At 61.9% G+C, this 110407-nt stretch carries 114 protein-coding genes and 4 tRNA genes (2 of these 118 only partly in view); 51 read left to right on the top strand and 67 right to left on the bottom strand.

Annotation, left to right across the window (positions count from 1 at the left end):
- On the bottom strand, nucleotides 1–607 hold the 5' portion of the coding sequence (locus tag AAIL66_RS09995) for an aspartate/glutamate racemase family protein (protein ID WP_343496629.1). It extends 122 nt beyond the left edge of the window; 607 of the gene's 729 nt are visible here — the first part of the coding sequence; the start codon lies at nucleotides 605–607; its stop codon lies off the left edge, out of view.
- 57 nt (nucleotides 608–664) lie between these two features.
- On the opposite strand from AAIL66_RS09995, the gene AAIL66_RS09990 reads away from it, so the two are divergent.
- Both AAIL66_RS09990 and AAIL66_RS09985 read left to right on the top strand, forming a co-directional pair.
- Nucleotides 665–1465, top strand: a complete 801-nt coding sequence (locus tag AAIL66_RS09990) for an AraC family transcriptional regulator (RefSeq protein WP_343496651.1) — start codon at nucleotides 665–667, stop codon at nucleotides 1463–1465.
- A 118-nt stretch (nucleotides 1466–1583) separates the two neighbouring features.
- Nucleotides 1584–2621, top strand: coding sequence for a DNA/RNA non-specific endonuclease (locus AAIL66_RS09985; RefSeq protein ID WP_343496628.1), 1038 nt, complete (start codon nucleotides 1584–1586; stop codon nucleotides 2619–2621).
- 340 nt (nucleotides 2622–2961) lie between these two features.
- On the opposite strand, the gene AAIL66_RS09980 is transcribed toward AAIL66_RS09985, so the two are convergent.
- From AAIL66_RS09980 to AAIL66_RS09965, 4 genes are all read right to left on the bottom strand, one after another.
- Complete coding sequence (locus AAIL66_RS09980; RefSeq protein ID WP_063665030.1) at nucleotides 2962–3318, bottom strand: DsrE family protein; 357 nt, start codon at nucleotides 3316–3318, stop codon at nucleotides 2962–2964.
- A 149-nt stretch (nucleotides 3319–3467) separates the two neighbouring features.
- Complete coding sequence (gene yedF, locus AAIL66_RS09975; RefSeq protein WP_034358126.1) at nucleotides 3468–3707, bottom strand: sulfurtransferase-like selenium metabolism protein YedF; 240 nt, start codon at nucleotides 3705–3707, stop codon at nucleotides 3468–3470.
- A 17-nt stretch (nucleotides 3708–3724) separates the two neighbouring features.
- Nucleotides 3725–4981, bottom strand: coding sequence for a selenium metabolism membrane protein YedE/FdhT (gene yedE / locus AAIL66_RS09970; RefSeq protein WP_343496627.1), 1257 nt, complete (start codon nucleotides 4979–4981; stop codon nucleotides 3725–3727).
- Between the two features lie 190 nt (nucleotides 4982–5171).
- The gene (locus AAIL66_RS09965; RefSeq protein WP_343496626.1) at nucleotides 5172–7382 is read right to left on the bottom strand and encodes a hypothetical protein; all 2211 of its coding nucleotides are present in this window, start codon (nucleotides 7380–7382) and stop codon (nucleotides 5172–5174) included.
- Nucleotides 7383–7649: 267 nt separating this feature from the next.
- Here AAIL66_RS09965 and AAIL66_RS09960 point away from each other — a divergent pair, with 267 nt between their 5' ends.
- The 5 genes from AAIL66_RS09960 to AAIL66_RS09940 all read left to right on the top strand — a co-directional run bounded on the left by AAIL66_RS09960 (nucleotide 7650) and on the right by AAIL66_RS09940 (nucleotide 12502).
- Nucleotides 7650–8384 carry a GntR family transcriptional regulator gene (locus tag AAIL66_RS09960; protein ID WP_343496625.1) on the top strand — a complete coding sequence of 245 codons (735 nt, stop codon included), beginning with the start codon at nucleotides 7650–7652 and terminating at the stop codon, nucleotides 8382–8384.
- A complete protein-coding gene (locus AAIL66_RS09955) occupies nucleotides 8381–9202 on the top strand; it encodes a 3-hydroxybutyrate dehydrogenase (protein ID WP_343496624.1) in 822 nt (273 codons plus the stop codon). Before AAIL66_RS09960 ends, AAIL66_RS09955 begins: the two co-directional genes overlap by 4 nt.
- Before the next feature lie 118 nt (nucleotides 9203–9320).
- On the top strand, nucleotides 9321–10634 hold the full coding sequence (gene fahA, locus AAIL66_RS09950) for a fumarylacetoacetase (RefSeq protein WP_343496623.1): 1314 nt from the start codon (nucleotides 9321–9323) through the stop codon (nucleotides 10632–10634).
- A gap of 98 nt (nucleotides 10635–10732) precedes the next feature.
- The gene (locus AAIL66_RS09945; protein WP_343496622.1) at nucleotides 10733–11998 is read left to right on the top strand and encodes an SPOR domain-containing protein; all 1266 of its coding nucleotides are present in this window, start codon (nucleotides 10733–10735) and stop codon (nucleotides 11996–11998) included.
- A gap of 156 nt (nucleotides 11999–12154) precedes the next feature.
- Entirely contained in the window at nucleotides 12155–12502 is a 348-nt protein-coding gene (locus tag AAIL66_RS09940; RefSeq protein WP_224648727.1) for an I78 family peptidase inhibitor, read from the top strand.
- A 14-nt stretch (nucleotides 12503–12516) separates the two neighbouring features.
- Here AAIL66_RS09940 and hemW read toward each other — a convergent pair whose 3' ends face one another.
- The 4 genes from hemW to AAIL66_RS09920 all read right to left on the bottom strand — a co-directional run bounded on the left by hemW (nucleotide 12517) and on the right by AAIL66_RS09920 (nucleotide 16562).
- A complete protein-coding gene (gene hemW, locus AAIL66_RS09935) occupies nucleotides 12517–13746 on the bottom strand; it encodes a radical SAM family heme chaperone HemW (protein ID WP_343496621.1) in 1230 nt (409 codons plus the stop codon).
- A 189-nt stretch (nucleotides 13747–13935) separates the two neighbouring features.
- Nucleotides 13936–14535: a non-canonical purine NTP pyrophosphatase gene (locus AAIL66_RS09930; RefSeq protein WP_034377763.1), complete on the bottom strand. Its 600-nt coding sequence runs from the start codon at nucleotides 14533–14535 to the stop codon at nucleotides 13936–13938.
- Nucleotides 14536–14628: 93 nt separating this feature from the next.
- Nucleotides 14629–15534 (bottom strand): protein phosphatase 2C domain-containing protein, encoded by a 906-nt coding sequence (locus AAIL66_RS09925; RefSeq protein ID WP_012839581.1) that lies wholly within the window; start codon nucleotides 15532–15534, stop codon nucleotides 14629–14631.
- Entirely contained in the window at nucleotides 15531–16562 is a 1032-nt protein-coding gene (locus tag AAIL66_RS09920; protein ID WP_034358139.1) for a serine/threonine-protein kinase, read from the bottom strand. Before AAIL66_RS09920 ends, AAIL66_RS09925 begins: the two co-directional genes overlap by 4 nt.
- Nucleotides 16563–16651: 89 nt before the next feature.
- Between AAIL66_RS09920 and AAIL66_RS09915 the strand changes: the two genes are divergently transcribed.
- From AAIL66_RS09915 to AAIL66_RS09895, 5 genes are all read left to right on the top strand, one after another.
- Nucleotides 16652–17545 (top strand): YicC/YloC family endoribonuclease, encoded by an 894-nt coding sequence (locus tag AAIL66_RS09915; protein WP_034358141.1) that lies wholly within the window; start codon nucleotides 16652–16654, stop codon nucleotides 17543–17545.
- Nucleotides 17546–17606: 61 nt separating this feature from the next.
- On the top strand, nucleotides 17607–18236 hold the full coding sequence (gene gmk, locus AAIL66_RS09910; protein WP_003062692.1) for a guanylate kinase: 630 nt from the start codon (nucleotides 17607–17609) through the stop codon (nucleotides 18234–18236).
- 18 nt (nucleotides 18237–18254) lie between these two features.
- Entirely contained in the window at nucleotides 18255–18458 is a 204-nt protein-coding gene (gene rpoZ / locus AAIL66_RS09905) for a DNA-directed RNA polymerase subunit omega (protein WP_003052081.1), read from the top strand.
- Between the two features lie 104 nt (nucleotides 18459–18562).
- Nucleotides 18563–20818, top strand: coding sequence for a bifunctional (p)ppGpp synthetase/guanosine-3',5'-bis(diphosphate) 3'-pyrophosphohydrolase (locus tag AAIL66_RS09900; RefSeq protein WP_343496620.1), 2256 nt, complete (start codon nucleotides 18563–18565; stop codon nucleotides 20816–20818).
- A gap of 120 nt (nucleotides 20819–20938) precedes the next feature.
- A complete protein-coding gene (locus AAIL66_RS09895; RefSeq protein ID WP_343496619.1) occupies nucleotides 20939–22273 on the top strand; it encodes a lytic murein transglycosylase in 1335 nt (444 codons plus the stop codon).
- A 132-nt stretch (nucleotides 22274–22405) separates the two neighbouring features.
- Here AAIL66_RS09895 and greB read toward each other — a convergent pair whose 3' ends face one another.
- From greB to AAIL66_RS09880, 3 genes are all read right to left on the bottom strand, one after another.
- Nucleotides 22406–22972, bottom strand: coding sequence for a transcription elongation factor GreB (gene greB / locus AAIL66_RS09890; RefSeq protein ID WP_003052072.1), 567 nt, complete (start codon nucleotides 22970–22972; stop codon nucleotides 22406–22408).
- A gap of 101 nt (nucleotides 22973–23073) precedes the next feature.
- Nucleotides 23074–23150, bottom strand: a tRNA-Arg gene (locus AAIL66_RS09885).
- A 147-nt stretch (nucleotides 23151–23297) separates the two neighbouring features.
- Nucleotides 23298–23374, bottom strand: a tRNA-Arg gene (locus tag AAIL66_RS09880).
- Nucleotides 23375–23650: 276 nt separating this feature from the next.
- Between AAIL66_RS09880 and AAIL66_RS09875 the strand changes: the two genes are divergently transcribed.
- A complete protein-coding gene (locus tag AAIL66_RS09875; RefSeq protein ID WP_034377768.1) occupies nucleotides 23651–25174 on the top strand; it encodes a PLP-dependent aminotransferase family protein in 1524 nt (507 codons plus the stop codon).
- Between the two features lie 54 nt (nucleotides 25175–25228).
- Here AAIL66_RS09875 and AAIL66_RS09870 read toward each other — a convergent pair whose 3' ends face one another.
- A complete protein-coding gene (locus AAIL66_RS09870) occupies nucleotides 25229–26665 on the bottom strand; it encodes an amino acid permease (RefSeq protein ID WP_012839587.1) in 1437 nt (478 codons plus the stop codon).
- A 189-nt stretch (nucleotides 26666–26854) separates the two neighbouring features.
- Nucleotides 26855–27253 (bottom strand): nuclear transport factor 2 family protein, encoded by a 399-nt coding sequence (locus tag AAIL66_RS09865; RefSeq protein WP_012839588.1) that lies wholly within the window; start codon nucleotides 27251–27253, stop codon nucleotides 26855–26857.
- 754 nt (nucleotides 27254–28007) lie between these two features.
- Here AAIL66_RS09865 and AAIL66_RS09860 point away from each other — a divergent pair.
- The 4 genes from AAIL66_RS09860 to AAIL66_RS09845 all read left to right on the top strand — a co-directional run bounded on the left by AAIL66_RS09860 (nucleotide 28008) and on the right by AAIL66_RS09845 (nucleotide 32730).
- Complete coding sequence (locus AAIL66_RS09860; RefSeq protein ID WP_034392176.1) at nucleotides 28008–29429, top strand: FAD-binding oxidoreductase; 1422 nt, start codon at nucleotides 28008–28010, stop codon at nucleotides 29427–29429.
- A 564-nt stretch (nucleotides 29430–29993) separates the two neighbouring features.
- Nucleotides 29994–31001, top strand: coding sequence for a taurine ABC transporter substrate-binding protein (tauA, locus tag AAIL66_RS09855; RefSeq protein WP_003062701.1), 1008 nt, complete (start codon nucleotides 29994–29996; stop codon nucleotides 30999–31001).
- A gap of 66 nt (nucleotides 31002–31067) precedes the next feature.
- Complete coding sequence (locus AAIL66_RS09850; protein ID WP_034355629.1) at nucleotides 31068–31856, top strand: ATP-binding cassette domain-containing protein; 789 nt, start codon at nucleotides 31068–31070, stop codon at nucleotides 31854–31856.
- Nucleotides 31849–32730: an ABC transporter permease subunit gene (locus AAIL66_RS09845; protein WP_034392179.1), complete on the top strand. Its 882-nt coding sequence runs from the start codon at nucleotides 31849–31851 to the stop codon at nucleotides 32728–32730. The genes AAIL66_RS09850 and AAIL66_RS09845 overlap by 8 nt, the downstream gene beginning before the upstream one ends.
- Before the next feature lie 147 nt (nucleotides 32731–32877).
- Here the strand turns inward: AAIL66_RS09845 and AAIL66_RS09840 are convergent, their stop codons facing one another.
- Genes AAIL66_RS09840 through AAIL66_RS09830 form a run of 3 tightly spaced genes read right to left on the bottom strand, consistent with a single transcriptional unit; the run spans nucleotide 32878 to nucleotide 36375 of the window.
- The gene (locus AAIL66_RS09840) at nucleotides 32878–34578 is read right to left on the bottom strand and encodes a cobalt chelatase (protein ID WP_343496618.1); all 1701 of its coding nucleotides are present in this window, start codon (nucleotides 34576–34578) and stop codon (nucleotides 32878–32880) included.
- Entirely contained in the window at nucleotides 34575–35558 is a 984-nt protein-coding gene (locus AAIL66_RS09835) for an AAA family ATPase (RefSeq protein ID WP_034355632.1), read from the bottom strand. Before AAIL66_RS09835 ends, AAIL66_RS09840 begins: the two co-directional genes overlap by 4 nt.
- A complete protein-coding gene (locus AAIL66_RS09830) occupies nucleotides 35551–36375 on the bottom strand; it encodes an IclR family transcriptional regulator (RefSeq protein WP_034405063.1) in 825 nt (274 codons plus the stop codon). Before AAIL66_RS09830 ends, AAIL66_RS09835 begins: the two co-directional genes overlap by 8 nt.
- A 134-nt stretch (nucleotides 36376–36509) precedes the next feature.
- Here AAIL66_RS09830 and xsc point away from each other — a divergent pair, with 134 nt between their 5' ends.
- Both xsc and AAIL66_RS09820 read left to right on the top strand, forming a co-directional pair.
- Complete coding sequence (gene xsc, locus AAIL66_RS09825; RefSeq protein ID WP_003062707.1) at nucleotides 36510–38321, top strand: sulfoacetaldehyde acetyltransferase; 1812 nt, start codon at nucleotides 36510–36512, stop codon at nucleotides 38319–38321.
- Nucleotides 38322–38543: 222 nt separating this feature from the next.
- Nucleotides 38544–39509, top strand: a complete 966-nt coding sequence (locus AAIL66_RS09820; RefSeq protein WP_343496617.1) for a bifunctional enoyl-CoA hydratase/phosphate acetyltransferase — start codon at nucleotides 38544–38546, stop codon at nucleotides 39507–39509.
- A 124-nt stretch (nucleotides 39510–39633) separates the two neighbouring features.
- On the opposite strand, the gene AAIL66_RS09815 is transcribed toward AAIL66_RS09820, so the two are convergent.
- The 5 genes from AAIL66_RS09815 to AAIL66_RS09795 all read right to left on the bottom strand — a co-directional run bounded on the left by AAIL66_RS09815 (nucleotide 39634) and on the right by AAIL66_RS09795 (nucleotide 42957).
- Nucleotides 39634–39710, bottom strand: a tRNA-Arg gene (locus AAIL66_RS09815).
- Between the two features lie 2 nt (nucleotides 39711–39712).
- Nucleotides 39713–39802, bottom strand: a tRNA-Ser gene (locus AAIL66_RS09810).
- A gap of 31 nt (nucleotides 39803–39833) precedes the next feature.
- Nucleotides 39834–41150: a serine--tRNA ligase gene (gene serS, locus AAIL66_RS09805; protein ID WP_003065910.1), complete on the bottom strand. Its 1317-nt coding sequence runs from the start codon at nucleotides 41148–41150 to the stop codon at nucleotides 39834–39836.
- 182 nt (nucleotides 41151–41332) lie between these two features.
- Entirely contained in the window at nucleotides 41333–42322 is a 990-nt protein-coding gene (ispH, locus tag AAIL66_RS09800; RefSeq protein ID WP_003065908.1) for a 4-hydroxy-3-methylbut-2-enyl diphosphate reductase, read from the bottom strand.
- A gap of 164 nt (nucleotides 42323–42486) precedes the next feature.
- Nucleotides 42487–42957: an FKBP-type peptidyl-prolyl cis-trans isomerase gene (locus AAIL66_RS09795; RefSeq protein WP_003052041.1), complete on the bottom strand. Its 471-nt coding sequence runs from the start codon at nucleotides 42955–42957 to the stop codon at nucleotides 42487–42489.
- A 116-nt stretch (nucleotides 42958–43073) separates the two neighbouring features.
- Between AAIL66_RS09795 and radC the strand changes: the two genes are divergently transcribed.
- Nucleotides 43074–43766: a DNA repair protein RadC gene (gene radC, locus AAIL66_RS09790; protein ID WP_343496616.1), complete on the top strand. Its 693-nt coding sequence runs from the start codon at nucleotides 43074–43076 to the stop codon at nucleotides 43764–43766.
- Nucleotides 43763–44419 carry a Smr/MutS family protein gene (locus AAIL66_RS09785; protein WP_343496615.1) on the top strand — a complete coding sequence of 219 codons (657 nt, stop codon included), beginning with the start codon at nucleotides 43763–43765 and terminating at the stop codon, nucleotides 44417–44419. Before radC ends, AAIL66_RS09785 begins: the two co-directional genes overlap by 4 nt.
- Before the next feature lie 64 nt (nucleotides 44420–44483).
- On the opposite strand, the gene AAIL66_RS09780 is transcribed toward AAIL66_RS09785, so the two are convergent.
- The 5 genes from AAIL66_RS09780 to AAIL66_RS09760 form a co-directional block, all read right to left on the bottom strand.
- A complete protein-coding gene (locus AAIL66_RS09780) occupies nucleotides 44484–45512 on the bottom strand; it encodes a M48 family metalloprotease (RefSeq protein ID WP_343496614.1) in 1029 nt (342 codons plus the stop codon).
- Between the two features lie 4 nt (nucleotides 45513–45516).
- Complete coding sequence (locus AAIL66_RS09775; protein WP_343496613.1) at nucleotides 45517–46104, bottom strand: LemA family protein; 588 nt, start codon at nucleotides 46102–46104, stop codon at nucleotides 45517–45519.
- Nucleotides 46105–46201: 97 nt separating this feature from the next.
- A complete protein-coding gene (locus AAIL66_RS09770; protein WP_343496612.1) occupies nucleotides 46202–48292 on the bottom strand; it encodes a bifunctional 2',3'-cyclic-nucleotide 2'-phosphodiesterase/3'-nucleotidase in 2091 nt (696 codons plus the stop codon).
- Nucleotides 48293–48386: 94 nt separating this feature from the next.
- A complete protein-coding gene (locus AAIL66_RS09765; protein WP_003065899.1) occupies nucleotides 48387–48791 on the bottom strand; it encodes a group II truncated hemoglobin in 405 nt (134 codons plus the stop codon).
- Complete coding sequence (locus tag AAIL66_RS09760; protein ID WP_343496611.1) at nucleotides 48781–50373, bottom strand: MFS transporter; 1593 nt, start codon at nucleotides 50371–50373, stop codon at nucleotides 48781–48783. The genes AAIL66_RS09765 and AAIL66_RS09760 overlap by 11 nt, the downstream gene beginning before the upstream one ends.
- A gap of 108 nt (nucleotides 50374–50481) precedes the next feature.
- Here AAIL66_RS09760 and AAIL66_RS09755 point away from each other — a divergent pair, with 108 nt between their 5' ends.
- Nucleotides 50482–51357, top strand: a complete 876-nt coding sequence (locus AAIL66_RS09755; protein WP_343496610.1) for a LysR family transcriptional regulator — start codon at nucleotides 50482–50484, stop codon at nucleotides 51355–51357.
- 13 nt (nucleotides 51358–51370) lie between these two features.
- On the opposite strand, the gene AAIL66_RS09750 is transcribed toward AAIL66_RS09755, so the two are convergent.
- On the bottom strand, nucleotides 51371–53941 hold the full coding sequence (locus tag AAIL66_RS09750) for an FtsX-like permease family protein (protein ID WP_343496609.1): 2571 nt from the start codon (nucleotides 53939–53941) through the stop codon (nucleotides 51371–51373).
- Nucleotides 53942–53986: 45 nt separating this feature from the next.
- Here AAIL66_RS09750 and AAIL66_RS09745 point away from each other — a divergent pair, with 45 nt between their 5' ends.
- From AAIL66_RS09745 to AAIL66_RS09735, 3 genes are all read left to right on the top strand, one after another.
- Nucleotides 53987–54772 carry a sulfite exporter TauE/SafE family protein gene (locus tag AAIL66_RS09745; protein WP_034391635.1) on the top strand — a complete coding sequence of 262 codons (786 nt, stop codon included), beginning with the start codon at nucleotides 53987–53989 and terminating at the stop codon, nucleotides 54770–54772.
- A gap of 50 nt (nucleotides 54773–54822) precedes the next feature.
- Nucleotides 54823–55893: an adenosine deaminase gene (locus tag AAIL66_RS09740; RefSeq protein ID WP_343496608.1), complete on the top strand. Its 1071-nt coding sequence runs from the start codon at nucleotides 54823–54825 to the stop codon at nucleotides 55891–55893.
- A 100-nt stretch (nucleotides 55894–55993) separates the two neighbouring features.
- Nucleotides 55994–56362: a hypothetical protein gene (locus AAIL66_RS09735; protein ID WP_343496607.1), complete on the top strand. Its 369-nt coding sequence runs from the start codon at nucleotides 55994–55996 to the stop codon at nucleotides 56360–56362.
- Nucleotides 56363–56698: 336 nt separating this feature from the next.
- Here AAIL66_RS09735 and AAIL66_RS09730 read toward each other — a convergent pair whose 3' ends face one another.
- The 30 genes from AAIL66_RS09730 to AAIL66_RS09585 form a co-directional block, all read right to left on the bottom strand.
- On the bottom strand, nucleotides 56699–56938 hold the full coding sequence (locus AAIL66_RS09730; protein WP_343496606.1) for a hypothetical protein: 240 nt from the start codon (nucleotides 56936–56938) through the stop codon (nucleotides 56699–56701).
- Nucleotides 56939–57154: 216 nt separating this feature from the next.
- Nucleotides 57155–57706 carry a hypothetical protein gene (locus AAIL66_RS09725; protein ID WP_343496605.1) on the bottom strand — a complete coding sequence of 184 codons (552 nt, stop codon included), beginning with the start codon at nucleotides 57704–57706 and terminating at the stop codon, nucleotides 57155–57157.
- Nucleotides 57703–58002: a hypothetical protein gene (locus AAIL66_RS09720; protein WP_343496604.1), complete on the bottom strand. Its 300-nt coding sequence runs from the start codon at nucleotides 58000–58002 to the stop codon at nucleotides 57703–57705. Before AAIL66_RS09720 ends, AAIL66_RS09725 begins: the two co-directional genes overlap by 4 nt.
- Entirely contained in the window at nucleotides 57999–58376 is a 378-nt protein-coding gene (locus AAIL66_RS09715; protein WP_343496603.1) for a hypothetical protein, read from the bottom strand. Before AAIL66_RS09715 ends, AAIL66_RS09720 begins: the two co-directional genes overlap by 4 nt.
- Nucleotides 58373–58678, bottom strand: coding sequence for a hypothetical protein (locus tag AAIL66_RS09710; RefSeq protein WP_343496602.1), 306 nt, complete (start codon nucleotides 58676–58678; stop codon nucleotides 58373–58375). The genes AAIL66_RS09715 and AAIL66_RS09710 overlap by 4 nt, the downstream gene beginning before the upstream one ends.
- 2 nt (nucleotides 58679–58680) lie before the next feature.
- Nucleotides 58681–59046: a hypothetical protein gene (locus AAIL66_RS09705; RefSeq protein WP_343496601.1), complete on the bottom strand. Its 366-nt coding sequence runs from the start codon at nucleotides 59044–59046 to the stop codon at nucleotides 58681–58683.
- Nucleotides 59047–59243: 197 nt separating this feature from the next.
- On the bottom strand, nucleotides 59244–60413 hold the full coding sequence (locus tag AAIL66_RS09700; RefSeq protein ID WP_343496600.1) for a hypothetical protein: 1170 nt from the start codon (nucleotides 60411–60413) through the stop codon (nucleotides 59244–59246).
- The gene (locus tag AAIL66_RS09695) at nucleotides 60410–61162 is read right to left on the bottom strand and encodes a hypothetical protein (protein WP_343496599.1); all 753 of its coding nucleotides are present in this window, start codon (nucleotides 61160–61162) and stop codon (nucleotides 60410–60412) included. The genes AAIL66_RS09700 and AAIL66_RS09695 overlap by 4 nt, the downstream gene beginning before the upstream one ends.
- A 203-nt stretch (nucleotides 61163–61365) precedes the next feature.
- On the bottom strand, nucleotides 61366–67227 hold the full coding sequence (locus tag AAIL66_RS09690; protein WP_343496598.1) for a host specificity factor TipJ family phage tail protein: 5862 nt from the start codon (nucleotides 67225–67227) through the stop codon (nucleotides 61366–61368).
- A complete protein-coding gene (locus AAIL66_RS09685; protein ID WP_343496597.1) occupies nucleotides 67218–67622 on the bottom strand; it encodes a hypothetical protein in 405 nt (134 codons plus the stop codon). The genes AAIL66_RS09690 and AAIL66_RS09685 overlap by 10 nt, the downstream gene beginning before the upstream one ends.
- On the bottom strand, nucleotides 67622–68083 hold the full coding sequence (locus AAIL66_RS09680) for a DUF1833 family protein (RefSeq protein WP_343496596.1): 462 nt from the start codon (nucleotides 68081–68083) through the stop codon (nucleotides 67622–67624). The genes AAIL66_RS09685 and AAIL66_RS09680 overlap by 1 nt, the downstream gene beginning before the upstream one ends.
- A complete protein-coding gene (locus AAIL66_RS09675) occupies nucleotides 68080–68436 on the bottom strand; it encodes a hypothetical protein (protein WP_343496595.1) in 357 nt (118 codons plus the stop codon). Before AAIL66_RS09675 ends, AAIL66_RS09680 begins: the two co-directional genes overlap by 4 nt.
- Nucleotides 68437–68439: 3 nt before the next feature.
- Complete coding sequence (locus tag AAIL66_RS09670) at nucleotides 68440–71238, bottom strand: phage tail tape measure protein (protein WP_343496594.1); 2799 nt, start codon at nucleotides 71236–71238, stop codon at nucleotides 68440–68442.
- A gap of 18 nt (nucleotides 71239–71256) precedes the next feature.
- Nucleotides 71257–71484, bottom strand: a complete 228-nt coding sequence (locus AAIL66_RS09665; protein ID WP_343496593.1) for a hypothetical protein — start codon at nucleotides 71482–71484, stop codon at nucleotides 71257–71259.
- A 209-nt stretch (nucleotides 71485–71693) separates the two neighbouring features.
- Nucleotides 71694–72044, bottom strand: coding sequence for a hypothetical protein (locus tag AAIL66_RS09660; protein ID WP_343496592.1), 351 nt, complete (start codon nucleotides 72042–72044; stop codon nucleotides 71694–71696).
- Between the two features lie 13 nt (nucleotides 72045–72057).
- On the bottom strand, nucleotides 72058–72714 hold the full coding sequence (locus AAIL66_RS09655) for a phage tail tube protein (RefSeq protein WP_343496591.1): 657 nt from the start codon (nucleotides 72712–72714) through the stop codon (nucleotides 72058–72060).
- A 15-nt stretch (nucleotides 72715–72729) separates the two neighbouring features.
- Nucleotides 72730–73164, bottom strand: coding sequence for a hypothetical protein (locus tag AAIL66_RS09650; RefSeq protein WP_343496590.1), 435 nt, complete (start codon nucleotides 73162–73164; stop codon nucleotides 72730–72732).
- The gene (locus tag AAIL66_RS09645; protein ID WP_343496589.1) at nucleotides 73161–73469 is read right to left on the bottom strand and encodes a hypothetical protein; all 309 of its coding nucleotides are present in this window, start codon (nucleotides 73467–73469) and stop codon (nucleotides 73161–73163) included. Before AAIL66_RS09645 ends, AAIL66_RS09650 begins: the two co-directional genes overlap by 4 nt.
- 13 nt (nucleotides 73470–73482) lie before the next feature.
- Entirely contained in the window at nucleotides 73483–73827 is a 345-nt protein-coding gene (locus tag AAIL66_RS09640; protein WP_343496588.1) for a DUF2190 family protein, read from the bottom strand.
- A gap of 61 nt (nucleotides 73828–73888) precedes the next feature.
- Entirely contained in the window at nucleotides 73889–75994 is a 2106-nt protein-coding gene (locus tag AAIL66_RS09635) for a prohead protease/major capsid protein fusion protein (protein ID WP_343496587.1), read from the bottom strand.
- A 58-nt stretch (nucleotides 75995–76052) separates the two neighbouring features.
- Nucleotides 76053–77504, bottom strand: coding sequence for a phage portal protein (locus AAIL66_RS09630; RefSeq protein ID WP_343496586.1), 1452 nt, complete (start codon nucleotides 77502–77504; stop codon nucleotides 76053–76055).
- Complete coding sequence (locus AAIL66_RS09625) at nucleotides 77504–77716, bottom strand: hypothetical protein (RefSeq protein WP_343496585.1); 213 nt, start codon at nucleotides 77714–77716, stop codon at nucleotides 77504–77506. Before AAIL66_RS09625 ends, AAIL66_RS09630 begins: the two co-directional genes overlap by 1 nt.
- Nucleotides 77717–77768: 52 nt before the next feature.
- Complete coding sequence (locus tag AAIL66_RS09620) at nucleotides 77769–78098, bottom strand: helix-turn-helix domain-containing protein (protein WP_301445731.1); 330 nt, start codon at nucleotides 78096–78098, stop codon at nucleotides 77769–77771.
- A gap of 20 nt (nucleotides 78099–78118) precedes the next feature.
- Nucleotides 78119–80161, bottom strand: coding sequence for a terminase gpA endonuclease subunit (locus tag AAIL66_RS09615; protein ID WP_343496650.1), 2043 nt, complete (start codon nucleotides 80159–80161; stop codon nucleotides 78119–78121).
- 5 nt (nucleotides 80162–80166) lie between these two features.
- The gene (locus tag AAIL66_RS09610; protein WP_343496584.1) at nucleotides 80167–80667 is read right to left on the bottom strand and encodes a hypothetical protein; all 501 of its coding nucleotides are present in this window, start codon (nucleotides 80665–80667) and stop codon (nucleotides 80167–80169) included.
- Between the two features lie 166 nt (nucleotides 80668–80833).
- Complete coding sequence (locus AAIL66_RS09605) at nucleotides 80834–81664, bottom strand: ATP-binding protein (protein WP_343496583.1); 831 nt, start codon at nucleotides 81662–81664, stop codon at nucleotides 80834–80836.
- Nucleotides 81664–82479 carry a YdaU family protein gene (locus AAIL66_RS09600; protein ID WP_343496582.1) on the bottom strand — a complete coding sequence of 272 codons (816 nt, stop codon included), beginning with the start codon at nucleotides 82477–82479 and terminating at the stop codon, nucleotides 81664–81666. The genes AAIL66_RS09605 and AAIL66_RS09600 overlap by 1 nt, the downstream gene beginning before the upstream one ends.
- Nucleotides 82480–82499: 20 nt before the next feature.
- Nucleotides 82500–82841, bottom strand: a complete 342-nt coding sequence (locus AAIL66_RS09595) for a hypothetical protein (protein ID WP_280032730.1) — start codon at nucleotides 82839–82841, stop codon at nucleotides 82500–82502.
- Between the two features lie 65 nt (nucleotides 82842–82906).
- Entirely contained in the window at nucleotides 82907–83749 is an 843-nt protein-coding gene (locus AAIL66_RS09590) for a hypothetical protein (RefSeq protein WP_343496581.1), read from the bottom strand.
- Entirely contained in the window at nucleotides 83739–84269 is a 531-nt protein-coding gene (locus tag AAIL66_RS09585; protein ID WP_054075988.1) for a phage regulatory CII family protein, read from the bottom strand. Before AAIL66_RS09585 ends, AAIL66_RS09590 begins: the two co-directional genes overlap by 11 nt.
- A gap of 27 nt (nucleotides 84270–84296) precedes the next feature.
- On the opposite strand from AAIL66_RS09585, the gene AAIL66_RS09580 reads away from it, so the two are divergent.
- Both AAIL66_RS09580 and AAIL66_RS09575 read left to right on the top strand, forming a co-directional pair.
- On the top strand, nucleotides 84297–84719 hold the full coding sequence (locus tag AAIL66_RS09580; RefSeq protein WP_343496580.1) for a hypothetical protein: 423 nt from the start codon (nucleotides 84297–84299) through the stop codon (nucleotides 84717–84719).
- 446 nt (nucleotides 84720–85165) lie between these two features.
- Entirely contained in the window at nucleotides 85166–85558 is a 393-nt protein-coding gene (locus AAIL66_RS09575) for a helix-turn-helix transcriptional regulator (RefSeq protein WP_343496579.1), read from the top strand.
- Between the two features lie 9 nt (nucleotides 85559–85567).
- Here AAIL66_RS09575 and AAIL66_RS09570 read toward each other — a convergent pair whose 3' ends face one another.
- Nucleotides 85568–85837 carry a helix-turn-helix transcriptional regulator gene (locus AAIL66_RS09570; RefSeq protein ID WP_279086000.1) on the bottom strand — a complete coding sequence of 90 codons (270 nt, stop codon included), beginning with the start codon at nucleotides 85835–85837 and terminating at the stop codon, nucleotides 85568–85570.
- A gap of 572 nt (nucleotides 85838–86409) precedes the next feature.
- Between AAIL66_RS09570 and AAIL66_RS09565 the strand changes: the two genes are divergently transcribed.
- The 23 genes from AAIL66_RS09565 (at nucleotide 86410) to AAIL66_RS09455 (ending at nucleotide 98468) form a co-directional block, all read left to right on the top strand.
- Nucleotides 86410–87012 (top strand): TM2 domain-containing protein, encoded by a 603-nt coding sequence (locus AAIL66_RS09565; protein ID WP_343496578.1) that lies wholly within the window; start codon nucleotides 86410–86412, stop codon nucleotides 87010–87012.
- A gap of 406 nt (nucleotides 87013–87418) precedes the next feature.
- Entirely contained in the window at nucleotides 87419–87760 is a 342-nt protein-coding gene (locus AAIL66_RS09560) for a hypothetical protein (RefSeq protein ID WP_343496577.1), read from the top strand.
- Between the two features lie 35 nt (nucleotides 87761–87795).
- Nucleotides 87796–88035 carry a hypothetical protein gene (locus AAIL66_RS09555; protein WP_343496576.1) on the top strand — a complete coding sequence of 80 codons (240 nt, stop codon included), beginning with the start codon at nucleotides 87796–87798 and terminating at the stop codon, nucleotides 88033–88035.
- A gap of 133 nt (nucleotides 88036–88168) precedes the next feature.
- A complete protein-coding gene (locus AAIL66_RS09550; RefSeq protein ID WP_343496575.1) occupies nucleotides 88169–88399 on the top strand; it encodes a hypothetical protein in 231 nt (76 codons plus the stop codon).
- Nucleotides 88353–88610: a hypothetical protein gene (locus AAIL66_RS09545; protein ID WP_343496574.1), complete on the top strand. Its 258-nt coding sequence runs from the start codon at nucleotides 88353–88355 to the stop codon at nucleotides 88608–88610. The genes AAIL66_RS09550 and AAIL66_RS09545 overlap by 47 nt, the downstream gene beginning before the upstream one ends.
- Entirely contained in the window at nucleotides 88603–88800 is a 198-nt protein-coding gene (locus AAIL66_RS09540) for a hypothetical protein (RefSeq protein ID WP_343496573.1), read from the top strand. Before AAIL66_RS09545 ends, AAIL66_RS09540 begins: the two co-directional genes overlap by 8 nt.
- Nucleotides 88801–88810: 10 nt before the next feature.
- Nucleotides 88811–89044, top strand: coding sequence for a hypothetical protein (locus tag AAIL66_RS09535; RefSeq protein ID WP_343496572.1), 234 nt, complete (start codon nucleotides 88811–88813; stop codon nucleotides 89042–89044).
- 106 nt (nucleotides 89045–89150) lie between these two features.
- Complete coding sequence (locus AAIL66_RS09530; RefSeq protein WP_343496571.1) at nucleotides 89151–89744, top strand: DUF1566 domain-containing protein; 594 nt, start codon at nucleotides 89151–89153, stop codon at nucleotides 89742–89744.
- 64 nt (nucleotides 89745–89808) lie between these two features.
- Nucleotides 89809–90312 carry a DUF1566 domain-containing protein gene (locus AAIL66_RS09525; protein WP_343496570.1) on the top strand — a complete coding sequence of 168 codons (504 nt, stop codon included), beginning with the start codon at nucleotides 89809–89811 and terminating at the stop codon, nucleotides 90310–90312.
- Nucleotides 90313–90359: 47 nt separating this feature from the next.
- On the top strand, nucleotides 90360–90863 hold the full coding sequence (locus AAIL66_RS09520; RefSeq protein ID WP_343496569.1) for a DUF1566 domain-containing protein: 504 nt from the start codon (nucleotides 90360–90362) through the stop codon (nucleotides 90861–90863).
- Between the two features lie 39 nt (nucleotides 90864–90902).
- On the top strand, nucleotides 90903–91268 hold the full coding sequence (locus AAIL66_RS09515; RefSeq protein ID WP_279086019.1) for a four helix bundle protein: 366 nt from the start codon (nucleotides 90903–90905) through the stop codon (nucleotides 91266–91268).
- A 331-nt stretch (nucleotides 91269–91599) separates the two neighbouring features.
- On the top strand, nucleotides 91600–92706 hold the full coding sequence (locus tag AAIL66_RS09510; RefSeq protein ID WP_343496568.1) for an RNA-directed DNA polymerase: 1107 nt from the start codon (nucleotides 91600–91602) through the stop codon (nucleotides 92704–92706).
- Nucleotides 92703–93119, top strand: coding sequence for an ArsR family transcriptional regulator (locus AAIL66_RS09505; RefSeq protein ID WP_343496567.1), 417 nt, complete (start codon nucleotides 92703–92705; stop codon nucleotides 93117–93119). Before AAIL66_RS09510 ends, AAIL66_RS09505 begins: the two co-directional genes overlap by 4 nt.
- 69 nt (nucleotides 93120–93188) lie before the next feature.
- A complete protein-coding gene (locus AAIL66_RS09500; RefSeq protein ID WP_343496566.1) occupies nucleotides 93189–93893 on the top strand; it encodes a Lar family restriction alleviation protein in 705 nt (234 codons plus the stop codon).
- Complete coding sequence (locus AAIL66_RS09495; protein WP_343496565.1) at nucleotides 93890–94150, top strand: hypothetical protein; 261 nt, start codon at nucleotides 93890–93892, stop codon at nucleotides 94148–94150. Before AAIL66_RS09500 ends, AAIL66_RS09495 begins: the two co-directional genes overlap by 4 nt.
- On the top strand, nucleotides 94150–94587 hold the full coding sequence (locus AAIL66_RS09490) for a hypothetical protein (RefSeq protein ID WP_343496564.1): 438 nt from the start codon (nucleotides 94150–94152) through the stop codon (nucleotides 94585–94587). Before AAIL66_RS09495 ends, AAIL66_RS09490 begins: the two co-directional genes overlap by 1 nt.
- Nucleotides 94584–94946, top strand: a complete 363-nt coding sequence (locus tag AAIL66_RS09485) for a DUF6527 family protein (protein ID WP_343496563.1) — start codon at nucleotides 94584–94586, stop codon at nucleotides 94944–94946. Before AAIL66_RS09490 ends, AAIL66_RS09485 begins: the two co-directional genes overlap by 4 nt.
- Nucleotides 94943–95419 carry a hypothetical protein gene (locus AAIL66_RS09480; RefSeq protein ID WP_343496562.1) on the top strand — a complete coding sequence of 159 codons (477 nt, stop codon included), beginning with the start codon at nucleotides 94943–94945 and terminating at the stop codon, nucleotides 95417–95419. The genes AAIL66_RS09485 and AAIL66_RS09480 overlap by 4 nt, the downstream gene beginning before the upstream one ends.
- A 59-nt stretch (nucleotides 95420–95478) precedes the next feature.
- The gene (locus AAIL66_RS09475) at nucleotides 95479–95688 is read left to right on the top strand and encodes a hypothetical protein (RefSeq protein ID WP_343496561.1); all 210 of its coding nucleotides are present in this window, start codon (nucleotides 95479–95481) and stop codon (nucleotides 95686–95688) included.
- Between the two features lie 420 nt (nucleotides 95689–96108).
- A complete protein-coding gene (locus AAIL66_RS09470; protein ID WP_343496560.1) occupies nucleotides 96109–97032 on the top strand; it encodes a tyrosine-type recombinase/integrase in 924 nt (307 codons plus the stop codon).
- 95 nt (nucleotides 97033–97127) lie between these two features.
- Entirely contained in the window at nucleotides 97128–97589 is a 462-nt protein-coding gene (locus AAIL66_RS09465; RefSeq protein ID WP_034405186.1) for a low molecular weight protein-tyrosine-phosphatase, read from the top strand.
- Nucleotides 97590–97601: 12 nt separating this feature from the next.
- Nucleotides 97602–98141: a CbrC family protein gene (locus AAIL66_RS09460; RefSeq protein ID WP_343496559.1), complete on the top strand. Its 540-nt coding sequence runs from the start codon at nucleotides 97602–97604 to the stop codon at nucleotides 98139–98141.
- Between the two features lie 3 nt (nucleotides 98142–98144).
- Nucleotides 98145–98468 (top strand): hypothetical protein, encoded by a 324-nt coding sequence (locus tag AAIL66_RS09455; protein WP_052052998.1) that lies wholly within the window; start codon nucleotides 98145–98147, stop codon nucleotides 98466–98468.
- Between the two features lie 273 nt (nucleotides 98469–98741).
- On the opposite strand, the gene hppD is transcribed toward AAIL66_RS09455, so the two are convergent.
- The 4 genes from hppD to AAIL66_RS09435 all read right to left on the bottom strand — a co-directional run bounded on the left by hppD (nucleotide 98742) and on the right by AAIL66_RS09435 (nucleotide 103095).
- A complete protein-coding gene (gene hppD / locus AAIL66_RS09450) occupies nucleotides 98742–99830 on the bottom strand; it encodes a 4-hydroxyphenylpyruvate dioxygenase (RefSeq protein ID WP_003065874.1) in 1089 nt (362 codons plus the stop codon).
- A 41-nt stretch (nucleotides 99831–99871) separates the two neighbouring features.
- Nucleotides 99872–100252: a RidA family protein gene (locus AAIL66_RS09445; protein ID WP_343496558.1), complete on the bottom strand. Its 381-nt coding sequence runs from the start codon at nucleotides 100250–100252 to the stop codon at nucleotides 99872–99874.
- 68 nt (nucleotides 100253–100320) lie between these two features.
- On the bottom strand, nucleotides 100321–101721 hold the full coding sequence (locus AAIL66_RS09440; RefSeq protein WP_034355664.1) for an amino acid permease: 1401 nt from the start codon (nucleotides 101719–101721) through the stop codon (nucleotides 100321–100323).
- 48 nt (nucleotides 101722–101769) lie between these two features.
- Complete coding sequence (locus AAIL66_RS09435; protein ID WP_343496557.1) at nucleotides 101770–103095, bottom strand: FAD-binding oxidoreductase; 1326 nt, start codon at nucleotides 103093–103095, stop codon at nucleotides 101770–101772.
- 228 nt (nucleotides 103096–103323) lie between these two features.
- Between AAIL66_RS09435 and AAIL66_RS09430 the strand changes: the two genes are divergently transcribed.
- Nucleotides 103324–103959 (top strand): TetR/AcrR family transcriptional regulator, encoded by a 636-nt coding sequence (locus AAIL66_RS09430; RefSeq protein WP_034355669.1) that lies wholly within the window; start codon nucleotides 103324–103326, stop codon nucleotides 103957–103959.
- 113 nt (nucleotides 103960–104072) lie between these two features.
- Here AAIL66_RS09430 and AAIL66_RS09425 read toward each other — a convergent pair whose 3' ends face one another.
- From AAIL66_RS09425 to AAIL66_RS09410, 4 genes are all read right to left on the bottom strand, one after another.
- Entirely contained in the window at nucleotides 104073–105002 is a 930-nt protein-coding gene (locus AAIL66_RS09425; protein WP_207384562.1) for a DMT family transporter, read from the bottom strand.
- A 129-nt stretch (nucleotides 105003–105131) separates the two neighbouring features.
- A complete protein-coding gene (locus AAIL66_RS09420; protein WP_034377791.1) occupies nucleotides 105132–105371 on the bottom strand; it encodes a formate dehydrogenase subunit delta in 240 nt (79 codons plus the stop codon).
- A complete protein-coding gene (gene fdhF / locus AAIL66_RS09415; RefSeq protein WP_343496556.1) occupies nucleotides 105371–108301 on the bottom strand; it encodes a formate dehydrogenase subunit alpha in 2931 nt (976 codons plus the stop codon). The genes AAIL66_RS09420 and fdhF overlap by 1 nt, the downstream gene beginning before the upstream one ends.
- Nucleotides 108302–108311: 10 nt before the next feature.
- Nucleotides 108312–110407: the 3' portion of a formate dehydrogenase subunit gamma gene (locus AAIL66_RS09410; protein ID WP_343496555.1), read on the bottom strand. The gene runs 49 nt beyond the window's last position; only the last 2096 of its 2145 coding nucleotides appear in the window; its start codon lies off the right edge, out of view — the gene reads right to left on this strand; it ends in the stop codon at nucleotides 108312–108314.

Here is a 110407-nt window from a genome sequence, read left to right as displayed (position 1 = left end):
CCTGCGCCCTGCGGGCCGCCAATGACTCGATGGCACGCTGATAGAGCTTGCGCGACACATCGCTGATCTGCCCCGCGCAAAGCTCCTCATAGATGATGCGATGCACCTGCGTGCGCTCGACCTCGCCTGGCACCAGCACCTTCAGGCCGAACTGCTGCTCCAGCCTCTCGCGCATGAACGGCTGCTCCATGGTGAAGCGCGTACCCAGCAGCCCCAGTACCTGCACACCGGCTGCGCGCGCAGCCGCCCCGACCGGGTCGGCTATGTGCAAAAACGGGATCGACACGGCTGCCGCCACCTGATCCGCCACCTTGTGCATGGTGTTGGTGCAAAGCAGCACACAGTCGGCGCCCCCGGCTTGCAGACGCCGGGCGGCATCGGCCAGCAGCGCTGCCGCATCGTCCCAGCGGCCTTCATGCTGGGCCTGCTCGACAGGGCCGAAGTCCACGCTGTACATCAGCAGCCTGGCCGAGCGCAACGCGCCCAGACGCTCCCGGACACCCTGGTTGATCAGGCGGTAGTACTCGGCGCTGGACTCCCAGCTCATGCCGCCGATCAGGCCTATGACGCGTTGCGGCCCGGTGCTTGTTTGCAGGTCTTGATTCATGAGCGCCAGTGTGAGGCCAGCCGGCCGCCATCGTCTATCATGAAAATTCAGCAAGCCATGAAGACCCATCTGATTCAGCCTTCGGCAACCGATACGCCAGCGGTACAGATCCATTTGCTCGGCCGCGCGCCCTACAGCAGCCGCGACCCGGTGCGCATGCATGCACTGGGCATTGCGCTGCAAAGACAGCAAGGCGTTCACGCCATTGCCTCCGACAGACGCGTGGACTTCGACACCTGGCCCGGCACCCTGAGCTATACGCCGCCGGGCGTCGAGGTATTTTCCGAGTCGGCCACCGGCGGCGAATACCTGGTGCTGCACCATGGCGTCCATGAGACTGACGCTCCCAGGCCATCGCAGCGCGTCACACGACACGGTCAGCGCGCAGCCTTTCAGATAGCGCAGCATCTGCGCCTGCTGCTGCTCAGACCCTGTCCGGACGCTCTGGCCATCGAGCAGGCTGCGCTGCGCTTCATGGCCTGCCAGGAGGGCAGCGCCTGCGGGGCCGACGCTCGCCCCGGCGTCGGCTATGCGCGCGTGCTGGACCGCATTGCCGCCGAGTTCGAGCGGCCGCTGAGCATTGCCGATCTGTCCGCCTTGGTGGGCACCAGCCCCTTGCGCTTTCTACGTGAGTTCACACGGCTCACGGGCATGACTCCACATGCCTGGATCACGGAGACCCGGCTGCAGGCGGCCCGCGCCATGATCCAAGGCTCTGATCTGCCCCTCCCGCAAATTGCACTGGACTGCGGCTTCAACCACCAGTCACATATGGGCCATGTGTTTCGCAAACACCTGGGCCTGACGCCAGGCCAGTACCGGCAATATCACGGTCTGAAGCACGCAGGCTGCCCCTGAATCGCCGGCCTCTGGGCCTATGGTTCACATACGGTTTCATTGCCGGACACATAAAGTGCGGCCTGCGGCCCGCACCTCACTTCAAGCAGCATTCAAGCGGCGTACCATTGCCGCCTGAATGACGACCGCCAAGAAAAAGAAAACGCCTGCGCGCAAGCGCGGCAAAGCTTCCAGGACTGCTGGCAACAGCCTCTCCCGCATCAGGCGCTTTGCCCTGTCTGCGGGCGCTGCGGCACTGGCCAGCTTCCAGATCGCCAGTTGCAGCTTCAATCCCAGCGTCTCCGCCGAGAAACTGCTGGGCCAGGCGCTGGCAGCCCTGCATATTCCCGCACTCGATGCGCTCGGCCAGACCCTGCAGGCCTTTCGCAAGAACGGCTGGCCGGATCTGGATGATCTGCGTTCCGGTTCCGGTTCCGGCTCCGGCGCCCACACGCCCAGCGTGGGCGGCAAGGTGGACAAGGCCGATGTCACGGCCACAGCCCTGCCCACGCACTTTGCCCGCTGCCCCCAGTTCTTTCCCGGCGGCAAGGCTCCGGCCCTGCAGCTTCAACCCCGTGAGCGCGAGCTGTGCTTTTCGGGTTTTGCCGTGCTGCACAACGGCAGCACCAAGACCCCGGTGTTCGTGGCCGAGCGCCTGAATCGCCAGATGCTGCAGCAGGCCCAGGGCTTGCAGCGCAGCGACAAGTTCTATGCCGACGCCCGCCTGCCGCGCGCCGAGCGCTCCGAGCTTGACGACTACAAACGCTCCGGGTTCTCACGCGGCCATATGGCCCCTGCTGCCGACATGAGCACGCCCGAGGCCATGGCCCAGAGCTTCAGCCTCGCGAACATGGTGCCGCAGAACCAGGTGCACAACGCGGGTGCCTGGAGCCAGGTGGAACAGGCCACGCGCAAATATGCGCTGCGCGCCCGGGGCGATGTCTTTGTCTTCACCGGCCCTGTCTTCAACAAAAACGCCTCCACCATCGGTGAGAGCAAGGTGGCGGTGCCCGACTACCTCTTCAAGCTGGTCTATGACGCCAGCACCGGCAAGAGCTGGGTGTACTGGCAGGCCAATAGTGCCGACACCCGCATGGGCCCGCCCATCAGCTACGAGGAATTCACGCGCCGCACCGGCATGCCGCTGCTGTCGGCCGTGAGTCTGCCTCATACATAAAAATGAGCTGACTGCGCAAGCCATTCATTGTTTTCAACGGAATTTCATATTGAAATCAATGAATGACGTCGTAAATAGCTACCTTTTTAATAGCAAACCAGACCCACAGAGACTCTGCGGATTCAAGCCTGCCCGCCCTCCAGCTTGAGCATCACATCCGACAACAGCGGGGCCTTCTGGCGGGTGCGCTCATTGGCCATGCCGGTAAAACCACACTTTGAATACATGGACATCCAAGATGCTTCGGTGAGTGCAGAGCCGCACCCCAGGACAGCTGCTGCCCCAGCCTTCAATACCGCAACCATGCGGGCGATATTGAACGTTGGTGCGAGCTTCTTTCTTAGAGGGTGATGACCTTGTCGGCCGCCAGCGTCCAGTCGGCCAGTTCAGGCAGAGTACCGATTTCCACGCCGGCAATCAGTGTCAGCTCGGCCAGGCCTCGCGCCAGCGCGCAGGTGCGACACAACCTGACGCTCACGCCCTCGGCAACCAGATGCTCGACCATGGCCTGCAGACCGCTGCCCGCGCCATCGTGCTGATTGGGCAGGCCGACCACGGTGGCGTCGGACATCAAAAAGACTTTCACCTCAGGCCTGGAATCATGGCCGCGCAAGGCCGTCGCCACGCGCAGCGCCGACAGGCAGCGCTCGCTGCCATAGGGCGCGGCGTGAACGATGATGATAATTTTTTGTGTCATGGCGAAATCTCAAACAATGATGCAAGGCACAGCGCCTAAAACTGGCACAACCCAACAAGGGGACAGCAAGCCAGTGCCGCCGCGCAGCGAGGCTGTCGTCCCCCTCCGCGAAGCAGAGAGGGGGAAGGCGCGCAGCGCCTCAGGGGGAGTTACTTCCTGATCAGGTATCGAATCGTCGGCCCGTCCTGCTGAATCTCCAGCACCTCATAGCCGTGATTCCTGGCATCCAGCGGAATATTGTTGATGGACTGCGGGCAGTCCGAGACCACTTCCAGAATCTGGCCCGGCTGCAGGCTGGGCATGGCTTCCAGCGTGGCCACGGCGGGGTATGGGCAAGGCTCGCCCAGCATGTCGAGGCGGAAATCGGGAACGTATTTGGAGTCACTCATGATGGATTCCTTGAGATTCAGGCAATGCGCGAGGCAGTGACGGCTGTTGCGGCAGCGGCCAGACGGGATTTTTTGGCAAAGAAATGCTTTTCCCACCACAGCACCAGAGCCAGCGAGATACCCAGCATCACATAGGTCAGCAACAGGCCGCCCTGCGGGCCCAGCGCCTTGAGCAGATTGACCTTGTCGTAACTGGTTGCCAGCACGGGCGAGATGTCGTCCCAGACCAGCGCCAGCAAGGTAGAGCCGATCACATTGCCCAGACCCACCCACCAGTAATGCACCTGGCCTTCTACGGCACGGTACATCCAGCCGGTTTCACAACCGCCCGCCAGCACAATGCCGAAGCCGAACAGCAGACCGCCGATGACGGCATTGGGGCCGGCCCAGAAGATCTTGGGGTCCATGCCCAGTTGCACATAGCTGTAGATGCCGATGGTGCCCACGGCCATGCCCGCGATGATGGCCTTGGCCATCTGCGTGCGGCCCGTGATCCACAGATCGCGAAAGGCCGAGGTGAAGCAGACCTGGGCGCGCTCGATGATCAGGCCGAAGGCCAGACCGAACAGAATCGCCATGCCCAGCCTGGGCGCTTCGGCAGCCTTGCAGATGCCCCAGACCACACAGGCCAGGAACAGCGCCACGCCGATGCGAAAGCGCCGCCTGGCCTGGGCCTCGCTTTGCTCCAGGGGCTTGGGTGCCGTCACTTTCTGCAGTTTGACGGGAATCCGGAACATTGGCAGCAGGCTGACCTTGGCACCGGCCAGCGAGCCGATGGCCGTGGCAATGGCGAAGAACCAGGCATGCAGCGAAAACTGCGGAATGCCGGTAAAGAACGCCGCCAGATTGCAGCCCATGGCCAGACGCGCGCCAAAGCCCGCGATGATTCCGCCCACAATGGCCTGAAACACGCGAATGCGGTGATTGGGCAGGCGCAGCTTGATGTTGTTGGCCCAGAGCGCAGCCGAGAAGCAGCCGACAAACATGCCGATGATCATCAGCCCGTCCACGCGTGTGAGCGGCGTGCCTTGCAGCCCGATGACCTTGAAATAGCCCCAATTGGAGAGATCGACACCGAGGAACTGCAGGATATGCCCGCCCCAGCGGGTGAATTCACCGGTCACAGCCCAGAAGGTGCCGGTAATGCCGAAGTAATACGCAGAAAGGACGCCGGCCGCAATCACTGCGGGCACGGGCGACCAGAAACGCACCAGATATTGGTGCTTGAAATCTTGCCAGCTCATTGCCTTGCTTTCTGCCACGCGAAACCGCATGGACGTTTTTCCAGTCGCACCAGCAAAAAAGACGCAAAAACCCTTGGCTTTTGCGTCTTCAACAAGCTGATGGATGGCTACAAAAGTGGCCCTCTCAGGGGCTGGAAATCAGGGTTAACCCTGATTTCAAATCATGGCTGGCGATTATCCATCTGCACTCTGGCACATGCACAAGGCAGCTGTACTTACCTTACCTTGCTGCTGCGCCACCTGCAGGTGCAGCTGGCTCCATGGCCGTGGCTGCGCTAGCGACTGCAGAGCCGTGCTGCCAGCTGACAGGCAGCACGGCGTCCAGCCAGTGCATGCGCCAGGCCAGCAGCGCAACGGCTGCCATCAGTGCCAGCACACACAGGCTGTTGCGCAGGCCGTGACTGTCCGCGTAAGGGTCGGCAATGTTGCGCTTGGCGTTGACCGGTACCTTGGCCGTCTGCGACAGGCTGCGGCCCAGGCCCAGATTGATGTTCATGCGGCCATTGATGGCCCAGCCGCTGGCATCCAGAATCGGTCCCAGGCTGCGCTGACGCAGCTTGAGCCAGGCAATCAGCATGCTGGGACCGGAAATGGCCAGGATAAGGCCCAGTATGGCCACCGGAATCCACGACCCCAGTTCGATGAACTTGCCGAAGATGCCAACGATCACGGCGCTCAGCGAGCCCAGCGCCACGCCGATGGCGGCCACCGTCCCCACATCGGTCTTGCGCGCTGGAGCAGGTGCCTGGGCCAGGTCCTTGGGCGCCGTCACCAGCTTGGTCGCGTTGTCGCTGAGGCTGGTATTGACCACATCGTTCTTGGCTGCGGCATGCTTGGCGACCTGCTCCTCGATCATGCGCAGGAACTTCTTGTAGGGTGAAAAAAAGGCCTGACCTATGCTGGTCGGGTTGTCGATGAGCTTGACGATGGTGGCATCCCAGTCATTGCCCGCACGGTCGTAGAAGACGCCGTTGCGTCCCACGAACAAAAAGTCCACATCGCCTGCCGTGAAGGCCGCGACGATCGTCTTTTTCTGCCCCTCGCGCTTGCATTCGCAATAGGCCAGATAGGTTTTGGCCATGGCGGCCAGCGTGGAGTGGGCTGCCGCATCGGCAACCTCCACGGTCAGATCGCAGCTGCGACCGTCCAGGAACAAGGTACCGGCCTGGAAGGCCGCACCTTCGCGGCGATAGAAGCGGGAGAAGGAGACAAAGTTGTTGAGCAGCTCCAGCAGATCGCGTTGCAGACGGATCAGCTTTTCCAGAGCCATGGCCTGGACGGCATGCTCTTTTTCGGCATCGTCATGGTCCAGCAACTGCATCACTGCGTCTTTCAACCCGCTGGACAGCAGTTGCTGAATTTCGGCCTCGCTCACTGCGCCCAGCGGCGTGGCCGGGCACTCCGACAACCATTGCTGGCAATGGGCCAGCATGGTCTTGAGCTGATCCCACTGCACCTCGGTCAGCGCCGTCAACGCTTCGCCGAACACGGGTTGCACGGCCTGCTCGCGCAAGGTCTGCAAGGCAGCAGCCCAGGCGGGATTGACGCCATTCACCAGCGGCAGGCTGCGCTCGCCGGTCACTGCGGCCAGCGGCAGCGCGGCCAGAGACTCCGATGCATTGCTGAGCACCTGCGCGCCCAAAGCGGCATAGCCTTCTTCCGTTGGGTTGAGCGGCGCACGTGCATTGGCATCGAACTCCACCAGGCGCGTGCGGGCAAAAAAGTCATCGACTTTGGCCTGCACTGCGTTCACGGCCTCCGCAGCCGCCAGCGCGAGTGCGCGCGGCTGCAGATTGCAACCCAGCTCTGCCGCCTGGGCAAACCAGGTCTGCAGGGCTTGCACGTCTTCCCAGAAGGCCTCGGCCTTGCTGCGATCGATGCCTGGAACGCCATCGCTGCCGTCCACCGCGCCGTAAAGCTCCTGAATGCGCGCAATCAGACCGGCCAGGGCCTCGTCGCCTTCGGCCGTGGCTGCACTGACGACGCCGTCGCCATTGAAACGCAGGGCCTGCAGCGAAGCCATGCGCTCCTGCACCTGGGCCAGCGTGATGGACTGGGCATCGGGCAGGCCCGCGAGTTCCAGCACGCGTCTGGCCTCTGCCAGCAACAGCGCGCCTTCCTCCGTCGCATCGTTGATGCTGTTCAGTTGCAGCACATCGCCGCCCTCTGCCAGAACCTGCGGATCACGCACTCTTGCCACGGCCCATTCACAGGCGGCCACCAGCTCCGGGGGGCGAATACGCCCGTCCTTGCTTTCGTCAATCAAATCCAGCGTTGCGCTGTCGAACTCGATACCTCGCGTGGGACAGGCCAGAGCCACCCACAGTTTCTGATCCAGCTCACCAATATGGGCAATGTCCTGTCCCGTGCGAATCACCACCTGGTCCACCTCGCCGGCGCGGAAAAACTGCCACTCGTACTGCTTCTGCATGAAACTACCAACTCCCAGGCAAGGGTTGCCCTTGTCAAAGCACATTGCAACCAATGGCTGCCTGCACTATCTGCTATCAAAAGCGAGAAGTTTAAAAGTCATTTGCACTGTCTGAATGGTGACATTTGTGAACTCTTGCGCTTCTTTGGGCTGGTTTGCACTCCCGCCCACTGCCTTATTGCGCCATCTTGAGTGTCTGCTGGTCTTTTTTAATAAAGTACTTTTTTAGATACTTTATTTGCTACACTGCCCCGCAAAACCGTGCTTATGACTGCTGCGTCCACCGCCTCCCAATCCCGCGACAAGCTGCACCTGCAGCTGGCCCGACTGTTTCGCAACAAGATAGCGACGGGCGAGTGGACGGTCGGACAAAGCATCCCCACCGTCGAGGAGCTCGAGGCCCTGCACAGTGTCTCGCGCACCACGGTGCGCATGGCCGTACATGCGCTGGTCGATGAAGGCCTGCTGCAGACCCGCAAGCGCGGCGGCACCAAGGTCGTTGGCCAGCCCTACAAGCCCCCATCCTTTTTGCTGCCAACGACCTGGCAGGAGCTGGTGGCCTTTGGTGAGCAGATTCAGCAGACCACGCTGCAGCAAGCGAATGACTGCGTGCCGCCCATTCCGGCCGGCTTCCCTTCCCCTGGCGAACTGGCCACTGCCTATACCTATTTTTTGCGCGTACACAAGCACGGCGATGCACGCTTTTGCCTGTCCGAGCTGTACCTGGAACAAAACCTCTACCCCAGGCTGCAGGAACAGCTGGAGCGCACCACGCTGGCTCAGGCGCTGGGAAATGATACAGCGCAGATCGCCACGGCCCGCCAGTACCTGAGCGTAGCCCCGGCCGACGAGCTGATTGCCGAGCATCTGGGCGTGCCGCTGGGCACGCCGTTGATGCAGGCGCTGCGCTGGGCCTGCAATCCACAGGGCTTGATCGTCTACTGGGCCAAGGTACGCTTCATCAGCGAATACGTGCATATCGAAATGGACCTGCTCAAATGACCACCGTCCTGCCCCAAGTCCAGCAGCTCTCCAGGCCCCATAGCGGCCGTGTGGCCTGGATCACTGGCTCCACCAGCGGCATCGGCTGGGCCATTGCCAGGCAACTGGCCGGCGAAGGCGCCGCCATTGCCCTGCATGGCAGCGCCCAGGCGTCTGCCAGCACTGATGAACAGCTGGCCGAGCTGCACGCACTGGGTGTCGCCGCCCGCTATTACTCACTGGATCTGAGCGACGGCCTGGCCATTGCCCCGCTGGCCCGGCGCATCGCCGCCGAGCTGGGCGCTGTGGACATTCTGGTCAACAACGCGGGCATGCAGCATGTGGAATCCGTGCTCAGCTTTCCGCCAGACCGATGGAACACCATGCTGGCCGTCAACCTGAGCGCACCGTTTCACACCATACAGGCCTGCACGCCGGCCATGCTGGAGCGCGGCTGGGGGCGCATCATCAATATGGCATCCGTCAGCGGCCTGGTCGGCGTGGCCCACAAGCCCGCCTATGTGGCCAGCAAGCACGGCCTGCTGGGCCTGACCAAATCCGTGGCGCTGGAGCTGGCCACCACGCCCGTGACCTGCAACGCCATCTGCCCCGGCTGGGTTCTCACGCCACTGGTGCAGGCCCAGATCGATGCCCTGGCGCAGCGCGAGCAGCTGGACGAGGCGGAAGCCCGCGCCAGGCTGCTGGGCGCCAAGCAGCCCTCGCAGGCTTTTGTGACGGTGGAGCAGGTCGCGGCACTGGTCGGCTTTCTGGCCAGCGACAACGCCGCCCAGGTGCGTGGCGCACAGTGGAACATGGATGGGGGCTTTACCGCTGCATGAAGGATCCACAAGCCAGCACAAGCCAGATCCCATAGATCAGTCATAGATCGATGGCTGACAGCGCACAGCAGATCAGCGCTGCAGCCTGTTTTTATTCAAATCGTTTAAGGAGACGAACATGGCATTGAACGAAACCCACGACGCCGGCCTGCAAAGCTGGGTCACCAGCGCCAACACAGGCAGCAGCGACTTCCCCATCCAGAACTTGCCGTTTGCAGTCTTTCGCCGCAAGAACAGCAGCGAGGCTTTTCGCGGCGGCGTGGCGATTGGCGACCAGGTGCTGGACATGGCGGCTGTTCGCGATGCCAAGGCACTGGGCGGCGATGTGCAGGCCCAGGTCGACGCAGCGGCGCAAGCTCAGCTCAACAGCTTGATGGCCATGGGCCCGGCGTCTTGGTCGGGCCTGCGTCTGGCCCTGTCGCGCGCCCTGCGTGCCGGCGCTGCCCAGGAAGCCGCCCTCAAGGCCTGCCTCGTGCCCCAGGCCGATGTGGAATACAGCGTACCCGCACAGGTGGGCGACTACACGGACTTCTACACCTCCGTGCATCACGCCACCAACGTGGGCAAGCTGTTCCGCCCCACCAACCCGCTGATGGAAAACTACAAGTGGGTGCCCATCGGCTACCACGGTCGTGCCTCCAGCATCCGCATCTCTGGCGTGGACTTCAAGCGCCCCAACGGCCAGCTCAAGGCTCCCGATGCCGACCCCGTGCTCAAGCCCTGCAACCGCCTCGACTATGAGCTGGAGATGGGCATCTATGCCGGCTCGGCCAATGCCTGGGGCGAGGCCATCGGCATCGAGGACGCCGAAAACCATATCTTCGGCCTGTGCCTGCTCAACGACTGGTCGGCACGCGACGTTCAGGCCTGGGAATACCAGCCACTGGGCCCTTTCCTGTCCAAGAACTTCGCCACCAGCATCTCGCCCTGGATTGTGACGCTGGAAGCACTGGAGCCCTATCGCACAGCCTTTGTCCGCCCGTCCGAGGACCCACAGCCCCTGCCCTACCTCAGCTCCGAAGCCAACTCGCAGCGCGGTGCGCTCGACGTTCAGCTCACGGTTGCCATCCAGACCGAGAAGATGCGCGCCGAAGGCAAGGCCGCCGAGCAGATCACCCGGACCAGCTACCGCCACGCCTACTGGACCATGGCCCAGCTGATTGCCCACCACACCGTCAACGGCTGCGATCTGCAACCCGGCGACCTGCTGGGCACCGGCACGCTGTCCGGCCCCACCATGGCCGAAGCCGGCGCCCTGCTGGAAATCACCGAAGGCGGCAAAAAGCCCCTGAGCCTGAGCAACGGCGAAACCCGCACCTTCCTGCTCGACGGAGACGCCGTGATCTTTGCCGGCTGGTGCGAAAAGCCCGGTGCCGCGCGCATCGGCTTTGGCGAATGCCGTGCCACCGTTCTGCCCGCGCACCAGGCCTGAGTCTGCCTCGGCCATCCCGCAAAAAACCGGCCTGGCGCCGGTTTTTTGTTGGGAATCTGCCTTCGGCCTGCTCGTAACGCCATGACACAATTGCAGCCATGCCTTCCGCTTCGGACACCCCCACCCCTGCGCTCGCCCCTGCTGGCCGAAACCAGCGCCAGGAGCCCGTGCTGAACCAGCCTGCGCGCTCGGATGCCAGCCCCCTGCCTGCCTCCATTGCAGGAGCCTTTACAGCCGCGGCCTATTCCATGCAGCACAGTCTGCAACACGAGGCCGAGCAGAGCACTGCGCCCGAAGAGGAGGACAGCGGCCTGCTGCCCCAGCTCTATGCCAGCCGCCTGAGCCCACGCTCACGCGACTTTTACCTGGCCCAGTTCAAGCGCTTCGATGCCCTGGACCGCAGCCTGCCCAGCTGGAATATGGCGGCAGCCTTCCTGACCCTGGCCTGGTGCAGCCTGCACGGTCTATGGCACGAGGCGGGCAAATACCTCGCCGCCGTCACGGCAACCGCGCTGATCTGGTGGTTTGGCCTGCGCCCGGCTCTGCCCGAGGCCATGGCTCTGGGCCTGGGCATTGCACTTTGGCTGGTGGCTGTGGCCGTGCCCGGCCTGCTGGGCAATGGCTGGTACTGGCGCAAAATCAGGGCCCAGACGCTACAGGCGATCACTGACGCGCCCAATATGGCCGTCGCCCATGCCGCCTTGCAGGCGCAGGTCGGCTCTCCCCGCAACAGAACCGCAGCCATGCTGGTGCTGGCCCTGCCTGTGGCAGCGGCCGCAGGCGCGGGCCTGGCCTTGCTGCCCGCCGATGGCCCGGCACCGACCAAGAGCGCAGCGCCTGCAGCCACCGCCGTGGCCAATCGTCCAGCTGCCAGCCCGGACCTGGCAAAGCCCGCCCCCGAGGAGCCAGACAACCGCCCGGCAGAGCCTGCGCCTACGACCGCCACCGAGACAGACACACGCGCAGAGCAAGCTGCGCCTGACGCAGCTGCCTCAGTGCCAAGCAAAGCGGCGGTCAAGGCCGAGCTGAGCGAAAAGCCGACAGCCAGGCCGGCGACAGATACAAAGGAACAAGCTGCCCCCTCGACACCCCATGCCGGCTCGGACCTGGTTCCTGGCAAGTTCTATCTGAATCTGGGCGTCTATTCCGAGGCCGGCAATGCCGACAAGGTGCTGGCGCAGTTGCAAAAGTCCAGACTGCCCGCGCTGACGCAGAAGATGGCCAGCAACAAGGGGGAAGTCACCCGAGTACGCAGCGGCCCCTTCGAGAGCCGAAAGCGCGCTGAAAAGGCTGCACGCAAGCTGCAGGCCGCGAATATCGATGCCGGCATCTTTCAAAGTGCAGAAGGAGCCCACAAGCCATAGACTCCGGCGCTGAAGATTCACAGTCAAAATGCCACCATTCCCTTGATGGAATTGCGCATGAAGCTATCAAATTTTCGCATTGCTTTGTTGCACCCGCTTGCACATCAAGGCTTGGTCTGGCATGCGCGAGCACCTGGGGGCGCTATGGTGTGGGGCATGAAGCATCGAACACCCACTCTGCATATTTCCACCCGCCCTTTGCTCGGCATGGCTGCTGCCAGCATGGCTTTGCTGATGGCAGGCTGCGCCAGCAACGGCATGGTCGCAGGCGGCAAGACCGCCCCGCCCGCGCGTCAGCTGCAGGTATGCCACGCGGAGCCGGTACAGATCTACATCGGCCACAACACCGTGGCATCGACGCTGGAAACCATCCGCCAGAAATCCGGCTCGTACTTGCTGCGCGTGCTGCGCGAGGGTCAGCCTGCCACCATGGAATACAACCAGGAGCGCCTGAACGTCATCACCAATGACGCAGGCAAGATCACGGCGCTGCGCTGCGGCTGAGCACCCGCCAGGACTTACAGAAACATTTCCTGCAGGTCGCTCAGAAAGTCAAAGCCGCGTTCCGTGGGCACCACGCGGCCCAGATCGCGGCTGATCAGGCCCTTGGCCTGTGCCTGATCGAGCCCCTTGGCAATGGCCGACATGGGCAGGCCCGTGCGCTCCATGAACTCCTGCAAGGCAAAGCCGCCGCGCAGGCGCAGCGCGTTGAGCATGTATTCGAACGGCAGATCGGCACGCTTGACCTCGTTGTCCTGTGCCAGCGGCGTGCCGGCCAGTGCCATGTCCATATAGCGGGCCGGATCGCGGAAACGCACCTGACGCACGATGCGGTGGGCAAAGCTCAGCTTGCTGTGCGCACCGGCGCCAATGCCAAGATAGTCGCCAAACTGCCAGTAGTTGCTGTTGTGAAAGCATTGATGGCCGTCCTTGGCATAGGCCGAGACCTCATAGCGCTGCATGCCCGCGGCCCTGGTGCTGGCCGTGATCAGGTCCAGCATCTCATAGGCCGTATCGTCCTCGGGCACCAGGGGCGGGTATTTGGCGAAATAGGTGTTGGGCTCGATGGTCAGGTGATAGATCGACAGATGCGGCGGTGCAAACGACAGTGCCGTGTCCACATCGCGCTGCAGATCGAGCAGGCTCTGGCCGGGCAGCGCATACATGAGATCGATATTGAAGGTCTCGAAATTGTCAGCCGCCTCGCGCACCGCAGCCTGGGCCTGCGCCGCATCATGCACACGGCCCACAGCCTGCAGATAGCGGTCGTCAAAGCTCTGCACCCCGATTGACAGGCGGTTCACGCCGGCCGCCCGGAAAGCTTTGAAGCGGTCCTTCTCGAAGGTGCCGGGGTTGGCTTCCATGGTGATCTCGCAATCGGGCTCCATGCGCAGACGCGCACGCAGACCGGCAATCAGCTTGTCTATGGACTCGGGCGAGAACAGGCTGGGCGTTCCGCCGCCCATAAAGACGCTGTGCACCGTGCGCCCCCAGATCAGCGGCAGCGCAGACTCCAGATCGGCCATCAAAGCATCGATGTAGCGGTCCTCGGGCAGCGCATCTCCCTTGGCCCAGGCATGGGAGTTGAAGTCGCAATACGGGCATTTCTTGAGGCACCAGGGCAGGTGCACATACAGCGACAGCGGCGGCAGGCTGCCCAGCTGAAGCGTACCGGGCCGCATGTAGTGCTGAATATCGCGCTGCACCGCCGCTTCGGCGGTCTCTGTTTGATGCTGAATGGGAATCATGGGAAATATGCTTTTCTAGCGCAAACAAAACCGACGCCGCTAAAACTAGCACACCCCAACCATGGGACAGCAAGCAAGGGCCTAGGCGGCCCCGCCGCCCCGCAGCGAGGCCGTCGTCCCCATCCCGCGAAGCGAGAAAGGGGGAAGGCGCGGGGCCGCCTAGGCAAAGCGCCTCAGGGGAACCGCTGGTTATAACCAGCGCTCTTTCACCATCTCGATCATGGTGCGCGAAGAACGACCGCGATGGCTGTGCGCATGCTTGAGCTCGGGCTCCATCTCGGCAAAGGTCAGGCCCAGCTCGGGAATAAGCAGTACCGGGTCAAAGCCGAAGCCATTGCTGCCACGGCGCTCGGTCGTGAGCAGAGCCTGCACGCGTCCTACGGCAATCAGCGGCTCGGGGTCCTTGGGCGAGCGCACGCCCACCAGGGTACTGACCATAGCGGCACGGCGGTTGGTCACACCCTGCATCTGCTCGAGCAGCGCACGCACATTGTTGTCGTCGCTTTTCTCGTAGCCGAACTGGGTGCAATAGTAGGCCGTGTCCACACCGGGCAGACCGCCAAAATGATCCACACACATGCCGGCATCATCGGCAATGGCGGGCAAGCCGGTCTTCTCGGCCGCAAAGCGCGCCTTGGACAGCGCATTCTCTACAAAGGTGCCATAGGGCTCGGGAGCTTCTCCCTCGAACAGATCGCCCTGACGAATCAGCTCCACGCCCAGCGGGGCAAACATGGCTTGCAACTCGGCGAGCTTTCCGCGGTTGTTGGATGCCAGCACAATTTTCATAATAAAAATCCATGGAAGCGCTTATGGCGCTTACGCAATCAGCTATTGATTCAGTAGTTTCAAGCCAGCGCCTATTGCAGCGTGCAACCGTGTTCAGGTCTTGGCTTTCTGGCGCTGTGCCGAACGGCGTATGGCCTCGTTGATCTCGGCAATCGATCGCTCGATGGCCTCGTCGTCGAGCTCATCCTCGCAGTCTTCGATCGGCCCCACCTGTATCGTGGACTCGAAGCCCTGATCCTCGATCTCCTGCGTGGAGATGGAAGACGGCTCGAAATTATTCGGTGTTTCCCATACCAGTGCCAGCACGGTGACATTGTCACTGCCGTCCCCGGCTCGCTTGAGCGCCGTATCGACCAGCATGGGCACAAAGTGGGCCACGGCCTTGCCGTTCATGATCTGGAGAATTTCCGGCGTCGGCACCGCCCCCCAGAGGCCATCGGAGCACAGCATCAGCTGATCGCCCTCCTCAAGCCGCCTTGTCTCGCTCACATCGAAGATGGGCTTGGAAGGCGAGCCCAGGCAGGTGAACAGCACATTGCGGTTGGCAGGCGCCAACGCACCGGAGACCTTGCGCATCTCGCTGTACGAATGATCACGTGTTCGCTCCACGAGCTGCCCGTCGCGCACCCAGTACAGACGCGAGTCGCCGCAGTGTATCCAGGTCACCTTGCCGTCCTGCAGCACGGCCGCAACCAGCGTGGTGCGCGGCGTGTCCATCATGCCTTTGGTGCTGGCATAACGCAGTATCTGGCGATGGGCCTGCAGCAGCGCCTCTTCCAGAAACAGGGCAGGCTCTTCCAGCATGGGCTTGGCCTTTTGCTGAAAAAGCGTGGAAACCACCTGCAATGCTATCTGTGCGGCCACTTCGCCGTCCGGATGCCCGCCCATGCCGTCCGCCAGCACGAACAACGCCGCCTCTCGCGTGTAGCAGTAGCCCATGCGGTCTTCGTTGAGGGCACGGCCTCCGCGGCGGCTGAGCTGGAAGACGGAAAATTTCATGGTTTGCGATTGCTGTCGGTCACCGCTCCACGTTCGGAGCCGCCGAGTTTCTGAAGATTCTTCCTGGCGTCATGTACCATGTTGTCAAACTGCATGCGCATGCGTTCCTGCATGCTGAGCTTGGTATAGCGACGCTCGCCTTCGCGGCTCAGCTCCTTTTGCAAGGCAAACACCGACTGCGGGCGCGAGAGCGGATCCATGGCCATGCACCACTCCACCACCTCGATCAGATTGTCCGAATACACGCCGCGCAGCTTGTTCAAGGCAAGGGCCAGCCGGTCCTTGTCCTGACGCTGCGGAGCTTCATTGGGCGGTATGCCCTGCATGCAGGCATAGATGCAGGCGCCAATGGCATAAATATCGGTCCAGGGACCCAGTTGGGAATCGCGCCGGTACATCTCGGGAGCAGCAAAGCCCGGCGTGTACATGGGACGAATGAAGTTGCCTTCCTTGGACAGCACTTCGCGCGCCGCGCCGAAATCGATCAGCACGGCCTTGTCGTCATTGGTGATGAAGATATTGGCGGGCTTGATGTCCAGATGCAGCATCTTGTGCTGATGCACGATGCGCAGACCGCGCAGCACCTCGTCAAACAGAGAGCGGATGGTCGACTCCCTGAACACCTTGTCGGCCTTGAGCTCGCGCGCCGTGACGATGAACTCCTGCAGGGTCGCCCCTTCCAGGTAGTTCATCACCATGTAGACGGTTTCGTTTTCGCGAAAGAAATTCAGCACGCTCACCACGGAGGCGTGGGAAATCTGCGCCAGCGAGCGCCCTTCCTCGAAAAAGCTCTTGAGCCCGAGGCGATAGAGGGACAACTTTTCTGGCGCCACCATGGGCTGAAGTTCGGCAGGCGCCCGAGTGGCAAGCGAAGCCGGCAGGTACTCCTTGATCGCTACCTGCTGGCCATCGGCGTCCAGAGCCAGGTAGACAATCCCGAACCCCCCCGAGGAAATCCTGCGCACCACCCGGTATCCACCTATTGTGCTGCCCGACGGTAGGGGCGCTGGCTTGGTTTTTGTAGACATTTTTTACCGGTAAACCTCAAGGATGATACGAAACCCGGATAATCGGGAAATTGCAAGCATCCATCAAAAGTCCAATGCCAGTTTACAGCATGACCGGATACGCCAGTGCCCAGCACAGCGCATCCGTTGAGGGTGGTCAAGAGTCCCAGTCCAACAGCCGTCTGGGCCTTGAGATCCGCGCGGTCAATAGCCGCTTTCTGGATTTGTCCTTCCGCCTTCCCGACGAACTGCGCGCCCTTGAACCGGCCCTGCGCACCTTGCTCACCGCGCGCCTCAAGCGCGGCAAGGTGGAAGTACGAGCCGCCATCGACGTCTCCAGCAACCAATCCCTGCCCATTCCCTCAGCCACCCAGCTGCAACGCCTGGTGACCCTGCAGGACTCGGTTCAGGCCTGGCTGCCCAAGGCACGCGACCTGTCCGTGGCCGATGTGCTGCGCCTGTGCAGCGGCACCGCCACCGCCACCACGGACTGGAGCGAGATCGCTCCGGCCCTGGCCGAACAGGCCATCACCGAGCTGCTCGCGGCTCGCGCCCGCGAGGGCGAGCGCCTGGCCGACATGCTGCTCGACCGCATCAAGCAACTGCGCGAGCTGGCCAAGACGGCCGCGCCGCTGGTGCCGCAGTTGGTGGAGCAGCAGCGCCAGAAATTCCTGGAGCGCTGGAAGGAGGCCATGGCCCTGGGCGAAGGCTCGGTTGCCCCCGAGGCCGCCCAGGACCGCGCCCTGGCCGAAGCCACGGCCTTTGCCATCCGCATCGACGTGGCCGAGGAAGTCACGCGCCTGGGCTCTCACCTCGACGAAATCGAGCGTCTGCTCAAAAAGGGTGGCGACATCGGCAAGCGTCTGGACTTCCTGATCCAGGAATTGCACCGTGAAGCCAACACCCTCGGCTCCAAATCAGCCACGCTGGAGCTGACCCGCATCAGCGTCGACATGAAGGTGCTGATCGAGCAAATGCGCGAACAAGTGCAGAACATCGAGTAAGCAAGCCCTGGGCGTACCTACCCCGTACGCTCGATTCATGCCCAAAGTCATGCCCAAAGTCATGGACCATCCCGGAAATCTATTTGTCGTGTCGGCACCCAGCGGTGCCGGCAAATCCTCTCTGGTACGCGCCCTGCGTGAATTCGACGCACGCGTCTACCCCTCCGTCTCTCACACCACGCGCGCGCCGCGCGGCCAGGAAAAACATGGCCGTGAGTATTACTTCGTCTCGGACGCCGAATTCGACGCAATGGTCGCCAACAACGGCTTTGTGGAATGGGCCAATGTGCACAGCCGCCGCTACGGCACGGCCAAGAGGTCTCTGGAAGAGCGCATCCAGAGCGGCACCGATGTGCTCCTCGAAATCGACTACCAGGGCGCATTGCAGGTCAAACGGGCATTTCCCAATGCCGTGCTGATCTTCATTCTGCCGCCCAGCTGGGACGAGTTGCGGGCCCGCCTGGAAAACCGTGGCGAGGACGCTCCCGAAGTCATCGAGCTGCGCCTGAAGAACGCCGAAGAGGAAATGGCGCAGGTCGCAAAATTCGACTTCGTTATAATCAACGAACTGTTTGAGAGTGCGCTCTTTGATCTCAAGGCGATCATTCACGCGCAACGCCTCAAATATGCGGCCCAGCGGCGCCTTCGCGCCGACACCTTCGAGTCGCTCAATATCCCTGAATCCAACTGACCGTTCCCGGAGTTCCTGATGGCACGCATTACTGTTGAAGATAGCCTGGAGCAGATCCCCAACCGCTTCCAGCTCGTTTTGGCCGCGACTTATCGCGCCCGCATGCTCAATCAAGGCCATACCCCCAAGATTGAAACCAAGAACAAGGCCAGCGTCACTGCCCTGCGTGAGATCGCAGACGGCAAGGTAGGCCTGGAAATGCTGAAGAAGGTGCCGGGTTGAGCTGTTGCATCGCAGCACCAAAATAGACAATTAAGCACCGCTCGTCGGTGCTTTTTTGTGCCTATCAGCTTGCACTCCATACTTGCAGGCTACATTTAAGGAATATGACAGCGGCCCAGAACTCGACGATTGCTCCTTCCTCTACGGCACCGGCCAAGCCTCAGCGCATGCCCGCTGAACAGGCTGCACGTGTGTCGGCTGCTGCTTTTGAGGGCTTGATGGAGCATCTGGGCTATCTGGATGCCGACAGCGCCGAGCGCGTGCGCCAGGCGTATATCTACGCAGATCAAGCACATACCGATCAGTGGCGCAGCAGTGGAGACCCCTATATCACCCACCCCATCGCGGTCACGGGAATCTGCGCCAACTGGAAGCTCGATGCCCCTGCCCTGATGGCGGCCCTGCTGCATGACTCCATGGAGGATTGCGGCATCACCAAGCTGGACCTGAAGGAACGCTTTGGCGAGGATGTGGCCGAACTGGTGGACGGGCTGACCAAACTGGACAAGCTGCAGTTCAACACTCGCGAGGAAAACCAGGCCGAGTCCTTTCGCAAGATGCTGCTGGCCATGGCGCGCGATGTGCGCGTCATCCTGATCAAGCTGGCCGACCGCACCCACAATATGCGCACCATGAGCGACATGCCGCGCAGCAAGTGGGGCCGTATCTCGTCCGAAACGCTGGAGATCTACGCCCCCATCGCTCACCGCCTGGGTCTGAACCAGACCTATCGCGAACTGCAGGACCTGTCGTTCAAGCATCTGCACCCCTGGCGCTATGCCACGCTGGAAAAAGCCATCGGTCGCTCGCGTACACGCCGCCGGGACCTGGTCCATCGTGTGCAGGATGAAGTCAGCACCGCTTTTGCCACGCACAGCCTGTCGGTACGCCTGCTGGGCCGCGAGAGCACGCTGTATTCGCTGTACCAGCGCATGCAGAAGAACCAGCTGAGCTTTGCCAAGGTCACCGACATCTACGGCTTTCGCATCATCGTCCCCAAGACGCTGGACTGCTACACCGCCCTGGGCGTGCTGCACCAGAAGTACAAGCCCATGCCGGGCCGCTTCAAGGACTACATCGCCATTGCCAAGAGCAACGGCTACCAGTCGCTGCACACCACGCTGGTCGGTCCCTCCAGCGTCAGCATCGAATTCCAGATTCGAACGGAAGAGATGAACATCGTGGCCGAGGCCGGCGTCGCGGCCCACTGGCTGTACAAGGCGCAGCAAGGTCATGACTCCGAGCATCTGTCCACCCAGTGGCTGCAGTCCCTGCTCGACATCCAGAACGAGACCCGCGACGCGGCGGAGTTCTGGGATCACGTCAAGGTCGATCTCTTCCCCGATGCCGTGTACGTGTTCACGCCCAAGAGCGAGATCATGGCCATGCCGCGCGGTGCCACGGTGGTGGACTTTGCCTACGCCATCCACAGCAAGATCGGGCATCGCACCACGGCGGCCAAGATCAATGACGAGGAAGTGCCGCTGCGCACCGAACTCAAGAGCGGCGATGTGGTGCAGATCATCACCTCCGAAACCTCCACGCCCAACCCGGCCTGGCTGAGTTTTGTGAAAACCGGACGCGCGCGCTCCAAGATCCGCTCCTACCTCAAGAATGCGGCCCAGACCGAAGCCGGTCAGCTCGGAGAAACGCTGCTGGCCCAGGCTCTGCGTGCCGAAGGCATTGACAGCGTACCGTCACAGGACGATGCCAACAAGAACATCTGGGACGAGATTTTGCGCATCACGGGCAACCGCACGCCCGCAGACCTCATGGTCGATATCGGCATGGGCCGCCGCATTGCCTCGCTGGTGGCGGCGCGTATGACCGCCTTCATGACCAAGCAGGGGGTGCGCCCGGATGCCCTGCTCATCACGCAGGAGCGCTTCAATACGCACAACCGCCCCTTCCAGGGTGCGGTCACGCTCAACGGCGACGAGAGCAGTTCGGTCTATTACTCGCACTGCTGCCGCCCCGTGCCGGGAGACCCGATTCTGGGCTACCTGGGCGGTCAGGGCCTGGTCGTGCACCACGCCCATTGCAACAATGCCATCAAGCTGCGCGAAAAGGATGCCGACCGTTTCATCACCGTGGACTGGTCCGACGACATCACGCGCCTGTTCGAGGCGGGAATCGTGGTTACGGTGCAAAACAACAAGGGCGTGCTGGCCCGTGTGGCGGCAGAGCTATCGAACGCCGAAGCCGATATCGTGCGCGTCGAGATGACCGACGAAGCAGCGATCGGCACCACGGATCTGCGCTTCGTCATCTCCGTGCAGAACAGCGTGCAGCTGGAGAATGCGCTGCGCAATCTGCGCCGCCTGCACTCGGTCATTCGCGCCAGCCGCGTCATGGCCTGACCTCTTCCATGCTCCACAAGGCCGCCTCGGGCGGCCTTTTTCATGGGCGAAAGATTTTGTTGCATTCTGCGGGCGCTATCCCGCCATGCAACAGCCCCCAGGCCACGGCAGCAAGCGACAATGGCATTCATGCTCCAAACCGCACCTTCGCTTCTGAATGTCCGTCAGCCGTTGCTGATCACCGCCATCGCAGCAGCCCTGCTCGCAGGCTGCGCCACCCGGTCCGAGCCTCCTGCAGCGGCGGTGTCCGAACCGGCACAGCCTGCCAAAACAGAGCAAGGCACTGACGAAGCAGCGATGGAAAGTCCCATACAGGCCAGCAACTTCGCACACTGGAAGCAGGAATTCGCCCCACGCGCACGCGCGGCAGGCATTTCGGAGCGCACACTGCGCAGCGCATTGGCCGGTGCCAGACTCCAGCCCAGCATCGTCAGGCTCGACCGCTCCCAGCCCGAGTTCACGCGCACGCCCTGGCAATACCTGGATAGCGCGGTCTCCGCACAGCGCATCAGGACCGGCAAGCTCAAGATGCAGGAACACGGCGCCAGCCTGCAGGCGGCCAGCCAGCGCTATGGCGTGCCGGCGCCGGTGATTGCCGCCATCTGGGGCATGGAAAGCAATTACGGCAGCAACTTCGGCAGCTTCTCGGCCGTGGATGCGCTGGCCACTCTCGCCTTCGACGGCCGCCGCGCCGAATGGGCGCAGAAGGAGCTCATTGCCGCGCTGCGCATCATCGACAACGGCGACATCGACGCCGCCCATATGATCAGCTCCTGGGCCGGTGCCATGGGCAACACCCAGTTTCTGCCCTCGGTCTTCCTGCAATATGCAGTCGATGCCGATGGAGACGGCCGCCGCGACATCTGGGGTTCCATGTCCGATGTGGCCGCCTCCACGGCCAACTATCTTGCAAGCTCGGGCTGGAACCCTGGCGAGCCCTGGGGCGTTGAAGTGCGCCTGCCAGCCAATTTCGATTACGCGCGCACCGAGCTTTCCACGCGCCAGAACAGCAATGCCTGGGCTGCAGAAGGCGTGCAAAGCATGAACGCTCAGGCCTTGCCTGCGATAGCCGGAGCCAGCATCATTGCACCGGCCGGTGCCCGTGGTCCGGCCTTCATGGTGGGCAGCAACTTCCGCGCCATCCTGCGCTACAACAACTCCACCAACTATGCACTGGCCGTGAGCCTGCTCGCATCGCAGCTGGCAGGCAATGGCGGTGTCAGCGCCGAATGGCCGCGCGATCTCAGCGCACTCACGCGTGAGCAGACACGGGCGCTGCAAACCGCACTCAGCCAGCGCGGCTTTGCCACCGGAGCGGCCGACGGCGTGATGGGTCCGGCCACCCGGGCCGGGCTGCGCCAATACCAGCAAAGCGAGGGCTTGGTGGCAGACGGCTACCCCACGCTGGAGCTGCTGCAACGCCTGCAGGCTGGCAACCCATCTCAAAAACAATAGCTTTTAGCGCTTGACGATCAATGAATTCAATACCAAAACTATCTGAAATCATTGAACATCAAGCGAGTGGAGCTCACAAAATAAAAGCGCGGCTTCCGATGTGGAAGCCGCGCTTTTTTGCAGCTCGTGCACTCAGGAACGTGCTGCAGGCTGCGGATAGCTGACGTCCAGAATCTCCAGCATGCGCACACCGGCCGGCGTGGGCAAGGCCACCTCGTCGCCCACGCGCGCCTTGAGCAGCGCACGCGAAACCGGGGCAATCCAGCTGACCTGGTTCTGCGCGCTGTCCGCCTCGTCAATGCCCATGATGGTGATGGTGCGCTCCACGCCCTCGTCATCGACATAGCTGACCGTGGCGCCAAAGAAAACCTGGTCGCTGCCCGCATGCACGGCAGGGTCGACCACCTCGGCAATCTCCAGTCTCTTGGTGAGAAAGCGGATGCGGCGGTCGATCTCGCGCAGACGCTTTTTGCCGTAGAGATAGTCGCCGTTCTCGGAACGGTCGCCGTTGCTGGCTGCCCAGTGCACGATCTCCACGATCTTGGGGCGCTCGTTGTCGATCAGATCCAGCAGCTCGTCCTTGATGCGCTGGTAGCCCTGGGGCGTGATGTAGTTCTTGCCGCCGGCGGGCAATGGCGGCAGAGCGCCGACGTCGTCATCGTCGTCGCCGTCCGATTCTTTGGTAAAAGCCTTGCTCATGAGGCCGATCTTCACACAGATCCGTGCTTGCCTTGACCAGCCTCTGTCAAAGCCCGGAAACGAAAAAGCCTCAGAACCTTGCAGTTCTGAGGCTTGTCGTTTGGTGCGGCTGGCAGGAATCGAACCCACGACCCCTTGGTTCGTAGCCAAGTACTCTATCCAGCTGAGCTACAGCCGCTAAGCCTCGAATTATATACAGATTCTGGAGCCGCTCGGTGAAAACCCGGATTTTTCTTCCAAGACATCCAGCACCGGCAATCCTGCCGCAACAGCCAAGGCAGAAACGAAAAAGCCTCAGAACTTTTCAGTTCTGAGGCTTGTCGTTTGGTGCGGCTGGCAGGAATCGAACCCACGACCCCTTGGTTCGTAGCCAAGTACTCTATCCAGCTGAGCTACAGCCGCTAAGCCTCGAATTATATACAGATTTTGGAGCCTGCAGAAAAGGTCTCCAGGAATTTCAGATCCCGCGCGCTGCTTCAGGCTTGCGACCACATGAAAAGCCTGATTCCAAGCACATGCATATGCGCTAATCTTGAGCGTTGAAACCGGTCCGCCAGCAAGCTGCTGGCGGCCTCTGCGATGCCGCGTTCATGGACCCCAAAGAGCCAGGCCCCGCGCGTCAGGGCAGCCGGTCGCTCCAGGCCGCCGCACGCTGCGGCAGTGCATTCAGAACCATCAATGACGACAGACAGACAACAGGCCTCGCCTTCGATTCCTCCATCCGTGGCCATGTGGGAGCAGCTGTTTCGCCGCAGCGCCAGGCCCTCTCTGAGCCTTCAGGGTCAGATTCGCGAAATGCTGGTCGATGCCATCCTCACCGGCATTCTCGCGCCCGGCGACGCTATCCCCTCAAGCCGGGAACTGGCCAAGCTGCTGGGCGTGGGCCGCATCACCGTGGTCATGGCCTACCAGCAACTGACCGAAGAGGCCTTCTTGCTGAGCCGCGAGAGAAAAGGCCATTTCATACACCCCGATGTGCTGCAGGGCCGCACGGCCGAGCGCACGCCGGGCAGCGGCAGGAGCACGGACGCCGAGGCGCACACGGACTGGTCGCGCCGCCTGTGGCTGCGCCCCAGCCTGCAGCGCAGCATCGTGAAGGAAGACGACTGGCAGCGGTTCCCCTATCCGTTTCTCTACGGCCAGTTCGACAAGGAGCTGTTTCCCACGGCCGCCTGGCGCGAATGCTGCCTCAAGTCCCTGGGCGTGGTGGACATCCGCATGTGGGCGCCCGATCACATCACCCGCGACGACGACAGCCTCATCCAGCAGGTGCAGACCAAGATCCTGCCGCGCCGCGGCGTCTGGGCGTCACCCGACGAAATCATCATCACGGTCGGCGCCCAGCATGCGCTGTACATGGTGGCCGATTTGCTGATGCGCGAGGGCACCTCCATCGGCATCGAAAACCCCTGCTACCCCGATGCGCGCAATATCTTCAGCAGCCGCACCTCGCAGGTCATCCCCATTGGCGTGGATGGCGATGGACTGCCTATCGTCAATGCCATGCGCAAGCTCGAGTACCTCTACGTCACGCCCAGCCATCAGTGCCCCACGGGTGTCACCATGCCGCTGGAGCGGCGCGAAGCCTTGCTCGAGGCCGCACAAAAGCACGATCTCATCATCATCGAGGACGACTACGAAAGCGAAAGCAGCTTCGACGAACAACCCATCCCGGCACTCAAAAGCCTGGACCGCAACAACCGCGTGATCTATATCGGCAGCCTCTCCAAGAGCCTGGCACCCGGCCTTCGCGTGGGCTATATCGTGGCTCCGCCCGAGCTGATCAAGGAGCTGCGCGCCCTGCGCCGCCTGATGATCCGCCATCCTTCCACCTTCATCCAGCGCACATTGGCCATGTTCATCTCGCTGGGCCACTACGAGGCCCAGCTGCGCCGCCTCGGCCAGGCCCAGAAAGAGCGTCATGCCGAGCTGACGGCAGCCATGGCTCGCTACCTGCCCCAATGCCGCATCACGCCGGTACGCGGCGGCGGCTCATGCTGGGTGCAACTGCCCGACCATGTGCCCGCGCAAGCGCTGGCACGCCAGGCCGCCGAGCATGGAGTGCTGATCGAGCCCGGCGATGTGTTCTTCACCTCCCCTCGCAACACGGGCAACTTCATACGCCTGGGCTATCAGTCCATTCCCGCAGGACAAATCGCCCACGGCATCAAGGCCCTGGCAGAAGCCATGCACTGCATGTAGAGGCGCAAAACAAAAGCCCCGGACTCAGGGTCCGGGGCTTTTTTGTCGTTCTCATCAATTCTTGCGCAGCTTGGGCGGAGCCAGCTCGTCGAGCAGCCCCTCGGGACTGATTCCGCGCCGCAACGCCTGGCGCACGCGATAGGCAATCAGCAAGATGCACAGACTGGCCACACCCAGGGCCAGCGGCGTGCGCTGTTCGGGAATGAAGCCCATGGCCACCACGATGGACAGCATGCCCGCAATCGCCAGCCAGGTCAGATAAGGAAAGCACCACATGCGCACCTTGAGCAGATGCGGAGCCTCGTTCTCCAATCGATAGCGCAGACGCAACTGGGAAATCGCAATCAGGATGTAGACGAAGATGGCAACCGTTCCGTAGGAGTTCACGAGAAAGGCGAACACCTTGTCGGGAGACAGATAGGACATGACGATGGCACCGTAGCCGAACAAGGTGGCCACCAGAATCGCGTACACGGGCACGCCGTTGCGGCTGACCTGGGCCAGCACCTTGGGCGCATCGCCGCGTCGCGTCAGCGCAAACAGCATGCGCGAAGAGGCATAAAGTCCGGAGTTGAGCGCCGACAACACGGCGGTCAGCACCACGGCATTCATGATCTGGGCAGCGGCCGGCACGCCCATGGCATCGAGAGCGCTGACATAGGGCGTGGACATGCCGATGGAGTTCCATGGCACCAGGCAGGCCACCAGCAGCACCGATCCCACATAGAACACCAGCACGCGCAGGATGACCGAATTCGTGGCCTTGGCCACGGCTTTCTGGGGCTCAGCGGTTTCGGCGGCCGCAATCGTCACGATCTCCGCGCCGAAATAGAAGCCAGTCGCGGCCACGGCGCCCGTGAGCACCGGAACAATGCCGTTGGGCATGAAGCCGCCGTTCTGGCTCAGGTTGGCGACATGCATTCCGCTGCCTCCCGGTGTCAGGCCCAGCACATAGACACCGGCAATGAACAGAAACACCACGATGGCGGCCACCTTCACGGATGCCAGCCAGAACTCGCACTCGCCAAAGGATTTGACCGAGACCAGATTGGTCAGCGTCATCATGATCAGCAGGACCAGGCTGATGCTCCAGGCCGGCACGTCGGGCAGCCAGTAGCGCACCAGCTCCGCCCCCGCCACCGCTTCGATCGCCACGACGATAACCCAGAAATACCAGTACATCCAGCCCGTGAGAAATCCCGCCAGCTGGCCCACGGCGGGCCGGTCGCGCCATGCTTCCCGGGCGTACTCGTAAAACGAGCCTCCCGTCATGGAGCAGGCCATCTCGCCCAGCATGCGCATGACCAGCACCACCAGCAGGCCGGTGATCAGAAAAGAGATGACGGCCGCCGGCCCGGCCGACTTGATGACCACGCCACTGCCGACGAAGAGCCCGGCACCGATGACACCGCCCAGGGCAATCATGGTCATGTGCCGCTGCTTGAGACTGTGCGACAGCCCGTCCGGCGACGAATGCGGATTTCCAATCATTTTTGTCTCCTGTCTTGCCGGCCTGGAAATGCCGGTCGCCACGGCTTTATGTATCTGGCTGTGCCTTGCTGCTCATGCAGGCCGTTGCCGTGGTCGTTCAGTTATCTGCTTGAAAATTGTTGCGCGAAGCCATGCGTGCAGCGCCCCCTGCCGCGAGACAAGAATGCGCGCACGCAAACCAGGCTCGTGTCAGGAAATCGCCACAGGCGGGCGATCCTTGCGGTAGGCGTTCTTGACGGCGATCTTGCCGTCACGGAAGGTGAACACATCGACCATGCGTGCCTCTACACGCAGGCCATCGGCCTTGGTGCCCTTGAAGGTGCTCTCCGAAACACCGCGCGTGCCTTGCACAAAATGCTCTCCATCCACCCAGGCCGCATCGGGGAATGCCTGCCAGGCCAGCTGAAAGCCCTCACGCACGGCTTCACGACCCACGAAGCTGCGTCCCATCAGATCAGGGCCGGCAACGGCATGAAACTCGCACTCGTCGGCCATGAAGTCCATCAATGCGTCAATGTCATGGCGATTCCACGCGTCGGAGAAACGCGCCAGAAACTGGACATCGGGTTGGGATTCTTGCTTGCTCATATGCTCTCCAGATTGCTGTCATGTCATGGGGGTCGACCATTGCAAAAGCGCCCCCTTTCTATCGAAAAATGCCTGAAATTCCGATGGCTCATGGTAGGTAGCACTGGCTCCATTTCGTAGGGCCAGTTGCCGGCTATCGTTAAGTCCAAGGCCTTGCCGCGCAGGGCAGTGATCCCTCGCGAGATGACGGCGGCGCGCACCGAAAAATGCCTTGAGAAAGTCCGCTTCTCCTCTGAGCGCGACGCTCTGCCCCAGCTCTTGCGGATGCAGACCGAAGCCCGCCGGCAAATGCCTCTTGCGCCGCTTCATTTAGGTGAAAACGATAGGAGAGCATCAACACGCTCAATGCGGTCATCGCTGCCACAGGCGCAGGGGAAGTTCACGACCACGCCCGCTGTCTGCACAGGTGGCGGTGGACTCCAGTGCATATCCCTGAGGTGACGGCTGACACAGCCTGTGTCATGCCGATCTGAAGCAGGCCAGCGCGCAGCCCCGCCCGGCGAGCGCGACTCGGTGGGTCGCCCGGTTTGCAGGAGACTCGCTGCAGCCCGTCTTCGGCAATCCCGAGATTCGGATGGTCAGGCTTGCACGCTGGCTCCATCAAAACCTGTGCCGTGGCCCTAACCAGCTGCACAAGGGGCTGGCTATGCTGCTCTGGACATCGCAAGCAGTGCATCTGCATTGACTTTGCGTCCATCAATTCCATAGCAATAGAGCGCCGCTTCAAACGCAGCCACACCAGGAGACGACCGCCATGAAAGCCGAGGACATCCGCCCCAGCCATCTGAATCCATACGACCCGCAGTACGACCCCCTGGTGGCAAGAAACCCCGGACATGGTGCCGGCTACGCTCCGACCTACTGGGTAGGGACGGCAGGCCGGCCACCCGAGGACGATGGTCCGGTCTGCGGCGACATGGAAGCCGATGTGGTCATCGTGGGCTCTGGCTTCACGGGCCTGTCCACTGCGCTGTTTCTGGCCCGCGAACACGGCATTCGCGCCGTGGTTCTCGAAGCCAACCAGAGCGCCTGGGGCTGCACCAGCCGCAACGGCGGCCAGGGCCAGAATGCCAGCGGCCGCCTCTATCGCTCGCAGTGGATAGAGCGCTGGGGCAAGGACACAGCCCTCAAGCTGGATGCGGAGATCCGCGAAGGATTCGACACGTTCAAGAAACTGGTTGCGGAGTTTCCAGAATGCGAGCCGCAACCGGGAGGGCATTTGTATATTGCCCATCGCGACAGAAAAATGGATTTTCTGCGCAACGAGACCCGCGTCATGCGCGAAGTCTTCGGCTACGACGCCCGCATACTCAGCGTCGATGCTGTGCGCCGCGACTATGTCGATGACGCCGACTGCCGTGGCGCGATGCATGAGCCCGACGGCATTGGCGTGCATCCGCTCAAGCTGGCATTCGGCTATCTGCGCAAGGCCCGCGAGCTGGGAGTGAAGGTGCATCCCGCCAGTCCCGTGCTGGGCATGGAGACACGCAACGGCGTGCATTACCTCCAGACACCGGGCGGCACGGTCAAGGCACGCGCCGTCGGCTTTGCCACCGGTGGCTATACCAGCAACGGCCTTCACCGCAGTCTGCGCTCCAAGATCATGCCGATTCTCTCGAACTCGCTGGTCACCAGACCCTTGACGGAAGAAGAGCTGGCAGCAACCAATTTCAAGACCACGCAAGTCATCACCGACACGCGCACGCTGCGCTTTTACTACCGCAAGCTGCCCGACAACCGCGTGCAGATCGGCAGCCGCAGCGCCGTCACCGGCGCCGATGCGCCCAATCCGGTCCATATGGCCAAGCTGGTCGAGGGCCTGCACCACAAGTTCCCGGCCCTCAAGGGAATCCAGGTGGACTACTCCTGGTGGGGATGGGTCGATGTAAGCCACGACATGATGCCGCGTATCACCCAGCCCGATCCAAGGGAAAGCGTCTTCTATGCGGTCGGCTATGGCGGCAACGGCGTGTCGTTCTCTGCGCATGCAGGCCGTCGCATGGCCCAGCGCATCGCAGGCCAGAACATCAAGGCCTTCGAGTTGCCAATCTACAACTCATCGCTCGAATATCCGAATGTGTTCAATATGGTGCGCTCGGAGGCATTTGCACCATTTCGCCGCATGGGCCAGCGCTTTCTCTACCACTGGTATCACATGAACGACGAGAAGAACTGACCCTGCCAGCCGCCGTTCGGGCTTCGCGCAACGAAGAGCACCTTCCGCCAGGAAGGTGCTTTTTTCATGCTATCTACGGATGCGGTGCAGCGCACATCCCGGCGCCCCGGCCACAGGAAAAGCCGCCTCTCTGGCACGCATATTGCGCAAGCATTCATGCCTCTCGGACAGCCCAATCCTCCCGTGTCTGTCTGCGATCAGTGAATACACCTAAGCCCATGCAGACGCCGCAAAAACGCCCTTCACCAGGACCGAGATATCCCGCGCAAGCCGCGCCATGCAAGGCTTTGCAATGCACGGTCGCGGTGCATGCCGACCCATGCTGCGCGCCCCATCTCAGGCCGTGCGCGACTGGACCTAACGATTCACAGCAACTGGCCCTACTGGCTGCGCAAGGTTGCTCACTACGATCCGCTCAGAAAGCTCTTTGAGCCTCGCGATGCGGCTTTCTACCGGTTCAGCCAGAAGCGGGAATGGGAAAGCAAGTCAGCAAGAGTGAGCACAGCAAGGGTTCTCTGGTCTAAGTCTTCAACCGATATCGCTCTAACCATGGAGAAATTGGCAATGAAAATGCAAAAACGATGGATGCTGAAAGCGGGTGCCGCAACAGCAGCACTGGCCATGACCGGCTTCGCGCTGGCGCAGCAGAAAACCGTGACCTTCGCCAACCAGGACATGCTGGTGCCTCTGCGCTTGGTCATGGAGTCGGGCGAGGTGGAAAAGGAGACGGGCTACAAGATCAACTGGCGCATGTTCTCGGGCGGCGGCGACGTGATACGGGCGATGGCCTCGGGCGACGTGCAGATGGGAGAGGTGGGATCCAGCCCGCTGACCGCTGCCGCCAGCCAGGGGCAGGACATCAAGCTGCTCTGGATCTCCGCGGATATCGCCGGTGCCGAAGCCCTGGTGGCACGCGATGGCGGCGGCATCAGCAATTTCAAGAGCATGGAAGGCAAGCGCATAGGCGTGCCGTTCGTCTCCACCGCGCACTACCAACTGGTCGCTGCCCTAGGCAAGGAAGGTGTCGACGCGCGCAAGGTCAACATCATGAACATGCGCCCGCCAGAGATTGCCGCGGCCTGGGAGCGCGGCGATATCGATGCCACCTTTGTCTGGGATCCGGTACTGGCCAAGGTCAAGCAAAAGGGCAAGGTGATTGCCACCTCCGGCTCCATTGCGCAGATGGGCTATCCCACCTTCGAGGGCATTGCCGTGAGCAGCAAGTTCGCCCAGGAAAATCCCCAGTTCATGGTGGCGTTCATCAAGGCCCTGAATCGGGCCAGCGCCCAGGTGCGCGACAACCTGGCCAGGTGGACTCCCGATTCGCCCGAGATCAAGGCGATTGCCAAATGGAGCAAGGCCGACCCCAAGGACGTGCCCGCAGCCATGGCGCTTTACCGCTTCCCCAGTGCTGAAGAGCAGCTCGGCGTGCAGTGGCTGGAAGGCGGTGCGGCCAAGGCAATGACCAATACCGCAACGTTTCTGAAGTCGCAGGGACGAATCCAGGAGGTCAGGCCCGACTACGCCGCGTACGTGACCAGCAGCTATGTCAAGCAGGCTCTCGGCCGCTGACTGCCCGCCCACGACGACCAACCCCGTCGTGGCTCCCAGCTTTGTTTCACATAGGAGGGCAATGTCATGCCGACTCTGGATATACGTGACCTGACCGTCAATTACGAGGTCAAGGGCGGACACTTGCAAGCCCTGGCCCCCGTCAACCTGACCATGAACGAAGGCGACTTCGTGGTCGCTCTGGGTGCATCGGGCTGCGGCAAGACAACACTGCTCAACTGCATGGCAGGCTTTCTGGCGCCTTCCAGCGGCCAGATCCTGCTGGACGGCAAGCCCATTCAGGGTCCAGGAGCCAATCAAGGGGTGGTGTTTCAGAAGCATGCGCTGATGCCATGGCTCAATGTGATCGACAACGTCGCGCTGGGACTGCGCATGCGCGGCATGGATCTGAAGCAGCGCACACAGATCGCGGAAGAAAAACTGGGCCTCGTGGGCTTGCAGAACTACGCCAGGCGTGCCGTCTATGAACTCTCGGGTGGCATGCAGCAGCGTGTCGGCATTGCCCGTGCACTGGCCAACGATCCTGCACTGCTGCTGATGGATGAACCCATGGGTGCGCTGGACGCCTTCACGCGCGAGCAGGTTCAGGAAATCCTGCTGCGCGTATGGCATGCCACCCACAAGATGGTGTTCTTCATCACCCATTCGGTGGAGGAGGCGCTGTTTCTCGCCAGCCGGCTGATCGTCATGAGCCCTAGCCCGGGCCGCATCTCCCATGTCTACGACGACATGCCGTTCTGCCATGAGTTTCTGCGCACCGGCGATGCGCGTGCCGTCAAGTCGCGCCCCGACTTCATCAGGATGCGCGAGGAAGTTCTGAGTCTGATTCACCACCGGGAGCCTGCCAATGTCTGAAGCAGTCCAAATCAACCATCTGCCCGCCACGACAGCGCGCGTGCAGCCCAAGGCCACTGCCCCGCAGGCGTCGGGACCGGTGAAGACCAGTCGCTTCAAGACCCCCGGCGAAGGCTCCAGCCTCGGCATCAGCATCGTCACCGTGGCCTTGCTGCTGGCACTGTGGTTCGCCGCCACCAATCTCGGCTGGATCAAGCCCTTGTTCCTGCCCAGCCCGCAAGCGGTGTTCCAGCAGTTCTATGAATACCTGACCGGGCAGGCCAACGACAAACCGCTGTGGCAGCATTTCTCTGCAAGTCTGCTGCGCGTGACCGTGGCGTTCTGGCTGGCCTTCATGATTGCCGTTCCGCTGGGCATCGCGATGGGAATGTCACGCTTTGCACGCGGCATCTTCGACCCCCCCATCGAGTTCTACCGTCCCCTACCGCCGCTGGCCTACCTGCCGCTGATCATCATCTGGTTCGGCATCGATGAAACACCGAAGATCCTGCTGATCTTTCTGAGCTGTTTTGCCCCCCTGGCTCTGGCGGCCCGCTCGGGCATGCGCAGCGCTGCACAGGAACAGATCAATGCCGCCTATTCGATGGGAGCGAGCTACTTCCAGGTGATTCGCCATGTGATCTTGCCGGCGGCCCTTCCCGACATTCTGGTGGGCATGCGCATTGCCATCGGCTTCGGCTGGACGACTCTGGTCGCCGCCGAAATGGTGGCGGCGAACGTGGGTCTGGGTCAGATGGTGCTCAACGCCTCGAACTTCCTGCGCACGGACATCGTGATCATGGGCATCATCGTCATCGGTGTGATCGCCTATGTCTTCGACCTGTTCATGCGCTGGGTCGAAAAGCGCCTGGTTCCCTGGAAGGGACGCATGTAAGTGCTGCCGATTCCCCGGCGGGGATGACTCCGGCAAGCAGACAGCGGGCAGGCATTGCGCCTTCCCGCTTTTCTGTTTTCCGTTGTTTCGGCTGGTCGCCTGAGCTTGCTCGGCCTTGTGCGATACCTGTCGCACGCGCCATTCCCGTCATCGTTTGCACAGCATCTCGGCCACCGAAAACAGCAAGGCCTCGTCGAGATCGTGCTGCAGATCGACGGCAAGCCTTTGACGGTAGAAGACCCCCAGATCCAGCCCGACGCCCAGGGCGCAGACCTTCACGCCTCCCATGCGTTCCTGGGCGGCAAGAACCTGCCTCAGATGCTGATCCAGATAATGCTCGTCATTGGCCTGATGGGTGGCCGTATCCATGGGACAGCCATCGGAGATGACCAGCAGGATGCGACGTTGCGCGGCCTTTGCACGCAGCCTCTGGCACGCCCATTCCACCGCCTCGCCGTCGATGCCTTCACGAAAGATGTCGGGCTTGCGCAGTGCCGCAATGCCGTGCCGGGCATGACGCCAGGGCTTGGCCCCGTCCTTGAAGACAATGTGCAGGCGCTCGTTGAGACGCCCCGGAAACTGCGGCTGGCCGGCGCGCTGCCAGCGGCGGCGTGCTCTGCCGCCATTCCAGGCCTGCGTGGAAAAGCCCAGTATCTCCACGCTTGCGCCGGCCATCTCCAGCGCCCGCCCCAGCACGTCGAGCAATAGCGACAGGGGCCTGGCATAGGTTTTCATGGAGCCCGAGCAGTCCATGAGAATGGCGACGGCGGTCTCGTTGACGGGGCGCTGCATTTCGTCCTTGAAGATCGCGCGCTGCTGCGGGTCCGTTACCAGCTGGGACAGGCGGCTGCCGTCCAGATGGCCTTCCTCCAGCCCGAAGCTCCAGCCATTGCGCTGCGTGCTGGCCAGGCGCTGCTGCAGATAACGTGCCAGCCGCCCGGCCTGCAGCAATCCCGAGCGCGCCAGCTCCTCGTCCATCTGCTCCCGGAACTGAGCCAGCTGCAGCGCACGGATCAGCTCGGCGGCCTGCACTTCCCTATCGAACTCGCGCGTGAAAACCCGGTAGCTTTGCGCTGTGCCGGTCCATGCCCGACTGTCGCCGCTTTGCGCCACGGGCATGCCGTCCTGACTCTGGGACTCAAAGTGCAGAGGCAGGGCAAAACTGCTGCGCCGCCTGGGGCCGCCGGCACCGCGCGGCGCATCGTCCTGCGCCGCACGCACAGCCATGCCAACCCAGCGGCTGACGGCCAGGGCAGACTCGACAAATTGCTGCTGCCGGTCTCTGGCGCGCCGCAGCCGATCCCAGTGCCGGCCCAGCGGAGAAGCCATGGACATCCGCGTGGACTCCACCAGATCGGCCATCCGTTCCGGTATCTCATGCCCGGTCAGTCGGCTCCAGGCCGTGATGGCCACCGTAAACAGCAAAATTCCCAGACTGCTCTCCGTCAGGCCGGAATCCATGAAGGCCTGGCACCAGTTCACAAAGCGCTGGCGCATGTTCTCGCGCGCTCCGGGCCAGGCCTCGGGAACCAGGCTCTCCACGCGCAGCTGCTCCAGCAGCTCGAACACCATGCGCTCCACCGGGTCCTGGGGCAAATGAGCCTGGAATAGTGCCTGGTCGCTCCAATACAGACGCAGTCCCATGCTGTCGAGCAGGCCGCGCTGATCCGTCTGCTGCACCGGAACCTGGCTATGATGGGCCGCCGCCTGGGGTATGGGAGTGGTGCCGCGATACAGCGTCTGACCGCTCCATTGCAGGCTGGCGTCGCCGGTTACGGCGCGCAGCATGGCGCCACCCCAGGCCTCCATTCGGGACAGCGAGGCAGGGCCGGAGGTCCCGGCGCTCATGCCAGAAACGCCAGTGCTGGTTCTGCGGGCTGCGTCAGCTCCTGGGCAAAGCAGCGCTGGAAATACTCGCTCACGATGGCGCGCTCTGCAGGCTCGCATTTGTTGAGGAATGACAGCTCGAAGGCCTGCTTCAGGTCATGGAAGATGGCGATGTTCTCGGCCCAAGTAATCACCGTGCGCGGAGACATCAGCAAGGACAGATCCCCCACTGCAAAGCCCTTGCGTGTCAGCCCGGCCAGCGCCACCATGGCGTCCACCTTGCGGCGCCCATCGGCCGTGGCAAGCTCCGGCACACGCGCCAGCACGATGGCCGCTTCCTCGGCCGGGGGCAGATAGTTCAGGCTGGTGACCAGATTCCAGCGATCGAGCTGGGCATGGTTGAGCTGCTGCGTGCCGTGATAGAGCCCGTTGAGATTGCCCTGCCCCAGGGTGTTCATGGTGGCAAACAGCCGAAAACAGGGGTGCGGCTGGATCACCCGCTTTTGATCGAGCAGGGTAAAGCTGCCCTCACGCTCCAGAACCCGCTGGATGACAAACATCACATCGGGGCGTCCGGCGTCGTACTCATCAAACACCATGGCCACGGGCCGCTGCAGCGCCCAGGGCAGAATGCCTTCCTGGAACTGGGTCACCTGCTTGCCATCCTGCAGCACGATGCTGTCCTTGCCCACCAGATCCAGGCGGCTGATATGACCGTCCAGATTCACTCGCACGCAGGGCCAGTTCAACCTGGCGGCCACCTGCTCTATATGCGTGGATTTTCCCGTGCCGTGCAGGCCCTGAATGACGACGCGCCGGTTGTGCGAGAAGCCCGCCAGAATGGCCTGCGTCACCTGCGGATTCAGGCGGTAGGCCTTGTCAATCGCGGGAACATGTTCGCCCGGCTCGGCAAAAGCCGGCACGGTCATGTCCGTGTCGATGCCAAATACATCGCGCACGCTGACGGTACGGGTGGGCTGCAGCAGGCTCAGGTCAGTCATCATCGGCTTCCGGTGGAACGTCATCGTTAATGCGGGCGATCGCCGCGACGGCCGCCTGCAGCTTGGGAAGAAAGGACAAGGCCTTCTCCTTGGAAAAACGCATGATGGGCGCCTGCACTGCAAGCCCCATATTGGAGTTGCCATGGGGTGCGGGCACCAGCACGCCAAGGCACAGCAGCCCGGGCAGGAACTCCTCGTTGTCGAAGGCATAGCCCTGGGCGCGCACCTGATCGAGCTCCTGCTCCAGCGCCTCGAAGGTCGTCAGCGTGTTGCCGGTGAACGCCTCCAGCGGCACATTGGCCAGCAGCCGGCGGCGCTGGGCGGGCGACATCTGGCTCAGGAACAGCTTGCCCGTGGCCGAACAGTGCGCGGGCACGCGCGAGCCCGGATGCAGATAAAAGCGCAGCGGAGCCGGCGTCTCCACGCGGTCCAGATACAGCACCTCGCTGCCCGAAAAAGCCGTGATGTTGCAGCTCTCGCCGAGCTCGCGCACCAGCTGGGTCAGCACCGCATGCCGCGCGCCATGCGTGGTGTTGTTGAGCAACACGTTCTCCGCCAACCGCATCAGCCGCTGGCCCGTACCGTAGTGGCGGCCGTTGCCATCTCTTTGCAGGATTCCGGCGCCCTCCAGCTGCGCAAGCATGCGGTGCATGGTCGGCTTGGGCAAGCCTGTCTCTTCCACCATGGTTTGCAAGGTGAAGGGCTGGCTCTTTTGCGCCACGGCCTCCAGCAGCGCGAACAAACGCAGATTGGGCGTGTCTCCGTCCAGGCGAGCCGAGGGGGTGTCTTCGCTGTGCTTCATATCGTTGTCGATCATATTAATTTCCATTTTTCGAGTCAATTTATTCCATAAAAAGAAATTTATTTGCACGAAAACAAAAAAATGCCATAGACTGACATCGTTATTTCTTTTTTCGGAACCATAGGTTTCAAATTTTCAAGGAGACAGAGATGGCTGCAACGGACAATCGTAAAGTGGTTGAAGGCGTTCACAAGATGACCCCTTCGGAAGCATTCGTGGAAACCTGCGTCGCCAATGGCGTCAGCGAGATGTTCGGCATCATGGGTTCCGCCTTCATGGATGCCATGGACATCTTCGCCCCCGCAGGCATTCGCCTGATCCCGGTGGTGCATGAGCAAGGTGCGGCCCACATGGCCGACGGCTATGCCCGCGTCTCGGGTCGCCACGGCGTGGTGATCGGCCAGAACGGCCCCGGCATCAGCAACTGCGTGACCGGGATTGCCGCAGCCTACTGGGCGCACAGCCCGGTGGTGATCGTGACTCCCGAGACCGGCACCATGGGCATGGGCCTGGGCGGTTTCCAGGAAGCCAATCAACTGCCCATGTTCCAGGAGTTCACCAAATACCAGGGCCATGTCTGCAACCCCAAGCGCATGGCCGAGTTCACGGGCCGCGTCTTCGACCGCGCCATGTCCGAGATGGGCCCGACCCAGCTCAATATTCCGCGTGACTACTTCTACGGCGAGATCGAGTGCGAGATCCCCAAGCCCATGCGTGTGGACCGCGGCCATGGCGGCGAAGCCAGCCTGCAGGCCGCCGTGGAGCTGCTCAAGACCGCCAAGTTCCCGGTGATCCTGGCCGGCGGCGGCGTGGTCATGGGCGATGCCGTGGAGGAAGCGAAGCAACTGGCCGAGCGCCTGGGCGCACCCGTGGCCACAGGCTATCTGCGCAACGACGCCTTCCCTGCCAAGCACCCGCTGTGGGCCGGCCCTCTGGGCTACCAGGGCTCCAAGGCCGCCATGAAGCTGATCGCCCAGGCCGACGTCGTGATTGCGCTGGGCTCGCGCATGGGTCCCTTCGGCACCCTGCCCCAGCATGGCATGGACTACTGGCCCAAGACCGCCAAGATCATCCAGATCGAGGCCGATCACACCAATCTGGGCCTGGTCAAGAAGATCGCCGTGGGTATCAACGGCGATGCCAAGGCCGTAGCGGCCGAACTGAGCAGGCGCCTGGCCGATGTGACACTGGGCTGTGACGCCACCAAGGCAGCGCGCGCCGACACCATCGCCACGGAAAAAGCCGCCTGGGAGAAGGAGCTCGACGGCTGGACCCACGAGCGCGACCCCTACAGCCTGGACATGATCGAAGAGGCCAAGGGCGAACGCACGCCGACCGGCGGCAGCTATCTGCATCCCCGCCAGGTGCTGCGCGAACTCGAAAAAGCCATGCCGGCGCGCGTCATGGTGTCCACCGACATCGGCAATATCAACTCGGTGGCCAACAGCTATCTGCGCTTCGACGAACCGCGCAGCTTCTTCGCTCCCATGAGCTTCGGCAACTGCGGCTATGCCCTGCCCACCATCATCGGCGCCAAGTGCGCAGCCCCCGATCGCCCGGCCATTGCCTACGCCGGTGACGGCGCCTGGGGCATGAGCATGATGGAAATCATGACTGCCGTGCGCCACGACATTCCCGTGACCGCCGTGGTGTTCCACAACCGCCAGTGGGGTGCGGAAAAGAAGAACCAGGTGGACTTCTACAACCGCCGCTTCGTGGCGGGCGAGCTGGAGAGCGAAAGCTTTTCCGATATCGCCAAGGCCATGGGCGCCGAAGGCATTGTGGTGGACCACATCGAGGACGTGGGCCCGGCGCTGCAAAAAGCCATCGACATGCAGATGAAGGAAGGCAAGACCTGCGTGATCGAGATCATGTGCACCCGCGAGCTCGGCGATCCCTTCCGCCGCGACGCCTTGTCCAAGCCCGTGCGCATGCTGGACAAGTACAAGGACTTTGTCTGACACCGTCTGACACCCCCTGAGGCGCTGCGCGCCTTCCCCCTCTCTACCCGCTGCGCGGGGGAGGGGGACGACACCCTCGGTGCGGGGCGGCCCTTCCTCGGTGTCCCTTGGTCGGGCCGCGCCGGGTTCATGCGCCTGGGTAAAGCGCAAGGCCCTCGAAAACCGACTCCCAGCCCCCCTGCGTTGCTCGCGCCGGGCCCTGTACTTCCCGCAGGAGCATTCATGACTCCCTCACTCTCTCTTGCCGTGGCCGCCGACGATGCGCCCGCCACGCCTCGCCCTCATCTGCAGCATCTGCAGGAGCTCGCCCGCGCCAAAGGTCCGGTCGCAGTGGCCGTGGCCTACCCCTGCGATGCCAGCTCTTTGCAGGCAGCCATGCAAGCGGCGGAGGCCGGCCTGATCAAACCCCTGCTGGTAGGTCCACAGCAGCGTATCGAAGCCACGGCTCGCTCTGCGGGTCTCGGTCTGTCTGCCGCCGAGATCCACTCCACGGCGGACGACCCTCGCATCGCTGCGGCCCAGGCTGCGGCACTGTGCCGCGATGGCCAGGCCCGATCCCTGATGAAGGGCAGCCTGCACAGCGACGATCTGCTCGGCGCGGCCGTGGCGCGCGAAGCCGGTCTGCGCGGCAGCCGCCGGGCAAGCCACGTCTTCATCATGGACATCCCGGGCTACGACCGCCCGCTGCTGATGACCGACTGCGTGGTCAACATCTTTCCCAGCCTGATGGAAAAGCGCGACATCGCCCAGAACGCAGTCGATCTGGCGCAGGCCATAGGCATAGTCCAGCCGCGCGTGGCCCTGCTGTCGGCGGTAGAGACCGTCAACCCTGCCATTCCCGGCACCATCGATGCGGCAGCCCTGTGCAAGATGGCCGACCGCGGCCAGATCACGGGCGGCATCTTTGACGGCCCGCTGGCCTACGACAACGCCATCTCCCTGCACTCAGCGCACAACAAGGGCATAGTCTCCGATGTCGCAGGCCGTCCCGATGTGCTGCTGGCCCCCAATCTGGAAGCCGGCAACATGATCTACAAACAGTTGGTCTACATGGCCGACGCCGAATGCGCGGGCCTGGTTCTGGGCATGCGCGTGCCCATCGTGCTGACCAGCCGCTCAGACTCCGTGGCCAGCCGCATCGCTTCCTGCGCCCTGGCCGTGCTGGCCAGCGCAGGGATGCAGGCATAGAGCAAGACCTGATCAAGGCCCGACCGGACACTGCTGTGTCCGGGCCTTTCTGTCAAACGCCTATCCCCCGCAGACGCCAGAAACGAAAAAGCCTCAGAGTATTTCTACTCTGAGGCTTAACGTTTGGTGCGGCTGGCAGGAATCGAACCCACGACCCCTTGGTTCGTAGCCAAGTACTCTATCCAGCTGAGCTACAGCCGCATTGGCGGAGAGGGTGGGATTCGAACCCACGGTACGTTTGCACGTACGCCTGATTTCGAGTCAGGTACATTCGACCACTCTGCCACCTCTCCTGTGTCGAAGCATCTATTGTAGCCTAAAAAATCAGGCCTTCAGCAAAGTTTTGCCGCCCATGTACGAAACCAGTGCTTCGGGAACGGTGATCGAGCCGTCGGCGTTCTGATAGTTCTCCAGCACGGCGACCAGCGTACGACCCACGGCCAGGCCGGAACCGTTGAGCGTGTGCACCAGTTCGTTCTTGCCCTGGGCATTCTTGAAACGGGCCTGCATGCGACGCGCCTGGAAGGCTTCGCAGTTGGAGACCGAGCTGATTTCGCGATAGGTGCCCTGTGCCGGCACCCAGACTTCCAGGTCATAGGTCTTGGCGGAGCCAAAGCCCATGTCGCCCGTGCACAGGCTCATCACGCGGTAAGGCAGACCCAGCTTCTGCAGCACGGCTTCGGCGTGACCGGTCATCTCTTCCAGCGCTTCATAGCTTTTTTCGGGATGCACGATCTGCACCATCTCGACCTTGTCGAACTGGTGCTGGCGGATCAGACCGCGCGTGTCGCGGCCGCCCGAGCCGGCTTCGGAACGGAAGCAGGGGCTGTGTGCGGTCAGCTTGATGGGCAGGCGGTCTTCGGCCAGCACTTCATCGCGCACCAGATTCGTCAACGGCACCTCGGCCGTGGGAATCAGGTACAGAGCCGCGGTATCGGGCAGGGGCTCGGCATCCTGGCCACCCTTCTGGGCCGCAAACAGATCGCCTTCGAACTTGGGCAGCTGGCCCGTACCCTTGAGCGAATCGCTGTTGACGATGTAAGGCACATAGCATTCGGTGTAGCCATGCTGCTCGGTCTGCAGATCCAGCATGAACTGGGCCAGCGCACGGTGCAGGCGCGCGATCTGGCCCTGCATCACGGTGAAGCGGGCACCGGAGAGCTTGACGCCGGCTTCGAAGTCCAGGCCGATGGGCGCACCCAGATCGACGTGATCCTTGATCTCGAAGTCGAAATTCCTCGGCGTGCCGAAGCGGCGCACTTCCACATTGCCTTCTTCGTCGGCGCCCACGGGCACGGACTCATGAGGCAGATTGGGCACGGCCGCCAGCATGGCCTGCAGCTCGGTCTGGATCTGATCCAGGCGCGTGGCCGATTGTTCCAGCTCGGTCTTCATGGCTGCCACTTCGGCCTTGGCGGCTTCGGCGGCGTCCTTTTCGCCCTTGCCCATCAACATGCCGATCTGCTTGGACAGCTGGTTGCGCTTGGACTGCAGCTCCTCCGTGCGCGTCTGGATGGACTTGCGTTCGGATTCCAGCGCCTTGAAGGCTTCCACGTTGAGGAAGGCTTGGGGGTTCTTGCGGGTTTGCAGTCGGGCGACGACTGAATCCAGGTCTTTGCGGAGAAGTTGAATGTCGAGCATAGATGGGGATTTTAGAGCGACTGGCCGCACCCGGCCGATACACGGGGGATGGCAGCAGTCAGCTATCAAAAGCAAAGCGCCTTGCGCAGGCTATTCATAGAATTTCAGCATAAAACTATCTGAAATTACCGAATACCATGCGCAAGGCGCTATGAAGTTGCAAGCATTCAGCTTGCCATGACTCAATGTCCGGTCTCGGGCGCCTTGCGCACTTCGATCTCCAGGCCCGTGGCCGCGTCGATCTTCAGGCCCTTGGGCAGCGGGAACTTGATGGTTTCCTCGATACCGTCCATCTTGCGCACGGCGACTGCGCCCAGTTGCCGGATGCGTGCGATGACCTCGTCGACCAGCACTTCGGGCGCCGAGGCACCGGCCGTCAGCCCCACGCGGGCCGCATCGGCAAACCACTCCTGCTTGAGCTCGAGCGCGTTGTCCACCATATAGGCGGGCGTGCCCAGGCGATCAGCCAGCTCGCGCAGGCGATTGCTGTTGGAGCTGGTCGGACTGCCGACGACGATGACCAGATCCACCTGGGGTGCCAGCACCTTCACGGCGTCCTGGCGATTCTGCGTGGCATAGCAGATGTCCTGCTGCTTGGGCTCGCGCACCAGCGGAAAGCGTGCCTTGATGGCGGCCTTGATGCCCGCAGCATCATCGACCGACAGCGTGGTCTGCGTCACCACGGCCAGCTTTTCGGTCTGGCGCGGCGCCACCTTGGCCACATCGCCCTCGTCCTCGACCAGATGAATGCCTTCGGAGAGCTGGCCCATCGTGCCTTCGACCTCGGGATGGCCCTTGTGGCCGATCATGAGGAATTCGTAGCCTTCCTTGGCCAGCTTGGCGACTTCCACATGCACCTTGGTGACCAGCGGGCAGGTCGCATCGAAGATGGCAAAGCCACGGCGCTCGGCCTCCTGCTGCACGGCCTTGGAGACGCCGTGGGCCGAAAAGATCAGCGTGGCGCCGGGCGGCACTTCGTCCAGCTCCTCGATGAAGATGGCGCCCTTGGCCTTGAGATCGTTGACCACAAAGGTGTTGTGCACGATCTCGTGGCGCACGTAGATGGGCGCGCCGAACTTGGCCAGCGCCCGCTCCACGATCTCGATGGCGCGATCCACCCCGGCGCAAAAGCCGCGCGGCTCGGCCAGCAGGACTTCCTTGGCTCCCACCATTTCAATACCCCCTGGCGCTACGCACCACTCGCACGGCATGACACTGGCGCGCTTGAAGCGCGGGACGGCGGCACGGGCCGACCGCAGCAAGGGCCGCCCCGCAGCAAAGGCCGTCGTCCCCCTTGAAGGGGGAAGCTGCGCAGCAGCTCAGGGGGTGTGTCATTTCAAAGTACCCCGATCAGCTTCACTTCAAACGTCACGGGCTGGCCGGCCAGCGGGTGGTTGAAGTCGAACAGCACGGCACCGTCCTCGCGCACCTGCACCACGGCGCCGGCGTAGCTGCCGCTGCCGTCGGGCGTGGGGAACTGCACCACATCGCCTGCGGTGTACTGCTCATGCGGATCGCCGAGCTCGTTCATGAGCTTGCGGGCCACCCACTGCATCATGTCGGGGTTGCGCTCGCCAAAAGCCTCGCCAGCGGGCAGCTCGAAAGTCGTGTGCGTGCCCTCGGCCAGGCCGATCAGCTTGTCTTCCATGGCCGGCGACAGCTCGCCCGCACCCAGCGACAGCGTAGCCGGCTTTTCGTTGAAGGTATTGATCACATCGCCCGCAGGGCCCGCCAGGCGGTAATGCAGCGTGAGAAAAGAGCCTGCCTGCACGACGGGCAGATCCGAAGGGGTTGCGCTTGTGGTCATGAAAGTCCCGATAAACTGGGCTGCATTGTAAGAGCGAGCCTATAACCTCTTCGCCGCTGCGTTGAGATGGCCGCCCCGCCCCTTCCCCCGCCTTGTGCAAGCAAGCACTGACGCCCATGCCCATCAAAGACCTGCCCCTGGATGCCCAGCCGCGCGAAAAGCTCGCGCAGCGGGGTGCGGCTGCGCTCTCGGATGCCGAGCTGCTGGCCGTCATTCTGCGCACCGGCATAGCCGGCAAGACGGTGCTGCAGATGGCGCAGGAGCTGCTGGAGCTGCCCGGTGATGGCCAGGGAGCAGGCGGTCTGGCCGGACTGCTGGCCGCCGACTACCAGGCTTTGACAGCCGTCAAAGGCCTGGGCCCTGCCAAGCGCGCCGAGCTGATGGCCGTGCTGGAGCTGGCCCGCCGTGCCACGGCACAGCAGCTGCGCGAGCGGGAAGTCTTTTCCTCCCCCGAAGCCGTCAAGCACTATCTGCAGCTGCATCTGGCGGCCAGGCCCCACGAGGTGTTTGCCGTGCTGTTTTTGGACAGCCAGAACCGCTTGCTGGCTCTTGAAGAAATGTTTCGCGGTACCTTGACGCAAACCTCCGTCTACCCTCGTGAAGTCGTGCTGCGCGCCCTGCACCATCAGGCCGGCGCGGTGATCCTCGCGCACAACCACCCCAGCGGCAACGTGCAGCCCAGCAGTGCCGATAGCGCGCTGACCGCCACTCTCAAGGCCGCTCTGGCTTTGATCGATGTACGCGTGCTCGACCACATCATCGTCGGGCCGGGCGCCGCCTGCTCCATGGCCGAGGAGGGTCTGCTATGAGCCACGCACACCGCTCGCTGCAGGATCTGGCCGGCATCTCCCGCCATCTCAAGCAGATGCGCGAACAGGCCGAAGCCCTGGCCTTCGCGCAGGCCGAGGCGCGTGCAGCGCGCGAGCGTGAACGCAATCTGTTTGCGCTCAGCGTCGGCAAGGTCACGCCACTGCGCTCGCGCAACGAAGTCAGCTTTCTGGAGCCGGCACCCTCCCCGCTGCCGCTGCAGATGGTGCTGGACGAACAGAATGTGCTGCGCGAAGCCATGAGCGACGAGTTCGATGTCAGCACCCTGCTGGACGTGGACGATCAGCTGAGCTTTCGCCGCCCCGGCATCGGTCTCGACGTGACCCGCAAGCTGCGTGGCGGCCACTGGAGCATTCAGCGCCAGCTGGACCTGCACGGCCTGCGTTCAGACGAAGCCCGCGAGGCGCTGGGCCAGTTCATCCGGCTGTCGCACCGCACGGGCGTGCGCTGCGTGCGCATCGTCCACGGCAAGGGCCTGGGATCGCCGGGCCGCACCCCCGTGCTCAAGGGCAAGGTGCAGCGCTGGCTAGTCCAGAAAAAAGAAGTGCTGGCCTTTGTCCAGGCCCGCCCTGCCGAGGGTGGCGCGGGCGCGCTGGTGGTGCTGCTGCAGCCGGGCAAGCGCAAGCTGTTCTGAGCCCCATCGCGTCCGACCTGACAGCTGCTCGTGTCTATCTCCATTGGGCTTGAGCCCAAAAGGCTTATCTTCCCTGCGGCACGGTGTTGAGCGGCAAGGGCAGCGGCCGCATATTGCGGCCGTAGATGCGGCGTATGCGCTCGGGCACCGTCGGGTGGGATTCCAGCCAGTCTTCGAGGCGGCTGGCATGGGGTGTTTCGGCCAGCAGCATATGCTGCACGATGCGCTTGTCCAGCCCCTGGTGGCTGCGCGTATCCTGCTGCCAACTGCCGTACTGCTGCTCGGCCAGTTCACGCTGCGTGAGCACCTTGCGCAGCACGCCGCCCAGCCCATCCTTGCTGCGCGTCCACTGCACGGCACGCGCATCGGCCAGAAATTCACGCTGGCGCGATACGGCGGCCTTGAGCAACTGGCCGCCCAGCCAGCCGACAAAGCCTGCGGCCTGGATGAAGAGGCCGAACCATTGCGTAAGAATGCTGTCGCGCTCGCGCAGGCTCTGGCCGAAGTTGTGAATCAGCTCCAGCCCGTAGACCATGCCGGCCAGCTGCATGTTCAGGCGCGTGTCGCCCTCGCGCAGATGGGACAGCTCATGCGCCACCAGGCCCTGCATTTCCTCACGGCTGAGTTGGTCCAGCGCCCCCTGGGTCACGGCGATGACGGCGTCCTGCACATCCCAGCCCGCCGCAAAGGCATTGATGGCCTCGGTCCGCGCCAGCACCGCGACCTGGGGCGCAGGCCAGTGCGCCGCAATGCACATTTCATCGACGATATTGCACAGTTGCTGCTCGGCCAGCGAGCTGCCGGGCCTGGCCTCGCGCGCGCCCACTCGCTGAGCCAGCTTGCGCCCGCCATGGCGCAGTTGGTCTAGCTCTATCCAGCAGCCGCCCAGCACCAGCAGCAAGGTCACGCCGATATTCACAGCCGCAAAGCCCGTGGGATAGTCCCAGCCGCCGAATGCCAGAGTGCCCAGCCACCAGGCCAGCATCAGGCCCAGGTGCACCGATGCCACCACGGCCAGCACGCACAGGCCGAACACCAGCAGCAACCAGCGCGTGCTGCGCCTGGCCTGGCGCTGTCGCTCCCAGAAACGCATGCGCTCAGAACCTGACCTGAGGAACGGCGCGCTCCTGCTCGCTCTGGGTCGAAGCCAGCATGTCCAGATGCACAAAACCCACCAGCCGCGCCACGATCAGATCCGGGAACTGTCCGGCCTGGTTGTTGAATTCCAGCACCTCGTCGTTATAGGACTGACGCGCAAAACCGATGCGGTTCTCGGTGCTGGTGATCTCTTCGCTGAGCTGCTTCATGCGGGCATCGGCCTTGAGCGTGGGATAGGCCTCGGCCAGCGCCATCAGACGACCCACCTGACCTCCCAGCACCTGCTCCGCAGCCATCAGAGCCCCCATGGCCTGCGCCTTGCCCGGCGACTGACGGGCCTTGTCGGCAGCGCTGACGGCCTCGCCTCGTGCGCGAATCACGGCCTCCAGCGTCTGGGCTTCGTGCTGCATATAGCCGCGTGCAACCTCCACAAGATTGGGAATCAGGTCATGACGGCGCTTGAGTTGCACGTCGATCTGCGCAAACGCGTTCTCCACCTGGTTCTTGTGCGTGCGCAAGCGGTTGTAGAGGGCAATTGCCCAGATCACGATCACTACAACCACTGCCAGCGCGATATATGCCGTCATACCCTCTCCCTGAAAATTTTCTCGCATCATAGCCAGTCCCAGAAAAAAGCCGCCGTGGCCTTTGGAGCCACGGCGGCAGTCATCGCGGCAACGCCGCCTACTTGGACAGATCGAGCTGGTATTTGCTCATGCCCTTGCCCGAGCCGTCATCGGCTGCCAGCACAGACACTCCCGTCAGGCCTGCCGCCTGGGCCACGCTCAAGGCATTGGTGCCGGAGCTGAACACCACCGGGCCGGTCGTCGTCACCTTGGCAAAGCGCCAGCTCTTGGCTGCGCCATTGGCCGCTCTGGTGATCTGCGGATTCTTGCGCACATACTCGATCACCACATCACGGTTCGCATCGAGCGATGCCCAGATGGCCGACGAGCCGTCGAGCTTGGGGATGAAGCTGGCACCGCTGGTGGCCCGGTAGTTGTTGGTGGCGATCACGAACTCCTGCGCCGTATCCATGGGCTTGCCCAGATAGCTCAGGTTCTTGATGCGGCTGCCCAGCGGCTGGGTCACATCGATCTCATACTGCACATCGGCGGTAGTGAACATATCGAAGTTGTAGCCCGGGAAGCTGCTGATCAAGGGCTGCTCTGCCGTCTTGTTCACATCGATCTGGTTGAAGCGCTTGGCTGCAGCTTCCAGCCAGCTCTTGATGTCGGCGCCGTTGACCTTCACCGCGTATACGGTGTTGGGGTAGAGATACAGGTCGGCCGCGTTGTAGATGGCGAGCGAGCCGGCAGCCACATCGGTGAAGTCCTTGCCGCCCTGGAAGCCGGATTTGAACGGCGCGCTCACCGACAGCACTGGCAGGCTCGCGTACTGGGGCAGATTGGCCTTGATATAGCTGGCCACATAGGCCTGCTGGGCCTGGTTGACGATCTGGATGGCACCGGGGTCGCCCACATCGGCAAACAGCGTGCTCATGCGGAAGTCAGTGCTGCCTATGGGCGTCTTCACGTAGCTGATGGCTGCCTGGTGCTGTGCCTCGATCAGCGGCGCGACGGCCGGGTCGGCATCCACAAACACCGTGGCACCCGCGGCATCCTTGTTCTGGATGTTGCGCAGCTCGCTCTTGCTGCCGGTCTTGGCCACGCTCCACTTCTTGCCGTCCCATTGCAGCGGCAACTGGATCACGCCCAGAGCCTTGCCCCAGGAGCTGGCCATGACCGCAGGCACGCCGTTGATGGTGCCAGCCTGGTTGTCCACACCGTTCTGGCTGTAGGCAGGCTTGGCCGACAGGTCGGGGAACACGCTGTGCTGATGGCCCATGACCATGGCGTCGATGCCCGCCACCTTGGACAGATACAGGCCGGGGTTCTCCATGGTGGCCGAATATGCCGAGCCGTCCAGACCGCCATGCAGCAGCGCCACCACCACATCGGCACCCTTGGCGCGCAGCTCTGGCACGTATTTGCCGGCAGCCTCCACCGCGCCCTCGGTGTAGACCTTGCCTTCGAGATAGCGCTTGTCCCAGTTCATGATGCCCGGCGTGGTGAAGCCGATCACGCCGATCTTGATGGGCAGCTTGACTTCCTTGCCATCGCTGCCCTTAGCCACCATGGTGCGCTCCAGCACGGCATAGGGCTGAACCAGCGGCTTCCTGGTCTTGCTGCTATAGACATTGGCCAGTACGGCTGGATAGCCGTTGCCCGCGCATTTCTGACTGGCATCCACGCCATCCACATCCAGACCGCCGCCCAGCACCTGGTTAAGAAAGGGCAGGCCGTAGTTGAATTCGTGATTGCCCAGCGTGCCCGCGTCAAAGCTCAACGCGCCCATGGCCTTGTACATGGACAGCTGCTGCGTGCAGGGGATGGGCTTGACCTCGGCCTCGTAGTCGGCCAGGGCCGTGCCCTGGATGGTGTCGCCGTTGTCCACCAGCAGCGTGTTGGCAAATTCCTTGCGAGCCGCACGAATCAGCGTGGCCGTGCGCTCGAAACCATAGGTCTTGTCTTCGGCCAGCTTGAAATAGTCATAGCTGCGCACATTGAAGTGCAGGTCCGTGGTCTCCAGAACGGCCAGCGTCGCCGTGGCAGGCTGCGCGGTCACAGGCGTTGTGCTGCTGTCGTCGCTGCCGCCGCAGGCGGCCAGCAATGCGGCACAGCCCACGGCCGTCAGCACATGGCGGCGTTGCTGCAATGCCGAGAAGAAACCGCCTGAGCGCAGCTTTGCGCCAGGCAAATCGAAATCCTGCATGGTTGACCCTGCTTGTTGAAAAACAGGCAGTGTCGGCAGGGCTTCTTACAGCATCGTGAAGGAAATTTGACGCTTTGAAACTGGGCTCAGGAACTCAGGCGCCGCGATTGCGCATCCAGTCCGCCGTGTTCATGAAGCTGGCCTTGAGGCGCGTGCGCAAGGCCTCGGGCACCTCGGTCTCGCCCATGGCCTGATCCATGCAAGCCACCCACTGGTCACGCTCCTGGATGCCGATGGAAAACGGCATATGGCGCATGCGCAGACGCGGATGACCGAAACGATCCTGGTAATAGTCGGGGCCGCCCAGCCAGCCGCAGAGAAACCAGAACAGCTTCTGGCGCGCGTCGGCCAGCGTGCTGCCATGGGCGGCGCGCAGTTCCTTGTAGCCTGGCTCCAGATCCATGAGGTCATAGAAGCGGGTCACCAGTTGCTGGACTTTCTCTTCCCCGCCTATCCATTCGTAGGGGGTATCAAACGGGGGCTTTTCTTCAATCTGCATGTGTAGCGGCTTTGCGAGTCAGTCCCGATTGTCGGACATGCGGCATGTCCGTACCCGAGCGCAGGAATGCGAAAACGCCAACAGCCGTCAGTACCGTCACGCAGGCCAGCACATCGAGCAAGCTGGAAAAGGCTAGGCCATAGGCCTTGAGCAGCTCGGCGGCTGATGCGCCTTGCATCAGCGCCAGCGCTCCCTGCATATTTCCGGTGACCAGCATCTGGGCCACGGCCGAGCCATGCGGCATGGACGGCCAGATGACCGCCAGCTCCCGCGCCAGCAGCGCTGCCAGCGCTGCCCCGACCACGGCCAGGGCAATGCCCTCGCCCGCCACACGCACGGTGCTGAAGATGCCCGTGGCCATGCCGGCACGCTCGCGCGGCACCACTGTCACGGCCAGCCCGTCCATCAGCCCCCAGGGCAGTCCTATGCCCAGACCGATCAGCAGCAGCGGCGCGGCCATCTGCGCCAGGTCCGAGCCGGGGGCGCAGCGGCCCAACCACAGCAAGCCCATGGCACAGACCAGCAGTCCCACCCCGCACAGCAGGGCGGCCGACAACCAGCGCGCAAGCCAGCCCGCCAGCAGCGGCACGCACAGCATGGGCAGCGACAGCACGAACATGCGCTGCCCGGCCGCGAGCGGTGCCAGACCTTCCACTCCGATAAAACGCAGCGGCAACAGCACCAGCAGCACCACAAAGGCGTAGGCCGGTGCTGCGGCCAGCAGCTGCACACCGACAAAGCGCGGATAGCGGAACAGCGACAGGTCCAGCATGGGGTGAGCACTGCGGCGCTCGATCTGTACAAAGGCCGCTGCCGCCAGCAGGGCAGCCGCCAGGGGCAGCCATGTGCGGCCATGCGACCAGCCCGTTTCCGGGACTTGCAGCATGCCCCAGGTCAACAGCGCCAGCGCCAGCGTGAACGACAGCGCGCCCGGCAGGTCCAGCCGCTGTGCCTGCGGATTGCGCGATTCCGGCATATGGCGCAGGCCCAGCAGCAGCGCAGCGGATGCCGCGGCGGCTGCGCTGAGCACTACGCTGCGCCAACCCCAGCTTTGCAGCAACCAGCCCGACAGCAATGGCCCGAAGGCCAGCCCAACACCAAAGGAGGTGCCCACGAAACTGAAAGCCCGGGTACGCCGGACACCATCGTAGGCCTGGGCCAGGCCTGCCGTGCCTGCCGCCAGTGCAGCGGCCGCGCCCAGTCCCTGCAGCGCCCGCAACAGATCGAAGCCGATGATGGCCCCCTTGCCTTGCAGGCAGACCTGCAGCAGCACGCTGCCCACCACGACGGCCAGCCCCGCAAGAAACACGCGCCGCCGCCCGTAGACATCGGCCAGTGCTCCTGCCGCCATCAATGTGGCGCCGAAGCTCAGCATGAAGGCATTGGTGACCCAGTTCAGCGCCAGAGGGCCACCGCCCAGAGCCTCACGCAGCGCCGGCAGCGCCACGGCCGGCCCGGTAAAGCTCAGCGGCATGGCCAGCGCGGCCAGGCAGACCGACAGCAGCACCCATGCGGGCGATGCGCGGCTGGTGCAAAAAGAAAGGTCCGCGTGCGGGCGGGATGGGGAAGTGGGGCAGGACATGGAGGGCTGGCGTCGTGAATCAATCAGAAATGAACGATAAAAGCTCTCCAATGAAACGAAAATAGCTTTAGCACTCCCCACAATCCCAACCAAAGGTTGCCAATCACCATGGACAGCTTCAGCGGACTTGAGTCCTTTGTACGTGCCGCCGATCTTCTGAGCTTTGCCGAGGCCGGTCGCGCACTCGGCATCTCGGCCTCGGCCGTGGGCAAGAACGTGGCGCGCCTGGAGCAGCAGCTAGGCCTGCGCCTGTTCCATCGCACCACGCGCCAGGTTCGCCTCACACAGGAAGGCAGCCTGTTCCACGAGCGCTGCCGGCGCATCCTCGACGAGCTGCACGATGCACGCGCCGCCATGCAGGCCGCCGCCGAAGCGCCGCGCGGCCGGCTGCGCGTGAGCCTGCCCACCATCGGCTACCGTTTTCTGCTGCCCGTGCTGCCCGAATTTCAGGCCCGCTACCCCGAGGTGGAGCTGGATCTGGATTTCAACGACCATCTGGTCGATGTCGTCGAAGCCGGTCTCGATGTGGTCATCCGCAGCGGCGAGCTGGCCGACTCGCGGCTGGTGGCGCGCCGACTCGGGCCGTTTCGCTTCATTCTGGCAGCCTCGCCGGCCTATCTGTCCGAGCGCGGCGTGCCGCTGACGCCGCCCGACCTTGCCGGACACAGCAGCCTGCGCTATCGCTTTCTGAACAGCGGCAAGCTCGAGGAGTGGACGCTGCCCGGGCTGCCGGCCATGCCCATCGCCCTGGTCTGCAACAATATGGAAGCCATGCTGGGCGCGGCCGCCTCAGGCCTGGGCCTGGCCTATATGCCCGACTTCCTGGCCCGCGACGCACTGGCGCGTGGCGAGCTCCAGCAGGTGCTGGCCGAGCAGCTCACGCATAGCGGGCAGTTCTCGGCACTCTGGCCCTCCAGCCGCCAGCTCTCGCCCAAGGTCAGGGCCTTTGTGGACTTTGCGAGCGAGCGGTTGTTCAAGGGCTAGCCTTAGAACATTCTTATTCCGCCGCCTGGCGCAGCGTGATCATCACGGGGCGGCTGACCACCTCGCGCAAGGCCCACCAGCCGGCCAGCCAGGCCAGCAATGCGCCCGCCAGCGCGCCCACCAGGGGCACCCACCAGAGCACATTCCACTCGAAATCGAACACCCAGCGCGCCAGCGCCCAGCCCACGGCAAGGGCCACGCAGCTGGCCAGAAAGCCGGCCATCAGGCCCACTCCGGCCAGCTCGGCGCTCTGCACCTGCTGCAGCAGGCCCGACCTGGCGCCCACGGCGCGCATGATGGCGTATTCGCGCGCTCTTTCCTCACGTGTGCCGGTGACGGAAGCAAACAGCACCACCAGCCCCGCCACCAGCGTGAAGCCGAACAGAAACTCCACGGCGCGTATGACCTGGTCCATCACCTGCTGCACCTGGGCCAGCGTGCTGCTCAGGTCGACATTGGTGATGTTGGGAAATTCATTGACCAGTGCATTGTCAAAGCCCTTGATGTCGGGCGCACGATAGGCCGCCAGATAGGTCACGGCCACGTTCTCCAGGTGCTGCACGGGGTAGATCACAAAGAAGTTGGCGCGCATGGAACTCCAGTCCACCTTGCGCAGGCTGGTGATGCGGGCTTCGCTTTCCTCGCCGCCGATATCGAAGCGTAGCGTGTCGCCCAGCTTCAGGCCCAGAGTCTTGGCAATGCCTTCCTCCATGCTGATCGCGCCCTGCTCGCCCGCCTGCCAGCGGCCGCCCACGATCTGGTTGTGATCCGGCATGGTTTCGGCAGTGGAGATATTGAACTCCCGGTCCACCAGGCGCTTGGCACGGTCTTCCTCATAGTCATCGGGGCTGACGGCCTTGTCGTTAACGGCGATCAGCCGGCCGCGAATCATGGGATACCAGTCATAGCTGTGCACGCCAGCCTTTTTCAGCGCAGCCTGAAAGTCCTGCGCCTGATCGGGCTGGACATTGATCACAAAGCGATCGGGCGCATTGGCCGGCGTGGCCTTGCGCCAGCTGGCAATCAGGTCGGTGCGCAGCAGCACCAGCAGCACCAGGGCCAGCAGCCCCACGGCCAGCGAGCTGACCTGCACCACGGCATACACGGGCTTGGCCGAGACCTGACGCGTGGCCATTACCAGCCATCGCGGCGCCGTGGCCTCATTGACCACCTGGCGCAGCAGCTTGACGGTCAGCCAGGCCAGGCCCGCAAACAGCAGCACGGCGGCGGCAAAGCCGCCCACGGCAATCAGGCCCAGCTTGATGTCGCGGCTGGCCACCATCAACAAGGCAGCAAAGCCCGTCACGCCCACACCCAGCACCAGCCACGACGCTGGCTTGAGCGCCCCCAGATCGCGCCGCATCACGCGCAGCGGCGGCACCTGCGCCAGCTGCAACACGGGCGGCAGGCCAAACGCCAGCAACAGGGTCAGCCCCATGCCCATGCCGAACAATGCGGGCCACAGGCTCGCCGCAGGCAGGGCGGACTCGACCAGTCCGGCCAGCAGCCAGACAAACACATGGTGCACGGCCCAGCCCAGCAGCACGCCGGCCGCGCTGGCGGCCAGGGCAATGCTCACGAACTCCACCACATAGGCCAGGGCAATACGCCGCTGACTCTGGCCGAGCACGCGCAGCATGGCCGACGCATCGAGATGGCTGTTGGCAAAAGCACGCGCCGCCAGTGCCACGGCCACGGCCGAGAGCAGCGCCGAGAGCAGCGCCACCAGACTCAGGAACTTCTCGGCCCTGTCCAGGGTCTGGCGCATCTCGGGGCGGCCGCTTTCCAGCGATTCCACACGCACGCCATGCAGGCTCTTGGCCAGCTCCTGCGCCCAGCCCAGATAGTCCTGCGCAGCCCGTTCTGCGCCGCGCCCGGCGTCTGCCTGCGCAGCCACGGCCAGTCGATAGGTGATGCGGCTGGCCGGCTGTACCAGGCGCGTGGCGGGCAGGTCGGCGCTATTGATCATCACACGCGGGGCAAAGCTCATAAAACCCGCGCCACGATCGGGCTCGATGGCGATGATGTGCGAGATATGAAAGCTCGCATCGCCCAGCAGCAGTCTGTCGCCGAGCTTCAGGCCCAGCGCCTCCAGCAGCGGCGCATCGACCCAGGCATGGCCGCTTTCGGGAATCGCCCGCACTTCCAGATCCGGCTGGCCCGTCCCCTGGTTCAGATGCAGCACGCCGCGCAAAGGATAGCCGGGCTCCACGCTTTTGAGCGCCACCAGACGGCTGGCACCACCCTGCTCCTGAGCGGCCCGCGCCATGGTCGGAAAGCTGGCCGTGGCCACGGTCTGCAGCCCCTGCTGCCTGGCCTGCTGCACAAAAACCGCGGGAGCGGGGTTGTCGCTGACCACAACCACATCGCCGCCCAGCAACTGACGGGCGTCACGCTGCAGGCCGGCCTGCAGGCGGTCGGCAAAAAAACCCACCGAGCTCAATGCCGCCACGGCCAGCAGCACGGCCACGATGATCAGGCGCAGCTCGCCAGCGCGCAGATCGCGCCAGAGATTGCGCAGCCCCAGAATCCAGACAGATGATGCTTGCATGGTCTGCACGATAGCGCAGCGGCCTGCCGCCATGCCCAAACTGCATGGCAATGCCCTGCTGGAGCGGGACGATAATCGATGCCTTCAGACGGAGGCCAGAACGTGGAAGTGATCTTGGTGGTGGCCCTGGGGGCTGCGGTGGCAGGCTTTGTACAGGGGCTGTCGGGCTTTGCCTTCGGCATGGTGGCCATGTCGTTCTGGGCCTGGGTGCTGGAGCCGCAGCTGGCCGCCGTGCTCTCGGTGTTCGGCTCGCTGACGGGGCAGATCATTGCGGCCTTCACCGTGCGGCGCGAATTTCACTGGAAGTCGCTGCTGCCGTTTATCGCCGGCGGTCTGGCCGGCATTCCCATGGGCGTGGCCGTGATGCCGCATCTCAATATGGACTGGTTCAAGTTCGGCCTGGGCTGTCTGCTGGTGCTGTGGTGCCCCACCATGCTGCTCAGCGCCCACCTGCCCCGGCTGACGCTGGGCGGCGGCCTGCTGGCCCGCTGCAGCGATGCGATTGCGGGGCTCATCGGCGGCGCCATGGGCGGGCTGGGCGGCTTCAGCGGCACCGTGCCCACGCTGTGGTGCACGCTGCGCGGCTTTGAGCGCCATGTGCAGCGCACGGTGATCCAGAACTTCAACCTCTCGGTGCTGGCCGTCACCATGGCCAGCTATCTGGCCACCGGCCTGGTCAAGCCCGCCATGTGGCCCTCGTTCGCCATCGTGCTGCCGGCCGTGCTGGTACCCGTGATCTTCGGCACCCGCGTCTACAAAGGCGTGAGCGATGCCCGCTTTCGCCAGATCGTGCTGAGCCTGCTGACCTGCTCGGGCATCGCCATGCTGGCGGCATCCGTGCCGCGGCTGTTCCTGGCACCCTAACGTAAAACTGCCTACGGCAAGGCTGATCGCAAGCCACTACCATCTGCGGCATGAATGCCGCGCCTACTGCCCCCACACCTGAACTGACCGCCTTTGCCCACGCCATCCCCAAGATGGAGTTGCACTGCCATCTGCTGGGCACGGTCAGAAAAAACACCTTCATCGAACTGGTGCAGCGCGCCAAGGCGCCGCTGACTGCCGAAGAGATCGAGGCTTTCTACACACGCGGCGAAAAGCCCGTGGGCGTGCTGCGCGTGCTGCGCGCACTCGACGAGTGGCTGCTGCAGACGCCGGCCGATCTGGAGCGCATTACCTATGAATATCTGCGGGATGCCGCCGCCCATCAGGTGCGCTATGCCGAATTCTTCTGGAACCCCACGGGCACGGTGCAATGCTCGGGCATGAGCTATGCCGCCGCCCAGCAAGCCATCCTGGCCGGCGCCACAGCAGCGCAAAAGGATTGCGGCATACGTGGCCGCCTGGTTCCGTCCATCGACCGCGAAGCCCCGGCCGAGGCCGCCGTGCAGATGGTGCAATGGATGCTGGACAACCGCCATGACGATGTGCCCGGCATCGGCATCGACTACCGTGAAAACGAGCGCCCGCCCGAGCTGTTTGTCGAGGCCTATGCGCTGGCGCGCCAGAACGGCCTCAAGACCACGGCCCATGCCAGCGAGTTCGGCCTGCCCTGGAACAATCTGCAAACGGCCATAGAGACTCTCAAGGTGGACCGCGTCGACCACGGCTACACCGTCATCGACAACCCCGAGCTGGCCCGGCGCTGCGCCGATCTGGGCATTGTGTTCACCGTGGTGCCGACCAATTCCTACTACCTGCGCACGCTGGCACCCGAGCGCTGGGCGCTGGACCACCCGATACGCCAGATGCCCGGCCTGGGCCTTCGCGTGCATCCCAACACCGACGACCCCACGCTGCACCATGTGGACCCCACAGGGGCCTGGACCAAGATGGTCAGCGACTTTGGTTTTTCGATTGCCGACCTCAGGGACTTCATGCTCAACGGCATCGATGCGGCCTGGATAGACGAGAGCGAAAAGCGCAGCCTGCGCCAGCAGTGGAGCGCAGAGTTCGATGCATTGAGCAGCACACACCACTTCTAATCAAATATCGCTGCAGCGCTTTCCATAAAGTGCCTTCAGCTATCAAAATCAATTCAAGCAGGCAGAACACCCGCCTCCTCTCCTAACGACCATCTGCCCTATGCCGTCAGACAAGCCCTCCAGCCTTGAAGAGATTCAGGCGTCCATTGCCAAACTCAGAGTCACCGAACAGCAACTCGAGACCACCGCGCAGAAGTACGAAAGCAAGATGCAGAGTTCGAGGAAATGGAACTATCTTGCCGTGGCCATGGCCGTGGTGGTCTGCGCCGTCGCCTGGATCAACCAGGCTTCGCCCTGGCTGCGCTGGGGCGTGCTGCCCGTGGTGCTTTTCATGGTGCTGTTCTTCGAAGGCATGCGTCGCCTGCTGGGCGTGACCATGCAAAGCAGCATGCGCCAGCTCAAGACCCAGATCCGCACACTGGAAACAAGGATGGCCGAGATACAAGCCACAGTGAAAGATCAGCCATGACTGCCGCCAAACCCGTTCGCGTTCTCATGGTCTGCACCGGAAGCGGACACGCAAAAACGAGTTAATCACAGGCATTTAATCAATCAAATCAATATCTTGCGGCATCAATCGCACAGGAGTTGGAGCCTGTTGATAGCGTGTTTTTCACACAAATAAAATCAATCACTTAACCATCAGTTAGGTGACACGTTGCGGGCCTTTCCGGTCTCCCGCAAAATTTCAGCCACACCAAACAAGAAAAACGCCCCGATACCGTGATTGGTATCGGGGCGTTTTGTCTTTATTGGATCTGTTCGAGCAGCCTGCGGTCTGCAGCAATCTGCCCGTTCAGCAGCCCTACCTGGGAATCTCGCTTTTTGACCAGGTTGCCAAGGCCTCCAACCAGACCTGCGCCCTCTGCAGCAAGGGTTGCGAGTCGCTGGTGCTGATCTGCGAGATCTCGGCAGGCAGCGGCGTCACTGGCAAGCTGGGCGTTGCGGGTAGCGGCGCTACGGATGTCGTGCTGCAGGCCTGCAATGCGAACAGCATCAGCAGTGCGCCCAGCCTCCAGGCGGGCCAGTTCTTGCGTGTAGTCATGGGTGTTTTCCTGTTGGGCAGTGCCGTGTTCAACCACGGCCTCTGCTTTTTTTTCTGTCACTGCTTGTGATTGCTTGGCCTGAGCTTCGCCCTGGCTTGCCTGAGTTGATTCAACGCGGGCGGCTGCAGCATCCGCCCGCCAGCCCTGAGCCACCCAGCCAGCGGCAAATGCCAGCGTCAGCAGTAGCCCGAAGGTTATGGATTGGGCGCGACTGATCATGCCGCGACACCCGCCATCGCCTCAAGAGCTTGGGCATAGTTTCGTGCCCACTTCGCCCGTAAGTCCGCCCGCTGCTGGGCGCTGCCGCGTGCCCAGGCTCCTGGGCGCCATGTGCGCAGGTACAGCTGCCACGCCCCTTCCTCATCTCCAACAGCCGGCAAGCGTTGCGCATCTGTAAACATCAGCAGCCGCGCCACAGCAGCAGAAAGCACATCATCTGCCTCCAATTGCTCCCATATAGCGCGCGGCTCGAATGCCACACCTCGCGCGGCACAAACGATGCTCAGCCAGTAGCGACTTGCCTCGTGCAGGTACACCCCCCAAACACCGCCGCGACTCGACTGTGTGCCCTGCTCAAACTGCCAGAAGCCCCGCGCCGGCCCCTTTGCCCCAGGGCGTCCATGCACAATCTGATAACGATCCTTGAAACGGCTTTCCTGCAGGCCCGACGCGAGCAGGTACACGCGAGCCTGGGGCGTGTCCATGGCAGCGGGCAGCAAGGCCATAGCTGGACCGATGGCATTGGAAATAATGGATCCGAGCGTCATTCGTCGTCACTCCTTCGCATTGGGTGCGAGCTGACCCACCAGCGCACCACATTGAGGCCAAGACCTGCTAGAACAGCAAGGCCGAAGATCACGCTGGCCACCGACGGCCAGGAGTTGAAAAGCAGCGGCTGCAAGCCGGATGCCAGAGCACCGACCAGTAGCAACGTGTAGCGCGCACGCGCCAGCAGGTACGAGCGGCAGATATGAGAGTTGAGCCGGCAGATGCAGGCCCAGCCAATGCCCAGGCAGATACCCAGATTGACCACTGCCAGCAGTTGATGGGTTTGCCACGTCATTGCGCACCTCCACGCTTGAACGACAGGAATTGGGCCCAGACCCATTTGCCGAGGCGAATCCAGTCCTGGCCGACACCACCAATGAACAGCGCCACCGGCGACAAGAGCCAGCGCGTGTCTTCCTTGCCCAGCCACATGCCGATCATGTCGGCCACATTCACAGTCACCATCAACGCGGTACCGCAAATGAGCGCGAAGAAGTTGACTGCGTTGAACCGGGTCGACGGCTCACGCCTGCCCAGCGCCCAGGCCGCCCCAATGGCCGAAGACAGAACGATCACCGCGTAAGGCCCCACCACGGCCGCGAGTGCCGGCGAAAAGACCACGCCCACCACAGTCACAGAGACCGCTACCGGATCGAGATTGCTTGTCACATACCCCCCCTCTCTTGTTCGTAAATCACCCAAGCCGCGATACACGCCAGGATCGGCACCACGGCATCCAGAACAGAGCCGGCATTCCAGGCACGCGGGTCAAACCCACCCCACCAGGGCATGCCCGTGCGGTGCCCGCCAGCAAACGCCTGAATCCATCGGTATTCGGCCTGAGTGTGCTCGCGCGCCAGCCACCAGCTGCAGGCCAGCGCGCCACCCAACCACCAGTTGCCCAGCACCAGGCCAACCAGGGCCTGGGCCAGAATGGCGATCAGCGCGTGAATCAAGGGTGTCCAGTCCATGGCTACAGCTCCAGTGCGTGCGCGCAGATAAAGAGCTCATCCACCTGCTGGGCACTGAGACCCAGCTGCTCGGCCGCCCACAGCACCGTGGGGCTGGTGCGCTTCCAGTTCAGGACCTCGTTCATGGCTGCATCGAGCATGGTCTGCTGCTCGGCATCCGTGAGCGACTCACACAGCTGCTGCAGGCGATCCCAGAGAGATACGCCCTGCCCATCCACCTGCTGCATCAGGGCCAGCTTGGCTTGCCAGCGGGCGACTTCGGGCGGCACTCGCGGTGGCGATGCATCACCACTGCCCGCAAACACCCTGTCAGGCGTTGAAGGCGCCGGGATCTCATAGGCAGCCAAGGGGGGTACGGGTGCGCTCAAGTTGACATGCCACCCTGGAATGAGCGCCATCTCCGGGATGGCACCCTCAGGGGTCTCAATCACTGAGCCTGTGGGCCGCTGAATCCTCCCAACGACATCGACTGCCACATCCTCTATATAGGAGGGCCATGCGTTTTCAACGATCCACGGTGCTAGGGCGAGGCGAGCGGCCGACTCGCTGGCAAATTGGAGGTACATCATGCTGTGAGCCTTTGGAGTTGGGCGTCTGTGATACGGCCGCTGTAAACCGCCAAGCGCGAGATGCATCCACCCAAAAATCCGTTGTTCGAAATACTGCGTCCTAGGCGCAGCTGGGAAAGATTTGCAGGGAAGTCGCGCGGGCGGGTCGTGTCTTTCGTAATCAGCGAGCCTGCAGCCAGTGCCGCGGCCTTTCCTGTCGCGTCAAAGCTCATGCCTATGCCGAGTGGGCGCCCCGCAATGTTGCCGCCAGACTGACCGACACCTCCCTTGTTGACCCACCAGTTGGTGCGATTGTTCGAGCCGGAAAAATAGGCATATGCATGGTCTGCATTGGTATCGGCTGGGTTGTGCGCGCTCCAGATATACGCATTGGCAGTGTTAGCCAATGCCAGGCCTGCCACTGATGCCACCACAGCCCCAACAGGCGGCAAAGTGTGATCGATATGCAGAAGGTCTGCGGCTCGCGTCACCGCAGTGCTGATAGTCGGGATGAACGAGGTTGCAAACTCGCCTTGCTCAAACTGTCCGCATGCAATCTCGCAGTTGACAACGTCAGTGTCTCCAGGCGTTCCAAAAATTGCCGCGACAAACGTAATTCCTTCGCCAATGGTCAACGCCAAGCTGTAACGCGCCCATCGGTCAGTCAAAATCAACGGCGGCGAATAGATATTGCTCCCATCCGACTGACGCACCCGAAGCATTACGCGATTGGATGGTGAGTCGGGCAGTAGTCTTAGATACATCGAAAACACATGACGCGTGCCGGCAACGACGGGCACAGACGTGTTGTAGATGCAGGCCGCATCGGGTGAGATCGAGTAATTGCGCAGACCAAGCACACGTACATGGTTACCGCTACCGTTAAAGCCGGTGCCAACGCTCCACTGCGCCGCCGATCCTTTTACCCAACCCTGAGACATATCTGCGGCATAGGTCAGCAAATTGGTTCTCGTCTCCTCCACAAGCAGGCCCTGGCAGGCTCCGCTCGCGAGGTCAAAGTCAATACGCGGCGCATTATTTGCCACGGTACGCAACTTGCCGTCAGGCGCAAAGCATGTTGCGGTGCTGGCCCGCACACAACTGATGCGAGGATCCACGCGGCCAGAGTTTGCGAAGTCCAGAAGCAAGCTGGGCCGAATGCCTGGGAAATCTGTGATAGTTGTCATGCATAGTTCTCCGTAAGGCTGCGCACCACGCCATCGAGGCCATGGAATTTCTTAATCAACTGGGTGTCGCTGACACGCTCATGCCACACTTCCCCTGGCTGGCTGCTGCGCGCGTTGCGGTATACCTGCAGCGCTCCGACAACATCCTGAAAAGCCAGAAAGCCCAGGTGCTGATTGCTGGGCACCTGGTCAGACCCAGACCCCAAGGCTGTCAACGCAAGGCATGCGGCAGCCAGGGTAGTGATCGCCGTCTGGGTAGCGACACTCACAGGCAGCTTGTCCACAAAGACGCCGCTCGGCGTGCCGTCTGCAGCGATGGCCAGGCGCACCGCCCCATTGGTAATGAGTTGCAGGATGTCTGCGCCGGGGAAGTTGAGACCGGTGTTTTCGTCGGCTGCGCCGCGCAGACTGGGCGCCGCCGCAGTGCCAGCAGCAAACTTACCGACGCCAACGCCATCGCGCACCGCCTGATAGCTATTGACCAGTGCAGCCGCCTGCGCGGCCAGGTCGCGCAAATAGCCTTGGGTGGGCATGATTGCGTAGGCTTGGACCGTGGCCGTGCTGCCTTTGTAGTTCGGGCTGATGCGCAAGCTGGTGCCGCTCACGATGGACGTGATCTCATAGACCTGCGCGTCCGGCCCCAGGAAGGTTTCGCCGACCGCTGCACCATCCACCCATGAGGTGCCTGTGCCGGTGATGACGTTGCTGTTGTTGGTCACCGCGACGGTGCCAGTTCTGTACCAGGCCATTTCTGCTCCTTATGGATTGGTGCTTGTCGGAATGGGTACGGCGTTACCGTCCACGATGAGGTGAGTGGCATCCGACACGTCGATGCCAACCGGGACACAGACCACACCAGGGGGCGTAATCTCCGCCACGACGGATTCGGGACACTCAAGGATCTGAAAAATGGCGGTCTCGCCAGCTCGGTGCATTGCGTAGCGCATTGGTGTTACCTCTTGTGGAGCGTTGCTTGCAAGAACACATTGGCTGATGGGGTCTGACTTCCTGCGCTCAGCCGAAGCTCAATGGAGCGGCCGGCCCCGTTTCCAGAAAACGCGAAAGCGAAAGCACCATTGCCTGGATAGTTGAGGCTGCCAATAACGATGCTTTGAACGGCTCCGCCATCCACATAGAGCGTCAAATACACGGCCTCATCACGAAAATTGATGAAGTTGAAGGACCCGCCGTAATGAACGACGCATGTCATCGCGCCGTCGAACGCAGGCACCCACAAAGCCGTGTATGTGGATGCGGACTGGGCGAACAACGGCACTGCAGCCGCGTTGTCCTCCAGGTTCCCGGTAGTGATGACCTTTTGCGCAGTGAGCGTGCCACTGAAGGTGCCCGATGCGCCGGAAAGGTTGCCGGAGAAGGTCGCGTTTCCGTTCTCGATGCGCAGTCCTGGCGCATAGATGTTGCCGCTGCTCTGGATCTCGATGTATCTGCCGTTATTGGCATTGCCCAACAAGATGCCATTCGGACCAATGTGAAAGCCACTCTGCCCCGCCGGCGGCCACACATAGCCCCAGAAGCCGCCCGCGTTCAGGCCATTGCCATTGATGGTGATGCCCCCAATCGTTCCCGCAGTGCTGTAGATCGTGCCGCGCACGGTGACGCCCGAGAATTCGGCCATCCCATCTGGGCGCAATATCCAGCCGCTGGAGCCGGCAACGTAGTTGCTTGACTTCAAGCTGCCGCCGATCACGCCATTGCCGGCGGTAAGCTGGCTGGCACTGATGGCCGTGGCCTGGATCTTGTCAGCCAGCAAAGTGCCAAAGCGCCCGAAGAGCACCGTCACGTTGTTGATGTAAGCGGCATCCATATAGACGCCGGCAGGCACCACCACCCCGTTGATGGTTTGCGCCGTGGTCTGCACCGAGAACGGCTTGACGTTGGACACGCCAGCCGGCGAGCCGCTGGGCGCAGCGATCCAGAACGAATTGGCCATAACACCAAAGTCGATGGTTGGGCCGGCAGTGCCATTGGATGTGCCCGAGAGGGCAAAGCCGCCAACCACCTTCTGATCGCCCTGCGACAGTTGCATGCGCACGGAATACAGAGCGCCGAGGTGGCCGGTCTCATTGGCGCGCACCGACTGCTCGGCCTGGATGGCTGCCACCGCGTTATTGGCCGTGGATTGAGCCGTGGCTGCTGCAGCCGCAGCATCCGTGGCCACCTTGTCCGTCGCAACGATCCAAGCCGTGCCGCTCCATCGCTTGGGCGTGTTGGCACCACCAGCGGTGTCGATCCAGAGGTTTTGCGCCAGCCTGTCGGCTGCGGCCGGCTGTGAGCTGCCAAAGATCACCTTGCCCTTGCCACCAGCTGCATCACTGGCCGCCTGAGCCGCCTGCATAGCTGCGTCATGATTGCCTTCAACCACGGCCTGCAGCTGTTGACGTTGGCTCGCTTCTGCCGAGACAGCATCCGCCCGAGTCGTTGCCTCCTGATCGATGGCGGCAGACAGGCTCTGCTGCCCGCGCTGTGTTTCTGCCGCCAGCTGCTGCCGGGCTTGCGCTTCGGCGGCATCAGCATCCGCACGAGTCTTGGACTCCTGGGTCAGCGCTGCCCCCTGCGCACCAACCACGGCCGCCAGTTCCAAGCGCTGCTGGGCTTCTGCAGCCAAACCGTCTGTGATTGCGGCGCTGAGTTGATTGCGAGCGAACGCTAATGCATCGGCAGCCTGCTCGCGATTGCGCTCACCCGAGAGGATGTCTCGCAGCAACGCTTCAGCGGTCTTCTCTGCATCGCGCTCATTGCGCCTGGTGGCTGTCACCGTAGCCGTGATCGCCGGCACATCCAGGGCACTGAGCGTCAGCTCGGCGCTGCCAATGCGCTGCTGCAAGGCATCCTGATCGGCCTGGTATTCGGCCCGCGTGACCCGCAGGGCGATCTGACCGCCAAGTGCATCCAGATTGCTCTCGGCCGTGGTCAGCCGTACCAATGCCCCCTGCAGCTCCAGTGCATCAGCCTTTTGCGTCAGCCGACCGTTGATGCTGTCGAGCTCCTGCGTCACAGTGATCAGGCGCGCATCGATCCCTTCATAGAGGAGTAGATCCGCAGGCGACAGCACAGCCTCAGCGATCTTGCCGTCCACATAAGCCGTGCTGGCTTTGAGCAGCATCTGGCCCTGCACCGCATCGAGCAGAATCTGCAGCGTGGTCACATGCTCATTGGTCTGCTCCAGGCCGTAGATCTTGACCTGGCCAGTGGCCGGATCGACATACACGCCGGCGTCGGTGATTCGCTCCAAGGCCTTATCTGCGGCCAGTGCCGCCTCGAGCAGACCCTCGGCCATCTGATTGATGTTGCCGCGCACAGACTGATTGAGAGCATCCTGCTGCTGGGCGGCCGTGACCAGGCTACGCCCGAGCGGGCCGTTGTCCTTGTCCAGCAGATCGATGCGCTGGCCAAGGCTGTTGGCCAACCACGATTCAGAAATGTGACCGCCCAGCGCCTCTTGCACCTTCTGCAGGTCCTGGCCAGTCTCCACCACCACAGGACCGGTCGGCAGGCCGGACAGCACGCCATCAACGGACTGGTGCTTGGCCCAGATGCTCCAGGTGGTAGCCGGGTCGCTGGCAAAGGAGGCAGGCCCGCCAAAAGCCTCGGCCACCTGGCGCGCTGCAGAGAACTGCGCCCCGGCACCCTCGGCCGCATAGATGATGGTGCGGGCATGGCCGTGGCCCTGGGTGTAGCTCGCTACATCCCAGGTGACCTGCACGCTGGTGAACATGCCCACCGCAGCAAGGCCCGTCACCTGTGGTGGTGGCGTCAGATCCGGCTGCTGGATCTGGTCAAAGCTCTGGTCCAGGGTGATAGCAAAGCGCACGATGCCGTTGGCCAGTTGCCCAGCGGTATCGATGGCTCGCAGGCCAAAGGTCCATAGGCCGGCCTGCGGCTTGGTCGTCTCGAACTGGGCCGTGTAGATGTCGCCTGCCTCGCCCAGGGGCTGCATGTCATCCCACATGTCCACACTGAGCGAAATATCGCCGGGCAGGTAGCGGATCTGCACTCCTGCGAATGCCGCAGGCTTGTCGCTGGCGTACAACCAGGCGAAGCGGCGCAGACCACCGGTAACCTGCTGGACCACAAACGTGCCGGGGTTGCGCGGGGGCAGCTGCGTCATCGTCGTGATGTAGAGCAGCGTTGCAGACTGCCCGGTCTGGCCGCTCGCATTGAACGGGCGCACGACAATCAGCCACTCCCCGGCTCCATCGATGCGGAAAGTGCTGCGCGCGCCCTGGGCGTTGCCGTCCACTAGGCGCAGCTCGGACCCGTCACGGCCTGCCCATACCTGGGCATGGTCGCAATCGCCCTCCACATCCCAGACACAGGACAGCTCATACCACTCGGTGTCGCCCTGCAGGTTGACTTTTTCGGACACGCGCAGGTTTTTGACGACAGGGCGGCCCAGCTGGGGAATGCTGCTCTGGTTGGGCGCGGGCACATAGGTGCCGTTGAGTACGTAGTCCCAGAACTCAGGCCCTTCGGGCACGGCCGTGATGCGCGCGCCCTTGAGATCCGACTCGGGATCGATGCCAGTCACGCGAACGCGATAACCGGGCGTGGCCTTGAAGTCGTAGCACCACAGGGTGTCGTGCGCGGGGTTGCCGATGCCTTCGCCGGGGAAGTCCAGATCTGCAGGCCATTCGCCCACGAGGGTGACAACATCCGACTCGACCGCCAGTGCCTGCACAGGCCACACACGGTAGTCACGCGCGCCAGGCACGCGCAGGCCGATGTGGGCAGAAGCCAGGGGCGGTACCGGCTCATCCAGGGTCAGTTGCACCTGGGCGCCGACGCGCTTGGCAGCCATCACCCGGCCGCCAAAACCCCACTGTGTCAGATCATGGGACACAGACAGCACCGACAGCCGGCGATAGTCCAGATGCTCAATGTCTGCCGTGTAGTGCACGGTCTTGTACTGGTACAGGCTCTGGGCCAGGTGGTAGCGGGCCATGACAGCGGCATGGGCCTCGCTGGTGATGCCCTCGCCCGTCACGCGGGCCGGGCTCAGCATGGTGGTCACGCCGGGGGCCATCACACGCAGGGTCGTCATCTCCCAGGTGTCACGGTTCAGCCATTGGTACTCGATGCCATCGGCAGCATTGCTCAGCGCGTAATCCACGCTGAAACCGCCCTTGAGCATGTTGGCCATATTGACCACGGCGCTGTTGGGCTGGCCGTTGGTCACAAAAACGGCGGTGGGACGGCTGCCGTCGGTCCAGGCGAACTCAGCCATACCGGCCAGAGCAACCTCGTCGCAGAAGGCGCCCAGCGACATGCTGGGGGTGATCCACTTGTCATAGGTGTAGCCGCGCGCCGCGCAGTGCAGCATGAAGGACTTCAAGCCCTCGATGTCGATCTGCTCATCGGATAGGCCAAACCCAAACTGCAAGACGCGCTGACCTTGGCTGTCCGTCGCCCACACGCCTCGCAGCGTCTGCAGAAGGATGGCGCCGGGGTTGGACAGTCCATCAGCGCGCGTGGTGGCCGTGGCCCAGCCAGTGCCTGTCCAGATCGGCATGGGCTTGGCGCGGTAGGTGGCACGAACCTGGTCCAGGCTGCCGCTGAGCTGACCGGATGCGCGGATCTTGATGCCGATGCGGCCCCACTGGCTGTAATCCGTTGCGTCGGCCTGCACGCTCTTGAGGGACACCCAGGTGAACTTGCACGCATCGCCAGAGCCGCCATCGTTCCAGCGCGGAACGCCCAGCTTGGCCCGCACCTCATACTGGCCGGGCGCCACATCAAACGAGAAGGTGCGGCGCAGGACATCGGTGCTGGCATTGGTCAGCGTGCTGCTGCTCAGCGTGGCCCAGGCAGGCGCACCGACTAAACGCGCCTGAATCGTCAGGTCGACCCAGTTGGCATTGATATTGCCTTTGCCGCCTACGTCATACAACTGACCCTCGATGTCCAGCTGCAGCACGCCGGCACCGGCCGAGCCCGTACGCGTGATCCAGTCGCCGCCGTTGACGAACTCCGCCCCGGCCACGGCGTCCACATTGCTATACAGCGGCACGTTCTGGCTGGTCATGCCGGAAAAGCCGTTGTAGTAGACGCTCACATCGGAATAGTTGCCTATGGGCGTATCTCCGATAGCGAGATCTGCAACGCTGTGGACGTTGATGCCGCCGAGCAAGATAGTGCTCAGGTACTGGTCATCGCCCTCGTACCAGGCATAGGACTTGCTGGCAAGGTCGGGCGTCACGCGCATCTCGCCCCAGAGGACGGGAATAGGCTCATATGGCCGCGCGGTGTTACGTTGATCGCTCAGGCTATAGACCTGCTTCTGGGCCAGAGACTGTGCCGATGGGATCTTGGGGCCCAGCACCTTGTTGATGAGCACCGAGCCGGCAATGAAGACGCCCGCCTGAATGGCAGAGATCCAAGTGCCCGCAGCAGCTGCCACGTAAGTGCCGCCTGCAGCGCCATAGATGGCGGACGCGATCCCGCCGGAAAAGTAGGTCAGTGCGGCAAGGGCCACCAGTTGAAGTGCGGATCGGCGCAGCACGGCGCGGCATGCGATCAGCTGCCCATGCTTGGGAAAGGTCCGCGCCCACATGGTCTGCGGCACCACGGCCCCGCCAATCATGACGGTCCAGGCGCCCGAGTGAATTCCCGGCACATGGCGCTCGAGGAAGGATGCCAGGCTTTCTCCGGGCTGCAGGTCTGCCAGCACGTTGCGCTGACCGTCCAACGTCAGCGCATTGGGCGAGACGACCAGACGCCCCGCCATGTCCAGCACATCGGCGGAGACTCCGCCTACGGCAGCCACAGCAGCAGATTCAGCGCGATTCACTTCCATCGGTAATAGCCCTCAACAACCAGGCCGTAGCCCTGCAAGTCCTGCACCCGGTGCAGCACTGACGCCCCCAACTTGTGGGAGGTGTGCAGCACATGCGGTGCGTAATTGGTAAACACGAAAATGCCGATGTGCCCCGCCTGCGCGGCATCAAAGTCGCGCATCAGGACGGCATCACCATCCAGAGGCTGCTCGACGGCCGTACCCAGCTCATCGCAGTAGCTGGCAATGGCAGCCGCCTGGTCCACTGACCCCAGCGGACGCGCGCGCTTTCCGGCCAGCACCACCTGACGGCCAAACAGCTCACGCTGCACCAGCAGGGCCAGGTCTGCGCAGTCCATGTGGCGCGGGCAGTAGGGGATGCCGACAAATCGGTCTAGTTGCAGGGCGTCCAGCATCAGAAGACCCCCGGCAAGGTGTGAGGGTTGACGATCTGCTGGCATGCGGCACGCCGCACGATCTCATCGACACTGCAAGAGGCCTGGGCAGCTGCGCCGCTGATGCTCACGCTGGAAATTGGCAACCAATAGACATGCTGATGCAGATCGGACTTATCGCGCGGCACGATGATCAGCTTGGCCATCGTGGTGGTACCTGGCTGCAGGCGTTCCAGCTCGTCGCTGACGCCTCGGCCCACGTTATCGATGCTCAGACGCATGCGCGGCGCCTGGCCGGAAACGTCGTCAGGCAGAGTGAAGCTAAAGGGCAGGCCGATGTAGCTGATGCCACGGCTCACAAAGTCCTGCACGTCATTGCAGATGCACATGGACTCCGAGAAGCTCCGATTTGTGATCTCCAGCAACTCGATATGCCCAACATCGTTGGTAAGGCGCTGATTGCGCGTGCGGAAGTCGTTCATCGCAGGTACTCCAATGTGGCGCTTCGGCGGCTCAGCCCAAACCCGCCAGACATAGGCTGGAGCTGACCTAGCGCACCATCCTTGAAGCGAACGGAGCGCAGCGCATTCGTGCGAGGGTCCTGAAAGTCAAACCAGCCAATACGCTTGATGTCATTGAAGTACCACGCCTCAAAGCTATTGGCATCGTCTGACGACTCGAAAGCGAGGTTCACCGCCACAGTCGTCACGACCCGGCTCTGACCAACTCGGTACTTGCTCAAGCCGCGCTCCATATCGCTCTTGATGACACCCGCGTCAAACTCTTCGGAATACCCATCGAGCAAGACCACCACATAGGAAGGAAGTACTGCCATGTCTTAACCTCCCAGCCCAAAGCGCCGCTTGGCGCTTGTGTATGGCGCTCCACTGCCGGAATCAAAGCTCTCACCCACCACATCGAGAACGAAGCGCTTGAGCACAGACCCATCGGGCAAGGAGCTGGTCTCTTCGCGCTGGCGAACTTGCGCCCCCGTGTAGTTATTGACCTCGAACTGAACATTCACCGACGGACCACCGGAACGGCCGCCACCACCTGTGGCACGCACGCCAAGGTTTCCATCAGGGCCGCGCGTCAGCGGCATGATTGCCTCTTCTCCAGCCTCAGCAAAAACACCCATACGAGGTGCACCACCCTTGGCAAAAGCAAAGAACTTTGGCGAGCTGTGGATCTGATTTCGATACTGGCTCAGGCTCGGGCTGTTACTGAAGACATCGCCCTTTGCGAACACACCGAGGTCTTGCAGGGCGGACATGACACCCGAGCCGGTTGCAGAGCCTGTGGCCTTGCTCTTGGAACCAACCATGCCGCCCAGGAAACCCAGCAGCCCACCACCGCCACCACCCAACGCGCTTTCCATCATCAAGCGCCCTTTCATCACGACGTATTCGGAAACGATGGTGCTGAACAGATCCTTGACCTCGACCTTCCCTGTTTTGACAAAGCTGCGCACCATGTCCTCGGCGCCCTGATATGCCGTCATCCAGAGGTTTTGCGTTTGGCCTGCCACATCGCGCGTGGAGTCGAGATAGTTCTCGGTCGCACGCATCGCTCCCGTGATCCAGTTGGCTTGACTCTCGGAAATACGGTCGTAGGTTTCGTCGTAGATGCGTTCCTCATCAGCCAGCTGCCTCACGAGAGTGGCGCGCTTGGCCTTGTAGTAATCCTCGTTTTCAGGCGTCCAGACGGCAGCCATGCCCTTTTGATCATCGAGCTGGGTCAGTTGGGCCTGATAGTTCTCACGAATGCTGCTCAGGCCCTGCACATGACCACGACGACGGTCGCCCATGCTCTGCCCAGCCACCTCCAGATCAGCGCGGCGCTGCAACTGGGTCACATAGGCTTCATAGGCCGTGCCCAGCTGCTGAATGGATGCAGCATGCTGACGTGCAGCCTGTGCGGCCTGCTGATCTACTGCAGCCAGCTCGTTCTGTGTCTGAATCTGGCGCACAGCCAGCTTGCCGCGCAGATCCACAATCTGCTTTTGCACATTGAGCGCATCGGCACCCTTGGTCTTTTCCTGCTCCAAGCGGTCGATCTGCTGCTGCGTGCCAACCTCATCAAGGCCGGCATTCTTCTGAATCAGCCCACGCTTTTGCCGGTAGTAATCCTCCAGAGAGATCAAACCTGCACTGCGCGCCAGCTCCAATTGCTGCTGTTGCTGGCCAAGCATGGCCTGCTCTTGGCGCATTGCATTCTGGAGCTCGCTCAGATCCAGGCGACGATCTGCAGACTGCAGAGAAGCAGCCCCCTTGCCCTTGTCCGCGTACTGCTTTCGCAGAGCATCTTCAGCGGCCGCAATTCTCTTGGGATCGAGGCGTTTCTCAAGTTCGGCGCGATCTTTCGATGTTGTAAGCGGATCATCTAAGGCTGCACGTATCGCCTTGATGCTGAGCCTGAATTTTTGTATCGCATCATCAGCTTTTTCCGCATTGGTACGAGCCTTATCGAAGACAGAATCCGCATCCTTCAAGGCAGAATTGCCTGCATTCTGGATAGCCTGGCTGGCTGCAGTTTGTGTTGCTTTGCCGTTCTTTGACGCCAAGGCCTTTTCAAGATTGGCAATCTGCGCTTCCAGCTTGGTATTGCCTGCCTGCCAGGCCGCATCATTGCCAACCGTGGAAGACTGCGCCTTTCGAGTCTCCAGCTGCTTGCGCAGCCGTGCAAGCACATCATCCTCAGTCTCAGGACGGCCGACATTGAGCATGGCATTCCATGCACTCGATGCTGCGCTCTTGATGCCTTCCCAGGCTCGCTGGATATAGCCAAGATTGGAGGTGAGCTCTTTGGTGCGCCCCGCCATGGCATCTGCATAGGCCTGCTGAGCCTTGGCGGCAGCCTCAGAGCTACGGCCCTCATCTTCCAGCGCTTTGATCTGGGCCAGGGTTGCAGTGGTCAGATATCCATACTGCTCATTGAGCCGCATCGAAGCCTGTACGGGCTCCTTGCCCAGCGCGGCCATGCTTTCAACAGTCTTGGCAATAGGAATGCCGGCGCGCTTTTCCAGATCCATGGCCACGGCCGCAAAGCGCTCCAGCTGCTGCTCGCCAACCTTGCCTGTTGTCACCAGCTGAGACAAGACATCTGCAGCGCCCGATTGGCTGTAGCCCTTGGCAGACAACGACTTAGCCATTTCCGCCAACTTGGACGAGGTCACCCCCGCCAGGTTGCCGCTCATGATGATGGATTGATTGAACTTGTCTTGTTCCTGGCTGCCTTGGTAGTACGCCACGCCAAGCGCTGCAACCGCGCCAGCAATCAAAGTCAGCGGGGTGACCAAACCTGCGACATACGATGCCAAGGCTCTTGCAGCAAGCCCAGCACCGCCAAACATATCCTTGAGCTGCCCGCCCTGCTGCAACAGCACCGTCAAGGGCTGCTGCCCCGCCTGCAACGACACCACAATGTCGGTGAACTGCGCAGGCACCTGGCGCAACGCAGCCGCCGTCTGGGCGGCAGAAACCTGCATGGTGCCCAGCTGCTGCGTGGCTGCGCGTGCGCCGGCCTGGCTGGCCGGGCCCAGGGCGTTCAGGCCAGAGCCAACCGCCTTGAGATCTGTCTGAGCCTTGCCTGCTCCGAACAGATCGAGGTAAATGCCAATGCGCTGCCCATCACTCATGCGGCGACTCCCTGGCTATTACTTGCGCAGCTTGTCTCGCTGCTTTTCACGCTCGCGCTCAAGCGCACGCTCTTGCTCATCAGCCTGCCAATGCTCTGCATAGACCGTGAGAGCTTCAAGCTCGCACTCTTGCAATAGCGCATAAAGGGATTCGCGCTCGCCCTCTGCAACGCCAGATAGCTCCATGTAGGCCCGAACATCGACCACACGGAGGCCGCAACGCCAACCGCCATCTGTGGCCCACATGGTTTGGACATTGAGCCAATGCCGCCAGGGCTGCACATTGCAGCTCCAGAGCGCAAAGCGCTGCGGAGCTGCTGCAGGGCCATCCTGATCGCCGCTGGGCGGAACCAGGCGTGCAAGCTTTGCCAGTGCATGACTGGCATCGACCGGCGCAGCTGCAGGCTGATTCTTTTTGGCATCGGCTTTGGCATCACGGCGTTGCTGCTCAAGGCTCAGACGGACGAGCGCTCGGAGTTTTTTGCCTGCACCCCGGCATGATTGGCATAGGCCACCCAGATCATGTTTGTCATACCGGGAATGCGCAGAAAGCGCTGCAGTGCCTCTGCGCTATAGGGAACGGAGACGCCTTCACGGGTGAGGACTTCATCCCAGCCACGGGCCTCGCGGATCACCAGGGTCTTGGTGTCGATGCCGGGGTTCGACAATTCCTTATCGAACTCATCCTGATCCATGCGGTGCATGTCGATCTTGAAACTGAAATCAACACGCTGGCCTGCCTTGTCGATCAGTTGGCCTTCCACAGGCACACGCACCACGTCATCTACTTCAATGAGCACACTCATTCTTGGTCTCCGATCACGATTCGAGAGTGGTGGGCACGCCCTGGCATTCGATATCCACAGGGGTTTGCACGACACCCTGGGCTTGGCCGGTAGGCACGCCCGTTGCGGCAGGAGCGCCCACCAGCAGAATCTTTGGGCCGGTACCAAAACTGAGCTGAATCACGCGCGTGGTCTTGCTGCGGTGAGCCTTCACGCATTCCTTGAAACCCGGATCACCCATGTCGAACAGGTTGGTAAAGCCAAAGGTGACGGGGTTCTGCACGGTCGAACGGCGGCGGCGCAACATGCCGTGCACCGTTGTGATATCGGCCTTTTCAAAGTCGCCACCCGAAGCATTGACCTCTTGCACAGAGCGGAAGTCAGCACCCAGCGTAATCACCACAGCTTTCCCGCTTGTGAAAGTGCCGTAGTCAGTGGTGTCCTCGCCTTCCAGAACGAAGGTCTTGGCCGCAGCGTCAAAGGCCTTGACACGAAAAGCACGGTCATTGATCGCAACCATGCCGTTCACGTCAGTGAGACGCAGGATGGCACCATTTGCGAGTCCTTCAGGTGTATCCCCCTCGAACGAAGCCACAGCTTCTGCCGCCTTGCTAATGCTCTTGATGGCAAATTCGGCAGTGGCTGCCGTCTGCACACTGATGCCCACATTGGTCCAGAAAATCGGTTCCATCTTGATACCCCTTAATCAGGTCAGATCCACGGCACTCGCTGAATGCCGCGCGTAATAAGTTGCAGTGGCACAAGCTGTGGAATCACCATCCACATCAAAATCCCACGCAATGCCTTGCAAAGCGAGCCCACCAGCAGCCCCCCCCAAGGTCAAGTCCAGCCCAAGACGCTGCTGCACCAGCTGCAGCAGACCGTCCACCACCTCATCAGCTGCCTGATCCACCGACGCGCGGCCATAGCAATCAATCTGAATCGAGGTCAACCATGGAGCCGCCTGAACACGCCCAGCCACCTGATCAACCTTTGCCTGCCCTTGACGAACAACAACGGCCGTGCGCACGCTTGAAGCCAGCACACGAGAGCGATTACGTTCAACGAGACCTGCGACTGGACCGCCTTCCTGCAGCACAGCCTCAACAGCCTTGGATATGGTTAGAAAGCGTGTACTCACAACACAACCTCCAGCATCAGGCGAATGTCGGCGCCATCCGGGTAGGACTCGGCAATGCGGTAGGCCTTGCCGTTGATGGAGATGGGCAGGCCCACCGGATTGGCAAGGCACTTGTCAGCCGACACCAAAACGGTGGGCTGAGTCGTTGCCATGCCAAGGGTCCCCACGCCGCCCACCGCTGCGTCGTCATCAAAGATGCCGCCGAAGTCCTCGCCACCATCAATCGACACGATGGCGTTGGGCAGAGTGCGAAAGACAGCCTTGCTGACTTGCGACTCAAGGCGGGCGAATGGGGCTAGTGACATGCCTAAGCCCCTATCAAGCGGCAGGTTCCGCGTAAGTGCCCAGCTTCATTGCCACAGTGGCAGCGCCGTTTGCAGCAGCGGCAATTGCCACCCCCACGCACAGCTGCGCTGCGGAAGTCTTGTTAACGCACTTGTTGGCGGCATCCCAGAACAGGCGGTCACCCACAGAGACGGCCAGAGCAGCGGTCTTGGCGATATCCACCACGCCATCGGTCTTGAACTCGCCTTCTTCATTGGCCGCCACATCACCAGTCGCCACACCGAAAAGCGCAGCACCAGCGAGATAGCCGACGCCACTCGCGACCGCGACAGCCGGGATAAGGGTCACAATCGAACCCGCTTGGACATAGTTCTTCATAAGAAACTCCTTTGAGCCTTGTTGAGAGATGAGCTGCAGCAGCTGCTGCAGCGTTGCTTCATCAGGCAGCGCCAGTGGCCTTGCGCAGGCCACGGAAGTCGGTTGCCTTGGCGGCGAAGTCCAGGCGAGCCTTAATGCTCACGCCGTCGACCTCAAAGCCCATCTCGGACTCGATGACCGGGCCCTCGGCGCCGTCCAGGTAGCAGAACTCGACCGTATCCACCTGGGCCGAGTTGGCGGCCAGATACCAAGCGGATGCGCTGTTGGCATCGAGCAAAGGCTCGACCACAGGCTCCAGAGCGGTGCGGCCGCCGGAGCGGAACTCATTGACCTGACCAGGCTCGACAGGCACGTACTGCGCGCTGGTGTACTGGTACGCAACCTGCTCCAGTGCAGCGGGCACGATGAGGTAACGCGGCGAGAGATTGAGCAGCTCGTTCTGCATGCCCTTTTGCAGACGCATGGCCGTGCGGCCATCGCCCAGCTTGTCGATACTGTCCAGCACACTTCCTGCAGTGGCCAGGTTGCCGTGGTCGGCATGGAAAAGCGACTTGCCATCGGCCATGTTGGCGTTATCGGTCAGCTGCGAATAGACCAGACGGTTTTCCAGTCGGGCAGCGCTATCGCCAAAGGCGCCGACGAGTCGATCAAAGCCGCGCAGATCGTCATTGACGATGGCCTGACGAGTCAGAGCCACGATGCGGCCATAGGTGACAACCTTGTAGCTCTCAGCGCCATCCTTCAGGGTGCCGTACTTGAACTCGCCATGCTCATTGGTGCGCAGCAGCTCGGGCGCACCAGACAGCTGCACCACCGAGATTTCCTTGAAGTCAGGCGCATTGGGTGCACGGCGAGCCCAGACACGATAGGTGCTGGCCGCCTGCTCGTAGGCAGAACGCAGACGGCGGCCTGCCACGTTGGACAACAGAGCCGAGAAATCGGAAGTTCCCATGTGGCCGGCGGTGCGCACCTGGAGCATGCGGCTGGCGATTTCCAGGCGAGACATGCCACGGGTGTTACCGCCGTTGCGCTCGATCATTTCGCGACCAATTTCGATAAGGCTCATGCCACGGTACTGGCGACCGTTATCGGTCAATGCAGACGATGCATCGACGCGGTGGAGCAAAGCCTCCTGCAGGCCGGCCATGCGGGTTTCGTGCTCGTCAGACACGGTCTCGATGCGCACATTGCGGTGGCCACCGGCTGCAGAGTCACGGCGAGCCAGCTCTTCCAGCACGGCTGTGCGAGCCTGCTCGACAGTGCTGCCACCGCGAATCAGGCCTGCAGCCAGGGCAGATACGCTATGGCGCTGGCACAGATCGGTGATATCCGCAGAGCGCTGCTGCTCGGCTTGGCGGGCAGCTACCGCCGCCTCATCGGCAGCGTTGCCACTGCGCTGCTGAGTCTGCTCGTTTGCAGGTGCTGCCGATACGGCTGCGCCAGAGTCCTGAGTCGTACCAGGCATGGTAGTTTCCTTTCGGTTGGGGGAATCTGTAGGGCTGCCAGACACAGAACGTGTAGCGGCAGAGGGTTGAACTTCAATGAATTCGCAGGGGAAGGTGCGGACTTCGCGCTCCGCATCGGCATCCAGGGGAGCGCCTCCAGCAGCGCGAATCTGGCTGTCCATGTCGGCAGGAATGGGAACCAGGGAAACTTCGTAAGGCTCCCAGTCCACGACGCGGTATTCCCAGACGCCGCCCTCCTGCTCGGGGGCAACCATTTCGACACGGTGGCGTACATAGCCCACGGATACGTTGCGCACAATGCGGTCGGCCACGTCTTGCACATAGCCGGCCACGGACTCGCGGCGACTGAAGGCCACATCGCAGACGCCTTCACCGCCAGTGATTGCCGGGTTCTCAACCACCCCGATCTGGTCTTCCAGATCCCAGGAGCGATGGGTATTGAGCAGCGGCGCACCACGCTGCAAGCGATCCAGACGGATGGAGCCCTCTTCTACGACCAAGCGCTCCATGTAGGGGCGGTCGCGGTACCAGTCATAACGGCGAACCGATGCGCCGGCGGTGAAGACCATCGAGGCGCGAGCCAAGGGGGAGTTGCCATCACCCTCAGCAGATGTCGCCCGCTGGAAGTTGCGCAGCTCCATGGAGCGACCCGCCAGCGGCAGCTCGTCGCGGCGGGTGGATTGGGTGTTGGTGTTTGGCATACCCGGCACTTTGCGCGCCGGGGTGTCTCAAAGCGACCCAGTTTGAGACAATCTGAAATTAGGGCTGAGCGCTGTTTGTATCGGCAGCACCTTTGACCTTCATCATCATCAAAAGAATGTCCAGGACGCCGGCATTCTTCAGGCGATCCACATCCTCCTTCATCTCCTGCACAACCTCCTCAGGGTCATAGCCCCGCTGACGCAGCTTTTCACTGAAGGTCGAAAGTCCGCCAGCGATCTCTTTCAGGTCGGATTCGACATCGTCACGCGGGTTGGTGTACTCCCATTTGGGTGTGGCATAGCGCACGTTGTAGTCGGATTTTTTCACCAAGCCGCCCAACTCTGCGGCATCAACGAACGCTCTGACCATGGGAGCGATCAGGCAGGGGATGACATGCAACCACTGCTCCCGCTCTGCATCGCGTTTGTAGTCCAGGCGGCGAATGCGGGCGCTGCTGAAATTCACCTGACTCACGTCGCCGGTCATCATTTCGTAAGTCCAGCCCGCGCCGGCGGCGATGAGATGGAGCGCCTGGCGGACATATTCCACATAGCCAGGGACAGCCTTAGGCTCCACGACTGTCAGCGTCGTGCCCGTGGGTACTTCCACCATCGAGCCACTTGGGAGATCGCCCAGCACGCGACCGCCCTCCGTCACCTTGGTACCTTGACCGTCTGCCAAGGCATTGATATCACCAGAGGCCAGAACGCTGAGTCTTGACTCTTGGTTCTTGCGGTTGATCTCCGCATCCTCATACAGCGACAGGTCACGCACACGGGAAATTACCGGCGCAATGCGCGGAAACCCACGTCCCTGGCCAGGGCGCTCTTTCGTGAAGTAGTGAATGACGGTGGTGGCTGGCACGAATCGGCTGCCACCATTGCGAGTGCGAGGCAGCACCATGTCGCCGGGATGCTGCTCAAACAGGTAATACCCCATCACCCGACCGAGAGCGTCGTAGGCCTTGCCTTGCACCACGTCATAGCCATCGATACGACCATTGCGACTGTCGTCCAGCCAATCGATTTCCAGCACCTGAAACTGCACAGGGACCGCTATGCCGTCTTCTTTACGGCGTGGACGAATACGGATGAGCACCTCGCCGTCACGCGCCGCAGTCAGGTGGGCGAGATCCTGCAGTCCATAAATGTCGAGCTGGCCATCCGCATCAGCCTGGGTCCCCCACTCCTTCCAGAGCTTGGCGAAGGCCTTTGCCTCGGGGCCCAGCCATTTCGGGATGATGCCGGTACCAATGATGTTGGCAGTATGGCTAGACAAGCCGCGAGCAATATAGGGCACGTTCTGAGCGAGCGCGCGCGACCTGGTCCGCAACGTGCGTGCATCGGCAGCATGATCCGCGTTCGCGCTGGCGCCAGAGCGGCGCGGGCGCCAGCCATCAGACTGATTTGCACCTTCATAGGCGCGCTGCAGCAGTTGACGCGCACTATGGCGACGCAGGCCAGATGAGGGGCTGATGTAGCCCACGATCTTGTCGATGATGTTGGCCATCAATCACCCCGCAGAGTAGTGAAGCGGAAGCGCCGAACACCACCACGCGGCGCGCCTTCGGGCCGAGCGAGCGCAGACTGGATGCGCGCTTCTGCTTGAAATAGCTCCGACATATCGCGGAACTCAACGCGCCGGCCGTTGACCATGACGGACTTCTCACCCGTGGCAATGGCGCGCCGCACATTCTCAAGATCGTCTTGCGTATAGGCCATGAGCCTCTCCTAGATGGTTCAGTAACCCACGCAAACTAATGCGCTGGCAGTCTCATTGCGACCCGGAGCGAGACTGTTTTACCTGCCCCTCCTGCTTCAGGATGCGATAGACCGAAGCTCGGCTAATGCCCAGCCTTCGAGCCACCTCAGTGGCATTGCGGCCATTGAACAGTGAGAGAACCTGCCGCGCCTGGTCACGACGTGCAGACGCCGTCCGTGGTGAGATGCGCTGCCTATCCCCTTTGAACTCGGTGCGAACCGCGTTCTTGAGCTCAGCCAGCTTTGCCGACTGCACGCCATCCGCAAAGCCTGGTATCTCAAGCAGCAGGTAGTCAAAGATCCGGTCGACCAGGTCGAAATCGTCATCATTGGCTTGACTCATTGTTTTCAGCTTCTCGCGGTTCAACCCAGGCGCAAGCGCGACACAGCCGCGCGACGCTGTTGATAGATAGGGGCATCGACTTCCTGCACTCGCTCAGCAACCAATGGCATCGCTGCGACAGTGACCTCCTCAGCCACCCGCGGGGCACTGAATAGGTCTTCTGCTGGCTGCACCAGTTGCTCGAGCTGAAGCCACTTGGCTTCACTCCACTTGTGGATGCCCTGGCACATCGCGGCATGCATTGCATAGTTGCGAATATCAAGCTCCTCATTGCGAGGGCGCCGCTTGACCCATTTGTAGGCATCCTGGCCCTTGATCTTGGTAAGAACTCGCTGCTCAGCTGTGAGCTGCTCATAGAACTCGCGCGGGAGGTCTGTGCTGAAGTGCACATAGCCTGGCCCTGGCTCTGCAATCGCCAGCTGGCCCAGCAACAGGTCTTTGGCCTGGTCAACCCCCACCAGGTAGAGCTTGATGCCGCGCTGCACCTTCATGCCACGATGATTCACTTCCTGAAGGCTGCTCGGCCCGACGATGGGCTTGTTGTCGTCACCCTTGATGGCGCGCAGGTTCGGGATTCGGCCCTGGTTGTTGCGCACCCAGTTATAGACGGCATGCGTCTGGTCTGAAGAGTCAATGCTGGTTGCGCTGATGCCCAGGCTGGGCCCGTGGCCTGCTTGCTGGAACCGCTGCAACAGAAATGCCGTGACCGGCTCCCAGTCCTCATCCACAGCCGGATTGCCGTCGATACTGATTCGCGCGACGGGCCAACTCTCCAAGCCGCGCCCCCAAGCCCAGATGGTGATCTGCCACCAGGTGCGCTGCACGTCCACGCCTGCAGTGAGGTACAGAGCACCCTTGCACACCACACCCAAGGGGTATGGCTCAGCACGCGCCTGCAAGGCGTGTTCGTCCGTGCGGTCGCCCTTGAGCTCCCAAGTCTCGCCCAAGGTTTCGTTGACGAACAGCTTCATGGGCTCCACGTCGCCGGCTTCAAGCTTCTTCAGTGCATTCTCAAATTCCTGCACGATATCGGACCAGGCGCGCTGCGGGCTGTAGCCCGTCCAGACATGCAGGCCCAGGGTCTTGGGCGGAAGGCAGGGGCGAAGATCCTTGTCACGCCAGATACGGTCACGACCGTAGCGCTTGCCCGTACGCTCGCACACCCAGGCCCCTTCCATGGGCACTCCACCGGCCAGGTAGTCGGCCTGGGTGATGCTTTCCCGACAGTGGGGGCACACATGACGAACGCTGGCAGGGTTGCCCCGCTCCCACTGGAAGCCGTAACGCTTGTCCTTGCCACCCCACATCAACGGATGCTCAGCATCACAATGAGGGCACTCGATGTGAAAGCGCACCAGGCCCTCGGCCTCTTCCACCGCATCCTCGATGTGGCACATGCCCTTGAGCAGCGGCGTGGAGCCGCAGACCAGCTTGGGGTAGGCCGCGCCTTCAAGGCGCCCTCGCGCCAGGCCACGGGGAGGGCCGGCCTTCTCGATGCTTCGATCAAACTTGGAGATCTCATCCAGGATGACCACGGCCACGGTGATGCGACGATATGCCCGCGCTGCCTTGCCACCCAACAGGTGCAGCACGCTGTCCCGGAATGGCTTGAACTTGATGGTCTCCTCGGAGGTGCCCTTGCCCCGTTTGCGTGCCTTGTTGATCGAAGTGACGCCGGTCAGCGGGTCCAGCAGCGGATCAATTTCCGTCTTGACATAGTTGTCCCGGTCGTCATCAGTAGGCTGCCACAGTGCCTGCTTGCGGCGCCTATGGGCAATGTTGTAGCAAACGAAGGCGGTGATCATCTTCGTATACCCGACACGTTTTGCCTTGACCACATCGAGCTCAACAATGCGGTCATCGCTCATGAAGTCCAGGATGCCCACCTGAAAGGCCCAGGCCTCCCAAGCTCCCTTCTGGTGACTGCTCTCACCGGCCAGCTTGAACTCTGCCTGCGCCCAGTCGCCCAGGCGCTGAGGCGGCTCAGCGCGCAGGCTCTCCATGCCCAGGCGCACTGCAGCCTTGATGGCTTCGGCAGTTTCTGCATGCAGCAGCTTTCCCATCGTGGTCAATCTGCGCTCCCCTCTTCGCTGATATCAGATTCCGGCGCTTGTCCTTCTTCTGCAAGCATCGCGTCCAGGCTTTCGGTCACCAGACTGTCAGTGCCACGGATCCATTCATTACGCGCGCCGGCAATCACCTTCAGCACAGCCGTCTTGGCCTCTTCGGGGAGATCCGGACAGGCCTTCGCAAGCATCGGCTCCAGCTGGTCGAAGCGATCGACAACCGCACTGGACACCATGCCGAGCACATCGGCCAGCAGGCCGACCGGCGCGTATTCCTTGCGGGCCAAAGCGTTCTTGATGGACTGGCCTTCGCGCTGCTCGCGGGCCAGAGCGGCACGTTCCTGGGTCAGGTCCAGGCCGCCCAGCTCGGAACCCAGACGGCCTGCGGCCTGGTCGCGCAGCCGTTCGCAGTACGCCAGCAGCCATTCGTGGCCGGTGTCGCCACGGGTCATCACGCTTTCAGACATCAGCTGGCTCACGCGGGCCTCGCTGATGCCGACCATTTCCGCAAAATCTGCTTGCGAAATAGGAGCATCAAGTCCAATGACTGCCTTCACTTAACCCCCCTAGCAACACTGCGAAACACTGAAAAGGTGCGGCCCGAATTACCCGCTCCAGAGGAGGCCAGGGAGGACCCATGACCTGCCCATTTTTTGAGCACCACCGCCCTCATGCCGCCAGCCCTCCAATGTCGCGGCGACCGCTGTCCCAGGAGAACTTGAGGACAGCCCCGCCGTCCTCGCGCAGGCGATCAACCACCCGCTCGCCCAGGTACTTGCTACTGAGATCCTCGACCGTGTGGTTGGTCAACAGCAGCGAAGGCTTGCGCTGCTCATAGCGTTCATTGAGAACGTCGAACATCACATTGCGCTCAAACTCCGTACCCTGCTGCACACCGACCTCATCCACGATCAGCAGATCCGGGAACACCATCTGCGCCACCACATCGCTCTCGGTCACGCCTGAGTTGCGGGCCCAGCTGTCCTTGACCATGCGCACGATGCGGCCTGCAGAGACAAACAGCACACTGGCCTTGTGCTCGCGCATCACCTGCAGACCGATGCCCACGGCCAGGTGCGTCTTGCCCGTGCCGAAGTTGCCCATGAAGATCGCGCTGCGTCCTGTCTTGCGAACCCTGGCGAAGTCATCGGCGTACGCTTGGGCGAAGTCCAACGCCATCTGCTGACCCTCATGGCTCACCTCGTACGACCCCAGCGTGCGATCACGAAAGCGCTCAGGGATGCCGGCGCGGCCCATCCTGGCCTCCCACTCCTGCACCCGCACCGCGCGGCGCTGCTGCTCATCACGCAGCCTCTCAGCCTCACGCTCTGCCGCCGCGCATGCTGGGCAACCCAGCCAGATGTCGCCCAGATGGCACAGCGACTGGAAGGGGCCATGCCTATCGCATTCAGCCTGCTTCACCAGCGGAGGACGATGCACACCCGACTGGATGGCAGAAGACAGCGAGCGGCTGCCGGGTTGGCGATTCATTTCATTCATCACAGCGCATGCACTCCTATGCCTTGGTGGAGGGTTTTGATAGGTGGCTCACTACGGCCAGGACGGGGCTTGGTCGGGGCCGAGGCAGTCGCCAGCACACGGTCAACGTAAGACGGGAGGTACGAGATCGGTTCACGCGCCTCGGCTCGGGCACGGGCCACCGCAGAGCGCATCTGCCCCACCGTCACGCGGCTGGTGCACCAGCTGTTCGCCAGCGGCCAGAACTTCTTGCGGTCATGGATGCTGGTGTGGTCAACCTGCACGCCAAACTCTTCAAACACGGTTGCCCATTCGGCTTCACGAGCAGGCACAACAGCATCCGTGCGCGCCTTTTCTTCATCATCGATATGGTTCTGGTTCTGGTTCTGGTTGGTTGTACGTCCGTTCAACGACCGTTCAACGCCCGTTGCACCGGGTTCACCGTCACCACCGTGGCCGGGTTGACCAGTCACAGCACCACCGGCCAAGGGTGGCGCAGGCTTCTTTCCCCCCCTACGTTTAGCCGCAGACGCTTTACCGGCAAGCGATTGCTGCTCCTGTTTTTTCAGGTACGCAGCCAACTCGATATCACAGCGCACGTTATGCCAGCCGTCATCCCGCAGCGTGAAGAACTCATCAAGCAGCCCTTGCAGCGCCTTGCGCAGCTCATCAGACGTTGCCAGCACACGGCGCGCCAGCTTGTCAAAGTCCGGGTTCAACGGCTGCTCGGTGTCGTAATACAAATCCAACAGTTCCCGGTACAACGCCCGTTCAACGAACGTTAAATGCCGGGTGGCATTGTTGAAGTCACCAATATGGTGCGGATAGTGATTCATCGCCCTATGCCCTGTTGATATCAGGCGATGCTCTGCTGCTGTGCCTTGCATTTCACAGGCACAACGTCACGCTGACGCGGGGACATGCTGCAGCGGCGGGCCGTGCCCAGCTCAAAGCGGCCAGCTGCCACCAGGGCATTAACGGTGCTCGCCACGCTGGACAGCTCCAGCCACTCGCCGGTCTGCTTGCTGTGGTGCTCGCGCAGCTCACGGCGGCTCATGTCGCGCACGCCCTGCTGATGGGCATGGCGCAGCGTCTCGTAAAGCCTCTCGCTCAAACGCCGGCGCGATTCATTGCCCAGCTCGGCAAAAGCCTCTGCGCTGGTGTCTTTGCCGGTCACAACGGCTTGGGGTTGCTGCATGGTTGCACCTCCTGATATCTGTGTTGGGGTCTGCGGCTGCTGCGCCGCGTTGAATGTCTTGTTCGTCATACGCCTGCCGCCTGCCTGATGCGGTAGCGCATGCGCCGGGAAAGCTGCTCATCCAGCTGGGCACGCGAGGCCACCTTGTCCATGTCGAATCGGGGGGTGTAGCGGCCTGCCTTCACAAACATCACCACGGGGCGGATATCTGCGCCCGTGCGACCCACCACCGCCCAGATGCCTGGGGCCAGGTTGGATGCCCGCGCATCGTTCTCGCCCTTGGCAGTCCAGCGGGCACCGCCGCGCAGCTTTCCGTAAGCCACGATGTAGCGCCGGCCAATCGATGGGCCGACCAACCTGCGCTTGGCGCCGCCGTTCTTCTCGATGGCCTGCTTGCGCTTGTCCTTCATGTTGATGTGATGGCCCCGGCCCTGCTCGCCAAACGCCTGCAGATAGCTCAGCACCTGCACCAGAAACGCGCCGCGCAAATTGCCGTGGCCGTCCTCGCTGCCAGGGAACGGCACGTCTGGAATGGCCGTCTGATAGCCCGCAGGCAAAATGCCCGCACGCTTCAAGGCCACCTCGGAGCGCTTGTCTCCACGACGACCGCCCCACACCTGGGCATCCAAAATCTTTTGAGGGTCAACCCCGCCGCCTCGGGTGTCCCTCGGGGCCACCAGCGCATAAGGGCGGGCATCCGTCGCAGGCTGCACCCAGGGGCTGCGCAAGATGTAGGCCGTGGGCCGGTCGAATACCGCGCGCATCTCCTCGGCCATGGCGGGGCGCAGGTTCTGGTAGGCCACATCATTCACAGCCTTCACCTGCGCCTGCTGCAGGCCACCTGCAGACAGCGCATCAATTCGACGCTGCACCGCCTGCAGGCCTCGGGTGTTGATGTCAAGCCTCATCACGCACCTCCGGCACCCGCTGCGCAACCACGGCAACCATGTAGCCCACCAGGGCGATCAAGTCACCGGCACGCGCCTGCACGCGCCTGAACTCATTGCGGCTCGTCTCATCGCCATCAATCAGCGCATCGGCCACGGCCGCATTGAAATCTCCCAGGCCCTTCTGAAAGCGCATAAAAGCCTCCACAGGCTTGCCGTCCGATTCGTCCGGCACCTCGGGCATACAGCTGTGCGCCATAGCCGCAGCCATCGCATGCAGCACAAAGGGCAACCCCGATATCTGCTGCATGGCAAGCGCTTCATCCAGCGTCAGCTTGTGAGTCTTGTTATTCGGGTTCAGCTTGTGCTGCAGCGTGTTGGCAGAAACGCCCATGGCCTCTGCCAGGGCAGGCACGCCGCCCTTGTGGCGCTCAGAAATCAGCCGGGCCGCATCCTGCAAGCACATGCTGCGAGCAATGTCGGAATCAGCCGCTGAAACGCCATAGCCAAAACCCACCCCGATTGCGAAAGTAGAGCCCATAGCAGTCCTCCTCAAACAAAGGCAGCCATGAGCACACAACCCACAGCCACACAAGCCAAAGAAAAAGCCAGCCCCGCGCCATTGGCTACCATGGCGAAAACCGCCCCGATATCAGAGCTGATCAAGACGAAAAAAATGGACACGCAACCAGACAAGCCAGCCACGCCAGATGAACGCATCAACGCCATCGAGGCCATGCTCGGCCACTTGATATTCATGCTGGAGGTAGAGCCCAACTTCACTGCTGAGGCCCTTGTGAAGTGGATTGCGACCTGCCGCCAGGCTGAGCGCGACAAGGGCATTGCTGACCCTCGCCAGCAGGTGGTGTTTGCACAGCTGTGCGAAAAGCTCGGTCTTGTGGAGACTGATCATCCGGAATCAGATCCAGCAGCAAAGCAAGCCGCGCGCTCTGCGCTGCAGAGAGCACAACGCCGGCCTGCTGCAGACTGAGCAGCCAGTTGCGCTCAGCGTGCAGCATCAGGATTGCCGTGTAGACGCAACGTGCGGGCAAGTCAAACTGAGCAGCCACTTGGTAAGCGTTGCGCCCGTTCCAGGCGCGGGCAATATCAATACTCAGGCACTCAGAGGCCATGAGGAACCCTTATGGATTCAGCTTGCTGCGTAATGGCCGAATCCGAATGCTCAGCACATAGAGACCGCACGCCATCTAGAGCAGCATCCAATTTTTCAAGGGTTCGTATCCCTGGGTTGTGAATGTGCCCGTTCATGAACTTAGACATCCACGAATGACTTACGCCGGCTCGCAGCGCGATGCCCGTCCAATCGCCTTTACTGGCGGCCAAGCGCTTACGGATTGCTTCGTCAAGTTTTATAGACATACCGCAATCGTAGCAATCTTTTGCTAACCACTCAAGCAACACTTTGCTAGCAAAGTTATGCAGACTCAAGCAATGTCAGCAAGCCCACTTAACCAAGCATTGGCCGTCAACCTTGCATATCACATGGAACGCAAAGGCCTAAAACAGATGGCGCTTGCGAAGAAGTGTGGAGTTGCGCAAACCACAATCAGCAACTATCTAAATCCTGAGCGTCGCAAGCCAGGCAAAGATGGAAAAGCTGGCTCGGCCAAGCTGACAGAGGTTGAAATGCTGGCCACGGCTCTTGATGTGGAGCCATGGGAGCTTTTGCGACCTATGGATGGCCGGCAACGCGAGGTGTACGAAAAAATTGAGGCTGCCTACAAAGCCCTCAGCTCTGCACCCGCCACCCCAACCACCCAACCAGCAGCCAGGCAGCAACCGCACAAGGTTAACGAGCCTGTCACCTGACGCCCCTTGTCAGGTAATTCGCTTAAAACCAAGAACCAAAGGTGCAAACGTGATGCCCCTGAACGGTTCACCAAAAAGCAGCGTATGAGCGCATACGCAATACAAAGTAGCCAGCTCACCCAGCTGAATGGCTGAGGGGCAACTACCCCCTCGCTCCCAAGAATAAATAGATTGACGTGTAACCCGCAGCGTTTCCGCAACGAATGCCTGCGACATCCCTGCGCCTGTACGAGCATTTTTCAGCCTCACGCCAAGTGGCTTTTTCTTGTCTGTGTTCATGCTGGTTACTGTGTTTTTTAACAGTATTACACAGCACCCCTTCATGATCAACGCTAAGAATTTTTGACATGCAAGAAATCACTTGCAAGACCACCTCATCACCTCTGCAACATCCTAAGTGCAAATATTTTTTAGCCATCATTAGCAATCTTTTGCTTGCTTGAGTAGCAATACTTTGCTAGATTCCATCCCGTTGCAGACATCCTGCAATGGGCGCCACGGTATCGACCGGGTTACGCCCGGTCTTTCAAAATTCCACGCCCAGACAGTTCGCACCACCAATGCAGTGCGCACCGGGCAAATAGCACCAGCGGGCATGGCCGCTGCTCTGCGCGGCACCCGCCGTTCACAGTCCGCCAAAGCGCGGTAAACGGAAAAAAGGTGAGGCGAAGGCGGCCAAGAGCAAGAACGGTCATGCCGGTTGGAATCCCGGCAACGCCCGCCCCGTGCGCTACGGGGCAAACCAGAGCGCCCTGCACCAGGGTGCTGCGGTTTACCCACCTGAAAAGATGGCTCCAACGCCCTCGCATACACTTAGCTACATTTAACTAAGCGTTCGGGAGGGCATTCAGATGGGAGCACAAGATATATGGGCCGATGCGCTCAAAGAAGCGGAGAGCCCCGAAACACGAAATGCAGGCCTCTGGGCCAAGTGCTTTGCAGAAGCTGATGGTGATGAAGCCAAAGCAAGAGCCGCCTACATCAAAGCAAAGGTGGCCGCAGTCAATCCACCAGCCGCACAGCCCGCACCCCAAGCAAGAAATGATCGCGGCTGGTGCCCGGTTTGCCATGCACCAATTGACCTTGACGCCCTGTACTGCAGCGCCTGCAGCTCCAACCTTACAGCCAACCACCTGCGCCCGCTAAAGTACAAGCCAACCAACCCTGCACCGAATGCGCAGCAGGGCCACAGCCAGAAAAATTCATACTCACCACGAGGCGTGCAGATTGTTCAAACTGCAAAGAGCCGTGGCACTTACATCATTCTCGGCATCCTCTTTGGCATGCTCGGCATTCACAATTTCTACGCTGGCCGGCATCTGCGAGGAGCACTCCAGCTAGTCAGCACCTGCATCTTTGGCTGGTTTGTGATCGGCCTAATCATTACTGCCATATGGGTACTGATTGATTTATTTACTGTCACCGAAGACAGCGAAGGCATCAGATTGACCTGACATCAACCACTTTGTATAGCCCGCACGGCACGCGCCCTGCGGGCTTTTTTTTGCCCATACATCAGCAACAGGAGATTCAAAAATGTGAGCCAGTAGCCAGCATGCGGCATGCATGTACCTATCCCCCGCAGGGCATCAGCGGGGCCATCTGGTGTGACCGCTCAAGCAGGTCTGCCGCCGCAGAAATGGGTCTGAGGCGTCAGCTATCAGGAACTTCAGCGCAGGGGTCACACTCTACGTTGATGGCGACAGTGGTCACACCAGATGGTTTTAGTTTTCGTCGGGCCTGGGGCCTCTCTGCCCTCCCTCCTATCTACTTCCCCAGGCACGCCCACCAGGGCACCGGCACTTTTCACCCCAGCCCGCCCGCAACCGCTGAGCGGGCTTTTTCTTGGAGCCAATGACCATGGCAACACCCGCCACCACCGAGCGAAAAGCCCCCGCCCGCCGCCGCGCCCCCAAGGGCGAGCACCTGAGCATGGCTCACCCCGATCTGCCGGACACAAGCCACCCCCATTTCTGGCTTGCTGCCTACCTCGCGGATCTTGCTGAGAAAGTCGCAATAGAGCACCTGCGCAAAAAGATATGCATGAAGGTCGATAGTTTGACCCACCTAGCCCTTAATGGCGCGGACACGCTTTACTACTGCAACATTCATAAAAGCGCTCAATATGTACGCGACCACGGCCTGCTGCTCTACGCATGGCCCGGAACCAAGCTGTTCACCAACCCCGAAGCCCGCCACTGAGCGGGCTTTTCTTTTGCCCTCAACCGGAGAACCCCATGCAAGCAGCACGCCACACCTTGCCCAGCGTCCCGATCACCAGCGCGGCATTCCAGTACATCCATTCGGGGAGTACCAACATTGCCGAAACCTTCGCCAAAGCCCGCGAGCGCATCGCAGCCGAGCAGGCTGCCCAGGCAAAAAAGCCGCGCCGCCGCACCCAGCACGCCCCGGCCCTGATGACCATCAACCGCGTGCGCGCCGGTACCACCAACCACCTGAATCTGCAGCTTTTCTAGGAGCCACCGCCATGCGCGTTTTTGTCCTGACATGCGGTTGCGTCTCCATCCAGCACATTGCCCGCAGCACAGCCGAAGCATTTGACCACGGCTTTGCCGAGCTGGGCCACCTGGGTTTGGGGATCTCCTGCCGATGCATCCGATAGACACCGTGCTGCACGAGCTGCAGCGCCGCGACCGACAACGCAGCCGACTGCTGCGCCTCATGCAGAGCCATGCGGCAACCGCCGCCACGCCTGCGCCCTCTCTCAATACCTACTTTCAAACCGAGCTGCAGCAAGCGCTGCGCGCCATCAAGCATGCAAAGGAGCAACGCCATGCCCACCCGTTCTATCGTGATCTTCGGCCCACGCGGCTGCGGTAAAGCCAGCCAGGCAGCACGCCTGCAGCAGCATTTCGGCCTCAGCAAGGTCTATGACACCGACTGCGAGGGCCTGACCAGCGCCCGCCAGCTGCCGCGCCATGACACCCTGATTCTGGCCAACACCCAGCCGCAGCACTGCCCCGTGCGCAGCATGAGCTTTGAGCAAGCTGTGCGCCAGATGGCCCAGGCACCCAATCACACCCATGGCTGACGCCCTCAAGACCACCTGGGCCGGGGGTGAGGTACTGATCCCCAAGGCCCAGGTGGAGGCCGAAGCCCGCGAGGCCTATCAAGCAGGCCGCACGCCCAACGAGTCCTGCCCCTACCCCTTCCACACCGACGCCGGCCTGCAGTGGCTGGCGACTTTCAACCTCTGCATTCCGCTGCCTGTCGATAGGTAGCCCATACCCCATGACCACCACCCACATTCCCAAAGGCGGCATGTGCACAACCTGCACCAATGGATCCAAAGCCTGCGCGGATTTGCCGTTTGCAAGCATGCAGCCTATCCAGCGCTACCCCGACGGCATCACCGCCGTGAAGTGCACCAGCCACAGCGCGCCCGCTGCACAGCCACCGCTTTGCATCAGCTGCGGCGCTCGCAACCACCCACTGCCCGACGGCAGCCTGCCTTGCGGTCATTGAGCGAACAGACCATTCATAGATATCGATGATCTGAGTAAACCACTCATATCAATGAATAACGGCCCGGCATTGAGCGGGCTTTTTTGTTTTCAAAAGAGGAGCATCCATGCACATCGCACACGCCGAGAATATTCACATCCACCTTCCTGCAGGTTTTGCACTGAGCACACCCCTGTCTGCATGTCTGGAGGGTTCCGCCGCAGTCATGCCCATCCCCAGCAGCGAAGACCTTGCCATTCACACCATGGGCCACGGCGAGTACTGGGCCGGCCAGGGTGGCCACTTCATCTGCACGCTGCCCGCAATGCACGGACTGCCCGCCCGCCACCTGATCGCTGCAGCGGAAGAGAACGAATGCACCTGGGGCAAGGGCGGCGAAGACGTACCAGGCGCAGCCAGTCAGTACGACGGCAAGGCCAACACCGCAGCTCTTGTGGCGCACGGCGGGCACCCAGCTGCCGAGTGGGCCGCCACTTATGAGGCAAACGGCCTCACAGACTTCTACCTGCCCAGCCGCCTTGAGCTGTTGATGTGCTACCTGGCCGCACCCCAGCTTTTCAAGAAGGAAGGCTACTACTGGAGCAGCTCGCAGTGCTCGCGCAGCTACGCCTGGTGCCAGGACTTCGAGCTCGGCGGCAGCAGCAGCCGCGTCAAGGACAACGAGCTCCGCGCTCGCCCCGTCCGCACGATTCAACTTTAAGCCTTCAACCCTTCATCACTTCCGGCGCGCAGCGCCGGTTCTTTTTTTGTCCGCAGGAGTTTTCATGAACACCATTCAACTGCCAGCCATCGGCTGCTTCGTCGTCAGTCAAGGCGGCTACCTTGGCGCCATCATGCGCGGCCCTGCTGCCGATGGCAGCCAGGACTATGCCCTGATCGTGCCAGCCGCGGCAGGCGCTGAAATCGAGGCCATTGCCTGGGCTCCCGAGTACGTGAAGATCGAAGGCGTTGACAGCAAAACCGACGGCGTAGCCAACACCGCTGCCATGGCTGCAGCAGACCTGGACTTGGCCAAGCGCATCACCACCCTGGACCTGCACGGCTTTCAGGACTGGTATCTGCCAGCAACCCATGAACTGCGCGCCCTCTATATCAACGTGCCAGAGCTCTTCGACAAAGACGAGTGGTACTGGAGCAGCACGCAGTTCTCGCGCATCAACGCCTGGTGCCAGGACTTCGAGGACGGCCTCAGCGGCTTCAGCGGCAAGGGCCTCGAGCTCCGCGCTCGCCCCGTCCGCCAGATTCCACTTTCGCACTTCACCGCTTGATCACTTCCGGCGCGCAGCGCCGGTTTATTTTTTCAACAGGAGCTTTCATGCGCACCATCACATTGCCCGCATTGGGCAGCTTTATCACTGGTCAAGGCGGCTATCTGGGCGCCATCATTCGCGGCGCAGCCGCCGACGGCAGTCAAGACTACGCAGTCATCGTGCCCGAGGAAGAAGGCGCTGAACTCAAGGATGTCGCCTGGTCGCAGGAGTACGCAATCATTGAAGGCGCCAGCAGCAAGACCGATGGCGCAGCCAACACAGCATCGATGGCTGCAGCCGGCCTGGAACTTGCCAAGCACATCACCTCGCTGGAACTGCACGGGCACAAGGATTGGTACCTGCCATCTGCTGGTGAGCTGCGAGCGCTGAGCGCCAACGTTTCCGACCTGTTTCACTTCGATGACTACTACTGGAGCAGCACGCAGTACTCGCGCTACTTCGCCTGGTGCCAGGACTTCGAGTGCGGCGGCAGCTACAACGTCGGCAAGGGCTACGAGCTCCGCGCTCGCCCCGTCCGCAAGATTCCACTTTCGCACTTCAATGCTTAACCACTTCGACCGGCGCTTGCGCCGGTCGCGTAATTTTTCATGGCACTGACCACAGATCTTGATATCTACAAGCAAGCCAGCGGACTGCTTTCGCTGGCCATCGATGTGCAGGCACAAATCCCAAGAGCCTTCCGAGCCTCAATGGGATGCCGAATCGCAGATGAATGTGTTGAATTGCTGGTGCTCATTGGCAGGGCCAATGCAGCACGCACAGGCCCCGCCCGTGCAGCGCATATCGACACATTGCTTGAGCGCCTGGAAGTGGCCCGCTTTCTGCTGCGCGCTGCGCATGACCATAAGCAACGGCTGATCAGCACATCGCTATGGACTCGCAGCATCGCCATCAGTGACAGCATCAGCAAGCAGGCCCACGGCTGGCTCAAATCTGCGCGCCAGCGCCCATGAAAACCGCAGCGCCTGCTGCATGACGGTCAAGGCTGTCATGCCCGTGCGTTTTTGAATCTGGTCGGGCCGCTGGGCCACAAGCCCACCGCCAGGTGCACCAAGGGAACGGTCCGGCCATCCGGACACGCCCTGCACAGTGGCCGCACTGATCGGCATTGCCTTCGGAGCGGCCATGTAGATAGCCCGACACGTCGCAGTACTCGCGCAACAACGCCTGGTGCCAGGACTTCGAGAACGGCAACAGCAACAACAACGACAAGGACAACGAGCTCCGCGCTCGCCCCGTCCGCAGATTCAAACCCGGCCGGCCTCGTGCCGGCCACCCCTCACCATGAATACACCAGCCACCTTCGAGGAACTCACTCGAGCCTATCTGGACTGCCGGCGCAACAAACGCAACAGCGCAAGCGCATTGACCTTCGAGTTGCACCTGGAGCGCGGCCTGTGCGATCTGTACGAGCAGTTGCTGGCCGGCACCTATCGGCCAGGCCGCAGCATCTGCTTTGTCATCACCCGTCCCAAGCCCCGAGAGGTCTGGGCTGCCGACTTCCGCGATCGCATCGTGCACCACCTGCTTTACAACCGAATCGCACCACGATTCCATGCAGCGTTCACGGCAGACTCATGTGCCTGTATCCCAGGGCGCGGAACACTGTACGGAGCCAAGCGACTGGAGCACCAGGCGCGCAGCGTCACACGGAACTGGAGCGCGCCAGCGCATTACCTCAAATGCGATTGCGCCAACTTCTTTGTGTCCATCGACAAGCTGATCTTGCGTGAACGCATCGCACGGCGAGTACATGAGCCGTGGTGGCTTGAGCTGGCCGACACCATCCTGTTTCACGATCCACGCGAAAACGTGGAGGTTCGCGGAAACGCCCACGACCTGCGCAAGGTGCCGCCGCACAAGAGTCTATTCAATGCGCCACCGGATACCGGCCTGCCAATCGGCAACCTATCCAGCCAGTTCTTTGCCAACATCCTGCTGGACGGGCTGGACCAGCATGTCAAGCACCGACTGCGTGCACCCCACTACGTGCGCTATGTCGACGACTTCGTGCTGCTGCATCACTCTGCCAAATGGCTTAGCAGCGCACTTCAACACATCGAGGAATGGCTGCCGCAAAACCTGCGTCTCCAGCTCAATCCACGCAAGACCATCATCCAGCCTGCCGAGCGCGGCATCGACTTCGTGGGCCAGGTCATCAAGCCTTGGCGGCGCACCACCCGCCCACGCACTCTGCATTCAGCGCTGAAGCGGCTGGAGCAGATGCCTGCTGCGGAAGTCTATGCAGCCGGCAATAGCTATCTCGGCTTGGCACGGCAAGCCAGTCACAGTCACAAAGAACAGGCGCAGATCTGCAGAGCGCTGCTCAAGCGCGGCCATGCCATTGAAGGGCTGCACCTCACAAAAGCTTTCAGGAGCCATCAGTCATGAAGTTTCAGCCTATTCACCGCTCACGCATCGTTGCCGCCCTACAGGAGGCGGGCCCCATGACCGCTGCAGAGGTGGCCGAGTACCTGGAATTACCCCAGAAGATCGTGAGCGCCTGCATCGCATCAACACGCTGGCTGCTGCCGCAGCAAGTGTTTCGCATCGCTCGCTACAAGCCCGTCACAGGCTATCGAGGGCGCGACCTGCCCGTGTACGCCGCAGAAGCTGGGCCCGATGCCGCCCACATCGTCAATCCCGCAAAACGCCGCAAGCAAGCTGAAGCGCGGTACCGGGAAAAGCACCGCGCGTCCATCAATGCGCGTGGGCGCACCGTAGCCATGGCGCCAGTCAACCCCTGGCTACAACTGGCACCGCCGGAGATCAGAGGCGCCATGTCCCTTCAAGGTCGAATCTAAAGATTCGCACATCACCAATCACGGCCCGCCATTGAGCGGGCTTTTCTCATTTTGGGAGAGGTCATCATCATGAGCAGCACCACCAAGCTACTGCCCTGCCCGTTCTGCAGCAACGCAGACATATCCATCAAAAACGAGAACCCAAAGGACAACAGCGGGGGCTATTTCATAGAGTGCCCTGGATGTGGCGCCAGCACAAGCCTGCGATTCGCATGCGGTGACGACCCCACCTATCTGCTGGCTGAGCAATGGAACCGCAGAACAACCTCACACTGCCTGCACCAGATTCAGGAGCCAGACACCGGACTGCAGCAGCTCATTGCTGAAATAGACCAGCACATGCGTGCCGAATGGAATGCAGGGCGCCTACCCGCTGAGTCCTGGCCCACCACTCTTGCCAGCCGCGTGAGTGCTGCTGTAGCAGGTTCCGCAGCCACTGCGCATGCAGCAAAGCCCACACAGCACCCCGACGATGCCGCAGTGGACGACCTGGCCACGCTCATGAAAGCCAAGCTCGCCAAGCAGCGGGACAAGGGCTACGGCGGATGGGATACCGACTGCACCCGTGAGCGCCTGTCCGAACTGCTGCGCGGCCACGTTGAAAAGGGCGACCCCGTGGACGTTGCGAACTTCTGCGCATTCCTGTCGGCGCGCTGCGAAGGCATCGCACCCCTGGAACAGGCAGACGCACAGGATGCAGAGTCTGACTATCAGCGCGGCTATCGCCATGGCTACAACCGCCGCGATGCAGAAGTGCAGGGAGCGCTCCTGTGATCGCCCAGCTATTCATCGCACTGTTTGGCGTCACAGCAGTGGCGCTGTCTCAATCGACCATGGCCGCGCGCCGCCGCTGGGCCTCTGTCTTCGGACTCGTCGGCCAGCCATTCTGGTTCTATGCAGCCTGGGAAACCCAGCAATGGGGAATCTTTGCTCTGTGCGTGCTTTACACGGTCACATGGGGCAAAGGCTTTTACACCAACTGGATAAGCATCGACCGCGCCGCTATCGCGGCAGCAAAGGGAGAAGATTAATGAGCACCACCAAAGAATGCTGGTCCACGGACGGCGAAGAATTCACGTTTAACAGCTTGGGCGACTTGCTTGATAGCCGCGGCGACGAAATGCGCCCAGGCTACAAGGTCTGGCGCGGCACAGCGATGCTGCCAAGCATGGAGAGCCTCACTGATGCCGATCGCGTGATTGAGGACATTGGTGAGCGCGCCCATGACTTCGGCGGCGAATACGCAGAGGGCTACCCAGAGGTCACGCCCGAGCACAAAGCGAAGTTGCAAGTCCTGCTGGAGCAATGGCTTGCTGAATGCCCTTCGCCCCGCTTCTATCAGGTCACCGACGCAAAGCCGTATGTGCTGACCGCTGACGACTTCACCAAAGAGCAGCTTGAAGAAATCGCCCTGCAAGAGGAAGACGATCAGCGCGCCACCCAAGCAGCGCAAGGAGGTGAGACATGAAAGCGCTGCCGGTACGGTTTATCTACGGTCAAGGCTACGAACCCTGCACGGTCGATGAAGCCACCCATGTCACTCTCAACATCCCCGGCCCCACGGGGAAACTGACTCTTCCAGTCATCCAAGCAGGCAGGCGCGAAGGCACCGGCTGCTGGACATGGAACGGCAGCACTGAAACACCGACTCTGCGCCCCAGCGTCAAAACCGATAGCTGGAAGGGCTGGATTTGCCACTCATGGATCAATGACGGCTGCGCGCAGTTTTTGAGCGATTCAACACATGAGCTGGCAGGGCAAACCGTGCCACTGCATGACATTGAAACACCGGCAACTCAAACAACAGAACAAGGAGAGTCAACATGAGCGAAAACTTGCGAATCGTCGCGGCTAGCGTACTAGCCAAAATCAATGTCATGCTGGAAGTAGCGAAGGTCAACCCGCAGGCATTCACCACGACCAAGATCACTGAATACCTCGCGGCCTTCAAAGTGCAATTAAAAGACGCACTGAGACTAGACACAGCAGAGCGAAAAAATAACGCAGAGCGCGGCACCGAGTCGGTGATTGTCGATCTTGATCCTGGACTCGACTATGCAATGAGTAATGCGGAGCTGCGCCAGGCCATCAATGAAACTACCACTCACCTACGGCCGCTGATGATTGGCATACAACTTTCCGAAGCGACTCAGCAGACGCTTGGCGATCACTTGGAATGCTTGTTGCAATTCGAAAAGGCTCGGGCCGGAATCATGTTTGCCAGCACCGCAGTGAAAGACACTGACTCGACACTCACCCAGACACCCCGAGCTGGGCTGCAAACCCATGGGTCTGAGTGATCGACTTCAAGCCCATCACCCTCCGCGCACTATGATTACCTCAACTGAAAGGATTGATCATGGAACGCGCTGAACTTGAGCAACTGGTTGCAGACCTCCGAATGGGTGATGCCACGGCCGTCAAAGCCGCCGACGTTATCGAGGAATTGGCTCAGCTCAAAAAACCCACTCTGCGCCGCATCCCGGTGCTGGGCGAGATCTCGGGTGAAGACGATGTAGTCATCATCAAAAAGCTTGAGCTGCCACCAGGCACAAAGTGGACTGAATAGTCACCCCACCCCACGAACACCAAGCCCCGCTTTCGCGGGGCTTTTTTATGGATGAAATGAAAATGAGCAAGCAGATCACACTACTGGCCTGGGCAGCCGTGAGGTTTGACCCACCTCCCAGCCTCTGGACGCTGCGAAGAATGGCACGAGAGGGCCGTATTGAGCCCGCACCCGTGAAGGTCGGCAAGTCTTACTTTGTGCCCGAAGATGCGCGGCCCGTAGATCCCAGCCGCAAACCATCCTTGCTAACACGCATCAGAAAGGGTCACTGACATGGCAGCACGCCCAAGAGAGAGAGTCCGCAGGGACTGGCCTACGGGCCTCCGCGAACCACGCCCTGGCTATTTCACTTGGCGCAATCCAGAAAGCGGGAAGGAGCTGGCCATCGGGCGCATCCCGCTAGCTCAGGCCAAGCGCCAGGTGCTTGAAGCACTAGACTATTTGGCCTCGGGCAGCCCAACCCTTTTGGAGCGAATCTCAGGCAAAGACAACACCATTGCCGAACTACTCAAGCAAATGCCTGTTAGCGAGAAATACAACACGGCAAAAAGCAACCGCTCACTTGATAAAAAGATCAACGAAGCCCTAGGAAAGATAGCCTGCATGGGCCTGACCGTCGCGCACTGCGCCAAAGTCGTTGAAGACGAGATGGCAGCTGGAAAGCATCGCAGTGCCCAAGCGCTGCGGTCAAGACTGATGGCCGTTTGCAATCGCGGGCAGCAATTGGGGTGGCTGGACTTCAATCCCGTAGAACCAACCAAAAAACCCAAAGCGAAAACGATTCGCCAGCGCCTCACACTGGACCAATTCAAGAGGATTCTCGCGGCAGCGCCTCAAGTAGCTGACTGGCTGCCTGGCGCGATGCTGGTAGCCCTTCTATCAGGAATGGACCGCGACACCCTTGCAGGCCTGGAACGCAAAGCAGTGGGCTCAGAAGCCCTGACCATTCATCGCGCAAAAACGGGCGTGTGGGTCGAAATTCCGCTACGCCTTCGGATGGACGAAATGGGAATGACGCTATCGGAGGCGCTGGCTGCTTGCCGGTCAACCGTCGTGAGCCGGTATGTGGTGCACCATCGCCGCACCTATCGTGCCGATGTAAAAGCTGGCAGCGCTGTGCATGTGAACCGCATCTCAAAGGCCTTCAAGGAAGCCAGAGAGCTCGCAGGTATTACAGAGGATGATGCACCGACTTTCCACGAAATTCGCTCGCTGTCCAAGCGCACCTACATGGCGCAAGGCAACGTAGATACCAAGGCATTGCTGGGCCACACCACAGAAAAAACGGCCGCGATTTATGCTGATCCACGCGGCGTAGAACCCATCCGAGTCAAGGTCTCTTAAAGGTAATTATCAACAACCCACCTTAGGGAGCAAATTAGGTGACAAATAAGGAACAATCTTCTGAAACCCGCATAGACACGCCTATTCGCGTACTCATGGTTTGTACCGGAAACATCTGCCGCAGTCCCACTGCCCACGGCGTGCTGGAAAAAATGGTGGCGGATGCGGGTCTTCAGCATCTGGTGCAAGTGGACTCCGCCGGCACACACGGCTATCACGTTGGCGAGGCTCCCGATGCCCGCAGCCAGCAACATGCACGCCGCCGGGGCTATGACCTCAGCGGGCAGCGTGCGCGGCAGCTGACGAAGCAGGATTTCGACGCTTTCGATCTGGTGCTGGTGATGGACAGTGCCAACGAAATCGCTGCGCGCCGCATCGCCACGCCCACCCAGCAGCAGCGCATGAAGCGGCTGACCGACTACTGCCAGCGCTTTGACGAGCGCGAAGTGCCCGATCCCTACTATGGCGGCGACAGCGGCTTCGAGCATGTGCTCGATCTGGTGGAAGATGCCTGCCGAAATCTGCTGCAAAACATCGTCCAGAATCGCCAGACCTGAATGGAGCTCTCCATGGATTTGCCGAAATTCCGACTCAGCCCCAATGCCTATGCACTGGATCTGTTTGTGGCTGAAAGCGGTACCTGCTCCTGCTGTGGCCAAGCGCGTGAGCTCAAGTACAACAGCTCGTTTTACAGCCGTGAAGAGCCGGACTATCTCTGCCCCTGGTGTATTGCCGACGGCAGCGCGGCCAAGCACTATGAGGGCGAATTCAACGACTACCTGGGCATTGAAGGCGTGAGCGCCGATCCCGACGAACCTGACAGCATCGTCATGGATCACGTGCTGCTGCTGGAAGTCTGCGAACGCACGCCCAGCTATCACAGCTGGCAGCAGGAGCAGTGGCTGGTGCATTGCAACCAGCCCTGTGCCTTTCTTGGCTATACCGATTACGCCGAAATCCAGACCCTGCAGGCCGAGTTGCAAGCCGATATAGCCAACATGCCGGAGCGCTATCTGCAGGCCATCAGCAAGACCGGTGATCCGGTGGGCGGCTACCTGTTTCGCTGCGTGAAGTGCGGCATGCACCGGCTGCACACCGATTGCACCTGAGGCATGAACACGGACATCATGCGGGTGGAGTTCAGCCACCATATCGACGCCAGCGAAGCTGATGCCGAAGGCTTTTACGAGTACTACTACGAGTACGACATCTACCGCTTTACGCTGGGCGGCCTGAGTCTTGTGGTGCGCAGCTATAGCGATACCTGGGAGCAAGCCAGCGTGCTGCGACTGGAAGAAGCCGGCAAGTCACGCCCGCTGCAGCCCAAGGATCTGAAAATGCCTCTTGTCCAACAGGCGCGGGAGCATCTGCAAAGCCTGGGCAAGCAGGAACTGCGCTGGTTCAACCCCAGGCACGCGCGCTACGACCCGCTTTGAGCAAGCCGCTGAAGCGCTCAGGCTACGGCGCACCCACCGCCAGTTCATGACGGCCGCAGACACCCGGCACCGTAGCGCCCGGAAAATGCAAGCCTTCGGAAAGCGCTTGGCGCAGGGCCTGGCGCTCTTGCCGCGTGGCCCGCATCAGTCGATACATGTCCGCATGGTCGATGAGGCCGGCGGTGCACAGATCCAGCCCCTAGTTGCCGATCGCGACGCCAATACGCCAGCCGCTGTCGTCCACCGCACGGAAGCGATCGATCTTCATGGTGCTCACTCCTTGGCGGTTTCGAGCACGCCGCGGTTGATCTGGTCGCGTTCCATGGACTCGAACAGCGCCTTGAAATTGCCCTCGCCAAAGCCTTCGCGGTAGTTGCCCTTGCGCTCGATGAACTCGAAGAACACGGGTCCCAACAGCGGCTCGGAGAAAATCTGCAACAGCAGGCGTGGCTGGCCGCCTTCGGTGGTGCCATCCAGCAAGATGCCACGCGACTGCAACTCGCCCACGGGCTGGCCGTGGCCGGGAAGGCGCTTGGCGAGGTTCTCGTAATAGATGTCGTTGGGCGCAGTCAGCAGCGGAATGCCAGCCATCTGCAGGCTGTCGATGGCCGTGGGCAGGTCTTCGCACAGCAGCGCGATGTGCTGTATGCCCTCGCCATTGAACTTCATCAGGAATTCCTCGATCTGGCCACCGCCCTGCTTGGCTTCCTCGTTCAGAGGAATGCGGATCAGGCCGTCAGGCGCAGTCATGGCCTTGGAGGTCAGGCCCGTGTACTCGCCCTGGATGTCGAAGTAGCGGATTTCCTGGAAGTTGAACAGCTTGTTGTAGAAGTCGGCCCAGTAGGCCATGCGGCCGCGGTAGACGTTGTGCGTGAGGTGATCGACGACCTGGAAACCGTGGCCCTTGGGATTGCGGTCCACACCGGGCAGAAACTCGAAGTCGATGTCGTAGATGGACTTGCCATCTTCGTAGCGATCGATCAGGTACAGCGGCGCACCACCGATGCCCTTGATGGCGGGCAGGCGCAGCTCCATGGGGCCGGTGGGAATGTCCACGGGCTGGGCGCCCAGCTCCAGCGCGCGCTTGTAGGCCTTGTGCGCATCCTTGACACGGAAAGCCAGGCCGCAGGCACTGGGACCGTGCTCGGCTGTGAAATAGGCCGCCTGACTCCTGGGCTCGCGGTTGATGATGAAATTGATGCCACCCTGGCGATACAGCACCACGTCCTTGGAACGATGCTTGGCCACCAGCGTGAAGCCCAGCTTCTCGAACAGCGGCTCCAGCACGCCGTCTGCAGGCGAGGCGAACTCGACGAACTCAAAGCCGCACAGGCCCATGGGGTTTTCGAACAAATCGGTCATGAGGAGGTTTCCTGAAAAAAATGAAGTTGATGATGGCGCGATCAGGCGGTTTTATCCAGCGCCTGGACTTCGATCTCAACGCCAACGCCAAAAACCAGCTGGGCCTGCACCAGGCTGCGCACCGGGTAACGGCCTTCCTTGAAATAGCTTGCATAGACCTTGTTGAAGGCATCGAAATGAGCCAGGTCGCTGAGCCAGATATTGGCCTTCACCACATCGTCCAGCGAGCTGCCCACCGCCTCCAGCCGCGCCGCGATGGCCTTGAGCACGGCATGTGTCTGCTCTTCGATGGGGCCGGTGAGCGGACGCTTGTCCTCGCCGAAGGGGATCTGCCCCGACAGCATCAGAAGGCCGCCTGCGCGGACTGCGGAAGAGAAGGGCATGCCGCCGGGCGCGGGATAAAAGGTTGCAATGGAGTTCATCGAAGTGCTCTCAAGGTTCAGGTGGTTACAACAGGCTGGCGCCAAGGTCTGCGCAAGCCCTCATTCAATCAAACCGCAGTCTGCACCAGCCGAACGGGCTGGCGAAACACCATGCGGTACATGGCATAGACCGCCAGCACCCACACCGGAATGGCATAGGCAGAGGCACGTACTCCGGGAGTGAGCAGCATCACGACCACCACCAGCGCCATGGCCGCCAGACAGATGTAGTTGGTCAGCGGGAACAGCGGCGCCTTGAAGCTGCGCGGCGTGCCCTTGGCATCATGCAGCTTGCGGTAGTTCAGGTGCGAAATGATGATGATGGTCCAGATGATCACCAACGCCGCCGTGATCAACGAGATCAGCAGCTCGATCACGCCGGCAGGCGCCACATAGTTCAGCACCACGCAGAAGGCAGTGACGATGCCGGGATAGACGATGGCCTTCACGGGCACACCGCGTTTGTTGACTTCAGCCAGCGACTTCGGTGCGTTGCCTTCCTGGGCCATGCCATACAGCAGACGGCTGGAGCTGTAGACCATGCTGTTGTAGACCGACAGCGTAGCGGTGAGGATCACGAAATTCAGCATATGCGCGGCCAGGTGCTCGCCCATGCCCGAGAACACCAGCACAAAGGGACTGCTGCTGTAGGTGCCGCCACCGGCCTTGAGCTGGGCCACCAGATCAGTCCAGGGCGTCAGCGACAGCAGCACGGCCATCGAGCCCACATAGAACAGCAGCACGCGCACCATGAGCTGGTTGATCGCCTTGGGGATGACCTTGCGCGGCTCTTCGGTTTCTGCAGCGGCAAAGCCCAGCATTTCCACGCCGCCGAAGGCGAACATGATGAAGGCAAAGGCCATGAACAGACCCTTGAAGCCGTTCGGCAGGAAACCGCCTTGCGTCCACAGGTTGCTGATCGTCTGCGTGGGGTTGTGCGTGGTGGACAGCAGGTAGATGCCCGTAGCGATCATCGCCACCACGGCCACGATCTTGATCAGCGCGAACCAGAACTCAAACTCGCCATAGGCCTTGACGTTGATGAAGTTCACGCCGTTGATAAGCACAAAGCAAACGGCGGCCGTCACCCAGACCGGGATATCGGGCCACCAGAACTGGATGAACTTGCCCACGGCGGTCAGCTCCAGCATGCCCACCAGCACATAGAGGGCCACGCAGTTCCAGCCCGACAGGAAACCGGCAAAGCGCCCCACGTAGCGGTTGGCGAAATAGCTGAACGAACCGGCAGAAGGCTCCTCGACCAGCATTTCGCCCAAGAAACGCATGATGAAGAAGATCAGCAGGCCGCCGATGGTATAGCCCAGCAGCACGCCAGGGCCGGCCAGCTCGATGATGCCGGCCGAGCCCAGAAACAGCCCGGTGCCTATGGTGCCGCCCAGCGCAATCAGCTGGATATGGCGGTTCTTGAGCTTGCGCTCCAGATGCCCGTTGGAGGAAGGGGTATGCATGGTTTGTCTCCTGTTATCTATATCTACCTATGCGAATCCGAAAAGCGCTTACTGCTCGGCCCGGCCACTCCACATATCCCATGCCAGCGTGAGTCCCACGCCGACGTCGCGCAGCGGGCGCGGCGGGATGTAGTTGGCAGTGCCCTCGACGAGGAAGTCGTCTATCAGCGGGTTCTTGCGGCCCAGCGCCAGGTCGGCGATCAGCATGCCGGCAGCGGTGTGGCGCACGATGCCCGAGCCGTTGCAGCAGGACGCTGCCCAGGCGTTGTCGCCAATCCGGCCAAAGGCGGGCGCATGGTTGTGCGAGACCGCCAGCCAGCCCATCCAGAAATGCTCGAGTTCGATGGCCCCGAGTTGTGGAAAGCGGCGGCGCAGCAGCGCCTGGTTCATGGCCCTGGCCTTGGCGCGGCGCCCGTCAGTGGTGCGCAGGCTGGGTGAATACTCGAACCCCTGGCGGATCATCAGCCGCCGGTCGTGCGTCAGCCGTACCGTGGAACCCGCCACGCCATGCGCGGGCGTCACACCCCAGGCGACATCCGTTCCCAGCTGAGCGATCTGGGCATCGCTGAGCGGGTGGGTGAGGCTGGCGAACAGCAGAATCGGTACCTGGCGCTCCTGGTAGACGCCGAATGACTGCGAGAACGCATTGACGGCCAGAATGGCCTTGCGCGCACGGATGCTGCCCTGGGCCGTGCGGACAAAGGGAGCCGCGCCTTCGAGCTTCGCCTCGATGACCGGCGAGTTCTCGAACAGCTGTACCTGGGACGGCAAGCTGTCGGCCAGACCACGCACCAGCGCCGCGGGATTCATGAGGCGCGTGCCCGGCGTGTAGACCGCTGCCGCGTAGTAATCGGTGCCTATGCGCTGGCGCAGCGCATCACGATCCAGATATTCATGGGACTCCTGCCAGGCATCCAGATTGCGTGCATAGGGCTTGAGCGACTTCTGCGCCACCTCCTCCGTCACCGCCACGTGGTAGCGGCCGCGCTTTTGCCAGCCACAGGAGATGCTGTGCTCAGTCACTGCCCGCTCCAGTGCATCCACGGCAAAGCGGTTGACGCGGATCACGCGGCGGCCCGCCTCGACCGCAGCATCGGAAGGCGCCGAGCTGTGCGGCAAATCGATCGCGAAGCCCGAGTTACGGCCCGAGGCGTTCTCCCCCACCACGCCCGCATCCACCACGGCGATGGAAGCATCAGGTTGCTGTTGTGCCAGCTGGCGTGCTGCCGCCAGCCCCGCATAGCCGGCGCCCACGATGACCCAGTCCACCGCCACATCGCCCTGCAGCGGCGCCTTCGGCTGGCGAGTTCCCAGCAGCGCGCTCCATCCATTGGTGCGGTCGTCGGCGGGAAGGCGGTAAACAGAGCGTGACATGGCGGTTTCCAATAAGAGCCCTCGGAAGCTGACTCGCTCTCCAAGGTCGCTGATGAACAACAATGGAGGCGGAGTCTAAAACATAAAACATTAAACGTTTAATCTTTATTTATCATGGATTACCCGAGGGTGAAATTACCCAAGCAGGCCCATCCAGCCGTCAGTGCCGGAGCGTGTAGCATCTGGTGTGGTGCGTCATCGACGCCTTATGAATCACACACGCAGCCCATGAATCAAACAGGAAGCAAAACCGCCCCCCGCCGTACCCAGGCAGAACGCAGTCAGACCACTCAGCGCAAGATCATCAAATCCGCCATACGGCTGCTACAGAAGGTTGGGTTTCAGCAGACCAATCTGCAGGAAATTGCGCGTGGCGCCAAAGTCACGCTGGGGGCGGTGCAGCACCAGTTCGGCAGCCGTCAGGCGCTGATGGAGCAGGTGGTCGATGAAATCATGGCGCCGCTGGCGGCTGCGGGCGCGGGCTGGCCCGAAGATGCCGCGCAGTTGCCGCTGGAGCCGCGCGCTCGCGAATTCGTGCGCAGGGCCTGGCAAAGCGTCTATGCCCAACCCAGCTATGTGGCGACCTGGAGCATGTTTTTCGGCTGCAAGAGCACACCGCTATTCGAGCGCATCAACGCGCACCGCTCCCAGCATGACCCCGCCTCCTTCGAACACTTCGTGAAGGTTTTCCCGGAAATCGCCGAGCGCCATCCTCAGCCCAGCCACTTTGCATCTGTGGTGTTTGCTGCGCTGCGAGGCCTGGCCGTCATGCGTCTGTTCGAGATCGACGATGCAGCGGCCGAACATCAGTTGGAGGTGATCTCCCAGATGATCGTGAACGCAGGCACGATCAACCAGGCTTGAGCCGCAGGCAGCAGCGACTTTCGCCCCCTGAACAAGCTAGGCCCATATCAGTCAAATTGGCTTGAAATTCTTTCTCTACAAGCGCTTCATGCTATCAAACATGAGATCCAACCTCAGGCTGTTGAGCGACGCCCCCAGTTCATCACGGCTGTACCCAGCACCGCCATGGCGCCGCCGAGCACCATGGAGCCTTCAATGCTCTCGCCCAGCAGCAGGGCAGAAAGCAGCACGCCGATCACCGGCACCAGCGTGATATAGCCCGAGGCCGCACCTGCGCCCAGCGATTTGACGCCCGCGAAGTACCATGCATAAGCCAGGGCCGTGGAGCCATAGGCCATGAAGAGCATGGCAGTCCAGGCAGTGCCGCTGGCCTGAAATGCCGAAACCAGCCCCTGCGGGCCTTCCAGCACCAGGCTGGCGGCCAGAAGCAGCAAGGCGCCAAAAATGGAAGTCACGGTGGTCGCAGCCAGCGCATCCACGCCTGCCAGCATGGCACGGCCAATCAGCGTGTAGCAAACCCAGCAGGCCACGCAGCCCAGAATCAGCATCTCGCCCACCCCTACCGTTCCGTTGAGCAATTGCATGGGGTCGCCATGCGAGATGACCACCATGGCGCCGCAGGCCGCCAGCAACATGCCCAGCGCAATGGTGGCGTTGATGCGCTCCTTGAAAAGCCACACCGCAAACGCCAGCGTGACCACCGGATTGAGCGTGATGAGCAGCGCAGCCTTGCCCGCAGGCAGATACTGCAGACCCGTGAGGAAAAAGCTGGCGTAGCCGAACACCCCGGTCGCGCCTGCGGCAAACATGCCCAGCCAGGTCTTGACAGACCAGTGCCTGAGAGCACCCAGCCCGCCCGAGAAATACAGCCAGGGCAGCAACAGGGTCGCAGCCAGCAAAAAGCGCAGCGCCGATGCCGCCAGAGGCGGCATATTGAGCGCCAGAATGCGGCCTGCCGGCCAGGAAGCGCCCCACATCAGGGCCATGCCCAGAAGACGCAGGTGTGCGCTCATCAAAGAGCTCTTGACGGATTCGGAAGTCATGAAGATGGCCAACAAAAAAAGCCGCGGCCATTCGATCGCGGGCAGCGGCTCAGATCAGGGATCTAAAGACCCAATATACCCGCAACACATTCCGGATGGATGCATGCCGCTACCGTCTGGCGCACTGTGCTATGCCTGCACAGGCCTCAGCAGCGCGGCATGCTTGTGCAAGGCATCGCGCACCAGAGGCCGCAGCTGCGCAGCCTCCGAAGGCTCATTCAAAGCCGCCAGAATGCGAAGCCTCATGCGCGGCTCCCAGAACTTCTGGATATGCTGGGCCACACCGTCGAGCGCCTCGTCATGCTCTGGCATGGCCTCGAAGAACTCGGCTATGCGATTGGCCATGCGGATCAGGTTGTTCACATCCATCACTGACTTCCCATCTCCAGCTGGGCTGCGGCCAAATGACCGAGCTGCTGGTCGTTGAAACGCCTGTAGCCCTGCTGCCAGCTTGAAGGCTGCGCCACGGGCAATACCTGCACGGCCGTCACCTTGTACTCGGGGCAGTTGGTGGCCCAGTCCGAACTGTCGGTGGTGATCACATTCGCGCCCGACTCGGGGAAATGGAAGGTGGTGTAGACCACGCCGGGCTGTATGCGCTCTGTCACCGTGGCGCGCAAAACCGTCTGGCCGGCGCGGCTTTCAATGCCCACCCAGTCGCCATCGCGTATGCCACGGTCCTGTGCGTCATGCGGATGAATCTCGAGCCTGTCCTCGCCATGCCACTGGTTGTTGGCCGTGCGCCGCGTCTGCGCGCCCACGTTGTACTGCGAGAGAATGCGCCCCGTGGTCAGCAGCAGCGGAAAGCGCTGCGTGACCTTTTCATCGGTGGCCACGTACTGGGTGATGATGAAGCGGCCCTTGCCACGCACGAATCTATCCTGGTGCATGATGGCCGTGCCCGCCTCTTCGGTGCCCTCGTTGCAGGGCCACTGCACGCTGCCCAGGCGCTCTATCTTCTCGTAGCTCACGCCCGCGAAAGTCGGGGTCAGTGCCGCGATCTCGGCCATGATCTCGCGCGGATGGGCGTAGTTCATGGGATAGCCCAGCGCGTTGGACAGCAGTTGCGTCACCTCCCAGTCGGCATAGCCGGCCAGCGGCTGCATGAGCTGGGTCACGCGCGAGATGCGACGCTCGGCATTGGTGAACGTGCCGTCCTTCTCCATGAAGGACGATCCGGGCAGGAACACGTGGGCGTACTTGGCGGTTTCGTTGAGGAAGATGTCCTGCACCACCACGCACTCCATGGCCGACAGCGCTGCCGTCACATGCTGGGTGTTCGGGTCGGACTGCACGATGTCCTCGCCCTCGCAGTACAGGCCCATGAAGCTGCCTTCCAGCGCAGCCTCGAACATATTGGGAATGCGCAAACCCGGCTCGGGACTGAGCTTCACGCCCCAGGCGCCTTCAAACTCGGCTCTGGTGATGCTGTCCGAAATATGGCGATAGCCCGGCAGCTCATGCGGAAAGCTGCCCATGTCGCAGGAGCCCTGGACATTGTTCTGGCCGCGCAAGGGATTCACGCCCACGCCTTCGCGCCCCACATTGCCCGTGGCCATGGCCAGATTGGCAATGCCCATGACCATGGTCGAGCCCTGGGCATGCTCGGTCACGCCCAGGCCGTAATAGATGGCGGAGTTGACCTGCCTTCCCTGCGGATGATCCGCACTGCCCAATGCATACAGCCGCGCCGCGCCGCGCACCAGCTCGGGAGCCACGCCGGTGATTTGGGCAGTTGCCTCGGGCGAGTTCTCCGGCCTGGCAACGAACTCCTTCCATTGCGCAAAGGACTTGGCATCGCAGCGCTCGTCAATATAGGCATCGGCCAGCCAGCCCTCGGTGACGATCACATGGGCCAGCGCCGTGATCATGGCCACATTGGTGCCGGGCCTCAGCTGCAGGTGGTAGTCGGCCTTGACATGGGGCGAGTTGACGAGCTCGATCTCGCGAGGGTCGATCACGATCAGGCCGGCGCCGGCACGCCGGGCATCGCCATGCCGGGCGTCGCCACGCAGCCGCTTTTTCATGCGCGAGCCGAATACCGGATGCGCCGCCGTGGGATTGGCGCCTATCACCATGATCACATCGGAGTGCTCGACCGACTTGAAGGTCTGCGTGCCTGCCGACGTGCCATAGGTCTGACCCAGGCCATAACCCGTGGGCGAATGACAGACGCGCGCACAGGTATCGACATTGTTGTTGCCGAAGGCCGCGCGGATCAGCTTTTGCACCAGATAGGTTTCCTCATTGGTGCAGCGCGACGAGGTGATGCCGCCAATCGAGTCCCTGCCATGCTTGGCCTGGATGCGGCGGAACTCGCTGGCCGCGTGGGCAATGGCCTCCTCCCAGCTCACTTCGCGCCAGGGATCGGTGATCTTCGCGCGGATCATGGGTTGAGTGATACGGTCCTTGTGCGTGGCATAGCCCCAGGCAAAACGCCCCTTGACGCAGGCATGGCCTTCATTGGCCTTGCCGTCCTTCCAGGGCACCATGCGCACCACCTGCTCGCCCTTCATCTCGGCCTTGAAGCCGCAGCCCACGCCGCAGTAGGCGCAAGTCGTGATCTCGCTGTGCTCGCTCTGCCCCAGCTCGACCACGGTCTTTTCCTGCAGCGTGGCCGTGGGACAGGCCTGCACGCAGGCGCCGCAGCTCACACAGTCGCTGGCCATGAAGCCGTCGCCCTGACCTGCCGTGATGCGAGACTCGAAACCGCGTCCGCTGATCGTCAGCGCAAACGTGCCCTGCGTTTCCTCGCAGGCGCGCACGCAGCGATTGCAGACAATGCACTTGCTGGGGTCGTAGTTGAAATACGGGTTGGAGGTATCGACCTCAGCCTTGGCCTCGCCCTTGAAGTGGTTGGCTCCATCCATGCCATAGCGCACCTCGCGCAGGCCGACCACTCCGGCCATGTCCTGCAGCTCGCAGTCGCCGTTGGACGAGCAGGTCAGGCAATCGAGCGGGTGGTCGGAGATATAGAGTTCCATCACGCCCTTGCGCAACTCCTGCAGCGGCGGACTCTGGGTGCGCACCCTCATGCCCGCTTCGGCAGGCGTGGTGCAGGACGCAGGAAAGCCCTTGCGCCCCTCGATCTGCACCAGACACAGCCGGCAGGAACCAAAGGGCTCCAGCGAATCCGTGGCACAGAGCTTGGGCACCTTGATGCCGCCATCGACAGCGGCGCGCATCAGCGATGTGCCCTTGGGCACGGTGACCTCGCGGCCGTCGATATGCAACGTGACCAGTTCCTCGGACAAGATGGCAGGCGTTCCGCAATCGGTGTTCTTCAGATGTTCCAGCATGGCTCTCTCCTCAGGCGGGGTTCACGGTCTGCACGGGCTCGATACCGAAGTCCTGCGGGTAGTGCTGTAGCGCAGAGCGCACCGGATAGGGGGTCATGCCGCCCATGGCGCACAGGCTGCCATGCTGCATGGTGTCACACAGGCTCTCGAGCAGCGCCACATTGGCCGCATGCTCTGCACCGCCTTGACGCGTGATGCGGTCTATCACCTCCACTCCCCGCGTGGAGCCGATGCGGCAGGGCGTGCACTTGCCGCAGGACTCGATGGCGCAGAACTCCATGGCATAGCGCGCCAACTGCGCCATATCGGCGCTGTCGTCATGCACGACCAGACCGCCATGGCCGACCACATTACCCTTGGCGGCATAGGCTTCGTAGTCCAGCGGATCATCCCAGTTCTCGGGCGCCACATAGCTGCCCAGCGGGCCGCCGACTTGAATGGCCTTGACGGGTCGACCGCTGGCCGTGCCGCCGCCAAAGTCCTGCACCAGCTCGCGCAGCGTGAGGCCGAAGGCTTTTTCCACCAGTCCGCCATGCGCGATATTGCCCGCGAGCTGAAAAGGCAGCGTGCCGCGCGAGCGCCCCATGCCATAGCCCTGATAGAAGGCCGCGCCCCTGGCAAGGATGATGGGTACGGTCGCCAGCGTGATCACATTGTTGATGACCGTGGGCTTGCCGAACAGGCCTTCGATTGCGGGCAGCGGCGGCTTGGCGCGCACAATGCCGCGCTTGCCTTCGATGCTCTCCAGCATGGCGGTCTCTTCGCCGCAGACATAGCTGCCCGCTCCCTTGCGCACCTGCAGGTAGAACGCCTTGCCGCTGCCGGCCACATTGGCGCCCAGCCAGCCCGCCGCACTGGCACGTGCAATCGCCTCGTTCAGCATCACAATCGAGTGCGGATATTCGCTGCGCACATAGATATAGCCCTGAGTCGCACCCACGGCCAGACCAGCGATCGCCATGCCTTCAATCAGGCAGAACGGGTCGCCCTCCATCAGCAGACGGTCGGCGAACGTGCCCGAATCGCCTTCGTCGGCATTGCAGGCAATGTATTTCTGCGGCCCTGCTCCCACATTCTCTGCAGCCGCAACGGTCTTCCATTTGATCCCTGCCGGAAATGCCGCCCCGCCGCGACCGCGCAGGCCGGAGTCCAGCACCTGCTGGACGATGGCTTCGGGCGCCATGGCTGCAGCGGCCCTGAGGCCTTGCCAGCCGCCATGGGCCTCGTAGTCCCGCAGGCTCAGCGGATCGACGATGCCCACGCGCGCAAAAGTCAGTCGCTCCTGCCGTGCCAGATAAGGCATCTGTTCGGTCAGCCCATGGCATAGCGCATGGGACTGGCCCTGCAGCATGCCGGCGTCCAGCAGACCCGGCACGTCAGCCGCCTGAACCGGGCCGTAGGCCACGCGGCCCTGTGCAGTCTCAATCTCGACCAGGGTCTCCAGCCACAGCAAGCCACGCGAGCCGTTGCGTACCAGCTCCACCGCCAGGCCTCGCGCCGCGCACTCGCGCTGCAGCGCCTGGGCCACCGCATCCGCGCCCACGGCCAGGGCCGCGGCATCGCGCGGCACATAGATGCGCGTGGCAGCAACAGCTTCATTTTCGATAGCTGCTTGCGCTTCATCTGCCTTAGTTTCAAGTCGCTTTTGCTGTATTTCCTCCAGCAGGGCATCGAGCCGATCCGCAGTCATCCGCGCATGGACTTCACTCTCGTCGACCATCACGGCCGGCGACTGGGCGCACAGCCCCAGGCAGTAGACAGGCTCCAGCGTCACGCTGCCATCGGCGCTCGTGCCATGGGCCTGGCAGCCCAGTGTCTCTTGCGCATGGGCGAACAGTGCATCGCCACCACGCGACTTGCAGGCTTCGGCCCGGCAGATCTGGATCAGCGTCCTGCCATGCGGCTGCTCGCGCAAATGCGGGTAATAGCTGACAACACCATGGACCTCGGCACGCGAAAGATTCAGGGCCTCGGCAATGGCGGGCACGGCGGCGCGCGGGATGAAGCCCAGCGCATCTTGCAGGGAGTGCAGCAGCGGCAGCAGGCCACCGGGTTCCTGGCCAAAGCGGGCCAGACAGTGCGTCAGGGCGTCCTGCTGTTCGAGGC

The sequence above is a fragment of the Comamonas sp. F1-6 genome, from assembly GCF_039581415.1.
Lineage (GTDB): Bacteria > Pseudomonadota > Gammaproteobacteria > Burkholderiales > Burkholderiaceae_C > Comamonas > Comamonas thiooxydans.
The sequence above is the reverse complement of the archived record's forward strand: the minus strand, read 5'-3'. Positions and strand labels throughout refer to the sequence as shown.

What these genes read in the sequence shown, in the direction of transcription:
- AAIL66_RS09520 (WP_343496569.1), top strand. Translation starts at nt 90,360, where the DNA reads ATGCGCACCATCACATTGCCCGCATTGGGCAGCTTTATCACTGGTCAA.
- AAIL66_RS09540 (WP_343496573.1), top strand. Translation starts at nt 88,603, where the DNA reads ATGGCTGACGCCCTCAAGACCACCTGGGCCGGGGGTGAGGTACTGATC.
- AAIL66_RS09465 (WP_034405186.1), top strand. Translation starts at nt 97,128, where the DNA reads ATGGTTTGTACCGGAAACATCTGCCGCAGTCCCACTGCCCACGGCGTG.
- AAIL66_RS09430 (WP_034355669.1), top strand. Translation starts at nt 103,324, where the DNA reads ATGAATCAAACAGGAAGCAAAACCGCCCCCCGCCGTACCCAGGCAGAA.
- AAIL66_RS09835 (WP_034355632.1), bottom strand. Translation starts at nt 35,558, where the DNA reads ATGACTGACCTGAGCCTGCTGCAGCCCACCCGTACCGTCAGCGTGCGC.
- AAIL66_RS09615 (WP_343496650.1), bottom strand. Translation starts at nt 80,161, where the DNA reads ATGGGAAAGCTGCTGCATGCAGAAACTGCCGAAGCCATCAAGGCTGCA.
- ispH (WP_003065908.1), bottom strand. Translation starts at nt 42,322, where the DNA reads ATGGTGGGAGCCAAGGAAGTCCTGCTGGCCGAGCCGCGCGGCTTTTGC.
- serS (WP_003065910.1), bottom strand. Translation starts at nt 41,150, where the DNA reads ATGCTCGACATTCAACTTCTCCGCAAAGACCTGGATTCAGTCGTCGCC.
- AAIL66_RS09765 (WP_003065899.1), bottom strand. Translation starts at nt 48,791, where the DNA reads ATGCAGATTGAAGAAAAGCCCCCGTTTGATACCCCCTACGAATGGATA.
- AAIL66_RS09530 (WP_343496571.1), top strand. Translation starts at nt 89,151, where the DNA reads ATGCACATCGCACACGCCGAGAATATTCACATCCACCTTCCTGCAGGT.
- AAIL66_RS09735 (WP_343496607.1), top strand. Translation starts at nt 55,994, where the DNA reads ATGCCGTCAGACAAGCCCTCCAGCCTTGAAGAGATTCAGGCGTCCATT.
- AAIL66_RS09895 (WP_343496619.1), top strand. Translation starts at nt 20,939, where the DNA reads ATGGCATTCATGCTCCAAACCGCACCTTCGCTTCTGAATGTCCGTCAG.
- AAIL66_RS09755 (WP_343496610.1), top strand. Translation starts at nt 50,482, where the DNA reads ATGGACAGCTTCAGCGGACTTGAGTCCTTTGTACGTGCCGCCGATCTT.
- AAIL66_RS09750 (WP_343496609.1), bottom strand. Translation starts at nt 53,941, where the DNA reads ATGGCGGCAGGCCGCTGCGCTATCGTGCAGACCATGCAAGCATCATCT.
- AAIL66_RS09655 (WP_343496591.1), bottom strand. Translation starts at nt 72,714, where the DNA reads ATGGAACCGATTTTCTGGACCAATGTGGGCATCAGTGTGCAGACGGCA.
- AAIL66_RS09420 (WP_034377791.1), bottom strand. Translation starts at nt 105,371, where the DNA reads ATGGATGTGAACAACCTGATCCGCATGGCCAATCGCATAGCCGAGTTC.
- AAIL66_RS09980 (WP_063665030.1), bottom strand. Translation starts at nt 3,318, where the DNA reads ATGACACAAAAAATTATCATCATCGTTCACGCCGCGCCCTATGGCAGC.
- AAIL66_RS09525 (WP_343496570.1), top strand. Translation starts at nt 89,809, where the DNA reads ATGAACACCATTCAACTGCCAGCCATCGGCTGCTTCGTCGTCAGTCAA.
- AAIL66_RS09685 (WP_343496597.1), bottom strand. Translation starts at nt 67,622, where the DNA reads ATGCTGGACGCCCTGCAACTAGACCGATTTGTCGGCATCCCCTACTGC.
- AAIL66_RS09900 (WP_343496620.1), top strand. Translation starts at nt 18,563, where the DNA reads ATGACAGCGGCCCAGAACTCGACGATTGCTCCTTCCTCTACGGCACCG.
- rpoZ (WP_003052081.1), top strand. Translation starts at nt 18,255, where the DNA reads ATGGCACGCATTACTGTTGAAGATAGCCTGGAGCAGATCCCCAACCGC.
- AAIL66_RS09500 (WP_343496566.1), top strand. Translation starts at nt 93,189, where the DNA reads ATGAGCAGCACCACCAAGCTACTGCCCTGCCCGTTCTGCAGCAACGCA.
- radC (WP_343496616.1), top strand. Translation starts at nt 43,074, where the DNA reads ATGCCCATCAAAGACCTGCCCCTGGATGCCCAGCCGCGCGAAAAGCTC.
- AAIL66_RS09425 (WP_207384562.1), bottom strand. Translation starts at nt 105,002, where the DNA reads ATGACTTCCGAATCCGTCAAGAGCTCTTTGATGAGCGCACACCTGCGT.
- AAIL66_RS09690 (WP_343496598.1), bottom strand. Translation starts at nt 67,227, where the DNA reads ATGGAAGTGAATCGCGCTGAATCTGCTGCTGTGGCTGCCGTAGGCGGA.
- AAIL66_RS09875 (WP_034377768.1), top strand. Translation starts at nt 23,651, where the DNA reads ATGACGACAGACAGACAACAGGCCTCGCCTTCGATTCCTCCATCCGTG.
- AAIL66_RS09640 (WP_343496588.1), bottom strand. Translation starts at nt 73,827, where the DNA reads ATGAAGAACTATGTCCAAGCGGGTTCGATTGTGACCCTTATCCCGGCT.
- AAIL66_RS09535 (WP_343496572.1), top strand. Translation starts at nt 88,811, where the DNA reads ATGACCACCACCCACATTCCCAAAGGCGGCATGTGCACAACCTGCACC.
- AAIL66_RS09670 (WP_343496594.1), bottom strand. Translation starts at nt 71,238, where the DNA reads ATGAGTGATGGGCAGCGCATTGGCATTTACCTCGATCTGTTCGGAGCA.
- yedF (WP_034358126.1), bottom strand. Translation starts at nt 3,707, where the DNA reads ATGAGTGACTCCAAATACGTTCCCGATTTCCGCCTCGACATGCTGGGC.
- AAIL66_RS09580 (WP_343496580.1), top strand. Translation starts at nt 84,297, where the DNA reads ATGAGCACACAACCCACAGCCACACAAGCCAAAGAAAAAGCCAGCCCC.
- AAIL66_RS09780 (WP_343496614.1), bottom strand. Translation starts at nt 45,512, where the DNA reads ATGCGTTTCTGGGAGCGACAGCGCCAGGCCAGGCGCAGCACGCGCTGG.
- AAIL66_RS09845 (WP_034392179.1), top strand. Translation starts at nt 31,849, where the DNA reads ATGTCTGAAGCAGTCCAAATCAACCATCTGCCCGCCACGACAGCGCGC.
- AAIL66_RS09740 (WP_343496608.1), top strand. Translation starts at nt 54,823, where the DNA reads ATGAATGCCGCGCCTACTGCCCCCACACCTGAACTGACCGCCTTTGCC.
- AAIL66_RS09455 (WP_052052998.1), top strand. Translation starts at nt 98,145, where the DNA reads ATGAACACGGACATCATGCGGGTGGAGTTCAGCCACCATATCGACGCC.
- AAIL66_RS09665 (WP_343496593.1), bottom strand. Translation starts at nt 71,484, where the DNA reads ATGTGGGCCACAGATGGCGGTTGGCGTTGCGGCCTCCGTGTGGTCGAT.
- AAIL66_RS09515 (WP_279086019.1), top strand. Translation starts at nt 90,903, where the DNA reads ATGGCACTGACCACAGATCTTGATATCTACAAGCAAGCCAGCGGACTG.
- AAIL66_RS09475 (WP_343496561.1), top strand. Translation starts at nt 95,479, where the DNA reads ATGGAACGCGCTGAACTTGAGCAACTGGTTGCAGACCTCCGAATGGGT.
- AAIL66_RS09435 (WP_343496557.1), bottom strand. Translation starts at nt 103,095, where the DNA reads ATGTCACGCTCTGTTTACCGCCTTCCCGCCGACGACCGCACCAATGGA.
- AAIL66_RS09785 (WP_343496615.1), top strand. Translation starts at nt 43,763, where the DNA reads ATGAGCCACGCACACCGCTCGCTGCAGGATCTGGCCGGCATCTCCCGC.
- AAIL66_RS09480 (WP_343496562.1), top strand. Translation starts at nt 94,943, where the DNA reads ATGAGCGAAAACTTGCGAATCGTCGCGGCTAGCGTACTAGCCAAAATC.
- fahA (WP_343496623.1), top strand. Translation starts at nt 9,321, where the DNA reads ATGGCATTGAACGAAACCCACGACGCCGGCCTGCAAAGCTGGGTCACC.
- AAIL66_RS09550 (WP_343496575.1), top strand. Translation starts at nt 88,169, where the DNA reads ATGCATCCGATAGACACCGTGCTGCACGAGCTGCAGCGCCGCGACCGA.
- AAIL66_RS09760 (WP_343496611.1), bottom strand. Translation starts at nt 50,373, where the DNA reads ATGTCCTGCCCCACTTCCCCATCCCGCCCGCACGCGGACCTTTCTTTT.
- AAIL66_RS09860 (WP_034392176.1), top strand. Translation starts at nt 28,008, where the DNA reads ATGAAAGCCGAGGACATCCGCCCCAGCCATCTGAATCCATACGACCCG.
- AAIL66_RS09485 (WP_343496563.1), top strand. Translation starts at nt 94,584, where the DNA reads ATGAAAGCGCTGCCGGTACGGTTTATCTACGGTCAAGGCTACGAACCC.
- AAIL66_RS09625 (WP_343496585.1), bottom strand. Translation starts at nt 77,716, where the DNA reads ATGGCCTATACGCAAGACGATCTTGAGAATGTGCGGCGCGCCATTGCC.
- AAIL66_RS09725 (WP_343496605.1), bottom strand. Translation starts at nt 57,706, where the DNA reads ATGACGCTCGGATCCATTATTTCCAATGCCATCGGTCCAGCTATGGCC.
- AAIL66_RS09595 (WP_280032730.1), bottom strand. Translation starts at nt 82,841, where the DNA reads ATGCAGCAACCCCAAGCCGTTGTGACCGGCAAAGACACCAGCGCAGAG.
- AAIL66_RS09635 (WP_343496587.1), bottom strand. Translation starts at nt 75,994, where the DNA reads ATGCCAAACACCAACACCCAATCCACCCGCCGCGACGAGCTGCCGCTG.
- xsc (WP_003062707.1), top strand. Translation starts at nt 36,510, where the DNA reads ATGGCTGCAACGGACAATCGTAAAGTGGTTGAAGGCGTTCACAAGATG.
- hppD (WP_003065874.1), bottom strand. Translation starts at nt 99,830, where the DNA reads ATGACCGATTTGTTCGAAAACCCCATGGGCCTGTGCGGCTTTGAGTTC.
- AAIL66_RS09710 (WP_343496602.1), bottom strand. Translation starts at nt 58,678, where the DNA reads ATGGACTGGACACCCTTGATTCACGCGCTGATCGCCATTCTGGCCCAG.
- hemW (WP_343496621.1), bottom strand. Translation starts at nt 13,746, where the DNA reads ATGATTCCCATTCAGCATCAAACAGAGACCGCCGAAGCGGCGGTGCAG.
- AAIL66_RS09620 (WP_301445731.1), bottom strand. Translation starts at nt 78,098, where the DNA reads ATGAGTCAAGCCAATGATGACGATTTCGACCTGGTCGACCGGATCTTT.
- AAIL66_RS09695 (WP_343496599.1), bottom strand. Translation starts at nt 61,162, where the DNA reads ATGGCCTGGTACAGAACTGGCACCGTCGCGGTGACCAACAACAGCAAC.
- AAIL66_RS09820 (WP_343496617.1), top strand. Translation starts at nt 38,544, where the DNA reads ATGACTCCCTCACTCTCTCTTGCCGTGGCCGCCGACGATGCGCCCGCC.
- AAIL66_RS09600 (WP_343496582.1), bottom strand. Translation starts at nt 82,479, where the DNA reads ATGAATCACTATCCGCACCATATTGGTGACTTCAACAATGCCACCCGG.
- AAIL66_RS09630 (WP_343496586.1), bottom strand. Translation starts at nt 77,504, where the DNA reads ATGGCCAACATCATCGACAAGATCGTGGGCTACATCAGCCCCTCATCT.
- AAIL66_RS09920 (WP_034358139.1), bottom strand. Translation starts at nt 16,562, where the DNA reads ATGTCTACAAAAACCAAGCCAGCGCCCCTACCGTCGGGCAGCACAATA.
- AAIL66_RS09565 (WP_343496578.1), top strand. Translation starts at nt 86,410, where the DNA reads ATGGGAGCACAAGATATATGGGCCGATGCGCTCAAAGAAGCGGAGAGC.
- AAIL66_RS09850 (WP_034355629.1), top strand. Translation starts at nt 31,068, where the DNA reads ATGCCGACTCTGGATATACGTGACCTGACCGTCAATTACGAGGTCAAG.
- AAIL66_RS09945 (WP_343496622.1), top strand. Translation starts at nt 10,733, where the DNA reads ATGCCTTCCGCTTCGGACACCCCCACCCCTGCGCTCGCCCCTGCTGGC.
- AAIL66_RS09585 (WP_054075988.1), bottom strand. Translation starts at nt 84,269, where the DNA reads ATGGGCTCTACTTTCGCAATCGGGGTGGGTTTTGGCTATGGCGTTTCA.
- AAIL66_RS09645 (WP_343496589.1), bottom strand. Translation starts at nt 73,469, where the DNA reads ATGTCACTAGCCCCATTCGCCCGCCTTGAGTCGCAAGTCAGCAAGGCT.
- AAIL66_RS09700 (WP_343496600.1), bottom strand. Translation starts at nt 60,413, where the DNA reads ATGACAACTATCACAGATTTCCCAGGCATTCGGCCCAGCTTGCTTCTG.
- AAIL66_RS09575 (WP_343496579.1), top strand. Translation starts at nt 85,166, where the DNA reads ATGCAGACTCAAGCAATGTCAGCAAGCCCACTTAACCAAGCATTGGCC.
- AAIL66_RS09770 (WP_343496612.1), bottom strand. Translation starts at nt 48,292, where the DNA reads ATGCAGGATTTCGATTTGCCTGGCGCAAAGCTGCGCTCAGGCGGTTTC.
- AAIL66_RS09925 (WP_012839581.1), bottom strand. Translation starts at nt 15,534, where the DNA reads ATGAAATTTTCCGTCTTCCAGCTCAGCCGCCGCGGAGGCCGTGCCCTC.
- tauA (WP_003062701.1), top strand. Translation starts at nt 29,994, where the DNA reads ATGAAAATGCAAAAACGATGGATGCTGAAAGCGGGTGCCGCAACAGCA.
- AAIL66_RS09955 (WP_343496624.1), top strand. Translation starts at nt 8,381, where the DNA reads ATGACCACCGTCCTGCCCCAAGTCCAGCAGCTCTCCAGGCCCCATAGC.
- AAIL66_RS09870 (WP_012839587.1), bottom strand. Translation starts at nt 26,665, where the DNA reads ATGATTGGAAATCCGCATTCGTCGCCGGACGGGCTGTCGCACAGTCTC.
- AAIL66_RS09775 (WP_343496613.1), bottom strand. Translation starts at nt 46,104, where the DNA reads ATGACGGCATATATCGCGCTGGCAGTGGTTGTAGTGATCGTGATCTGG.
- AAIL66_RS09990 (WP_343496651.1), top strand. Translation starts at nt 665, where the DNA reads ATGAAGACCCATCTGATTCAGCCTTCGGCAACCGATACGCCAGCGGTA.
- AAIL66_RS09915 (WP_034358141.1), top strand. Translation starts at nt 16,652, where the DNA reads ATGACCGGATACGCCAGTGCCCAGCACAGCGCATCCGTTGAGGGTGGT.
- AAIL66_RS09865 (WP_012839588.1), bottom strand. Translation starts at nt 27,253, where the DNA reads ATGAGCAAGCAAGAATCCCAACCCGATGTCCAGTTTCTGGCGCGTTTC.
- AAIL66_RS09675 (WP_343496595.1), bottom strand. Translation starts at nt 68,436, where the DNA reads ATGGCAGTACTTCCTTCCTATGTGGTGGTCTTGCTCGATGGGTATTCC.
- AAIL66_RS09730 (WP_343496606.1), bottom strand. Translation starts at nt 56,938, where the DNA reads ATGACTACACGCAAGAACTGGCCCGCCTGGAGGCTGGGCGCACTGCTG.
- AAIL66_RS09745 (WP_034391635.1), top strand. Translation starts at nt 53,987, where the DNA reads ATGCCTTCAGACGGAGGCCAGAACGTGGAAGTGATCTTGGTGGTGGCC.
- greB (WP_003052072.1), bottom strand. Translation starts at nt 22,972, where the DNA reads ATGAGCAAGGCTTTTACCAAAGAATCGGACGGCGACGACGATGACGAC.
- gmk (WP_003062692.1), top strand. Translation starts at nt 17,607, where the DNA reads ATGGACCATCCCGGAAATCTATTTGTCGTGTCGGCACCCAGCGGTGCC.
- AAIL66_RS09545 (WP_343496574.1), top strand. Translation starts at nt 88,353, where the DNA reads ATGCCCACCCGTTCTATCGTGATCTTCGGCCCACGCGGCTGCGGTAAA.
- AAIL66_RS09660 (WP_343496592.1), bottom strand. Translation starts at nt 72,044, where the DNA reads ATGAGTGTGCTCATTGAAGTAGATGACGTGGTGCGTGTGCCTGTGGAA.
- AAIL66_RS09440 (WP_034355664.1), bottom strand. Translation starts at nt 101,721, where the DNA reads ATGCATACCCCTTCCTCCAACGGGCATCTGGAGCGCAAGCTCAAGAAC.
- AAIL66_RS09460 (WP_343496559.1), top strand. Translation starts at nt 97,602, where the DNA reads ATGGATTTGCCGAAATTCCGACTCAGCCCCAATGCCTATGCACTGGAT.
- AAIL66_RS09505 (WP_343496567.1), top strand. Translation starts at nt 92,703, where the DNA reads ATGAAGTTTCAGCCTATTCACCGCTCACGCATCGTTGCCGCCCTACAG.
- AAIL66_RS09840 (WP_343496618.1), bottom strand. Translation starts at nt 34,578, where the DNA reads ATGAGCGCCGGGACCTCCGGCCCTGCCTCGCTGTCCCGAATGGAGGCC.
- AAIL66_RS09680 (WP_343496596.1), bottom strand. Translation starts at nt 68,083, where the DNA reads ATGAACGACTTCCGCACGCGCAATCAGCGCCTTACCAACGATGTTGGG.
- fdhF (WP_343496556.1), bottom strand. Translation starts at nt 108,301, where the DNA reads ATGCTGGAACATCTGAAGAACACCGATTGCGGAACGCCTGCCATCTTG.
- AAIL66_RS09590 (WP_343496581.1), bottom strand. Translation starts at nt 83,749, where the DNA reads ATGAGGCTTGACATCAACACCCGAGGCCTGCAGGCGGTGCAGCGTCGA.
- AAIL66_RS09960 (WP_343496625.1), top strand. Translation starts at nt 7,650, where the DNA reads ATGACTGCTGCGTCCACCGCCTCCCAATCCCGCGACAAGCTGCACCTG.
- AAIL66_RS09985 (WP_343496628.1), top strand. Translation starts at nt 1,584, where the DNA reads ATGACGACCGCCAAGAAAAAGAAAACGCCTGCGCGCAAGCGCGGCAAA.
- AAIL66_RS09490 (WP_343496564.1), top strand. Translation starts at nt 94,150, where the DNA reads ATGAGCACCACCAAAGAATGCTGGTCCACGGACGGCGAAGAATTCACG.
- AAIL66_RS09965 (WP_343496626.1), bottom strand. Translation starts at nt 7,382, where the DNA reads ATGCAGAAGCAGTACGAGTGGCAGTTTTTCCGCGCCGGCGAGGTGGAC.
- AAIL66_RS09940 (WP_224648727.1), top strand. Translation starts at nt 12,155, where the DNA reads ATGAAGCATCGAACACCCACTCTGCATATTTCCACCCGCCCTTTGCTC.
- AAIL66_RS09570 (WP_279086000.1), bottom strand. Translation starts at nt 85,837, where the DNA reads ATGAACACAGACAAGAAAAAGCCACTTGGCGTGAGGCTGAAAAATGCT.
- AAIL66_RS09795 (WP_003052041.1), bottom strand. Translation starts at nt 42,957, where the DNA reads ATGACCACAAGCGCAACCCCTTCGGATCTGCCCGTCGTGCAGGCAGGC.
- yedE (WP_343496627.1), bottom strand. Translation starts at nt 4,981, where the DNA reads ATGCGGTTTCGCGTGGCAGAAAGCAAGGCAATGAGCTGGCAAGATTTC.
- AAIL66_RS09930 (WP_034377763.1), bottom strand. Translation starts at nt 14,535, where the DNA reads ATGAAAATTGTGCTGGCATCCAACAACCGCGGAAAGCTCGCCGAGTTG.
- AAIL66_RS09605 (WP_343496583.1), bottom strand. Translation starts at nt 81,664, where the DNA reads ATGAATGAAATGAATCGCCAACCCGGCAGCCGCTCGCTGTCTTCTGCC.
- AAIL66_RS09720 (WP_343496604.1), bottom strand. Translation starts at nt 58,002, where the DNA reads ATGACGTGGCAAACCCATCAACTGCTGGCAGTGGTCAATCTGGGTATC.
- AAIL66_RS09830 (WP_034405063.1), bottom strand. Translation starts at nt 36,375, where the DNA reads ATGATCGACAACGATATGAAGCACAGCGAAGACACCCCCTCGGCTCGC.
- AAIL66_RS09560 (WP_343496577.1), top strand. Translation starts at nt 87,419, where the DNA reads ATGGCAACACCCGCCACCACCGAGCGAAAAGCCCCCGCCCGCCGCCGC.
- AAIL66_RS09510 (WP_343496568.1), top strand. Translation starts at nt 91,600, where the DNA reads ATGAATACACCAGCCACCTTCGAGGAACTCACTCGAGCCTATCTGGAC.
- AAIL66_RS09610 (WP_343496584.1), bottom strand. Translation starts at nt 80,667, where the DNA reads ATGGTCGGCATCAGCGAGGCCCGCGTGAGCCAGCTGATGTCTGAAAGC.
- AAIL66_RS09555 (WP_343496576.1), top strand. Translation starts at nt 87,796, where the DNA reads ATGCAAGCAGCACGCCACACCTTGCCCAGCGTCCCGATCACCAGCGCG.
- AAIL66_RS09445 (WP_343496558.1), bottom strand. Translation starts at nt 100,252, where the DNA reads ATGAACTCCATTGCAACCTTTTATCCCGCGCCCGGCGGCATGCCCTTC.